This is a genomic window from Sphingomonas sp. Leaf4, from assembly GCF_920939515.1.
In the GTDB taxonomy this organism is placed as follows: Bacteria; Pseudomonadota; Alphaproteobacteria; order Sphingomonadales; family Sphingomonadaceae; genus Sphingomonas.
Genome location: NZ_CAKLBB010000011.1, coordinates 1 through 115343, shown reverse-complemented (window position 1 = coordinate 115343; position 115343 = coordinate 1). Strand labels below are relative to the sequence as shown.

Annotated in this window: 89 protein-coding genes, 8 pseudogenes and 1 riboswitch (1 of these 98 running past the window's edge); of the genes and pseudogenes, 53 read left to right on the top strand and 44 right to left on the bottom strand. The window is 67.4% G+C overall.

Annotation, left to right across the window (positions count from 1 at the left end):
• Both LRA89_RS16505 and LRA89_RS16500 read right to left on the bottom strand, forming a co-directional pair.
• Positions 1 to 670, bottom strand: partial view of a DUF6607 family protein gene (locus LRA89_RS16505; RefSeq protein ID WP_230771995.1) — the 5' portion only. 311 nt of this gene lie to the left of the window's left edge; only the first 670 of its 981 coding nucleotides appear in the window; the start codon lies at positions 668 to 670; its stop codon lies beyond the left edge, outside the window.
• An 11-nt stretch (positions 671 to 681) separates the two neighbouring features.
• Positions 682 to 2976 carry a TonB-dependent hemoglobin/transferrin/lactoferrin family receptor gene (locus tag LRA89_RS16500; protein ID WP_230771993.1) on the bottom strand — a complete coding sequence of 765 codons (2295 nt, stop codon included), beginning with the start codon at positions 2974 to 2976 and terminating at the stop codon, positions 682 to 684.
• Positions 2977 to 3052: 76 nt separating this feature from the next.
• On the opposite strand from LRA89_RS16500, the gene LRA89_RS16495 reads away from it, so the two are divergent.
• The 7 genes from LRA89_RS16495 to LRA89_RS16465 all read left to right on the top strand — a co-directional run bounded on the left by LRA89_RS16495 (position 3053) and on the right by LRA89_RS16465 (position 7865).
• Positions 3053 to 3286, top strand: coding sequence for a hypothetical protein (locus tag LRA89_RS16495; RefSeq protein ID WP_230771991.1), 234 nt, complete (start codon positions 3053 to 3055; stop codon positions 3284 to 3286).
• Positions 3287 to 3297: 11 nt separating this feature from the next.
• Positions 3298 to 3762, top strand: coding sequence for a hypothetical protein (locus tag LRA89_RS16490; protein ID WP_230771989.1), 465 nt, complete (start codon positions 3298 to 3300; stop codon positions 3760 to 3762).
• 5 nt (positions 3763 to 3767) lie between these two features.
• Positions 3768 to 4178, top strand: a complete 411-nt coding sequence (locus tag LRA89_RS16485) for a hypothetical protein (protein ID WP_230771987.1) — start codon at positions 3768 to 3770, stop codon at positions 4176 to 4178.
• A 324-nt stretch (positions 4179 to 4502) separates the two neighbouring features.
• Positions 4503 to 5411 carry an ABC transporter ATP-binding protein gene (locus tag LRA89_RS16480; protein WP_230771985.1) on the top strand — a complete coding sequence of 303 codons (909 nt, stop codon included), beginning with the start codon at positions 4503 to 4505 and terminating at the stop codon, positions 5409 to 5411.
• Entirely contained in the window at positions 5408 to 6160 is a 753-nt protein-coding gene (locus LRA89_RS16475; protein ID WP_055760713.1) for an ABC transporter permease, read from the top strand. Before LRA89_RS16480 ends, LRA89_RS16475 begins: the two co-directional genes overlap by 4 nt.
• Positions 6157 to 7263: a sensor histidine kinase gene (locus LRA89_RS16470; RefSeq protein WP_230771984.1), complete on the top strand. Its 1107-nt coding sequence runs from the start codon at positions 6157 to 6159 to the stop codon at positions 7261 to 7263. Before LRA89_RS16475 ends, LRA89_RS16470 begins: the two co-directional genes overlap by 4 nt.
• Positions 7260 to 7865, top strand: a complete 606-nt coding sequence (locus tag LRA89_RS16465) for a response regulator transcription factor (protein ID WP_055760716.1) — start codon at positions 7260 to 7262, stop codon at positions 7863 to 7865. Before LRA89_RS16470 ends, LRA89_RS16465 begins: the two co-directional genes overlap by 4 nt.
• A 62-nt stretch (positions 7866 to 7927) precedes the next feature.
• Here the strand turns inward: LRA89_RS16465 and LRA89_RS16460 are convergent, their stop codons facing one another.
• Positions 7928 to 10315, bottom strand: a complete 2388-nt coding sequence (locus LRA89_RS16460; protein ID WP_230771981.1) for a TonB-dependent receptor — start codon at positions 10313 to 10315, stop codon at positions 7928 to 7930.
• 175 nt (positions 10316 to 10490) lie between these two features.
• On the opposite strand from LRA89_RS16460, the gene LRA89_RS16455 reads away from it, so the two are divergent.
• A complete protein-coding gene (locus LRA89_RS16455) occupies positions 10491 to 12275 on the top strand; it encodes an arylsulfatase (RefSeq protein WP_230771979.1) in 1785 nt (594 codons plus the stop codon).
• Positions 12272 to 13114, top strand: coding sequence for an SUMF1/EgtB/PvdO family nonheme iron enzyme (locus LRA89_RS16450; protein WP_230771977.1), 843 nt, complete (start codon positions 12272 to 12274; stop codon positions 13112 to 13114). The genes LRA89_RS16455 and LRA89_RS16450 overlap by 4 nt, the downstream gene beginning before the upstream one ends.
• Positions 13115 to 13370: 256 nt before the next feature.
• Here LRA89_RS16450 and LRA89_RS16445 read toward each other — a convergent pair whose 3' ends face one another.
• From LRA89_RS16445 to LRA89_RS16430, 4 genes are all read right to left on the bottom strand, one after another.
• Positions 13371 to 15371, bottom strand: a complete 2001-nt coding sequence (locus LRA89_RS16445; protein WP_230771974.1) for a glycoside hydrolase family 97 protein — start codon at positions 15369 to 15371, stop codon at positions 13371 to 13373.
• Between the two features lie 18 nt (positions 15372 to 15389).
• On the bottom strand, positions 15390 to 17873 hold the full coding sequence (locus tag LRA89_RS16440; RefSeq protein WP_230771972.1) for a TonB-dependent siderophore receptor: 2484 nt from the start codon (positions 17871 to 17873) through the stop codon (positions 15390 to 15392).
• A 193-nt stretch (positions 17874 to 18066) separates the two neighbouring features.
• Complete coding sequence (locus LRA89_RS16435) at positions 18067 to 19116, bottom strand: LacI family DNA-binding transcriptional regulator (protein ID WP_057687652.1); 1050 nt, start codon at positions 19114 to 19116, stop codon at positions 18067 to 18069.
• Positions 19117 to 19154: 38 nt separating this feature from the next.
• Positions 19155 to 20423 carry an MFS transporter gene (locus tag LRA89_RS16430; protein ID WP_230771970.1) on the bottom strand — a complete coding sequence of 423 codons (1269 nt, stop codon included), beginning with the start codon at positions 20421 to 20423 and terminating at the stop codon, positions 19155 to 19157.
• 125 nt (positions 20424 to 20548) lie between these two features.
• Here LRA89_RS16430 and LRA89_RS16425 point away from each other — a divergent pair.
• Positions 20549 to 20905: pseudogene (locus LRA89_RS16425) on the top strand (IS3 family transposase); the annotation flags it as partial.
• Here LRA89_RS16425 and LRA89_RS16420 read toward each other — a convergent pair.
• Entirely contained in the window at positions 20844 to 21710 is an 867-nt protein-coding gene (locus tag LRA89_RS16420) for an ROK family protein (RefSeq protein WP_443024996.1), read from the bottom strand. The pseudogene LRA89_RS16425 and the gene LRA89_RS16420 overlap by 62 nt on opposite strands.
• A 485-nt stretch (positions 21711 to 22195) precedes the next feature.
• On the opposite strand from LRA89_RS16420, the gene LRA89_RS16415 reads away from it, so the two are divergent.
• The 12 genes and pseudogenes from LRA89_RS16415 to LRA89_RS16360 all read left to right on the top strand — a co-directional run bounded on the left by LRA89_RS16415 (position 22196) and on the right by LRA89_RS16360 (position 35980).
• On the top strand, positions 22196 to 24829 hold the full coding sequence (locus LRA89_RS16415) for a TonB-dependent receptor (RefSeq protein WP_230771965.1): 2634 nt from the start codon (positions 22196 to 22198) through the stop codon (positions 24827 to 24829).
• Positions 24826 to 25959, top strand: coding sequence for a hypothetical protein (locus tag LRA89_RS16410; RefSeq protein WP_230771963.1), 1134 nt, complete (start codon positions 24826 to 24828; stop codon positions 25957 to 25959). The genes LRA89_RS16415 and LRA89_RS16410 overlap by 4 nt, the downstream gene beginning before the upstream one ends.
• A 55-nt stretch (positions 25960 to 26014) precedes the next feature.
• A pseudogene (locus LRA89_RS16405) lies at positions 26015 to 26638 on the top strand (Tn3 family transposase); the annotation flags it as partial.
• A 332-nt stretch (positions 26639 to 26970) separates the two neighbouring features.
• Positions 26971 to 27717 (top strand): ABC transporter ATP-binding protein, encoded by a 747-nt coding sequence (locus tag LRA89_RS16400; protein WP_230771961.1) that lies wholly within the window; start codon positions 26971 to 26973, stop codon positions 27715 to 27717.
• A complete protein-coding gene (locus LRA89_RS16395; protein WP_230771959.1) occupies positions 27714 to 29150 on the top strand; it encodes an ABC transporter permease in 1437 nt (478 codons plus the stop codon). Before LRA89_RS16400 ends, LRA89_RS16395 begins: the two co-directional genes overlap by 4 nt.
• Positions 29150 to 30403 carry a DUF3526 domain-containing protein gene (locus LRA89_RS16390; RefSeq protein ID WP_230771957.1) on the top strand — a complete coding sequence of 418 codons (1254 nt, stop codon included), beginning with the start codon at positions 29150 to 29152 and terminating at the stop codon, positions 30401 to 30403. The genes LRA89_RS16395 and LRA89_RS16390 overlap by 1 nt, the downstream gene beginning before the upstream one ends.
• Positions 30404 to 30525: 122 nt before the next feature.
• Positions 30526 to 31191, top strand: coding sequence for a transposase (locus LRA89_RS16385; RefSeq protein WP_230771954.1), 666 nt, complete (start codon positions 30526 to 30528; stop codon positions 31189 to 31191).
• Positions 31192 to 31470: 279 nt separating this feature from the next.
• Positions 31471 to 32415: pseudogene (locus LRA89_RS16380) on the top strand (IS481 family transposase); the annotation flags it as partial.
• Between the two features lie 356 nt (positions 32416 to 32771).
• Positions 32772 to 33062 (top strand): HipA domain-containing protein, encoded by a 291-nt coding sequence (locus tag LRA89_RS16375; protein ID WP_230771952.1) that lies wholly within the window; start codon positions 32772 to 32774, stop codon positions 33060 to 33062.
• Between the two features lie 43 nt (positions 33063 to 33105).
• A complete protein-coding gene (locus tag LRA89_RS16370) occupies positions 33106 to 33360 on the top strand; it encodes a PepSY domain-containing protein (RefSeq protein WP_230771950.1) in 255 nt (84 codons plus the stop codon).
• A gap of 409 nt (positions 33361 to 33769) precedes the next feature.
• Entirely contained in the window at positions 33770 to 34333 is a 564-nt protein-coding gene (locus LRA89_RS16365) for a cell wall hydrolase (RefSeq protein WP_230771948.1), read from the top strand.
• 345 nt (positions 34334 to 34678) lie between these two features.
• On the top strand, positions 34679 to 35980 hold the full coding sequence (locus LRA89_RS16360; protein ID WP_230771946.1) for a hypothetical protein: 1302 nt from the start codon (positions 34679 to 34681) through the stop codon (positions 35978 to 35980).
• 185 nt (positions 35981 to 36165) lie between these two features.
• On the opposite strand, the gene LRA89_RS16355 is transcribed toward LRA89_RS16360, so the two are convergent.
• From LRA89_RS16355 to LRA89_RS16335, 5 genes are all read right to left on the bottom strand, one after another.
• The gene (locus LRA89_RS16355) at positions 36166 to 36513 is read right to left on the bottom strand and encodes a hypothetical protein (protein ID WP_230771943.1); all 348 of its coding nucleotides are present in this window, start codon (positions 36511 to 36513) and stop codon (positions 36166 to 36168) included.
• A 12-nt stretch (positions 36514 to 36525) separates the two neighbouring features.
• Positions 36526 to 37941, bottom strand: coding sequence for an MBOAT family O-acyltransferase (locus LRA89_RS16350; protein WP_230771941.1), 1416 nt, complete (start codon positions 37939 to 37941; stop codon positions 36526 to 36528).
• 1 nt (position 37942) lies between these two features.
• A complete protein-coding gene (locus tag LRA89_RS16345) occupies positions 37943 to 39175 on the bottom strand; it encodes a GDSL-type esterase/lipase family protein (RefSeq protein ID WP_230771939.1) in 1233 nt (410 codons plus the stop codon).
• On the bottom strand, positions 39175 to 40101 hold the full coding sequence (locus tag LRA89_RS16340) for an SGNH/GDSL hydrolase family protein (RefSeq protein WP_230771937.1): 927 nt from the start codon (positions 40099 to 40101) through the stop codon (positions 39175 to 39177). The genes LRA89_RS16345 and LRA89_RS16340 overlap by 1 nt, the downstream gene beginning before the upstream one ends.
• Before the next feature lie 401 nt (positions 40102 to 40502).
• Positions 40503 to 43523 carry a TonB-dependent receptor plug domain-containing protein gene (locus LRA89_RS16335; RefSeq protein WP_230771935.1) on the bottom strand — a complete coding sequence of 1007 codons (3021 nt, stop codon included), beginning with the start codon at positions 43521 to 43523 and terminating at the stop codon, positions 40503 to 40505.
• A 337-nt stretch (positions 43524 to 43860) separates the two neighbouring features.
• Between LRA89_RS16335 and LRA89_RS16330 the strand changes: the two genes are divergently transcribed.
• Positions 43861 to 44424, top strand: coding sequence for a recombinase family protein (locus tag LRA89_RS16330; protein ID WP_230771933.1), 564 nt, complete (start codon positions 43861 to 43863; stop codon positions 44422 to 44424).
• Between the two features lie 19 nt (positions 44425 to 44443).
• Here the strand turns inward: LRA89_RS16330 and LRA89_RS16325 are convergent, their stop codons facing one another.
• From LRA89_RS16325 to LRA89_RS16315, 3 genes are all read right to left on the bottom strand, one after another.
• Positions 44444 to 45397: a glycerophosphodiester phosphodiesterase family protein gene (locus LRA89_RS16325; protein ID WP_230771930.1), complete on the bottom strand. Its 954-nt coding sequence runs from the start codon at positions 45395 to 45397 to the stop codon at positions 44444 to 44446.
• Positions 45394 to 47904, bottom strand: a complete 2511-nt coding sequence (locus tag LRA89_RS16320; RefSeq protein ID WP_230771928.1) for a TonB-dependent receptor — start codon at positions 47902 to 47904, stop codon at positions 45394 to 45396. Before LRA89_RS16320 ends, LRA89_RS16325 begins: the two co-directional genes overlap by 4 nt.
• Positions 47905 to 47978: 74 nt before the next feature.
• Positions 47979 to 49121 (bottom strand): ROK family transcriptional regulator, encoded by a 1143-nt coding sequence (locus tag LRA89_RS16315; protein WP_082448022.1) that lies wholly within the window; start codon positions 49119 to 49121, stop codon positions 47979 to 47981.
• A 65-nt stretch (positions 49122 to 49186) separates the two neighbouring features.
• On the opposite strand from LRA89_RS16315, the gene LRA89_RS16310 reads away from it, so the two are divergent.
• The gene (locus LRA89_RS16310; RefSeq protein ID WP_230771926.1) at positions 49187 to 50470 is read left to right on the top strand and encodes an MFS transporter; all 1284 of its coding nucleotides are present in this window, start codon (positions 49187 to 49189) and stop codon (positions 50468 to 50470) included.
• Between the two features lie 15 nt (positions 50471 to 50485).
• Here LRA89_RS16310 and LRA89_RS16305 read toward each other — a convergent pair whose 3' ends face one another.
• Positions 50486 to 52195: a peptidase M61 gene (locus tag LRA89_RS16305; RefSeq protein WP_230771923.1), complete on the bottom strand. Its 1710-nt coding sequence runs from the start codon at positions 52193 to 52195 to the stop codon at positions 50486 to 50488.
• A 138-nt stretch (positions 52196 to 52333) separates the two neighbouring features.
• Positions 52334 to 52807, bottom strand: a complete 474-nt coding sequence (locus LRA89_RS16300) for an Lrp/AsnC family transcriptional regulator (protein ID WP_055787318.1) — start codon at positions 52805 to 52807, stop codon at positions 52334 to 52336.
• A 128-nt stretch (positions 52808 to 52935) separates the two neighbouring features.
• Between LRA89_RS16300 and LRA89_RS16295 the strand changes: the two genes are divergently transcribed.
• Together LRA89_RS16295 and LRA89_RS16290 are read left to right on the top strand one after the other, a co-directional pair.
• Entirely contained in the window at positions 52936 to 53889 is a 954-nt protein-coding gene (locus tag LRA89_RS16295) for an ornithine cyclodeaminase family protein (RefSeq protein WP_230771921.1), read from the top strand.
• Positions 53889 to 55952 carry an amidohydrolase family protein gene (locus LRA89_RS16290; RefSeq protein WP_230771919.1) on the top strand — a complete coding sequence of 688 codons (2064 nt, stop codon included), beginning with the start codon at positions 53889 to 53891 and terminating at the stop codon, positions 55950 to 55952. Before LRA89_RS16295 ends, LRA89_RS16290 begins: the two co-directional genes overlap by 1 nt.
• Before the next feature lie 218 nt (positions 55953 to 56170).
• Here LRA89_RS16290 and LRA89_RS16285 read toward each other — a convergent pair whose 3' ends face one another.
• Both LRA89_RS16285 and LRA89_RS16280 read right to left on the bottom strand, forming a co-directional pair.
• Complete coding sequence (locus tag LRA89_RS16285) at positions 56171 to 57676, bottom strand: S10 family serine carboxypeptidase-like protein (RefSeq protein ID WP_230771917.1); 1506 nt, start codon at positions 57674 to 57676, stop codon at positions 56171 to 56173.
• Positions 57677 to 57701: 25 nt separating this feature from the next.
• On the bottom strand, positions 57702 to 59057 hold the full coding sequence (locus LRA89_RS16280; RefSeq protein ID WP_230771915.1) for an aminotransferase class V-fold PLP-dependent enzyme: 1356 nt from the start codon (positions 59055 to 59057) through the stop codon (positions 57702 to 57704).
• 50 nt (positions 59058 to 59107) lie between these two features.
• Between LRA89_RS16280 and LRA89_RS16275 the strand changes: the two genes are divergently transcribed.
• The 7 genes from LRA89_RS16275 (at position 59108) to LRA89_RS16245 (ending at position 68730) form a co-directional block, all read left to right on the top strand.
• Positions 59108 to 60514, top strand: a complete 1407-nt coding sequence (locus LRA89_RS16275) for a S10 family serine carboxypeptidase-like protein (protein WP_230771913.1) — start codon at positions 59108 to 59110, stop codon at positions 60512 to 60514.
• Positions 60515 to 60683: 169 nt separating this feature from the next.
• Positions 60684 to 63740: a TonB-dependent receptor domain-containing protein gene (locus LRA89_RS16270; RefSeq protein ID WP_230771911.1), complete on the top strand. Its 3057-nt coding sequence runs from the start codon at positions 60684 to 60686 to the stop codon at positions 63738 to 63740.
• The gene (locus LRA89_RS16265; RefSeq protein ID WP_230771909.1) at positions 63737 to 65032 is read left to right on the top strand and encodes a pyridoxal phosphate-dependent aminotransferase; all 1296 of its coding nucleotides are present in this window, start codon (positions 63737 to 63739) and stop codon (positions 65030 to 65032) included. The genes LRA89_RS16270 and LRA89_RS16265 overlap by 4 nt, the downstream gene beginning before the upstream one ends.
• Positions 65029 to 66486, top strand: coding sequence for a S10 family serine carboxypeptidase-like protein (locus LRA89_RS16260; protein ID WP_230771906.1), 1458 nt, complete (start codon positions 65029 to 65031; stop codon positions 66484 to 66486). The genes LRA89_RS16265 and LRA89_RS16260 overlap by 4 nt, the downstream gene beginning before the upstream one ends.
• Positions 66483 to 67793 (top strand): APC family permease, encoded by a 1311-nt coding sequence (locus LRA89_RS16255; protein WP_230771904.1) that lies wholly within the window; start codon positions 66483 to 66485, stop codon positions 67791 to 67793. Before LRA89_RS16260 ends, LRA89_RS16255 begins: the two co-directional genes overlap by 4 nt.
• Before the next feature lie 75 nt (positions 67794 to 67868).
• The gene (locus tag LRA89_RS16250; RefSeq protein ID WP_162236463.1) at positions 67869 to 68054 is read left to right on the top strand and encodes a hypothetical protein; all 186 of its coding nucleotides are present in this window, start codon (positions 67869 to 67871) and stop codon (positions 68052 to 68054) included.
• A gap of 82 nt (positions 68055 to 68136) precedes the next feature.
• Positions 68137 to 68730 (top strand): TetR/AcrR family transcriptional regulator, encoded by a 594-nt coding sequence (locus LRA89_RS16245; protein ID WP_230771902.1) that lies wholly within the window; start codon positions 68137 to 68139, stop codon positions 68728 to 68730.
• On the opposite strand, the gene LRA89_RS16240 is transcribed toward LRA89_RS16245, so the two are convergent.
• The gene (locus LRA89_RS16240; RefSeq protein WP_230771900.1) at positions 68711 to 69943 is read right to left on the bottom strand and encodes a cytochrome P450; all 1233 of its coding nucleotides are present in this window, start codon (positions 69941 to 69943) and stop codon (positions 68711 to 68713) included. The genes LRA89_RS16245 and LRA89_RS16240 overlap by 20 nt on opposite strands.
• Entirely contained in the window at positions 69940 to 71109 is a 1170-nt protein-coding gene (locus LRA89_RS16235; protein WP_230771897.1) for an MFS transporter, read from the bottom strand. Before LRA89_RS16235 ends, LRA89_RS16240 begins: the two co-directional genes overlap by 4 nt.
• A 149-nt stretch (positions 71110 to 71258) precedes the next feature.
• Between LRA89_RS16235 and LRA89_RS16230 the strand changes: the two genes are divergently transcribed.
• From LRA89_RS16230 to LRA89_RS16180, 11 genes and pseudogenes are all read left to right on the top strand, one after another.
• Positions 71259 to 73469, top strand: a complete 2211-nt coding sequence (locus tag LRA89_RS16230) for a TonB-dependent receptor (RefSeq protein WP_230771895.1) — start codon at positions 71259 to 71261, stop codon at positions 73467 to 73469.
• 5 nt (positions 73470 to 73474) lie between these two features.
• Complete coding sequence (gene solA, locus LRA89_RS16225; protein ID WP_230771894.1) at positions 73475 to 74656, top strand: N-methyl-L-tryptophan oxidase; 1182 nt, start codon at positions 73475 to 73477, stop codon at positions 74654 to 74656.
• Positions 74657 to 74801: 145 nt separating this feature from the next.
• Complete coding sequence (locus LRA89_RS16220) at positions 74802 to 75953, top strand: RNA ligase RtcB family protein (protein ID WP_230771892.1); 1152 nt, start codon at positions 74802 to 74804, stop codon at positions 75951 to 75953.
• Entirely contained in the window at positions 75950 to 76579 is a 630-nt protein-coding gene (prfH, locus tag LRA89_RS16215; protein ID WP_230771889.1) for a peptide chain release factor H, read from the top strand. Before LRA89_RS16220 ends, prfH begins: the two co-directional genes overlap by 4 nt.
• Before the next feature lie 41 nt (positions 76580 to 76620).
• Positions 76621 to 76843: riboswitch (cobalamin riboswitch) on the top strand.
• 127 nt (positions 76844 to 76970) lie between these two features.
• Positions 76971 to 77948, top strand: coding sequence for a putative oxygenase MesX (locus LRA89_RS16210; RefSeq protein WP_230771887.1), 978 nt, complete (start codon positions 76971 to 76973; stop codon positions 77946 to 77948).
• Positions 77949 to 78144: 196 nt separating this feature from the next.
• The gene (locus LRA89_RS16205) at positions 78145 to 79179 is read left to right on the top strand and encodes a methionine synthase (protein WP_230771884.1); all 1035 of its coding nucleotides are present in this window, start codon (positions 78145 to 78147) and stop codon (positions 79177 to 79179) included.
• Positions 79176 to 80174 carry a bile acid:sodium symporter family protein gene (locus LRA89_RS16200; RefSeq protein WP_230771882.1) on the top strand — a complete coding sequence of 333 codons (999 nt, stop codon included), beginning with the start codon at positions 79176 to 79178 and terminating at the stop codon, positions 80172 to 80174. Before LRA89_RS16205 ends, LRA89_RS16200 begins: the two co-directional genes overlap by 4 nt.
• Positions 80171 to 80695, top strand: a complete 525-nt coding sequence (locus LRA89_RS16195) for a flavin reductase family protein (protein WP_055763205.1) — start codon at positions 80171 to 80173, stop codon at positions 80693 to 80695. The genes LRA89_RS16200 and LRA89_RS16195 overlap by 4 nt, the downstream gene beginning before the upstream one ends.
• A gap of 87 nt (positions 80696 to 80782) precedes the next feature.
• Positions 80783 to 81979 (top strand): AAA family ATPase, encoded by a 1197-nt coding sequence (locus tag LRA89_RS16190; protein ID WP_230771880.1) that lies wholly within the window; start codon positions 80783 to 80785, stop codon positions 81977 to 81979.
• 158 nt (positions 81980 to 82137) lie between these two features.
• Positions 82138 to 83160, top strand: coding sequence for a ParB/RepB/Spo0J family partition protein (locus LRA89_RS16185; RefSeq protein WP_230771878.1), 1023 nt, complete (start codon positions 82138 to 82140; stop codon positions 83158 to 83160).
• A 136-nt stretch (positions 83161 to 83296) separates the two neighbouring features.
• Positions 83297 to 83893, top strand: a pseudogene (locus LRA89_RS16180) (replication initiator protein A); the annotation flags it as partial.
• A gap of 35 nt (positions 83894 to 83928) precedes the next feature.
• Here LRA89_RS16180 and LRA89_RS16175 read toward each other — a convergent pair.
• The 8 genes from LRA89_RS16175 to LRA89_RS16140 all read right to left on the bottom strand — a co-directional run bounded on the left by LRA89_RS16175 (position 83929) and on the right by LRA89_RS16140 (position 95250).
• Positions 83929 to 85770 (bottom strand): DUF6055 domain-containing protein, encoded by a 1842-nt coding sequence (locus tag LRA89_RS16175; protein ID WP_230771876.1) that lies wholly within the window; start codon positions 85768 to 85770, stop codon positions 83929 to 83931.
• 101 nt (positions 85771 to 85871) lie between these two features.
• Complete coding sequence (locus LRA89_RS16170) at positions 85872 to 86714, bottom strand: hypothetical protein (protein WP_230771873.1); 843 nt, start codon at positions 86712 to 86714, stop codon at positions 85872 to 85874.
• The gene (gene trxA / locus LRA89_RS16165; RefSeq protein WP_230771871.1) at positions 86711 to 87037 is read right to left on the bottom strand and encodes a thioredoxin; all 327 of its coding nucleotides are present in this window, start codon (positions 87035 to 87037) and stop codon (positions 86711 to 86713) included. The genes LRA89_RS16170 and trxA overlap by 4 nt, the downstream gene beginning before the upstream one ends.
• 14 nt (positions 87038 to 87051) lie before the next feature.
• Positions 87052 to 88509 (bottom strand): metallopeptidase TldD-related protein, encoded by a 1458-nt coding sequence (locus tag LRA89_RS16160; RefSeq protein WP_230771869.1) that lies wholly within the window; start codon positions 88507 to 88509, stop codon positions 87052 to 87054.
• Complete coding sequence (locus LRA89_RS16155) at positions 88506 to 89864, bottom strand: TldD/PmbA family protein (RefSeq protein ID WP_230771867.1); 1359 nt, start codon at positions 89862 to 89864, stop codon at positions 88506 to 88508. The genes LRA89_RS16160 and LRA89_RS16155 overlap by 4 nt, the downstream gene beginning before the upstream one ends.
• Positions 89861 to 91654, bottom strand: coding sequence for an ABC transporter ATP-binding protein/permease (locus LRA89_RS16150; RefSeq protein ID WP_230771865.1), 1794 nt, complete (start codon positions 91652 to 91654; stop codon positions 89861 to 89863). Before LRA89_RS16150 ends, LRA89_RS16155 begins: the two co-directional genes overlap by 4 nt.
• Before the next feature lie 21 nt (positions 91655 to 91675).
• Positions 91676 to 94003: a TonB-dependent siderophore receptor gene (locus LRA89_RS16145; protein ID WP_230771863.1), complete on the bottom strand. Its 2328-nt coding sequence runs from the start codon at positions 94001 to 94003 to the stop codon at positions 91676 to 91678.
• A gap of 278 nt (positions 94004 to 94281) precedes the next feature.
• Positions 94282 to 95250 carry a LysR family transcriptional regulator gene (locus tag LRA89_RS16140; protein ID WP_230771861.1) on the bottom strand — a complete coding sequence of 323 codons (969 nt, stop codon included), beginning with the start codon at positions 95248 to 95250 and terminating at the stop codon, positions 94282 to 94284.
• An 88-nt stretch (positions 95251 to 95338) separates the two neighbouring features.
• On the opposite strand from LRA89_RS16140, the gene LRA89_RS16135 reads away from it, so the two are divergent.
• The 3 genes from LRA89_RS16135 to LRA89_RS16125 all read left to right on the top strand — a co-directional run bounded on the left by LRA89_RS16135 (position 95339) and on the right by LRA89_RS16125 (position 96629).
• Entirely contained in the window at positions 95339 to 95596 is a 258-nt protein-coding gene (locus tag LRA89_RS16135; RefSeq protein WP_230771859.1) for a hypothetical protein, read from the top strand.
• A 411-nt stretch (positions 95597 to 96007) separates the two neighbouring features.
• The gene (locus LRA89_RS16130; protein ID WP_230771857.1) at positions 96008 to 96424 is read left to right on the top strand and encodes a hypothetical protein; all 417 of its coding nucleotides are present in this window, start codon (positions 96008 to 96010) and stop codon (positions 96422 to 96424) included.
• Complete coding sequence (locus tag LRA89_RS16125) at positions 96417 to 96629, top strand: helix-turn-helix transcriptional regulator (RefSeq protein WP_056496585.1); 213 nt, start codon at positions 96417 to 96419, stop codon at positions 96627 to 96629. Before LRA89_RS16130 ends, LRA89_RS16125 begins: the two co-directional genes overlap by 8 nt.
• A gap of 76 nt (positions 96630 to 96705) precedes the next feature.
• Here the strand turns inward: LRA89_RS16125 and LRA89_RS16120 are convergent, their stop codons facing one another.
• The 4 genes and pseudogenes from LRA89_RS16120 to LRA89_RS16105 form a co-directional block, all read right to left on the bottom strand.
• Positions 96706 to 98184 carry a S41 family peptidase gene (locus LRA89_RS16120; RefSeq protein WP_230771854.1) on the bottom strand — a complete coding sequence of 493 codons (1479 nt, stop codon included), beginning with the start codon at positions 98182 to 98184 and terminating at the stop codon, positions 96706 to 96708.
• 45 nt (positions 98185 to 98229) lie between these two features.
• Entirely contained in the window at positions 98230 to 99312 is a 1083-nt protein-coding gene (locus LRA89_RS16115) for an AraC family transcriptional regulator (RefSeq protein WP_230771852.1), read from the bottom strand.
• A gap of 167 nt (positions 99313 to 99479) precedes the next feature.
• Positions 99480 to 99956 carry a nuclear transport factor 2 family protein gene (locus LRA89_RS16110; protein ID WP_230771850.1) on the bottom strand — a complete coding sequence of 159 codons (477 nt, stop codon included), beginning with the start codon at positions 99954 to 99956 and terminating at the stop codon, positions 99480 to 99482.
• Positions 99957 to 99969: 13 nt separating this feature from the next.
• Positions 99970 to 100947 (bottom strand): annotated as a pseudogene (locus tag LRA89_RS16105) (serine hydrolase domain-containing protein).
• Between the two features lie 321 nt (positions 100948 to 101268).
• Between LRA89_RS16105 and LRA89_RS16100 the strand changes: the two are divergent.
• Positions 101269 to 102333, top strand: a complete 1065-nt coding sequence (locus LRA89_RS16100; protein WP_230771848.1) for an alpha/beta fold hydrolase — start codon at positions 101269 to 101271, stop codon at positions 102331 to 102333.
• A gap of 84 nt (positions 102334 to 102417) precedes the next feature.
• Here LRA89_RS16100 and LRA89_RS16095 read toward each other — a convergent pair whose 3' ends face one another.
• The 7 genes from LRA89_RS16095 to LRA89_RS16065 all read right to left on the bottom strand — a co-directional run bounded on the left by LRA89_RS16095 (position 102418) and on the right by LRA89_RS16065 (position 108582).
• On the bottom strand, positions 102418 to 102831 hold the full coding sequence (locus LRA89_RS16095) for a hypothetical protein (protein ID WP_230771846.1): 414 nt from the start codon (positions 102829 to 102831) through the stop codon (positions 102418 to 102420).
• 289 nt (positions 102832 to 103120) lie between these two features.
• A complete protein-coding gene (locus LRA89_RS16090) occupies positions 103121 to 103621 on the bottom strand; it encodes an RES family NAD+ phosphorylase (RefSeq protein WP_230771844.1) in 501 nt (166 codons plus the stop codon).
• The gene (locus tag LRA89_RS16085) at positions 103618 to 104097 is read right to left on the bottom strand and encodes an antitoxin Xre/MbcA/ParS toxin-binding domain-containing protein (protein ID WP_230771842.1); all 480 of its coding nucleotides are present in this window, start codon (positions 104095 to 104097) and stop codon (positions 103618 to 103620) included. Before LRA89_RS16085 ends, LRA89_RS16090 begins: the two co-directional genes overlap by 4 nt.
• Positions 104098 to 104391: 294 nt before the next feature.
• Positions 104392 to 105408, bottom strand: coding sequence for a ParB/RepB/Spo0J family partition protein (locus LRA89_RS16080; protein ID WP_230771841.1), 1017 nt, complete (start codon positions 105406 to 105408; stop codon positions 104392 to 104394).
• Positions 105409 to 105453: 45 nt separating this feature from the next.
• Entirely contained in the window at positions 105454 to 106680 is a 1227-nt protein-coding gene (locus LRA89_RS16075; RefSeq protein WP_230771839.1) for an AAA family ATPase, read from the bottom strand.
• A gap of 156 nt (positions 106681 to 106836) precedes the next feature.
• Positions 106837 to 107949: a replication initiation protein gene (locus LRA89_RS16070; RefSeq protein WP_230772034.1), complete on the bottom strand. Its 1113-nt coding sequence runs from the start codon at positions 107947 to 107949 to the stop codon at positions 106837 to 106839.
• 447 nt (positions 107950 to 108396) lie between these two features.
• On the bottom strand, positions 108397 to 108582 hold the full coding sequence (locus tag LRA89_RS16065; RefSeq protein ID WP_230771836.1) for a helix-turn-helix domain-containing protein: 186 nt from the start codon (positions 108580 to 108582) through the stop codon (positions 108397 to 108399).
• A gap of 40 nt (positions 108583 to 108622) precedes the next feature.
• On the opposite strand from LRA89_RS16065, the gene LRA89_RS16060 reads away from it, so the two are divergent.
• The 5 genes and pseudogenes from LRA89_RS16060 to LRA89_RS16040 all read left to right on the top strand — a co-directional run.
• Positions 108623 to 109321, top strand: coding sequence for a hypothetical protein (locus tag LRA89_RS16060; protein ID WP_230771834.1), 699 nt, complete (start codon positions 108623 to 108625; stop codon positions 109319 to 109321).
• Positions 109322 to 109567: 246 nt separating this feature from the next.
• Entirely contained in the window at positions 109568 to 109903 is a 336-nt protein-coding gene (locus LRA89_RS16055; protein WP_230771832.1) for a hypothetical protein, read from the top strand.
• Between the two features lie 429 nt (positions 109904 to 110332).
• A pseudogene (locus LRA89_RS16050) lies at positions 110333 to 110659 on the top strand (NYN domain-containing protein); the annotation flags it as partial.
• Positions 110660 to 110741: 82 nt separating this feature from the next.
• Positions 110742 to 112331: pseudogene (gene istA, locus LRA89_RS16045) on the top strand (IS21 family transposase).
• A pseudogene (locus tag LRA89_RS16040) lies at positions 112318 to 112860 on the top strand (ATP-binding protein); the annotation flags it as partial. The pseudogenes istA and LRA89_RS16040, both read left to right, overlap by 14 nt.
• 26 nt (positions 112861 to 112886) lie before the next feature.
• Here the strand turns inward: LRA89_RS16040 and tnpC are convergent.
• Genes tnpC through tnpA form a run of 3 tightly spaced genes read right to left on the bottom strand, consistent with a single transcriptional unit; the run spans position 112887 to position 115220 of the window.
• Positions 112887 to 114443, bottom strand: coding sequence for an IS66 family transposase (tnpC, locus tag LRA89_RS16035; RefSeq protein ID WP_443024995.1), 1557 nt, complete (start codon positions 114441 to 114443; stop codon positions 112887 to 112889).
• 55 nt (positions 114444 to 114498) lie between these two features.
• Entirely contained in the window at positions 114499 to 114831 is a 333-nt protein-coding gene (gene tnpB, locus LRA89_RS16030; protein ID WP_156357793.1) for an IS66 family insertion sequence element accessory protein TnpB, read from the bottom strand.
• Positions 114832 to 114842: 11 nt separating this feature from the next.
• The gene (gene tnpA, locus LRA89_RS16025) at positions 114843 to 115220 is read right to left on the bottom strand and encodes an IS66-like element accessory protein TnpA (protein WP_230771824.1); all 378 of its coding nucleotides are present in this window, start codon (positions 115218 to 115220) and stop codon (positions 114843 to 114845) included.
• Positions 115221 to 115343: the final 123 nt, after the last annotated feature.

Sequence of the window (115343 nt, the reverse complement as noted above, 5' to 3'; positions counted from 1 at the left end):
TCGTGCCGATCTTGGCATTGTCCTGCTCATGGACCCAGCCTGCCGGGGTCAGGACGTGCCGGTTGGTTCCGACATAATGGTCGTAGGGCGGATGGCGCGTCGCGTCGCGACGCGCGAGGGGCCGGCGGGTTTCGTCGCTGGTCCAGCGGGTGGCGCCATCGTCGTACCGCCAGCGGCCGATCCCGCCATAGCGGGGTGAATCGTCGGTCTGCCACACGGTCTGCGACCACGCCCCGCGCCGTTCCTTGTCCGGCACCGGTCGCACGGCCCATCGCCCCGGACCGACATAGACCAGCACCGTCGCCGGTTGCCATGTCCAGTCCTGCCGCCAGTGCTTGACGACCATCGTCTTGCCGTTGCCGTCGCTCACCACCAGCAGATGCTGGAGAACGACATGGCCGGGCGTGTCGACGATCGCGCGCACCACTTCGTGTCCGCCGCTGACCTTGGCCGGATATGGCGTGTAGCCGGCGACCAGTGGCGTCGTCTCGCGCATGTCGAACGTCACCTTGAAGGTGCCGGCCATCTTCAGGATCGCGGCATGGTCGCGCGCCTGATTGCCATAGTGCGCCGTGGCGATCGGGGCCGGGGCGGCGGTCTGCGCCAGCGCGGGCGACACCATCAGCGAGGCAAAGCCCGCCGCAGCGAACAGGAAATACGAAGCGTTCATCGGAATCGACCTCACAGGACGAGGGACAGGGAGACGCCGGCATTGCGGCCCGGCTGCGAAAAGGCGTCGCGGATGGTCGAGGTGGACGTCAGCCCGCGCACGTCGCTCCACCAGAAATAGCGTTTGTCGGTGATGTTGAAGATGCCGACACGGATCGTCGCCGCTTCGCCGATGCGCAGCGACGCCGTGGCATCGAACACCCAGAAGCCGTCCGGCGTGAAACAGGACGTCCCGGGGACCGCCGGCCGCGTGCCCGCCGCCGGCTGCGCGGCGACGTTGCAACTGTTGTTGGTGTCGGACAGGTCCTTACCGGCGGAATGCGTCGCGACGAACTCGGCGCGGAACGGGCCGTCGTCGGGCTGGTAGAACAGGCCTGCGACGACTTTGACCGGCTCGACGCTGTCGAGCGGCATGGTGCCGGCGACGCCGTCGGTGCGCATCCTGCCCTTTGCATAGGACGCGGCGGCCCGCACGCCCACGCCGACCGGCAAGCGGGCCTCGCCCCGGGCCTCCAGCCCCTCGATCGTCACCCGCCCGCGATTGATGAACTGGTACACGGCGGGGTTGGCGGCGGTGAACGCGCCGGACACCTGCACCTGATCGATGAAGTCGCGGAAGCGGCTGCTGAACGCCGTTCCGCCCAGCGACCAGCGCGCACCGGTCAGGCGGATACCGCCCTCGACGCTCTCGCTCGTCTCGGGCTTCAGATCGGGGTTCGGGATCGAACGGTAATTGGCGACGATGTTGGCGAAGCCGTTGTTGATCTGGTTCGGCTCGGGCGGTTTGAAGCCCTGGCCATAGTTCGCAAAGAGCCGGACGCCATCGGTCACCCGCGCCACCGCGCCCAGACGGGGCGTAACCCGCGATCCGCTCTGCCCACGGGGTACGAAGGTCGTGAATAGCGGGTCGCTCTGCGGATCGAGCCGGTAATGGTCGAACCGGATCGCCGGGAACAGCGTCAACGACCCGTCGGCGATCGCGATCTCGTCCTGCGCGAACACCCCAATCAGTTCGTAATCGGTCGTGGGAAAGGCACGGGTCGGATAGGTTTCGCCGGCCGGTGGCACCGTGCCGCCGCGCACGCCGGTCTGGCGTGTCTTCGAATAGTCGGCACCATAGGCGAACAGGTGCGTGGCCGGGCCGGTCGTCGCCCGGCTTTCGAGTTGCAGCGTGCCGCCATATACCTCGTTGTCGAAGCGGTTGATGCGGACGCGGTCGGTGCCGACCCGGTTCTCCCATCCGGTCTGCACCGTACCGCTCTTCTGGTAATAGGCCGCAGCGCGCACCCCGCTGACCAGGCCATCACCGGCATAGCGATAGTCGATCGTACCGCGATTGCGCGCGGTGGTGTCGCGCGCCTGCAACCCCAGCACGGCCGTGGCCGATGGCGACGCGGAGGCTACCTTGGTGATCGCGCTCAGCACGTTCGTATCCACCACCGCGTCGAAGCGTTCATAGGTCAGCCGTAGCCGGCTCGCATCGTTCGGGCTCCAGACGAGGCGGCCCAGCAGCGCGTCCGAGGCGAGATCCTGCGGGTTCGGCGTGGTGCGGTCGGTATCGGCGCTGTCGTTGCTGCCCTTGGTATCCAATTCGTGGCCGTCGCGCCGCGTATAGGCCAGCATCGCCTGAAGATCGCCCTGCCGACCGGCCACGACCAGGCCCCTGGTCCAACTGTCGTCCGACGAATCATAACCGACCCGGCCGCCGCCGCCGACCAGGCGACCGCCATGCAGAAAATCCTGCGGGTCCTTGGTGATGAAGCTGACCGCACCGGCCACGCCGTCGCTGCCGTACAATGCCGACGCCGGGCCGCGGAGGATTTCGACCGACTTCAGCAGATCGAGATCGACATAATCGCCGCGACCGACCGATTGCGCCCCGAAGCTGAAGGCGTCCGGCACCCGCACGCCATCGACGGTAATCAGGACCCGGTTCCCTTCCAGCCCGCGGATGTTGAAACCGCTGTCGCGATCGCGACCGGTCGAGGCACCCGCCGCGGTGAAGCGGGCCGGCGCACGGCGTACCGCGACGCCGGGTTCGTAGCGGACGAGATCCTTGATGTCGGCGATCAGCCGGTCGTCGATCGTCGCGGCGTCGATCACCGAAACGGTCTGCGGCACGTCCTCCACCCGTTTCTCGCCGCGCGTCGCGGTCACGGTGATGTCGCCGTCGTCCGACGTGCCCTTTCCGCCACCGCTACCGGGCATGGCGGGTTGGATAACGGTCTGCGCCGGAGCCATCGTCGGCAGGACGCAGAGGTTCAGGGCCGCGACGGCAACGCCGCGCAGCAGATATGCGGATGTCATTAACGCTTCCCCTTCTCGTTCCTGTTCGTTAATGCGAGTCACTAGCGTTAGCAAGCGCTTGATTGAGAGGGCCGGAATGCAGCATTGGATCGGGATCATCAGGGCGGCATCGGCAGCGCTGGCGCTGGCCCTTGCATCGACGGCAACCGCTGCGTTGGCGCATATCCCCTATGTCCTGCCAGCGCGGTTCGACGTCGGCAGTCGCACGCAGATCACGCTGGAAGAATCCTTCACCGAGGATGCGTTCCGGCCGGACGTCGCGGGCGGCTATGCCAGTTTCACGACGACGCTCGCCTTCGAAGCGGGGTGAGAGGAACCAACATGGCTTTCATGGAGCGTATCGAGCGTCCCGATACCGACGGCGAACGGGTCGTTATCCGTTTGCTGCGACATTATCGTGGCCTCCACGATCGCGATGGAGATGGTGGCACGCTGGCAAGCCTCGTCGCGCTGGGTCAGAACCTCCGCCTGCCCCCGGCCGGCAGCGTGGCGTTGGCAAGCGTCTTCCAGCTTACCGAGGCGCTGCTGCGAAGACGCCTCATCACCGAATGCTGCTGTTCGTGCGACTACAGCGCGGACGAGCGTGCCGTCATCCGCCTCCTCGGCGCCCGGCTGCCGTGCATAGCCGGCACCGGTAGCGTCGAGATACCCCATGGGCTGCCCGGTGCATTGGCATGGGCCATCCTGAGCGTCCGGTCACTGTGCGGCGCGATCCTCGTGGTGCCGTCGCACCCGTTGCAGATCGACGATCCGGCCTGCCCGTTCGACCGTCCTTTCGGCGCCTGACGAAAATGGTGTCGTTATACGACTATCTCGATCAGCACGTCCGTGACATGGCCGATGATGACATTTTCGTCCTGTCCGCCGCCCGGACATGGGTCTTCGCCGTCCGCAACGCACGCTGTCCGCAGGCGATGCTGCGCAGCGGCTTCACCGTCCGCCGCGTCGGTGCCGCGCTGTTGCCCTTCCTGTGTTCGATGACCCTTATTGACCGATATGGTTACGGCACGATGCGGTTTGCTGCCGTCCGCTATTCGAACGTCAGCGACGACGAGGCGCGCATCCTGACGCTGTTCGGTGCGGCACAGGAGGGGGATCCGCGATTGATTCGGATCGCCACCAGCCTGGTGAGTGACGAAATGGCAATGCAACTCGCGGGTGCCGCCAGCAAAGTCGGCGCCGCGCTGTTGCCGACAAACTAGCTGGTGAAAGGCGGTCAGAACCGATACTTGGTGCTGACAGTGAAGTTGCGCGCGCCATGGCAAAATTGTCCGAACAGCGAACATATCTGTTGTAACTAGCCAATGATAGCAAATTGCGATCGCGACAAAGTGTCAAATCCCCGGGATCGAATGCCATTGACCCAGATCCAGTCGTTCGAAGCTCATTCCAGCTCGTCAGCTTCGGCCATTCGTTCATCCTTCGCGCTACCATGACAAATGTCACCCCATTCGCATGACAGCCGGCACTGCACCCGCGCCGCCGCAACGCGCATCGTGGCGCCATGACCACAGGGAGCCGCAACGGTGCATGACGATCTTTCCGCCATCGCGACACTGGCCGACGTGTCCAAGAATCTGGGGTCCACCGCCGTCCTCGACCGGTTCTCGTTGGCCATCCGCGCGGGCGAGGTCACGGCGCTGCTGGGGCCGAACGGCGCGGGCAAGACCACGACCGTCGGCCTGCTGACCGGCCGGCTGCAACCCGACGCCGGCACGGCGCGGCTGTTCGGGCTCGATCCGGCCCGCCCGGCGGCACGGATGCGGATGGGGGTGATGTTGCAGGCATCCGGCCTGCCCGACGTACTGAGCGTGGCCGAGGTGGTGACGCTGCAATCGGGCTATTACGCCGATGCCCGTCCGGTCGCCGAGACGCTGGCGATCGCCGGGCTGGCCGATCTGGCGCAGCGGCGGTGCGGTGCCCTGTCGGGCGGGCAGGCGCGGCGCGTGCAATATGCGCTGGCGATCTGTGGGCGTCCGGCGTTGCTGGTGCTCGACGAACCGACCGCGGCGATGGACCGGGCGTCGCGTCAGGCGCTATGGACGACGGTACGCAGCGCCGCCGACGACGGGGCCGCCGTCCTGCTGACCAGCCATGATCTGGAAGAGGCCGACGCGCTGGCCGATCGCGTGCTGGTGATGGACCATGGCCGGATCGTCGCCGACGACAGCCCGGCGAATCTGCGCGCCCGTGCCGGGGGATCGGTGATCCGTTGTCGCATCACATTGTCGCCCGCGCTGTTGCAGGCACTGCCCGGCGTCCGCGAGGCGCGCGACGACGGCGGCGACCGGTATGTCGTCACCGCCGATGCGGTGGCGACGGTGCGCGCGCTGTGCGCCGCCGATCCCGCCCTGTCGCAATTGCGCATCGCCGATGCAGCGCTCGAAGACGCCATCGCCACCCTGCTCGCTTCGAACCCGAGGAACGCCGCATGACCGCCGCCACCCTTCCCGCCGGCATCTGGCGCCGCGAAGCCGTCGCCGAACTCAAGCGATCGTGGCGGTTGCCGCAATTCCTGTTGCCGACCATCCTGACGCCAGCGGCCTTCTATGCCCTGTTCACGCTCGCGATCGGTGCCGCGCCTTCCCCCGCTGCCGCCGCCGCCAGCCTTGCGGGGTACGGCGTGTTCGCGGCGATCGGCCCGGCGCTGTTCGGGTTCGGCGCCGGCGTCGCGATGGAGCGCGAACAGGGGCTGATCGAGCTGAAACGGGTGTCGCCGCTGCCCGCCGGGGCGTTCGTCGTCGCCAAGCTGGTCGCGGCGGTCGCGGCGGTCGGCGCCGCCGTCGCGCTGATCTATTGCGCGGCGATCGTTGCGGGCGTGCGGCTGTCGCCGGGGCAGTGGCTGGCGCTGGCGCTGCTGCACTTCGCCTCCACCCTGCCGTTCGGGTTGATCGGCCTCGGCATCGGGATGCGGATGAGCGGCAAGGGTGCCGTCGCCATCGCCAACGCGCTGTTTCTCGGGTCGGCGGTGGTCGGCGGGCTGTGGATCCCATCGACGATGCTGCCGGGCTGGATGCGCGCGATCGGCGAGGCCGCGCCCTCCTACCACCTCGGCCAGTTGGCGCGCGGCATCGTCGGGGCCGACACGATCGGCAGCCCGGTGCTGCACGCCGCGATTGCCGTGGCGATGACGATCGCCGCCGCGCTCTGGGCATGGACCGGTTGGCGGCGGAACCCGGCTTGACGCCGCCCCCTTCGCCACGCGACGGTCGGTCGATGGTGGTTACGTCGCGCAGAAGCTGGATCGAGGGGCCGTTGCCGTGGCTCGCCTATCTGCCCTTCTACGCGATGCCGTGGTTCTGGAAGCCGCCGGGCGATACCGGGTTGATCCTGTCGATCGCCGGCATCGCGCTGTTCCTGCCGGTCTATCTGCTGGGCTACAGCGCCGGCCAGCGGGCGCGGACGATCGCCGCCGCGATCATCGTGGCGATCGGCCTCGTCCTCGCCCCGTTCGGCGGGAGCTGGACGGTGTTCCCGATCTATGCGGCGGCGATGGTCGGCTATCTGCAACCGCCGCGCCGCGCGATCGTCGCGATTCTGACCATCGCGATCCTGACCAGCGGCGTCGGTATCGCACTGGGGCAGATGACCCTGTGGTGGTTGCCGGGCGTGCTGTTGTCGATGATGACCGGGTTCGGCACCTTTTCGCGCGAGGCGTTCTACAAACGGACGCAGGCGCTGCTCGCCTCGCAGGAGGAGGTGCGCCGTCTGGCGGGCACGGCGGAGCGCGAACGCATGGCGCGCGACCTGCACGATGTGATCGGCCGCACGCTGACCCTGATCGCGCTGCGTGCCGACCTGGCGGCGAAGCTGGTGACGCCCGACGTCGCTGCGGCGCAGGCGGAGATGCGGGCGGTGGCCGATATTGCCCGCACCGGCCTGTCCGATGTTCGCGCCGCGCTGTCGGGGACCGCCGGGGGCAGCCTCGGCCATGAGCTCGACCTGTCGCGCGACGCGCTGAAGGCCGCCGGGATCGTTGCGACTGTGACCGGCGACCCCCACGCCATTCCACCCAACGCCGGCGCGGTGCTGGCCATGACGGTGCGCGAGGCGGTGACGAACGTCATCCGCCATGCCGGGGCGGGTGCGTGCCGCATTGACCTGACCACCGACGACACCATTGCCGGCATCCGGATCGTCGATGACGGCCGCGGCGGTGCGTTCCGCGAGGGACATGGCCTGACGGGGATGCGCCAGCGTCTTGCCGCCGCCGGGGGTACGCTGGAGGTCGCCTGGGTCGGACCGGGCACGTGCGTCGCCGCCCGGGTTCCGGTGGGGGCGGCATGATCCGGATCGTCATCGCCGAGGATCAGGCGCTGGTGCTGGGGGCTATCGCGTCGCTGCTGGCGTTCGAAGGCGACATGACGATCGTCGGCCGCGCGCTGGACGGCGATACCGCGCTGGCGCTGGTCCGCGACCTGGCACCCGACATCCTGCTGACCGATATCGAGATGCCGGGGCGCAGCGGCATCGACGTCGCCGCGCAGATGTCGGCCGAAAGCCTCGCCACCCGCGTCGTCATCGTCACGACCTTTGCCCGGCCCGGCTATCTTGCCCGCGCGCGGGCGGCGGGGGTGCGCGGCTATCTGCTGAAGGACACGCCGGTCGAACGCCTCGCCACCGCGATCCGCACCGTCCATGGCGGCGGCCGGGCGATCGCCGCCGACCTTGCCGCCGAAGCGTGGGAGGCAGGCCCCGACCCCCTCACCGACCGCGAACGCGACGCGCTCCGGCTTGCCGAGGAAGGCCTGCCCAACCGCGAGATCGGCCTGCGCCTGTCGCTGTCGCCGGGCACGGTGCGCAACTACCTCTCCGAAGCTGCCGCCAAACTCGGTGCTGCCAACCGCATCGAAGCGGGCCGCATCGCTCGCTCCAATGGATGGCTTTGACCCGATTGTGGACGTTCCGACTACCGGTCATTCGTTCAGGATCGCGTCGGCGTGCGTTTCGGTTACAGCCGCGTGCGCAATGTAAGTCCATAAGTTCGCGGATCACCCAGCGTGCCCGTGATCGCCCCGGTATTGGCGGCGGCGCGCGAGAGAAAATAGGTCTCGTCGGTTACGTTCCGACCCCAGAGCTGGATGTCGAACAACCCGTCCTCGGTCCGGAACCCGAAGCGCAAGTTCAGCAGGTCATAAGCCGGAATCACCGAATAGCGGCTGAGGCTGGCGGTTGTGTTGGTGCTTGATCGATAGCTGTAATCGCCTCCAAGATAGACCTCGCCACTCCGCCCGGCCATGTTCGCGATCGGCGCGCGGACCTCGCCGCCCGCCGATGCCGCCCATTCCGATACGCCCGGCAATCGTTGCCCCGACAGGTCGCACAGCGTCCGGCCGGTGATCTCGATCGGGCAGGGCGCATTGGCATAGGAGATATAGCGCGCGTCGTCATAGGTTCCCGACCCATAGAGTGTCAGCCACCGCGTCGGGGTCGCGCGTACATCGGCTTCGAACCCGCGTGTGCGAACCTTCGCCGCATTGGTGAAGAAGCTGACGCCGTTGCGTTCGATGTCGATGATCGTCGTCTGGTAATCGCGCACATCGGTCCAGAACGCGGCGGCATTGGCGGTCAGCCGCCCGCCGAACCACGTCGCCTTGATGCCTGCTTCGTAGCTGTCGATCGTCTCGGGCGCGATCACCGGATTGGCCGCGAACTGCCCGGTAGTGGTGATGTTGGCGAGGTTCAGCCCGCCGAACTTGTTGCCACGCGCATAGGTGACATAGCCCAATACCGGTTCGGCGATCTTCCACGACAGCGTCGCCTGTCCCGACAGCCGCCCGGCCTTGGTCTCGGCTTCGTAGCGATTGGCGATGCCGTAGCGCGAGCGGATCGTCTGCGCCGTCGTCTGCTGTGCCGCACTCAGCGCGGCCAGCGACCGCCCGGTCGCAACCTGATCGAAATAGCCGGTCTTGGTCTCATAGGTATAGCGCAGGCCGGTGGTCAGATCGACGCCGGGCACGATATGCCAGATCGTCTGCGCGAAGGCGGCATAGCTGTCGGTGACCGGGCGCGACTGGCTGACGACGTTGTACTCGTTCAGCGCCGCCGCGCCGACCGCGGCATTGGTCGTCGGCGGCAGGAACCAGTCGGCGGCGCGGGTGCCGTAGCGGTTCACCGCCTCGGCGCGGATCGACTGGTGAAGATAGTAGAGACCAGCGACATAATCGACCGTGCGGTCCCCGTTCGATGCGATGCGCAGTTCTTGGCTGAGCTGCCGCTGTTCGTTGCTCTGGTGGAAATCCGCACCGGCATCGATGCTGGTGCCGTCGCCGTCATTATGCGGATACCAGTTCCACGCGCGATAGGCGGTGACCGAGGTCAGCGTCGCCGCGCCGAGATCGAGGTCGGCGGTCAGGTTGATGCCGTGCTGGTTCATCGCATAGCGCGGGTTGGCATCGACATCGGTGGTGCGCAGCCCGGGATCGGCCGGGACCGGGATGTAGCCCAATCGCGCCGCGCGGTCGTAATAATTGTTCGCGAAGTTGGTGCCGTTGTCATAGCTGCGGATCGCACCCAGCAGGATGCTGCCGGCGGTGAACGAATGCTGCCGCCCCCAATCGCCGATCAGCCGCAGCGTCAGTGCATCGGTCGGCTTGTACAGCAACTGCCCGCGCAGGTTCAGGTCATGGAAATCCTGTCCCAACCGCCCGTCGAACCGGTTGCGGGTAAAGCCGTCGCGATCAGTCTTCGACACGAACAGGCGTGCGGCGAGGCTGTCGGTGATCGGCCCCGAAAGATAGGCGTGGAGTTGGCGGAAACCGACATTGCCGAGCGACACGTCGCCGCCGGCTTCCGGTTCGAACGTCGGAGCCTTGGTCGTGACCACCACCGCACCGGCCGAGGTATTCTTGCCGAACAGCGTTCCTTGCGGCCCGCGCAGCACCTCGATCCGTTCGAGATCGGCAAGGTCGAAGACGCTCTGTCCCGGCCGCGCCAGATAGACGCCGTCGACATACACGCCGACCGCCGGCTCCAGCCCGTCGTTATAGACCGCGACGTTGTTGCCGAGGCCACGGATGTTGATGCTGGTGTTGCGCGGGTTGGTGTTGGTGACGACCAGGCTGGGCGTCAGTTGTTGCAGGTCGCGCAGGTTGTAGGTCCGCGTGGCCTCGATCTGTGCCGCGCCGAACGCATTGATCGCGATCGGCACGTCCTGGCTGCGTTCGGCGCGGCGGCGCGCAGTGACGACGATGTCCTCGTCGGTTGCCGCTTCCGTGGGGGCCTCGGTGTCAACTTCGTCGGCCGTCGGCACCGGATCGGCGGCAAAGGCGGGCATGGCGAGCAGGGTGGCCCCGGCGAGCAGGAACAGGCGGCAGGCGCGGGCGGGCGAAATCGGCATCGATGGTCCTTCGGTCACGAATGGCGGCGGCACCCGCCGGACTTCGCCTCGCTAGGTTAGGGACGTCATCGAAACGAACGCACTAATTCCCATTGAATTGATAGATATTCTTTATTGTTGGGTTCTGCATGTTGGCTATGCCGTGCGAGTAACCTTCGCCACCTCTGGAGAACCCATGCCGGCCAAGCCCCTGATCGCCGCTGCTTTCCCGGCGCTGCTGTTCGCGCTCCCCGCCGCCGCCCCCGAAACCCCGCCGGTCCCGCCCACGCAGGCGGTTGCTCCCAAGAACGCCCCCAATTTTCTGGTCATTGTCGCCGACGATCTTGGCTGGTCCGATATTGGTGCGTTCGGCGGCGAGATCGCGACGCCGAACCTCGATGCGCTGGCGCTCTCGGGCGTGCGCTTCACCGGCTTCCACACCGCTCCCACCTGCTCCCCGACGCGCTCGATGCTGATGAGCGGCGTCGACAATCACCAGGCGGGCCTCGGCACCATGGCCGAATTGCTGAGCGACGCCACTCGCGGCCATCCGGGCTACGAGGGGTATCTCAACGACCGCGTTGCCTCGATTGCCGAACTGCTGCGCGCCGGTGGCTATGCCACGCTGATGACGGGGAAATGGCATCTCGGCCTCACACCCGACCGCGAACCGGCCGCGCGCGGCTTCGAACACAGTTTCGCGCTGCTACAGGGCCTGTCGAACCACTTCGGCGCGGATCAGAATGCCGCGTGGCAGAAGGCCGGGCTCGATCCCAGCTACCGTGACGACGGCAAGCCCGCCGCCCTCCCCGCCGGCCGCTATTCGACCGATTATTTTGCCGACCGGCTGATCGGCTATCTCGATCAGGCCAAGCGCGCGGGCGACGACCGTCCGTTCTTCGCCTATCTCCCCTTCAGCGCCCCGCACTGGCCACTCCAGGCACCTGCCGATACGATCGCCAAGTACAAGGGACGCTATGACACGGGCTACGAAGCACTGCGCGACGCCCGGCTTGCGCGGCAGAAACAACTGGGTCTCGTCCCCGCCGACGCCGTCGCCCACGCGACCGAACAGGTTCGCCCATGGACATCGCTATCGGCGGAAGAACGCGCGATCGAGGCGCGCAAGATGGAGGTCTATGCGGCGATGGTCGACCGGCTCGACGAGAATGTCGGGCGGGTCATCGCCGCGCTGAAGGCGCAGGGCCGCTATGACGACACGATCATCCTGTTCCTTTCCGACAACGGGCCGGAGGGCAATGTGATCGAACATCCCTCCCCCCGCTTCAGGATCGCCGATCCGAAGGCCCCGCCGGTCGATCCCGACGCGCCGGCGCCCGCCGACCCGTCGCTCGGCATCGACAACAGTCTGGCGAATATCGGGAAAGCGACCAGCTATGTCGGCTATGGCCCGGGCTGGGCGCAGGCCAATTCAACCCCGTCGTGGCTGGTGAAAGGCTATCCGACCGAGGGCGGCATCCGCGTCAGCGCTTTTGCGGCCGGCAAGGGCGTGGCCGGCGGCGGACGCATCGCCACCGCCAATCTCGATGTGCGCGACATTGCGCCGACCCTGCTCGATTATGCCGGGCTGACCCAGCCCAAGACCTATGCCGGTCGCCCGATCGTCGCGCATCAGGGGCATAGCCTGCGCCCCGTCCTCGCCGCTACCGCGCCTGCGATCCGCACCGCAGACGAAGCCGTGGGCTACGAACTTTTCTACCGTCGCGCCCTGCGCAAGGGCGACTGGAAGGCGGTCTACCTCCCCGCTGGGACCAACCGCTATACCCGCAAGGGCGTCAGCACCGGCCGCTGGCAATTGTTCGACATCGCCCGCGATCCGGGCGAAACCCGCGACCTCGCCGCGGCTGAACCCGCGCGGCTCGCCGAACTGGTCACTGCCTATGACGCCTATGCCAGCGACAAGGGTGTCGTGCCGGTTCCCGTCGCGGCAGCGCCGACCGCCGGCGGTGCCAGGCCATGAAGCGGACGACCGCGCTGCTCCTCGCTGTAGCCGGGCTTGTCTCGACCGGCGCGCACCGCCCTGCCCTCCGCTGCGACGCCGCCGACCGTTGCGTCACGATCCCCGCCGGCACGGTGCTGTTCGGCGAGGACGGCGCAGGCCGGCCCGGCAAGGAGATTCCCGTCACCGCCTTCCGCATCGACGCGCATGAGGTGACCAACCGCCAGTTCGCCACCTTCGTCGCCGCCACCGGCTACCGCACCCGCGCCGAACGCGATGGTGCATCGGCGATCTTCGTCGCGCCGACCGAACCGGTGCCGCTCGACGATGCCACGCGATGGTGGCGGTTCGTGAAGGGGGCGGACTGGCGCCATCCGCAGGGACCGGGTAGTTCCCTCCACGACAACTGGCAGGCACCCGTCGTCCATGTCGACCGTGCCGATGCCGCCGCCTATGCCGCATGGGCCGGAGGGTTTCTGCCGAGCGTCGAGCAATGGGAGCGCGCCGCCCGCGGTCGCCAGACGACCGCGCGCGACGCGATTGCGTGGGCGTTCGACCATGGCAAGGCCCAGGCGAATGTATGGGAAGGCGTCTTCCCAATGATCGACACCGCCGCCGATGGCTATGCCGGCATCGCCCCCGTCGCACGCTTTCCCGCCAATAGCTTCGGGCTGTACGACATGGTCGGCAATGTATGGGAATGGGTCGCGGGAGACAGTCCGGTCGGGCTGGTCAAAGGCGGCAGCTTCCTGTGCGCGACCAACTACTGCGCGAACTTCCGCCCCGCCGCGTTTCAAGCGCAGGAGCAGGATTTTCCGACCTCACACATCGGGTTCCGCGTCGCTTATCGCCTACGGTGATCTCCTGGGGACCCACTTGCGGGCGCTCAAGGCGCCACTGGATATTGGAGGCAGCCCACGTCGACTTTGACGCTCCGGAAGGTAATCTTGATCGACCGCTATTGGCCGTCCGTGGCTGCAGCAAGGTTGCAGGCGCCGGGCGACCAAAGGTTACGTGAAATGCCATGGAGTAGGTGCTGAACCGGGATCGGATCCCACCCTCCCCGATCATGGACGAGGAATTCGTCGACAAACCAGAGGATCCGACCGCCTTTTCCTATAACCGTCGGAACCGGACTGCCTGCCCGCCACCCGCCGCCAGCAGGATCGACAGTTGATCGGTCGATGTCACGATCCGCCGTGTGATTGCCACGCGCTCCGGCGCGCTGCGCCAGTCGGCACCCGGACCATCGGCGTAGATCGTCGCCTCGTATCGGCGACCCGCTTCGAGGAAGTCGAGCGGCACGGCCACCGTACGCGCATCGTCGTTGGTGATCGCGCCCAGATACCAATCGGGTCCGGCCCGGTCCTGCCGCGCGACGACGGCATATTCGCCGATCTTTCCTTGCAGCGTGCGGCTCGTTTCCCAGTCGGTCGGCACGTCGCGAATGAACTGGAACGCCGGCAGGTTGCGGTCGTAATGCTCGGGCAGGTCGACCGCCATCTGCACCGGGCTGTAGAGCACGACATAGAGCGCGAGCTGGTTGGCCAGCGTCGAGGCGACGCGGTTGTCGGGCCGCGTCGCGCGGTAATCGAAGGCGAAGACCCCCGGCGTATAGTCGAGCGGCCCCGACAACAGCCGGGTGAACGGCAGGATCGTGGTGTGATCGGGCGCATTGCCGCCATCGGGACTGCCGCCATTATATTCCTGTCCGCGCGCGCCCTCGCGGCTCATCAGATTGGGCCAGGTGCGGCGCAGCCCGGTATCCTTGACTGGTTCGTGCGGGAACACCGCGATGCGGTGCCGTGCCGCCGCCTCGACCACCGTTTGCAGATTTTCGACCGCATATTGCCCGTCGGGCCATTCGGTTTCGTCGTGCCGGGTCCCGACATATCCCAGCTTGATCGAGCGCACGCCATGGCGATCATAATAATCGAGCGCCGGTTCGAGCTGGCGCAGATAGTCGCGCACCTGCCCGCCGGTTTCGTGATGGCCGATCAGGTCGACGCCCTTCGCCTTCGCATAGGCCGATACCGCCGCCATGTCGAAAGCGGGCTGCGCCTGGTCGAACGTGAATTTCGACCGGCCGTTCTTCCACCATTCGGGCACGTCCCATCCGACGTTCCATCCCTCGACCAGCACGCCCTTGATGCCGTGCGCCGCCGCCCAGTCGATATAGGCCTTTGCCCGCCCGGTCGTGGCACCGAGCTTGGGCCCCGGCTCCCACGTCAGCAGCCCGGTGTGCATCGCCCAGAAGATGCCGATGTATTTTTCGGGCCGCACCCACGACACGTCGCCGATCCGGTTGGGCTCGTTGAGGTTCAGGACGATCGTCGAGTCCGCCAGTCGCGCCGCGTCGGGGGCCACCATCACCACCCGCCACGGCGTCACCGCCCCGCCATGCGTGCGCGCCAGATCGCCGTTCGACCATGGTGACAGGTCGGCCTTCAGCGTGCGGCTGTTCTCCTCGGGCATCCGCAGGTTCATCGAGGGGAAGTCGACCAGTGCCGCTTCATGCACCGCCATCGCGACGCCATCGCCCTCCAGCGTCAGCGGCGTTTGCGCTGTCTGGATCGCGGACAGCGCCGAGCGGCTGTACTCATATTCGCTGAACTTCTCGCGATAGGCGGGGATCGACCATGCCCGGTAATTCCGGGCGAAGTGGAATTCGGTACGCTCGTCGCTGACGACCAGCGCCTGATCGCGGGTGCCCGGCAAGGTATAACGAAAGCCGAAGCCATCGTCGAACACGCGGATCTCGACACCGAGTTGCCGCCCGTCCGCAGCCGCCACCGTCGCCGCCAGTCCCTGATACCGCTCGCGCATCGCACGCCGTTCGCCCCATGGCTGGGTCCATGCACGGTCCTGCGAGGTGCGGCGGCTGTCGACCAGCACCAGCCCGGCATCGCCCGGTCCGGCATCCCGGAACCGGAACCCCATGCGCGACCGATCTAGGATCGGCCTGCCGTCATAACGCGCGCGGTACACCGCCTCGCCACGATCGACCGCCAGATCGACGGCGATGCGCCCATCGGGGGAGCGCACCGTCTGCCATGCCTGCGCCAGTGCCGGGGTGGCGACCAGCAGGGCGGCGAGCGAAATCATCGTGCGGACCATGGTCGCCGCCCTTTCGTTTCAGAAGCTGTAGGTCAGGCTGGCACGGACGCGGCGGCCGAAGATCGGGCGGCCCTGAAACGCGGTTTCCTGTACCCCGATGATCGATCCGGCGCGCGGATTGCCCTCGGTCAGCCCGACTTCGTTGAACAGGTTGGTGGCGACCACCTGCGCCTGCAGCGCGTCGCTGATCTTCCAGTTCGCACCGGCGCGCACCTCGGTGTAGCTCGGCAACACGATGGTATTGGCGACGTCGACATAGCGTTTGCCGGTATAGGCCGCTTCGCCGAACACGCTCACCCGATCTTCCAGCAAGCGCAGCGTCGGCCGGATCGAGAATTGCACTTGCGGCTGTCGCACGATCTGGTTGCCGCTGAAGTCGAACGCGCCGGTCGCGCCCTGCCCGGCGAAGCTGGTATAGTTGATCTTCTGGTAGTTGCCGCTCGCCGAAATGTCGAAGAAGTCGACCGGTCGCAGCGACAGTTCCACCTCGACGCCCTTCGATTCCGCCGCCGCATTCTGGTTGACGGTCTGCGCCTGCCCGTTGGGACCGGCGACGATCGTCTGGAAGGCGACGTTGGGAAACTTGTTGTAGAACAGCGTGACGAACGCCGAGAAAGGCCGCGTCGAATATTTGAAGCCGCCTTCGACCAGGTCGATGCGGTTCTCGACCGGAATGCCACCGAACCACTGAACGAATTCGGGGGTCACGCGGAAGCTGCGGCTATAGCGCGCGAAGGCGGCGACGCGCGGGCTGAATTCATAATTGCCGCCGACCGAGAACGCCCATTGCCCGGTCTTGAAGCGATAGGGGGTGGTCCCGGCGGTGAATACCAGCACATTGTCGTCGGCCAGCGTCGATGCGTCGCCCAGGTTGCGGCGCGCCGTCTGCGCGATCGTTCCTTCCTTGGCGACATGGTGATAGCGCGCGCCGAGATCGATGCGCAGCTTCGGCGTCACCTGCCACGCATCGGTCAGGTAGAAGGCGTTGATCGTGACGTCGTCGTCGAAGCGTTGCAGATTGCTGTGCAGGTTAAGCAACCCGCCCTGCGTCAGCGCCACCGTCTGCTGCCCCGCGGCGTTCAGCCCGACGATGTCGAAATAGCGTGGCCGGTTGATCGCCTCCACGACGATGTCGTTCCAGTTCCAGTTCTGCGTCTGTTCGAAATGGCTGAAGTAATAGCCGCCGGTCAGCGTGTGGCGGCCAATGCCGGTGTCGAGCTTCTTGGTGACGCTCAGGTCGTTGACGACGTTCTCGACATCGACAACCGTGTTGAAGATGCTCTGCGTCAGCGTAAGCTGGTTACCGAGCGCCGAGGCGGCCACCGTCTGCCCGGTTCGCGCGTCGCGGTACACCGCTCGCACGGTGTCGGGCCGGGCGGCAAGGATGCGGTTGAAGCCGTCGCTCAGGAACTGCTGCGACGTCGCGATACCCGAACTGAACAGGCCGTTGAAGTCGACGAAGCCCTTGGTATAGCGCGCGCGGTTGTTGATCTCCCACCCGTCACCCAGCGGCTTGTTCAGGATCGCGGTGAAGGTGTCGGTATCGGTATGGATACCCTGCGTCAGATCGACGCGCTTGCCGAACACGCCGTTGCCGTCGGGCACGGTGATCCGCGCGAAATCGGTGTTGACCAGCGTGCCGGTGCCCGCGTCCAGCCCCGGCAGCCCCTTGTCGGCACTGGCGAGCGGGATGGCGGTGTAGAAGATGTTCTTGTCGTCGAGCTTGCGATAGCTGACGAACAGCGATCCGCTGTCGGCGAAATCGTAGTTCAACCCGACACGAAGCTGCCCGCCCTGGTTGCCGGTAAAGCCGGGATTCCGCAGGCCGTTGTCCTCGCGGTAGAAGCCGCCGACCGAAAACGACAGCCGGTCGGTCAGCGGGCCGGACACATTGGCATCGACGCGGTAATGATCCCAGTCGCCGACCTCGGCCTTGACCAGCCCTTGCAGCGTGCTGGTCGGACGCTTGGTCAGGACGTTGACGACACCGCCCGGCGCATTCGACGCGGTGATCGAGGCCGATCCGCCGCGCACGATCTGGAGCGAGTCCACCGTCGCGTCGACACGGAAGAATTCGTCGGCGTTGGTGAAGGCGCCCGCCCCCTCTTCCCACACTGGCAGGCCGTCCTCGAGCAGCGGGAGATAGCGGTAGTTGTCCGCCGGCAGCCCGCGCGAATAGACGTTGTTGCCGACCTCGCCGCCCGAGCTTTCGACATAGATGCCCGGCGTCGAGGCGATCAGGTCGGCGATGCCCAGCGGCGCCTTCTGCGCGATCGCCAGCGAATCCACCGTGGTGATCGCATAGGAGGTTTCGAACTTTCGCACGCCGGTGCGGGTGCCGGTGACGATGATCTCGTCGAGGCCGAGGTCGCTGCCCTCGGCGGCGGGCGCTTCCTGTTCGGCGGTGGCCGGTTCGGCGGGCACGGTCTGCGCCGCTGCCGGAGCCAATGGCAACGTCGCGGCGATCGAACCGAGCAGCACAAGGCGATAGGCACGCATCATATATCCCCTCCATGGACGCCGCGCCTGCGCGGTCGTTTGATGAGCAACAGATGCGAGCTTGCGCAAAGGAATGCAAATATAAACTGCAAACGATTGCAATTTACATGGAGCAACAAGGATTTCGGTAAATAATACGAGTTATATCAATTGGATGAAACGTATCTACCCACAGAATTTGCATTGAACCGTCGCGTCAACCGGCACAGGATTCGCGAATCACGAGATCGGTCGGCAGACGTTCGGACCGGACGCGATGCCCGTCGATGATCCGTAGCAATTTCGACACCAGCAGGCTGCCCGCCTTGATGACGTCCTGACGGATCGTCGTCAGTCCCGGTATCGCCAGCGCCGCCGCGTCGATATCGTCATAGCCGATCACCGCGACGTCGCCCGGGACGGACATGCCCCGCCGGTGAAGCGCCCGGATCGCCCCGAGCGCCACCACATCGGACGCGGCGACGATCGCGTCGAACGCGATGCCGCGCTCCAGCAGGTCATCGACCGCCTCGCCCCCGTCGAAGCGACCGGCGGCGGGCGTCTGGACCAACAGCGGATCGAACGGGACGTCATGCGCCGCCAGTGCGGCACGATACCCCTCCTGCCGGATCGCGATCTGCGAGAACGGCGTGCGCGCCGCCGCGATCGGCGGTGCCGCCCCCACGAAGGCGATCCGCCGCCGTCCGCTGCGCAACAGATGCTGCGTCGCCTGAAAACCACCGGCACGGTTGTCGCTGCCGATCGAACAATATTGCTGTCCGGCAACCTCCACGCCCCATGCGACCAGCGGCGCCCCGGCCGCGCCGACCCGGTTCAGCGTATCGTGAAACTGCGACTGGCCGAGGAAGATCGTGCCCGCATACCCGCTGTCGTCGAGGAACGCGGCGAGCGTCGCGTCGTCATGCGGCGTCTGCCACACGATCGATATGTCGCGCCGCCGCTCGCGCACCGCCGTGCCGATTCCACCGATCAACGCCAGTTCGAACGGGTTGGCCAACTGGCTGCCATGCGCCAGCGACACCGGCACGACGAGGCATAGCTGATCGGCCAGCATCGGCACGGACTGGCGGCGGCGCTGCGGAACATGGACATAGCCGAGACGATCGGTGGCGCGCAGGATGCGCTCGCGCGTATCGTCGCTGATCGCGCTGTGTCCGGTCAGCACCCGCGACACGGTGGCGATCGACACGTCGGCCGCCTCCGCGATGTCGCGCAGCGTGGGTCCGCTTCGCTTCATCCGGGTCATCGCGTCATGGTTCCTCGTTCGTTTTGCATTAAGTTGCGTTACGCGGTCCGTGTGGGTTCGTCCACCGCCGGCAGGCGCAGGCTGAGCCACGCGCCGGCCAGCATCGCCAGTCCGCCGAGCGGGAGGACGGGCACCACCGATCCCTGCAACGGATGCGCTATGATCCATCCCATCGTCAGCCCGGCGACCAGTTGCGGCACGACGATGAAGATGTTCATCGCCCCGATGAACATGCCCGCCGTGGCGCTGGTCACGACCCGCCCGGCCAGCACGAACGGCGCGCTGAGCATCGAGGCATAGGCAACCCCGATCAGCCCCGCACAGCCCATCAGCGCTATCGGGCCGGTACAGGATGCAAGCGCGGCGAGGCCGACCGCCCCCGCCCCCAGCGCCGCCGCATGGACGCGCCGCACCCCGAACCGGCGGAACAAGGTCGGCAACACGAACGCGAAGATGCCCGCGACCCCGTTATAGGTGCCGAACAATACCCCGACGAAGTCCGCGCCGCGGGCATAGGCCGCATCGAACGGTGACGTCGCACCATAGACGTTGGCGGCGATGACCGGCGTGGCATAAACCCAGAGCAGATAGAGGCCGAACCAGCAGGCGAACTGGATCGCGGCCACCGGTCGCAACACGCGCCACAGCCGCGCAACCGCCGCAAACCGCTTCGCCTTTGGCGCGGATACCGGGGGCGTGGCGTCCGCACGCCGGGGTTCGCGCACCGTCGCCAGCGTCCATCCGACCGACAGGGCCACCGCCGCCGCCGCCGCGACGAACGCGAAGCGGATCGACGGCGGCGTCTGTCCCGGCAGCGCGGCGTTCGACAGCCCCGCCTGTGCCAGCAGCATCGGCGCACAGGCACCCGCCAGCGCGCCCAGCCCGATGAACACCGTCTGCATCGCATAGCCACGCGCATGGTCCGCCACCGGCAACGTATCGGCGACCAGCGCGCGATACGGCGCGTGCAGCGCGTTCATCGCCGCTTCCAGCAGCCAGATCGACGCCACCGCCACCGCCAGCGACGCGGCGAGCGGCAATGTCACCAGCGCAGCCATCACGATCAGCGCGGACCCGAAGATATACGGCCGCCGCCGCCCGAACCGCGTGCCGTACCTGTCGCTGAGCGCGCCGACGACTGGCTGGATCAGCAACCCGGTCACTGGCCCGGCGAGCCACAGCAGCGCCAGTTGCTCGACCGGTGCCCCCAGCCCCTGAAAAATCCGACTGAGGCTTGCGCTCTGGATGCCGAACGCGATCTGCAACCCCAGATAGCCGATGCTGATATTGATCGTCCGTGGACGCATACCCTTTGGCCCCCCTCCCCGATATGATCCATTCGTTCTGGACCATCGGCAGCCGCGAGCGGTTACGCAATGGCGGTTTGAAGCGTCCCGGGTTTTCGCATGAGTTCCGCGACCGCGCGGTGCGGATGGTTGATGAGCATCGAGGGGATTATCGGTCCGGGTGGGCGGCGATAACCTCCATCGCCGGAAAGGTCGGCGGCACGACCGAGACACTGCGCCGCTGGTGCCTTTGAGGAGGCGAGCCGACGAGCAGGACCAGCGACGAAATACGGGCGCAGATTAAGCGCGTCCATGATGCCAGCTTTGGTATCTATGGCACGCGCAGGGTCTGGCATCAGTTGCGGCGCGAAGGCGTGGCGGTCGCCAAATGCACCGTGGAACGGCTGATGTCGGCCATGGGTCTGGCCTTCGCCTATGCTGTCAATCGAACAGCGTCCGATGGAAGACCAGCGACGCCGCGCCCAACGGTCCGGCGAGATCGGGTTCCAGGCTAGCGACATCGAGCAACGTCATCGGCGCGCGTGTCGCACGCCGGTCGGTCAGCGTCGTTTCCGGCCATTCCGCTGCGTCGACGATCCGGCGCGCCAGCACGCGCGGCAAACGGCCCCCCAGGATCAGCGCCTCGCAGTCCAGGGTGCGGCGAAGCACGCCGAACAGATAGGAGAAGCTTGGCTGGTGCTCGGCCAGCCAGGCTTCGACACCGGGCCATGCCGGATCGAACCGCGCGACCATATCGGCGATCCCGGTGGTCGATACGCCGTGATCGGCGAGGCAGGCGCGCAGCGTCGCGAGATTGGGGGTAGCCCGTCCCGCCATCGGAAAGAGACCCGCGATCTCCCCCGCATTGCCGTGTCGACCCCGCATCAGCACCCCATCGACGATGATCCCCGCGCCGAACCCTGAAGCGACGTTGACGTAGCACGAACTCGCATAGCGCGAGCCGACGCCAAGCAGGCGTTCACCCAATGCCGCGGCGCTAGCGATGTTCTCGACGACGACAGGCATCGTCAGCCGACGCGATGCGTCCGCGCGCAGATCGACCAGCGCCCAGTCTTCCAGCTCTTCGGCCGGGTTCACCATGTCGGGCGCGACAAAAAAGCCCGCGACGGCAATGCCGAGGCCATTCAGCCTGTCCGGTTCGATACCCAGGGACGACAACGCCCCGGTCCCGAACGACGCGGCCGCGTCCAACAGGTCGCCACGCGGCATGCCCGGCATCGTGATCTCGGCGCGCGCCCGTACGCATCCGGCCAGGTCGAGCAGGGCGACGTCGGCGCGATCGGTCATCACCGACAATCCAAGCGCAAAGGCCGCATCCGGTACGATATGGATGATATTGCTGGGTTGCCCCCGGCCTTCCGCAACGGTTGCCCCGGCGCGGACCAGGCCGGCCACCTCCAATTCCTCGGTCGCACGAAAGATCGCGGTCCCGGATAGGCCGGTTTCACGGATCAGCACCGATCGCGAAACGCTACCGTGCCGCCTGATCGCGGCGAGCACCGTGCGTGCGCGCACAGAAACGCCTGCGGCTTTGATCAAACGCCCCTTCATCATGCGCCATGGCTACCGACTGCGGTGAAAATCCACCAGTAGCGACCCACTGTCAAATTAATATCATACAACACGATATATAAAGGCGGGAGATAATGGGGGACTGATTCGAGATGCGTTGCCAAATCCGTTGGGTTCACGGCCTGCTGGCCGGCACGATGCTGACAAGCACAGCCGCGCTGGCGCAGTCGCAAGCATCTGCTGCGGTTGCAGAGCAGACTGTGGCAGAAGGCTCCGAAGAGGGTCAGGAGATCGTCGTCACCGGCTTTCGCGCCTCACAGCGTTCAGCGACTAGGGCGAAGCGCGACTCCGCCGTCATCCTCGATGCCGTTTCGCAGGATGATGTGGGGCGGTTGCCCGACCTCAACATCGTCGAGGCCAGCCGGCGGATCACGGGTGTATCCGTGGTCGGCGGTGCCGATCCGACCAAAAACCGCGACATTTATCAGCGTGCCACGATCCGCGGGCTCGATCCCAGATATAATCTGGTGACGATCGACGGAATCCCGCTGGCCTCGCCCGACTGGGTGTTTCGCGGCGCGCGGCTCGACATGCTGCCGTCGTCGCTCGTGTCGCGGATCGAGGCGATCAAGAGCGTCACCGCGCAATATGATCCGCACGCGCTGGGCGGCCAGATCAACATCGTATCCAAAAGCGCCTTCGACGGACGCGGCGACCGCTTCTTCGTCATGAACGCCAATGGCGGCTACAACGACACCGCCGGCAAGCTCATCCGCAAGGGCGGAGCATCGGTCCGCGCGGATGCGACCGGCGCGATGCGCTTCGGCGCCGATCATACGTTCGGAATCGTCGCATCGGTGGAATATCAGCGGTTGCCGTCCAGCGCGCGCGCCGAACTGCCGGGCGACAGCAATGGTGCGGGCTGGTCGTACTTTACCGCGGCGGGTGCGCGAACGCCGTTCTCCAATCGGTCGACCGGATTCCTCGTGCCGGTGCGCAACCAGGATTATTTCTTCGAGAACATGCGAACCCGGGTGAGCGGCAATCTGAAGCTGGAATGGCATCCCGACGATGCGACGGAGGTTTCGCTGTTCGGCGGCTATTATCACGACAAGGATACCGAGACGCGGTACGAGATCCTGACGCTGCCGACCGGCGTGCCGACGGCGGTCACCGCGACGAGCGGCGCGTTCGCGCAGGGCGATCTTCAGCAGGGGCTGACCTATCAGCCGGTCACGCGCGATACCTGGCTGATCGATGCCAAGGGGCGCCATGATTTCGGCGACGGCATCGTGCTCGACACCACGCTGGCGCGCTCGAAGGCGGAGTATCGCGAACTACGCGAGATGATCAAATATGACACCAATCCGCGCCCCGGTACGGCGTCGGCGGGGTTCCTGCCGGCGTTCGGCTATGGCTACACTATCGCAGACGGTCGTCCGAGGCTCACGCTCAACGACACCGCGGCTGCCAACAATCCCGACAGCTACCGCGCGCTCTATTATCGCAGCATCAACCGGAATCTCGATTCCACCGTCGATTTCGGCAAGGTCAACCTTGGCATCAACGCGACCGCCGACGATCGGGGTTTCGGGGCGAACGTGGGTGCGGCGGTCACGCGGACCGACCTGTCCTACGACCAGCGCTACACCGAATATGTCCCCGCCACTGTCGCGGGGCAAGTAACCGCCGGAACGCTGCGCGGCATCCTCTACGACAAGAACCCGACCGCCTATCTGACGCCGGCCGTTCGTTATCTCCTGATCGATCGGCAGGCGGCATGGCAGCGTTTCGAGACCAGTCGCAGCGCGTTCACCACCACCAACCAGATTGCCAACAACGCGGCCGACGATTTTCGCGATCTGGAGACGACGAAGGCGGTCTATGCGCAGGGGCTGTTCCGCGCCGATCGCTTCGATGTGCAGGCGGGTGTCCGCTACGATGCGACGACGCTGGTCATCGACACGAACCAGGCGCCCACGACACGGGGTTCGACCGCGTACGAGCCGGTCCGTCGGACGACCGACTATGCCTATTGGCTTCCCTCCGCGCTGGCGACGTACCAACTCGGCGACGGAATGCGGGTGCGGGCGGGCGTATCGAAGACGATCGGCCGACCCGACTATAGCCAATATGCCGCCCGCACCTCGTTCGGAATCGGCACGGACGGGACGCTGACGATCAACACCGGCAATCCCGATCTGAAACCGCGCGAGGCGTGGAATTACGACCTGTCCTACGAATGGTACATGGGCGCTGGGATGCTGTCGGTCGCCGGTTTCGTGAAGGACATCAGGAACGAGATCTTCACGAGCAGCCAGCAGGGTCCGGTCACCACCTTCCAGGGCGTGACGTATCAAAGCGTTTTCGTCAGCACGCCGCGCAATGCCGCCGGGGCGGCGGTGAAGGGACTTGAGGTCGGCTATACGATGGATCGTATCGCTGCGCTGCCGGGCTTGGGCTTCAATGCGAACTTTACGCTCCTCGACGGATCGTACCGGCAGCCGGTCAGCGCCGCGGGGATTGCATCGGGGCTGCCTGTGACCCGCAAGACGAGCGGGCTGATCCAGCAGCCGGACTACATTGCCAATATGACGCTGTTCTATGCGACCGGGCCGGTCGAACTCCGCGCCTCGTACAACCGCATCGGCCGCGCGCTGCAATCGGCCGACGGCGACACGCCGACGCGCGATCTCTACCAGGAACCGCGCCAGCAGGTCGACGTGCAGGCGCGCCTGGCCGTGCGCGAAAGCGTGGAACTGGTCGGGCAGGTACAGAATCTGACCAAGGAACCATTCGTCGTCCGCCAGGGTACGGGTCGCGACTATCTGAACTACTTCTTCCCCGTGGGCCGGACGTTCTGGCTGGGTCTGTCGTGGAAGCCGAACTGGTGAGGCAGTTTTCCCGCATCCTCGCGCTGGCGGGCATGTGCATGCCCGCCCCACCGGCGCTGGCCGATGGCGCGCGGCCGGCCGATACCGTGCGGATCGTTCTGAAATTCGTGAAGCTTGGCGCGGCGGACATGCCAGTCGCTCGGTTCGATCCGGCATCGTGCCCGTCCTGCACGGCTGCCACCGTGCCGTTGTTCAATGCGGAGAATGCGCGCGAGACGGTGATCGCGCTGAGCGTGCCGCGTCGGCGGTCGCTGGAACTCGCCTTCCAGGGGCCGGGCAAGGCTGTTCGTCGGGTCATTCTGGAGGGCGGCGACCTGCCGTTCCGGTACGATGCGGGACGCCTCGTCGTGCAGGTGCCGCCGGTCGCTGCAGATGCCGTCACCGCGGCCGAAGTGGCGACGCATATCGTCGAACCGGGCATGGTCCTGCGCTTCGAACATGCCGATCCGGTGCGACGTGCCGGTTTCTATGCAACGGGACCGTTCCCCGACGTGCAACGCCGGGCCGCCAATGTCCTGGAGTTCGCGCAACGCGAAGTTATTCGCGAACTGGGGTTGGGCGAACAGGTCGAACGTGAGCATCTGGGGCGTATCCAGATCATGGGGTTCGATACCAACGCCCCCCACGGCCATACCGACGCCCCGCCGCACATGCACATGCACCTGCGCTGGCCAGGCAATAGGGGGACGCAGATCGGGCATTATTATATCGGTGCCGACGGTCTGCTGACCCACAATCAGGTGGGAGTGAAGGATATTCCCGGCAGGGAGCGCCGTTTCGGGCGTGGCGAGCCTTTCACGACGGTCGGTCCCAATGACCGTGGAATCTATACCCACCGGATCACGACCGAAGGCTGGCTGGAACTTGGTCGGGCAGGAGAGAAACCATGTCTGATCCAGCCCGATGGCAGCACCGGCTTTCAGTCGGGTGCGACGATCCGGTGTCCCGGACACCCTGTTACACATATCGGGGTTGAGGACGATCGATCGCGTGGCGTCATCACCGTTGCAACCGGCGCTATAACCGAAACCTTCCGGTACGACACCGACACAGGGGAGTTGACCTCACCTGCTGCGGTCACGCCACCGGGGCCTTCCGTCTATCAGGACGAACCGATCAATCCAGCGTAGTCCGGTTGACGGGCCATGTTGGCAAACAGGTGATTTCTGCCCCTTTGCTTGCCGCGATGCGCTGGAGGACATGCAGTTCGCGAACGGTCGTTTGCGCACCTTGCCTCCGTGGCCGATCACGCCCGACGAAGCGGAAGGCGTGCTCGCCCCGCTCTACGCGCATCTGCCATCGATCCGGATCACCGATCTGCTCGCTGACGTGGGTCGCTGGACCGGTCTCACCGGCTGTTTCACCCATCTAACGACGGCGCGGTCGCAAGCGACCGGCGCGATCAGCCCGCACAAGGGCAGCGAACCGGCCGTTTCCTTCTACACGCACGTCTCCGACCGCGATGCGCCGTTCCATTCCAGGGTCATCTCTGCCGGGGCCAGCGAGGCGGCGCATGTGCTCGACGGCCTGCTCCTTCACGGTGCCGATCTCGCGATCGAACGCCACCATACCGATGGGGGCGGCGTCTCCGATCATGTCTTCGCGCTTTGTCACCTGCTCGCCTTCCGCGTCGCGCCGCGCATTCCCAATATCGCCGCCCGACGCCTGCACCTGTTCGCCGACATGCGGCCTGGACCGGACATCGTCCCGCTCGCAGCGCAGCCGATCGATGAGGCGCTGATCGCCGACTACTGGAACGACACAATCCGGCTCGCGACCTCGATCCGCACCGACGGCACCAGCGCATCGACCTGACCGGTGACTATCTCTGGGCCGGGCCCGGCGCGTCAGACGGTAAGCTGCGCCCTCTGCGTCAGACCACCCGACTGCCGGCATGATCGTCGCTACCGTATATCTGTGCCGCTTCTATGTGACGCCCCGTTGCCGTAGCGTTCACGGTCGCCAGCAACGGCACAAGCATCCGCGCTGGTGCCATTCGGCGCGAATAGGTCAACATGAAGATCCCCCGATCAACGATATGATGTTACATTCTATTGGAAGCCGACAGGACAACGCCTGTTAATGTTATGATACATCATCGCTATTGACGCTTCGGTCCGTTCGGGGGCACTGGACCGATCATGCAGCATACGCCCCCGTCCCCCGCCCGTTCAGCCGAAATTGCGATCGATGGCGCCACACTCGCCTATGGCACGCATTGCGTCCTCGACGGCATGTCGCTGTCGGTCGCCGCCGGTGAGATCTATGCCCTGCTTGGGGGCAATGGCGCGGGCAAGTCGACGACGCTGTCGGCGCTGCTCGGCTTCGTGCGCACCGATGGCGGCAGCGTCCGCGTCGGCGGAATCGATCCGGCGGCCGATCCCGATGCCGCGCGGCGGCACATCGCCTATCTGCCCGAGAACGTCGCGCTGTACGAACATCTGAGCGCGGTCGAGAATGCCGATTATCTCCTCGCACTGTCGGGCACGCCGCGGTCGCGAAGCGACATCACCGATGCGCTGAGCGCGGCAGGGTTGCAGGACCGGGCATTCGATCAGCGGCTCGGCGGCTTTTCCAAGGGGATGCGGCAAAAGGTTGCGATCGCCGTCGCGCTGCTGCGCGAAGTGCCGGTGCTGTTGCTCGACGAACCGACCTCCGGCCTCGATCCGCGCGCGACCGCCGATTTCAACGCGCTGCTCCACGCCGTCCGGGCGCGCGGCACCGCAGTGCTGATGGTGACGCACGACCTGCTCAGCGCCGCCGACGTCGCCGACCGCATCGGCTTCCTCGAACGCGGTCGCATCATCGAGGAGGTCGCGGCCGAAGGCGATGCCCGGTTCGACGTGCGCGCGCTGCACGACCGGTTCGCAGGCGCGGCACTGGCATGAGCGCGATTTCGCTCATCGCGCGCGACGAACTGCGGCTGATGCGGCGCAACCGGGTCGCCGTCACTGCCGTCGTGCTGCTACTGCTCCTGACGCTGGTCGCGGTCGTCACCTCCTGGACCCATCAACGGGGCATCGCCGACAGCCGTGCCCGGCACCAGGCGGAGGCGAACCACGCATTCGAGGCGCAGCCCGACCGCCACCCGCACCGCGTGGTCCATTATGGCCATTTCATCTTCCGCCCGCTGGGGCCGCTCGCCGCGTTCGATCCCGGCGTCGATGCCTTCACCGGCAATACGATGTTCCTCGAAGGGCATCGGCAGAACACCAGTAATTTCGGCGACGTCCGGCAAAGTTCGCTGCTGGTCCGCTTCGGCCAGTTGACCCCGGCCTTCGTATTGCAGGCGGTGGCACCGCTGCTGCTGATCTTCCTCGGCTATGGCGCGGTCGCGCGTGAGACCGAACGCGGTACGCTGCGGCCACTGATGCTGCAGGGGGCATCGGCCCGGGCGATCGTGCTGGGCAAGCTCGCCGCGCTGGGGCTGGTGGCGATACTGGTCGGTTTGCCGGCGATGATCGGGTTCGTCCTGATCTCCGGACAGCCCGGTGCCCTCGCCGGCCCGATGGCGGTGATTGCACTCGCCTATGCGGCCTATCTCGCGCTGTGGGTGGTCGCGATCACGCTGGTGTCGATGCTGGTCCGCCGCCGCCGCGACGCGCTGCTCGCGCTGCTGGCGATCTGGGCGGTGAGCGTCGTGCTGCTGCCGCGTGTCGCACCCGATGTGGCGAGCGAGGCCTATCCGCTGGCCAACCGGTTGCAGACCGATGTCGCCATTGCCCGCGACCTGCGCCATATGGGCGACAGCCATAATCCCGACGATCCGCATTTCGCCCGGTTCAAGGCCGATGTCCTCAAACGCTATGGCGTGACCCGCATCGAGGATTTGCCGGTGAACTACAAGGGTCTGCTCGCGCTCGAGGGCGAAGCGATGACCAGCAAATTGTTCGACCTTTATGCCGGGCAGAGCTTCGCGACGCAGGTGTCGCAGAACACGCTTGTCACCGGCGTGGGCCTGCTCAGCCCGACCATCGCGTTGCGACAGGCGTCGATGGCCGCCGCCGGCACCGACTTCGCCGGCCATCGCCGCTTCCTCGAACAGGCCGAGGCCTATCGCTACGCCCTCGTCCAGCGGCTGAACCAGCTACAGGCGAATGCGGTCAGCTATGCCGACGATACCGCCAAGGACGCCGGCGCCGACAGGCGTAAGCGGATCGGTGCGAACAACTGGCGACGCATGCCCGAATTCACGTTCGTCCAACCCGATGCCGCGACGTTGGTGCAGGCAAGCCTGCCCGGGCTGGCGATCATCCTTGGCTGGCTGGCGATTGGTATCGCTGCCCTCGCGCTCGCCACCCGCCGTCTGGGAGCGAAGTGATGTCGATCTGGATGCACGAAACCCGGCTCCTGCTACGCTCACGCATGGCTGCCATTGCACTGGTCCTGCTGGCCGTGCTCAGCACCGCCGCCGTCGCCGCAGGGATGGCCGAAATGGCGCGACAGCGTGCCGCGATCGACGCGATCGCCACCGCGCAGGCCGAGGATGGCGGTGCCGTCGTCGCCTATGTCGATCGCGAAAAGGACGCGGGCAGCGCGGCGTATTACAGCTTCCACCCGACCTGGGACTCGCCTGCCCCGCTCGCCTTTGCAGCGATCGGCATGCGGGACGTCGCCCCCTATATCCTGCGGATCCGGGCGCTGGGGCTGGAGGCGCAGATCTATGATGGCGATACCTTTAACCCCGAACTGGCGCTGCCGGGACGGTTCGATTTCGCATTCGTACTGGTGTTCCTGGCCCCCCTTTTCGTCATCGCACTGTTCCACGACCTGAAATCGGGCGAGCGCGAGGCCGGGCGCGCGCGAATGCTCGATGCGATGCCGGGCGCGCGGCGGCTGTGGCTGCGGCGCGGGCTGATCCGCTTCGCGCTGCTGTTGCTGACGCTCGTCGTACCGTTCGTCGTCGGCGCGCTCCTGTCGGGCGTCGCTAACGGCGCGCTGCTGCTGATCGTCGCGTTGGCGGCGGCGTATCTGCTTTTCTGGATCGGGCTCGCGGGGCTGATCGCGCGGCTCGGCCATGGTTCGACCGCCAACGCCGCGACCTTGGCCGGGCTTTGGCTGGTCCTTGTGCTGATCCTCCCGACGCTTGCCAATGTCGTCATCAACCGCGCCATCCCGGTTGACGAAGGGGCAAGCATCGCGCTGGCCCAGCGCGAGAATGTCCACCACGCCTGGGAAATCCCGCGTGAGGAAACCATGCGCCGCTTCTATGCCAGCAACCCGGCATGGGCCGGTTCGCCTCCGCTGCCGACCGGCTTCCACTATAAATGGTATTTCGCCTTTCATCAGAATGGCGACGAAAGCGTGGCACTGCGGGTGGAGGCCTACCGCAACGGGCTCGAACAGCGTGCGGCGACCGCGAACGCGCTCGGTTGGGTCCTGCCATCCGTCGGCGCGCAGGCACTGCTGACGCGGCTCGCCCGGACCGATCTCGCCGCCCAGTTCGCCTATCAAGACCGCATCCGCGCTTTTCACCGTCGGCTACGTCTTTTCTACTACGGCTACATGTTTCGTGATCGACCTTTTACAAAATCGGACTTCTCTCAGGCGCCTACTTACAATGGTGCAATTTGATTCAGAAGTGGACGTCCAGACGATCCTTTATGCTTCCTAACTTTGGGCGCTCGTTCATCGGGGCGATCGATGCGCTGTTCTTGACATTCGACCGGAGCTTGCGCGAGCGAGGGTATCCGCCGATGGGTGGACAGATCGTCGACGCCACGCTGGTGGCCGCACCCAAGCAGCGCAATACCGCGGTCGAGGTGCAAGCGGTCAAGGCCGGCAGGAGCGCGGCGGAAATCTGGCCGGACGAACCGGCGAAGGCGGCGCAGAAGGACACCGACGCGCGTTGGACGCTGAAGTTCGCGAAAGCGCGCGCGCTGCCCGACGGCCGGCCGGGGATCGACATCGCCATCCCGAGCTTTGGCTACAAGAGCAGCATCGCGATCTGCCGGCGCTACGGCTTCATCCGACGCGGGAAGATCACCGATGGCGCGCGCTTCGACGGGCGGATGCTGCACGACGTGGTCACCCGCGACAACACCGCCTCCGACGTCTGGGCGGACACGGCCTATCGCAGCCGCGCCAACGAGGCCTGGCTGCAGGCGATGGGCCGGGTCAGTCGCATCCACCGCAAGAAGCCCCGGGGCAAGCCGATGTCGCCGCGCACCGCAGGGGCCAACGCGAAGCGTTCCGCCGTGCGGGCTCGCATAGAGCACGTCTTCGCCCGGCAGAAGGACCAGATGGGGCTGTTCATCCGCACCATCGGCTTGCGCCGCGCCGAGGTGAAGGTCACCCTCGCCAACCTGGCCTACAACATCGACCGCCTGATCTTCCACGAACGACGTGCCGCCATGGGATAGCTGCGCCTGGCGCGGACGTTTCACGGCAGGCAACAGCCGAAAACGACTCGCTCAAACCGCCAGCGACGTAACCGGTGCTCCCGTAAGCCTGCCGTCATCGCCGTGCGACACGTTGATAGGGGTGCCCAGGTGACTTCGGGCGGTACGAATACATCATCAAGATCGGGCAGTCAGAGCTTGATGTTTGGTCCCGGCGATTGTTGGTGCAACAACCACGAGCGAGTGGAGGGAAGCGCTATGGGCCAGGTTCTACACGGGAGCGCCACGACGACTTAGGTCATCCGTCGAGCGATACAGCATAGTAAAGAGAGCCTGAGGGCGCTGGCGAAGCGCCATGGCGTCAACCAGAAGACGGTCGCCAAGTGGCGCAAGCGAAGCTCGACGGCCGATTTGCGGACTGGACCCAAGGAACCCCGATCCACGACGTTGACGATCGAGGAGGAGGCCGTGATCGTGGCGTTCCGGCGCCATACGCTGCTGCCGCTGGACGATTGCCTCTACGCGCTACAGGCGACGATCCCGCATCTGACGAGGTCCTCGCTGCACCGCTGCCTGCAACGTCATGGCATCAGTCGGTTGCCAGATGTTGATGGTGACAAGCCGGTCCGGGCGAAGTTCAAAGCGTACCCGATCGGCTATTTCCACGTCGATCTGGCCGAGGTCCGGACCGAGCAGGGCAAGCTTTATCTGCTGGTGGCCATCGACCGGACGTCCAAGTTCGCCTTCGTTGAGCTGCACGAGAAGGCCACCCGTCGGATTGCCGGCGACTTCCTGCGACACCTTGCTGCAGCGGTGCCGTATCGGATCCACACCGTGCTCACCGACAACGGCACGCACTTCAACGACCCGACCGGCGATGGCTGGACGCCCGAAGACATCAGGGAAATGCGGGCGCAGAAGCTGCCGTTCCGTTGCCACGCCTTCGAGGCCGCCTGCGCCGATCTCGACATCGAGCACCGCCTTACCAAGCCGCGTCACCCGTGGACCAATGGTCAGGTCGAGCGGATGAACCGGACGATCAAGGAGGCGACCGTCAAGCGCTACCACTATGAAAATCACGATCAGCTGCGCCAGCATCTGACCGACTTCGTCGCCGCCTACAACTTCGCTCGTCGGCTCAAGACCTTGCGGGGTCTCACACCCTACGAAGCCATCTGCAAGGCTTGGACGGATGAGCCGGAACGCTTTATATCAAACCCGCACCATCAATCGCCGGGACCAAACATTTATCGCGCGTGTGCCGGGGCGGTCCTGATCGCCCCCGAACTGCCGCTGCGCAAAGGGGAATTGATCCGGTGCCCGGGCGACAGGGCAGGAGGGCGATGTCGCTCAACTGGGCGAGCTGACCTGTGTGCTCGAATCCGGGTCCGACCGCGTCGGCGCGCTCGATTTTCAGCGATTGGCCACCGAATATGTTCCGCGCGTTGCGCCGGGTGCGACGCTGGAGGAACTGACCGCATCGGCCGCGCGAGTCGAGGCGCGGCTGCCGCTCACCGCGACGCTCGACCGGGCGCTGCACCATGGCAGCTCGATCGGTGGCGCGCGGCCTAAGGCGTTCGTCGACGACGGGCAGCGCCGCCATGTCGCTAATTCGCTACGGGCGGACGCTGGTGCTGACCCCCGCCTACGACCTGTGTCCGCAGCCGCGCAGCGGGGACGAGGCGAGCCAGGCGATGCTGATCGTTGGCCAGCGCAGCGACAGCCGCCCGGTCGCCGCCCTGGCGGCGGCACTGCCGTTCCTGCTCAGCGAGGCTGCGGCGCGAGCGGTGATCGATGCGCCGTGCGGCGAAGCGGCGCTGCCCCTGGTGGAGCGCGAAATATTGCGGACGCGCGCCTTTCTGAACCCCTATGCGTTCGAGGGCTATGCGTGAGCGCCGCGGTGCGCGCACCTGTCGTCTGTCGAGGAGCCCCGCCATGAAGACCCTTGCCTTGATCGCCGCCGGGCTGACGATCGCGCACGTCCCCGCGCGCGCCGATCAACCCGGACAGGACTGGATTTCGATCGGTCAGGCCGAGCGGGTGCTGCACCGCGAAGGCTATCGCCTGATCGAGATCGAACCCAAGGACGATCATTGGGAAGGCGAGGCGACCCGCCACGGCCGGACATGGGACTTCCGCATGAGCCCGAAGACCGGACGGATCATCGCGATGGAACCCGACACCGACTGAGCGGTCGCGCGGGGGTATCCGACATAATGATGCGATATGCGGGCCGGCACCGCCCGTCGATTCGTCGTGATCCCCGGCGGGAGGACGATCGCCCCTGCCGGCGCTGATCCGGCGCCGATCCGGTGTAGACGGGTCGTTTCGGCGATGGATTGATCCGATGGAACCAACGGTTCGTCGCCGGCGCAGCGTCCGCCGGTTGACAGCCGGCCGCCGCGAAGCGATGGGAGCGAACGATTTCAGCCGTTCCTGTATGCCGCGTGACCGAGACGCGGGAAACGGACGGCGAGACGTGGGGGATCCCGACGGCCGCTTTATTTTGTCCGCGTTTCCGCGGCCGATGGCGGGCACCCTTGCGCATAAATAGCGAGTGGGAATGAACAAGCGCTGGTCCGTACTGGTTTTATGGTGTTTGACGGCCCTTAGCGGCGTCGCAAGTGCCCATATCGCGATGACCGCCGATCCGGCACAGGTCGCGCCACAACCGACCCCGGCCCTTGTTCCCGCCACCGCCCCCGATGCGGTCGCCACCCCCGCTCCGGTGATGCAGGCGATTCCCGAAGCCCGCCCCGAAGCCGATCTCCCGCCCGAACCCGCCGTGGCCGATGCCACCGCCGACATCGACCAGGACGAGGTCGAATGCGTCGCCAAGGTCGTGGTCCACGAAGCCGGCAATCAGCCGCATCGCGGGCAACTGGCGGTAGCGCAGGTCATCCGCGCCCGCGTCAAGAGCGGCCGGTTCGCCGACAGCGCGTGCGGCGTGGTCCGCCAGCGCGGCCAGTTCTTCAACGTCGACGCCTACAACCCCCCGCGCAACAACGGCCGCTGGTCGACCGCCGTCGACATCGCCATCCGCACCCTGAGCGGCAAGGACGAGGACGTCGCGCCGGGCGCGCTGTTCTTCCATTCGGCGGGCAGCTCGATGCCCAAGCGCGTCCGCGTCGCCCAGATCGCGGATCACATCTTCTACCGCTAAAGTCCGATCCACCGGTATCGAGGCGTCGCTCCAGCGAAGGCCGAGACCTCCAGCGGTGCCTGTCGCGCATCGGCCCTGGGAAATCCCGGCCTTCACCGGGATGACGTCTGTTGCAGGGTCCTCTGACCGGGGTCCGGCGCTTCGAGCGCTTCCGCCCCGAGCCGGGACCGATCAGGGCGCATGGATCGCGTGACGGGTCAGGGGATACCGTTGATGCGGATCGAGCCGCACAGGCGCTCCCCCCTTCAACCTTGGTTTTCGGGAATGCCTGCCACCAAAGTGCTCATTGTGTTTTTCGTGCGCCCGTGATTGACCCCATCAAAACCGGGTTGGGGGAACGGCGGAATGCGACGATTGATGTGGTTCTTGGCAATTGTATGGGCCGGGTTCGCCGTCGTTCCGGCATCAGCTCGCGGTTCTGGCGCAGCGATCGATGCGATCGCCAAGGACTATGTGGCGCTAAGCCTGGCCGCGAGCGAGCGGGACCCTGGCTATGTCGATGCCTATTTCGGCCCGCCAACTCTCGCCGCCGCAGCAAAGCTCGACCAGCGCACGCCATCTGAACTGAGCGCCGATGCAGCGAGGCTGCACACGCGACTGGCGGCGATCGGCCCGAAGACGCTGTCGCCCATCGAGCGCAAGCGCCGCGCGGCGCTGCTGCTCCAGCTCACGGCCGCGCAAACGCGCATGGCGATGGTTGTGGGTCAGAAGCTCAGCTTCGATCAGGAGTCCAAGGCCCTGTTCGGCGTGACGTTCGCTGCTCCGACGCTCGCCAGTTTTGATCCCGTTCTCGCCGAGCTCGACCGGCTCGTGCCCGCCGGACCGGGAACGCTCGCCGATCGCATGAAAAGGCTGAGCGACCGCGTCATCGTACCGCCGGAAAAGGCGGAAACGGTGGTCAAGGCAGCCATCGCCGAATGTCGCCGCCGGACGCTCGACCATATCGCGATGCCGCCGGGCGAAGCGATCACGCTGGAGATGGTTCGCGACAAGCCATGGGCCGGTTATAATTATTTCCAGGGCCATGCGCACAGTCTGATTCAGGTCAACCTTGATGTGCCGCTCACGATGGACATGGTCATCAAGCTGGGTTGCCACGAGGCATATCCCGGGCATCACGTGCTCTATTCCCTGTACGAACGAAATCTGGCGGAGCGGCGGCGCTGGATCGAGTACACGGTGTTCCCCCTCTTTGCGCCGATGGCACTGATCGCCGAAGGGTCGGCCGACTATGGCCCGGACCTGGCGTTCCCCGGCGATGAACGCATTGCGTTCGAACGTGACACGCTGTCCCCCCTCGCCGGGCTCGACCCGGCGGACGTGGCGCTGTTCGAAAAGGTCCGAGCTGTGCAAGCGAAGCTCGCGCCGGCGTCGGCGGTGATCGCGCGCGACTATATCGACGGGCGGATCGATCGCGCTCGCGCCGTTGCCTTGAAGGAGCAGTATTTTCTGGTGACTCCGCAGGAAGCGCAACGGAGCATCCGTTTCGTGGATACCTATCGCAGCTATGTGCTCAACTATTTCCTGGGTCGCGCCATGGTTGCCAAGACGATAGCGGCGGTAGGCACGAACCCCGCCGCGCGCTGGGCGGCGTTCGAGCGGCTCATCGGCGGCCCGACGACCCCTGACGATCTCGTCGCGCCGTGACAAGGGAGGGCCGATATGACGCCATATCGCCGCTCGCGTTCTAAAAACCCATAGTCACGGAGGAGAACTGGGAAGCCGTTCGCGATCCCAACCGGGACGGTTGCGGGGGCCTGGCGTACGATTTGACCATCCTCTCACCGGACCCCTGACCGCGCGCGGTTCGCGGCATCGCACCGTCGCCTGCACTATTCCGCCCCCTCGTCCCCGCCCGGCCGTTCCTCGCCGAACCGCGCGGCCCGTGCCGCTTCCCAGCGCGCACGCACCGCCGTGCGCGGGGTGTCCAGCCCCAGGCGGGCGGTCGTCGCCACCCATGCCGCGATCGGCGCGCGCAGCGGTTCGGTGGCGGGCGACGGCGGCAGTTCGTCGAACCATTCGCCGATCGCAGGGGCGTTGAACAGCGCGAGGAACAGCGTCGCGCCCGCGACGATGCCGGTCATCCAGCGCAGCGGCCGCACGCTGTCGACCGGGTCGGCGGGCACCTGTACCGGCGATCCTGCTTCGGCGATCTCGCCATGGTCGGCACCCGTGGTCATGACTGCCCCGCTTCAGAACTGGTAATAGATGAACGGCGCGACCCCGGCGGGGCGCATCGCGTCGACGATCAGGATCGCCACGCCCAGCGCCACGGCGATCGCCGGCGCGGCGTGGTGGCGCAGCCGCATCGCCGCCCCGGTAAGCAGATGGGCCGGCAGCGCATGGATGGCGAGGCCGAAGGCGACCAGCCCCAGCGACAGCGGCGTGACCAGCGTGTTGCGCCAGTCGCCCGCCCCCAGCGCGGCGAGATAGGCGACCGCCTCCCCCTCGCCCTGTGCGCGGAAGAAGATCCAGCCCAGCACGACGATGTGGAAGGTGACGAGGATCCCCGCCCAGCGCGGCGCGCGCGGCAGGCCGGCGGGGCGATGCCGTGCCCAGAACCGCTCGATCGCCAGCCAACCGCCGTGCAGCGCGCCCCAGATCAGGAAGCTCCAGCTCGCGCCATGCCACAGCCCGCCGAGCACCATCGTCGCGAACAGGTTGAGATAGGTGCGCACCGGCCCCTTCCGGCTGCCGCCGAGCGGAATGTAGAGATAGTCGCGCAGCCAGCTCGACAGGCTGATATGCCAGCGCCGCCAGAAATCCTGGAGCGAGGCGGCGCGGTAGGGCTGGTCGAAATTGCGCGGGAAAGTGTAGCCGAGCAGCGCCGCCAGCCCGATCGCCATGTCCGAATAGGCGGAGAAATCGCAGTAGATCTGCACCGCATAGCCGTAAGCGCCGATCAGCAGGTCGAAGCTCGACCGCGCGGCGGGATCGAGGAACGCCGGATCGACCAGCGCGCCGGCCAGTTGCGAGGCGATCACCGCCTTCTTGAACAGCCCCCATACGATTAGCAGCAGCGCGGCGGCGACGGTGCCGCGATCGATCACCGGCACGCGGCGGAACTGCGGCAACAGGTCCGCGCCGCGCACGATCGGCCCGGCGACCAGATGCGGGAAGAACGACATCAGCAGCGTCAGGTCGAGCAGTCCCGCCGCCGGAATCCGCCGGCGATGGACGTCGACCAGATAGGAGATCGCCTGAAAGGTGAAGAACGATACCCCGACCGGCAACACCACCTGCAACAACGGCAGGTCGCGCCCGAAGCCCAACGGCTGCAACAGGCTGGCGAGTTGTTCGAGGAAGAAGCCGGCATATTTGAAATAGCCCAGCACGCCCAGATTGGCGACGACGCCGAGCGTGACCAGCGCCCGCCCGCGTCGTCCGTCCGCCCCTTCCCGGTCGCGCACGATTCCCTGCGCCAGCGCCCAGTTGACCACCGCCGAGACGAACAGCAGCGCGACGAACCGCGCGTCCCATGCGCCGTAGAAGAACCAGCTCGCCAGCAGCAGCGCGATCTTGCGCCATTCGTTCGACCGGCCGAGCGACCAAGTGATCGCATAGACCACGAGGAAGAATAGGCCGAAGCCCAGCGTCGGAAACAGCATTCTAGAACCGGTCCCGCACGGGCAGCGCGGCGAGCGCGCGGTCGAGATCGGCCTGGAGCCGGCGTGCGATCTCCGCGCCGCCGCGACTGGTGAAATGGACATGGTCGCCGCGCATCAGCGGCGTCGTCCCCTGCGTCCAGCCATCGGCGGTGCAGCGCCCGCCCATCGCCTGCGCCCAGTCCCAATAGGCGATGCCGGCGGCATGCGCCTGTCGCCGCTGGATCGCCTGTACCGCCGCCAGCGCGGCGGTCGGCCGCCAGAGCGCCGAGGTAGGGCAGGGCGGGCTGATCCCGCCCTCGCCGCTTTGCAGGCCGGGGGTGCGCGTGGCGGAATCGGGCGCGCCGAACAACAGCATCGGCACACCGGGGGCCAGTCGCCGCAGCCGGGCGAGATCGGCGCGCAAGGTGGCTTCATAGGCGGCGGCCGAAAAGCCGGGGCGGAACGCTTCGTTGGTGCCGAACGCGACGACGATCAGGTCGGGGCGATAGGTGGCCAGTTCGGTCGCGACGACGCGCTCGTCGGTCCGGCCGAAATGGACGAGCTGCGCGCCGACCGTGCCGAGGTTCGACAGGACGACCCCGCCGCCCCGGCTGCGTGCCGTATCCCATGACGTCAGCGTCACCGGGCCGGCGATCACCGTCACCGATGCGCCCGACGCCTCGCCACCGGCATCGAGCGTGCGGCACTGGCTGCCGCTGGCGGGCGCGGCCAGCGACCAGTCGAGCGACGCCGCGCCGATGCCGAGCCGCACCGTGCCCGCCCCCGGCCCGGTCAGCGCGCACAGCGTCAGCCGGTCGAACGTCCGCCCGCCGTCGGCACTCAGCGTCACCGTCGCGCCGGGGGTCTGGCTGGTCAGGCTATAGGCGGAAAGCCCCATCCGCACGGGGCCGGCAGGGCGATAGGCCGGCCCGAAGATGCCGTCGACGCTCCATCCGGGCGACTGGGTCGCGGTGATGTCGCGCGTCAGATAGCCGGCATAGGGCCGCCCGACCGCCATCACCCCGCGCCCGCCGCGCCCGAAGCGGGCCTGCAACAGCGTCCGCCAGCTTCCGGTGATCTGGTCGCCGGCGGTGTGGCTGTCGCCGATCTGGAGGATGCGGACCGGCGCGGGATCGGCGGGCGCATCCGCCAGCTTTTCGAGGAACGGGCGCAGGCGATCGGCATCGCACAGCGCCCCGTTGCAGGTCGCGGCGGCGGCGGCCTGCGCCAGCGCGACGGCCAGAAGTGCGGGCATCAGCGTGGCTCCCCGGTCGGTGTGGGTGCGGGCCGCCCCGCCGCCTGCCGGACGCGCGCGGCATAGCGGCGCAGGTCGGCGGCGACGCCGCTGGTCAGGCGCTGATAGCCGATCCCGATCATGTGCAGCCCGTCGCCGGTGCGCATCAACACCGGTCGCCCGGTCTTCGAGTCAGGCAGATAGGCGGTATATTTCCCGTCCGCGCCCAGCGTCAGCGGACGCGAATCGACGAACGGCACGCCGAGGCGACGCATATGCGCTTCGTAGAAACCGTCCATCGCCTGCATGTCGGCATCGAGCTGCGGATCGCGGATCACCGGCAGCCCGACCCAATAGACCACCGCCCCGGTCGATCGCGCCGCCGCGACGAACCGGTCGACCCGCTGGCCGATCACCCGTTTCCACCCGTCGCCCATCAACGGGTATAGATGCCCGTCGTCATAGACCGCCTGCGCGTCATTGGCGCCGAAGCTGATGACCACCGCGTCGACCGGATCGCGTGCCAGTTGCTCATAGGCGCGTTTTTCGAGGTCGAGCGTGCGATAGCGGGTGAAGCCGGTGGCTTCCTTGGCGAATTTCAGCACCTCATAGCCGTCGCTTGTGGGCAATTGCCGGTAGAGCGCGTCCCAGATGCCGTTGCCGAAACTGTCGCCGAACACGCCGACGCGCAGCACGCCGCCGCGCCGCATCCGTGCCGTTACCTGCGGGGGGATCGGCCCGTCGACGCCCTGCGCCGCGACGGGGGGTGCCGGCGGCACCGGGGACGGGGCGGGGCCGTCCGTGCTCGCCACCGTCGTCGCGGCCGGCAGGATGCGCCCGTCGCCGGCGAACGACAGCCCGACGAGGAAGCCGGCGATCAGCCCGAGGACGAGGACCGCCATCCGGTCCGCCAGCCAAGCTACGGGGGTCCATTTTGGTCGGATCATCGGGTCGATCTACCCGACGCCGGAATATCCGCAAGGGAGGCAGATCGGAGTTTTTCGGTATGATCCGCAAACTTGCGGAAGGGCGGGTTTCGAGGCGGTGCCGGCCCGCTCCCCCCGCGTCATCCCCGCGCAGGCGGGGATCCATACACGCCGACGCCGGCGATCGAATCGCGCATGTTGCGTCTATGGGTTCCCGCCTGCGCGGGAACGACGAACAGCCGTGGCATTGGCTGAAGGTCAATCCCGCCCGGATCGTTTGAAAATGCGTCGAAACGCATTTTGCGGTGCCGGCCCGCTCCCCCTCCCGACCACCCACAGCGTATCCTGATTGGGTGGTCGGGAGGGGGAGCGGGCCGGCACCGCATGGAAACCCGCGTTTCCGCGAGTTTCCAGACAGGCTATCAGAACTTGATGTTGGCGTTGGCGAAGAACTGCCGTCCGACATAGTCGTAGCCGGAATACAGCGGCGCGTTGGCGACGGTGGTGAACCCGACCGCGCTGATGCGCGGCGGCTTGGTGTCGAGCATGTTGCGGACGCCGACCGTGAACTGGAACTGCTTCTGCACGTTGAACTGCAGCGACAGCGAATGCAGGAAGTAGTTGTCGACCTCCAGATAGTAATTGTCGCGATATTCCTGCACCAGCTCGGGGTCGCTGATCCCGGTCAGATTGTCGAACGCGAAATAATCATAGGTCCGGTTGCGGTCGCCATCGGTCCAGTCGAGCCCGTAGCGGATGGTCACGGCGTCGACGTTGAACGTCGCGTCGAAATTGCCGACCCAGTCGGGCGACGTCACGATGCCGTTGGAGTCCGTCAGGAACTCCTCGGGGAACAGGCGGGTCGACTGTTCGGTATATTTGGTGACGTTGGCGTTCAGGATGAACTTTCCGCCCAGCAATTCGCGGGCATAGCGGCCGTTGAATTCGAAGCCCTTGACGATGTTTTCGGACAGGTTGACGAAGCTGCTCGTCACGGTCAGCGCTTGGTTGGCATCGCGCTGGACGAAGCGGCAGAAACCGCCGGTGGCATCGAAATTGGCGTTGCCGTAGCAGCGCTGGAGGATGGTCGTTCCGCTCAGGTCCGACACGCCATTGTCGACCTTCACGTCGAAATAGTCGAGCGAGAGCGACAACTGGCCCACCGACTCGGGCAGTTGCGGGCGCACCACCGCGCCGATCGTCCAGTTGGTCGACGTTTCCGCGCTGAGGCCCGCTTCGGCGCCGCCGACCCGGAACGAGGTGATGCCGCTGCGTTGTTCGAAGTCCGCCGGCAGGCCGATCGAGGCGCAGTTGCGCGCGATGATCCGCTGGTTGGGCGATTGTTCGTCGGCGACCGGCAGCGCGCTGCACGGATCGCTGTTGGCGGCGAGGAAGCCGCTGGTGGCCCCCAGGAACTGTTCGGCCAGCGCGGGAGCACGGTACGACGTGCCATAGCTGCCGCGCACGCCGAAGCCGCGGAACGGCTCCCATTCGCCCGCGACCTTGTAGGTCACGTCCGACCCGTAGGACGCATAGTCGGTATAGCGCGCCGATCCGGTGAGGTTCAGGCGATAGAAGAACGGCTTGTCCTCGAAGATCGGCACGAAGATTTCGCCGAACCCTTCCTTAACATTGTCCTTGCCGACCGTGGGCGTCGCCGCCGTCAGGCCGAACAGGTTGCCGTTGACCGAATTCAGGTCGGGCTGATCGTCGATGCTCTGGCGACGATGCTCGACGCCCAGCGCGACCTGCACGTCGCCGGCGGGCAGGTGGAACAGCGGACCGTCGATGTTGAAGGCATAGGTCGTCTCGCGGAAGCGCGTCTTGCCGATCGTGTTCTGGACGATGTAGTTGCGGAACGCGGCGGGCAGGTCGCCGCCGATCACGCCGGCGGTCAGTGCCGGTGCCGCGACGCAGGTCGGGTTGGCGGCGGCGCTGGCGCAACTGAAGGTGCCGTTGGCGTTGGCCACGACGTTCAGCGAATTGGCCAGACGATCGGTCAGGAACGATTCGGCTTCATAGGTGCCGTCGTTGAACGACTTGCCGACATAGGCATCATAGCGCCAGCGCGGGAAGAAGAAGTCGCCGCGCACCCCGCCCGACGCACGGACATAGTCGACCGTCTGTTCGGACGACGTCATGCCATAGCCGATGAAGGCGCGCGCCGCGATCAGCCGGCCGCTCGACGTGTTGGTCGGATTGGCGAACGCCCCGTTGCGGATCGCGGTGGGCAGCAGCGGGCTGCCCTGGAGATAGTCGAGCGACAACTGGCGGTAGAGCGGCGTCGACGACTTGCGGCGCGTCGCCAGCAGTTCGCCATACACTTCGGCATCGCCGAGGAAGTCCAGCTTGTAGGTGGCGGCGAGATAGCCGGTGTAGATTTCGGCCGAGTTGATGAGCGGCTCTTCTTCCTGCCGCGGATCGAAGGTGTCGCGGTCATAGGTGCCGACGCCGAGATAGCCGGGGAACGGCCCGGTGGTGACGCCCGGCGCGGGCACGAACCGGTTGAACCGGCCGATGGTGCCGCTGGTCCGGCCGATCGCGTCGCGCGTCGGCAGGCCGAGGGTGTTGATCGTCACGCCGCCGTTGTCGATCGTGAAGCAGGCGCGGGGATCGTCCGGCGAGAAATTGTCGCCCGATCCGAATGCCGATCCTTCGCCGTTCAGGAAGCCGCCGATCGGGCAGCCGAAGAACGGCACGTCGTTGCGCGAAAGCGTGTCGCGCTTGCGATATTCCGCCGATCCGATGATGCTCAGCCGGTCGTTGTTGAAGCCGAAGCTGGCGCTGGCGCGACGATCGATGCCCGCGCCGACTTCGGGCACGTTCACCTGGAAATTGAGCTGAAGGCCGCTCAGCTTCTGGTCGGTGATGATGTTGACCACGCCGGCGACGGCGTCGGAACCATAGACCGACGACGCGCCGGCCTTCAGCACTTCGATCCGCTCGACGATGGCGTTGGGCAGCACGTTGAGGTCGGCGGCGAGCAGCGAGCCGCGCGTTCCGCCCGGCGCCAACCGGCGGCCGTTGAGCAGGATCAGCGTGCGGTTGGGGCCAAGGCCTCGCAGGCCGAGGGTGTTCGCACCGCCGCCGCCGTCGGTGACGAAGCCGCCATAGGCGCTGTTGATCTGCGATGCGCCCTGCGCGATCGCGTTGCTTTGCAGCGCGTCGGCGATGCTGGCGAAGCCCGCCTGGGTGATTTCGTCACGGCCGACCACGGTGATCGGCTCGGCGACCGAATATTCGTCGCGGCGGATGCGCGATCCGGTGACGACGATGTCGGCCCCGGCCGATTGCGCGTCGGCGTTCGGCGACTGCGGGCTTTGCGCGTCGGCCGGCACCTGCGTGGGGTCGGGCACCGGGCTGGTCTGCGTATCGGTGGCGATGGTCTGTGCCGCCGCAGGCAAAGCGATAGCGATGGCCAGCGGCGTCAGAGCCGTGGCCACATAAAGATGTGACAGCTTCACGTAGTTTCCCCGTTTATTCAGCCGCTTGGGCTTGATCGATATAAGAGTATTTATATTGGAACCCGGCAAGCGGCAAAATGTAGGCCCTGCCTACTAGCGTCGCCGGTGTTGCCGAAGGGACACACCGGCCGTGGGTTATGGCCAGGATCGTCGGCGGCATGCTGCGCCGGTTTCTTCGGGCGAGTTTGCGGGCTTTTCCCGCCGTGTCGCGCAACTCCTAAGTTTCGCGACAGCGATCCGCCGACCGCGTTTCCGCACGTTGCGGTGTCGCAAAAGTCGGTTGCCGAATGCGGCGGTTCCGATACATATTCGCGACATGCTGATCGGCTATGCCCGTGTCTCGACCGACGACCAGGATTTGCGGCTGCAACGCGCCGCGCTGGCCGAAGCCGGTTGCCGCCGGACCTTCGAGGAGAAGGTGTCGGGCGCGAAGCGCGACCGGCCCGAGCTGGCGCGGATGATCGACCAGTTGCGCGACGACGATACGGTGGTGGTGACGCGGCTCGACCGGCTGGCGCGTTCCACCCGCGACCTGCTCGACATTGCCGAGACGCTGAAGGCGGCGGGGGCGGGGCTGCGCTCGCTGGCCGAGCCCTGGGCGGACACGACCTCGCCCGCCGGTCGCATGGTGCTGACCGTGTTCGCCGGCATCGCCGAGTTCGAGCGCGAGCTGATCCACCAGCGCACCAGCAGCGGCCGGGCGGCGGCTAAGGCGAGGGGAGTGCGCTTCGGCCGCCCGCCCAGGCTGACGCCCGATCAGATCGCGCTGGGCGAACGACTGGTGAACGAGGGCACGTCGGTGCGGGACGCCGCCAAGCTGCTCCAATGCCACCATGCCACGCTCTACCGGGCGCTGGCCGCCGCTGCCGCTGCCCGGTGACGCCAGCCTTGCCCGTGTTTTACCGCCGGGCGCGGCCGTAGGTCTGTCGCCAGTCGAGCAGCGCTTCCACCGCGTCGGTCTGGATCAGGCGGACGCCGTCGTTCGCCAGTCGTCCCCAGACCGCGTCGGGATCGCGCGTCGCCGCCGTATCGCCGCCCAGCCCCACCACAAAGCCTTCGAACAGCGTGTTCACCCAGACGGCGATGCCCGCCTGCCGGGCCGCCGCGACGCTGGCCGGCAGGCTCGCCAGCGGCAGCCGGGGCAGTTCGACCGCGATCGGCCGCCGCCGCCCCGCCGCCTGCCGCCGGATGATCGCCGGCACGTCGCCCGCCGCCGGATCGCCGGTGATCGGGATCGGCGCGAAGGGCACGCGGTCATAGGGCGACATCGCCGCCAGCGGGGGCGAGCCGATTCCGGCGAAGGTCTTGACGATCACCCGGTCGGTAGCACCGGCACGGACGACGCCATCGACGACCTCGCCATAGATCGCATCCTTCACGTCGAGGTTGAGGACGATCCGCCCCCTCGCCAGCGCCAGCAGTTCGTCGAGCGTCGGCACGCGCTCGCCGGTCGGTGCCGCGCCCGCGCCGCCTTCGTCGTCGCGCAGCCGCAGCGCGCGGATCTGCGCCAGCGTCAGGTCGGCGACGCGGCCGGTGCCATCGGTCGTGCGGTCGACGCTGTCGTCATGGACCATGACGAGATAGCCGTCGCGGGTGCGGCGCACGTCGGTTTCCATCACTTCCACGCCCAGCTCGGCACAGCGCAGCAGCGCGGCACGCGAGTTTTCGGGCACGGTGCCCAGCCCCCGGCGCGGCGCGGCGGCATGGCAGCCGCGATGGGCGATGGCGATGATCCCGCCGTCGGGATCGGCGATGCGGCGCATCGTGTCGGTCGGCCCCGCCTGCGCCGCCGGAGCGGCGACACAGGCAAGGACGATACCGGCGAGGAGCGGGGCGAAGAACGGGCGGATCACCACTTGTGGCTCACGATCAGGCGCAGGTTGCGACCGAACAGCGGCCGCCCGAAGATGGCGGTCGGCACGCCCTGTCCGAAGCGGTCGCCTGCGGTGTTCCCCTCGGTAAAGCCGTGCGCGTTGGTGATGTTGTCGCCGACGAGCTGCACCTGCCAGTCGCCGCTGCTCGCCGTCGCGCCCAGCCCGAACGCGCCATAGGCGGGCAGCGCGGTGCTGTTGAAGAAATCGGTATAGCGCCGGCTGACATAATCATAGCGGCCATAGACGCTGACCGCCGCGCCGCTTACGTCGAAGTCGACGGTCGGGCGCACGTTCAGGAACAGCTTGGGTTCGCGGATGATCTGCTTGCCGCTCGCCCGGCTGCCATCGGCGCCGGTGTTGCTGCTGAAGTTCAGGTAGCGCGGGTTCTGGAACGTCACCGATCCGGCGAGCGAGAAGGGGCCGGCGAGGCGGAGCTGGCCGTCGGCTTCCAGCCCCTTGGTCTCGGCGGTGCCGATGAAGTTCGTCACCTGATCGGCGCGACCGGTCGCCGGGTTGAACGCGGCGAAGCTGGCGTTGAGCGGATCGAACCGCGTGTAGAAGCCGGTGACGTAGAGATAGGAGCGGCCGGCGGCGAATTTCACGCCCGCCTCGTACAGCTTCGCCTTGGTCGCGACGATCGCGGCGGTGGGATAGTTGAGGGTGATGGTGGTGTTGGGCGGCACCTCGAGCTGCGACGCGCGCAGATAGGCGCCGATGTTGCCGGTCGCGTCGTAATTGGCGCCGACCGTCCAGTTCGTCGCCTGCTGCTTCAGTTTCAGCGTGCCGATCGCCCCGGTGAAGCCGCGCGTGGCATTGTCGGCCAGCGTCGTCGGATCGCCGAGATTATAGGCGGCGCTCAGCCGGCCGAACCCGTCGTAGCTGTACCATTCGTGGCGGACGCCGGCATCGATGCGCAGCCGGTCGGTCACGTCCCAGGTGTCGGTGCCGTACAGCGCGATAAGCTGCCCATCGGCACCGCCGCCGCCCAGCGTCGCCGCATTGGCCAGCGCGCCGTGATCGGTGACATAGCCCAGCACGCTGCCGCCGGCGTCATAGGCGGCGAGGTCGAGCGTGCGCGGGCGCGACTTCACCTCGACCAGCAGGTTCTGGTACGCATTGAACGTCGTCTGGCTCCACAGCGAGCCATAGATGCCGGCGCGCAGATCGTGCGTGCCGAACCCGGTGTCGAACCGGCGCGTCACCGACACGTCGCCCTGCGTCGAATGGAAGTCGTTCTCGACCGAGCGATATTGCGCCTGCATCACCAGTCCGGAGTCGGTGGCGGGGTTGTAGGCGCTCTGCCCGGCGGTGCCGGCGACGCTGTAGCCGAGCCGCGCGACGCCCGTTCCGAACGCGGTGGTCGCGGCGGCGCGGTAGTTGCTGGCGAAGGTCGTCGCGTCGACCGGGTTGGAGGTGGAATAAAAGGCGTCGAAGTGCAGCTTGCCCCGCGTCACCCCGCCCTTGGCCGAGACGTGCCAGTCGCCGAAATCGCCTTCATAGGTCAGCGTGACATTGCCGAAGCGCAGGTGCCGCCCGTTCGACAGGTCGCCGCGCTGGTTCTGGAGTACGCCCGCGCCGTCGCGGTACTTGATGTTCACGTCGCGCAGCGCCGGGCTGTTCAGCGTGCCGGTGAAATAATCGATATAGGGGTCGAGGCTGACCGACGGATTGCGCGGATCGGCGGTCGGGATCGACAGATAGAACAGGTTGTGGTCGTCGGTATATTGTGCCGACAGCTTGACGAAGCCGTTGGCGAGATCGTGGCGCAGGTTCGCGCGAATCTGCCCGCCGCGATCGGACGGAAAGCCCGAATCGCGATAGCCGTCATGATGGCGCAGGAAGCCGCCGACCGCGTAATAGGTGTCGTCCGACACCGGACCCGCCTGATAGGCGTCGAGCCGGTACAGCCCGGTATCGCCCAGCGTCAGTTGCGCCTTGCCGCGCGTGGTCGCGGTGCCGGTGACGGTGATGACGTTGGCGATCGCCGCCGCCGTGCTGGCATAGATCGGCGCCGGGCCGCCGCGCACCACCTCGACCCGGTCGGTCATCAGGTCGAGCCGGTTCATGCCGTCGCCCTGGTTGAAGAAATAGCCGTCCAGTTCCTGGAACAGCGGCAGGCCGTCCTGCTGATAGTATAGGAACCCGCGATCGGTCGGGATGCCGCGCACGCGGGTGATGTTCTGCACCTCGCCGCCGGTCGCCTCGGCATGGATGCCGGGCAGCGTGCCGATCAGGTCGGTCATGCTCTTGGGCGCGATCTTCTGAATTTCGGTCTGGCTCAGCGAATTGACCGCATAGGATACGTCGAAGCGGCGCTGCTGGCGTGCCGATCCGGTGACGATGATGTCCGATGCCGGCGCGTCGTCGGTCGCGCTATCGTCCGTGGTGGTGGTGGCCGGCGTGCCCGGTGTTGTCTGCGCCACGGCCGGCGTGGTGCCGGCGAGCAGCGCGAACAGCGCGGCCCCGCCGAGGAAATTGGTGTGCATGATGAAGCCCCCGATGGTTCGATTGGCGGCCGCCTTGGGCGTGGGGGATGACAGTTTTATTTACTTACGCGCAATTAAATCGCCGGTTGTTGCGTGGTCACGGCATGGATCGGAATCATCGCCGCCCCGATCACCACCGCCTTGCTGCCGATGGGGGATGCCAGGACGGGCGGGAGCATCGCGCGATACCGGTCGCTCCGGTTGCGGCCGATTTCGTCCAGCCCCTGCGCGATGGTGCGCAACAGCGGCAGCGGCAGCGCGCCCGACACGACGATCGCGCCGGGATCGAGCCAGACAATGCCGCTCAGCACCGCCTGTTCCAGTTGATCGATCACCCGCCTTGTCCAGCGATCGATGATCGGTCGGTGCGTTTCCATCAGCGCATCGATCTCCGCCAGCGAATCGACCGCGACCCCTTCGTCCTGGAACGTCCGCAGCAGGTCAATGCCCGAAGGCCGGTCGCGATCGGCGGGGAACAGGCGTCCGACCTCGCCGGCATTGCCGTGTTCGCCCAGAAACAGGTCGCGCTCGGCGACCAGGCCGCCGCCGATGCCGTGCCCCAGGAACAGCGTCAGCACCGAGCGGTAGCGGCCGATGATCCCGTCCTGATAGAATTCGGCGAGCGCGGCGACGCTCGCGTCGTTCTCGATCCACACCGGCATGCCCAGCGCGTCGCCCATGATGTCGGCCAGTGGCACATCGTCCCACCCCGCGACCCGGTCGACCACCGCCCGGCGGTTGCGGTCGCCGCGCAGCGCATAGCCCGGCACCGCGACGCCCAGCCCAAGGAACTTGCCGCGCATGAAGCCGTGCGATGCCGCCAGCACCTGCAACCGCGCCTCGACCGCGCGGGCGAAGACATGCGGATCGGGGCTGTCGAACGGCGTCGCGTCGTGGACGATCGGCCGGCCGCGAAAATCCACCAGCACCAGTTCCAGCCACCCCGGATGCGGCGTCGCGCCGATCGCCCATGCCCCGTGGCCCGACACGGTCAGCGGCACCATCGGCCGGCCACGCGCGACCGCTTCGGGCGATTCCAGCTCCTCGATCAGTCCCAGCGCCAGCAGCGACTGCGTCAGCCGGGTCATCGTCGCGCCGTTCATGTCGAGCGCCCGGGCCAGATGCGTGCGCGGCGCGGTGCCGTCGATCCGAAGCTGCATCAACACGCGGCGTTGCGGTTCGCTGAGCGGGATCGGCGGGCGGTGCGGTCGCGACATGCAACGGTCAATATAGTTACAAAATGTCAAATAAATGAAATCGCGCCGGGGTATGGACCGTCGCCATGCCGTCCCCGCCCGCCTCCGCTTCGTTGCCGACCAAATTGGGCTACAGCATCGGCAATCTCGGCAAGAGCGTGGTGTGGACCAGCTTCGAGAATTTCATGCTGTTCTATCTGGTGTCGATCGCCGGGTTGCCGCCGCTGGTGGCGGGCAGCCTGCTGGCGGCGACGCTGTTGTGGGATGCGTTGTTCGATCTGGCCGTGGCGCTGTGGGCGGATGCGCGCGGCGGCGGCGACCGGTTGGGCCGGTTGATCGTGATGGGCGCGCCGATGTGCGCGATCGGCTTCTGGCTGGTGTTCGCGCTCGACCGGCTGGCGGCCATCGCGGCGGCGATCCTGTTGTGCCGCATCGGCTATTCGCTGTGCGACGTCGGCCATAACACGCTGCTGGTGCGGGTCGCGCGGACGCCGCGCGATGCGACGTCGGTGTCGGGCTACCGGCTGATCTTCAGCGCGTGCGGCGCGGCGCTGGTCGCGCTCGCCTCGACCTGGAGCCTCGCGCCGGCCGCCGCCGCCGCGCGGCAGGCGGCCTTTGCCACCGGGGCGCTGGCCGGCGGGGCGATCTATGTCGTGACGCTGGCTACCGCGTGGTTCGCGACGCGGCATCTGGGCGGGCCGGCGGCGTGTACGAACCCGCTGCCGGTATCGCGGGGCGGCCGCCTGCGCGCGCTGTGGCGGCATGGCCCGTTTCGCCGCACGCTGCTGGTGGCCGCCGTTCAGGCGGGGATCGTGCCGCTGTTCCTGCGCACGCTGCCGTTCTTCGGACAGGCGGTGCATCAGGATGCGGGCTGGGCGGGGCCGGCGCTGGCGACGATCACGCTCGGCCAGTCGCTCTCGCTGCCGGGGTGGATGGCGCTGTCGCGCCGGTTGCCGCCGATCGTGATCGCCCGTATCGGCCATGCGATGACGATCGTCGCGATGCTGGGGCTGGTGATCGCCTCGCGCGGGATTGGCGGCACCGTGTTGCTGATGCTGCTGGGCATGGCGCTGGCCGCGACGAACCTCGCGCTCTGGGCGATGCTCGCGCTTGCCGCCCAGCGACCGGAAACCAGCGGGGATACCAACGAAGCGACCCCCGTCGGCCTGTTCCTGACGACGCTCAAATCCGCTGCGGCGATCGGCAATCTGGTGTCGGGCACGATGGTCGCGCTGACGACATCGCCGATGACGTCCGCGCCGGACGGGCCGGACCTGACGGCCGGCGTCCTGCTGTTGCCGGTCGTCGGATGCCTGCTGGCGCTGTACGTCCTGCGGCCACGCGGCGCGCCGGCGGCTTCCGTCCCCTGACGGGGCGTGTCGCGCCTATCGTGGGTGTCGCGGCGGACCGGCCATCACCCATTGATACGCATCGACCGTTTCGCCCCTCGGCCGGTAGCGGAGCTGGAACGTCCGCCCCGCCCGTGCGACGTCCAGCGTGACATAGGCCTGCTGATCGCCCTGCAGCGCATCCTGCGGAAAGCCGTTCTGTATTTCGTCGCCCTCGCGCAGTCCCGCGACGGCGGCGTTCGACCCCGGTTTCAGGCCGCGCACGATCCGGGGCCTGCTCTGGAGCGAGGCCATGTCGAACCCCAGATCATAGCGCCGGAGCGGCCGGATCACCCGGCGGAAGCGCGGTCCATAGGCGTCGGACGGCGGCAGGATCGTCGCCCCGCCGAGCATCGCGTCGAGATCGGCGATCCCGCCCGGCCCCAGTTCCTTTGCCAGCAGCGACCGGTACAGCGCCTCGTCCATCTTGCCGCCGCCCCGCCGGGTGCGCAGCATCGTCCGCACGATGTCGTCGAGCGAGCGCCGCCCGCCCGAGCGCGCCCGGATCCGCGCATCGACCGTATCGAAATACAGCGATCCGCGATCATAGGGCAGGACGCGCACCCGCGTGTCGCGCCAGAAGCCGTCCGCGATCGCCGCATTGGGCGTCGCGATCTTGATGTTGGTATAATAGCGCGCCGCCGTCTCGTTGAGGTCGGTCAGGAAATCCGCCGCCGAGATCATGCCCGCGCGGTACGGCAGCGCCCGCTGGTAATGTACCGCCAGCCCCTCGCCGAACCACGACCGGTCGAGCCCGCCCGCCGCGTCCATCGACCCGTCGAGCGAATTGACCCAGCTATGCAGCATCTCGTGCGCCAGCAGCGTGCGCAGGTCGTCGGGCTTCGAGGTGGCGTTGAACGTATAGGCGAAGCTGTCGGTCAGCCCGATGCCGCTGCCCGGGTTGCGCGTGTTGGTCCGCCCGAACACGCCGAACCGCGGCGGGGCATAGCCGAAGAAGCCGCCGTAATAGCGGTGCAGCGCGGCGGCCCAGCCCATCAGCGGGGCCATGGCGAACGGTGGCTCCCCCTGCCACGCGGCGAAGAAGCCGTCGCGTTCCGGCCCGGTCACGCCGGGGCGGCCGCCCATGTAATAGGCCGACGCCAGTCGCTGCGCCGGGATCGCGGCGGGGGTGAGGGCATGGCCCATGCCGAAGCTCGACGCCCCCATGCCGGACGCGCCATAGCCCGCGAAGTCCCACCGCACCTCCGCCCGACGCGGCTTGCCGTCGGTCGGCAGCAGCAGGAAGGCGCTGCCCGCCGCCGAGAAGGTGCCGCCCTCGGTCCTCATCTCATATTGCGGCAGCGCGAGCGGCGGCGCCGCCGCATCGATCGGCACGCGGTAGCGCACCGTCACCACCCCGTCGACCGCGCGCGCCGCGCGCCAGCGGCGGATGGTGTTCGACCCGTCCTGCGCCACGTCCTGCGTCGTCACCGGGATCGGCCCTTGCGCATCGGCCAGCGTCAGCGCGCGCAGGTCCCGCCCGCTCGTCACCACGGTACTGGCGACCAGCGGCAGTTCGAACAGCGCGTCGCCCGGCGCGGCGTGCATCGCCTGCGCCTCCAGCGTCACGTCGACGAACGGCACGTGCCGTGCCGCGTCGGGCGCACCGGGGGCGAGCAGGACGACGAGACGCGGATCGCCCGCGCCATCGGGGGCGGTCGCGCCGGTCAGCAGCAGCACCGATCCCAGTGCCATACCCCTGCGCATTCTTCGAGCCATCATGCCGCCTCCCTCGTTCCGGCGATCAGCCTAGCGCGCCGCACCCGCGAAATCCGGTCGCACGCGGCGCGTTTCGCGCGGGGACGTGCATAGCCTATTCGCGGCAACCGCCCCGGCGGCCGCCTGTCATGCGGCGGGCAGCGGCAGCCGGTGGGTGCATTTCACTTCGGACAGGGTGGCGATCGAGCGAATATCCTCGACGCCGGGCAGCCGCAGCAGCGTGCGAAAGGTGAAATTCTGATACCAGCCCATGCTGGGCGCCAGCACCTTCAGCATCACGTCCATCTCGCCGAACAGCGTATAGGCTTCGGTGATTTCGGGAATATCCTCGATCGCGCGCATGAAGCGGTCGCGCGCATCGTCGCTCAGCCGGCCCATCTTGAGCTGGGCGAAGATATACATGCTCTCGCCGAACTTCTCGCGATCGAGCACCGCGACCTGCGCCTTGATATAGCCCTCGTCCTTCAACCGCTGGATACGGCGCCAGCACGGCGATTGCGACAGGCCGACCCGGTCGGCGATCTCGCTCGACGATTCGGAGGCGTCGATCTGCAACCGGTCGAGAATCTTGAGGTCGAGGCGGTCGAGGGCGTCAGCCATGATTATGCACAGTTCCGGTGAAAGGCGAATTGAACCGGCCGCCGTTTGACCATGGATGCGATCGATCGGCAAGCATTTGCCCGTTTCTCGGGGTAGGCTGATGCCCGACAGGCCGTTGGGGAATAGGGATGCTACGCGACGAACTGGCGATCTTCGATAGCGCGGCGGTGCGCGCCGGGCTCGGGTACGGCGACTGCATCGCCGTGGTGCGCGCGGCGATGATGGCGCTGTCGGCGGGCACCACCCGCCAGTTGCTGCGCACGATGCTGTCGCTGGGGCCAGGGCGGACGTTCGCGCAGATGCCCGGCGCGCTGGGCGACCATGAGATGTTCGGCACCAAGACGATCAGCGTCTTCGCCGACCCCCAGGCACCCGGCAAGCGCCGTCACCGGGGCCTCGTCGTGCTGTTCGAACCGGTCGAGGGCCGGCCGGTTGCCGTCGCCGATGCCGAGGAGATCACCCATATCCGCACTGCCGCCGCCACCGCGGTCGCGACCGACGCGCTGGCCCGCGCCGATGCCGCCACGCTGCTGATCGTCGGCACCGGTGGGCAGGCGCACACCCATTTGCGCGCGCTGCCGCTGGTCCGCCGGTTCGACCGGGTGCTGGTCTGGGGCCGCGACCCTGCGCGGGCCGACGCGGTGGTCGCCGCCTTTCCCGATCTGCCGTGCGAACGCGCCGACGATCTGGCCGCCGCGTGCGGCGCGGCCGACGTCATCTGCACGCTGACCGCCGCCGCCGAGCCGGTCGTCCGGGGGGAATGGGTCCGGCCCGGCACCCATGTGAACCTCGTCGGATCGAGCGGCCCCGGCCCGGTCGAGGTCGACAGCGCGCTGGTGATGCGCAGCCGCTATATCGCCGACAGCATCGCGTCGGCGCGCGATGCCGCCGCCGAATTCCTCGTCGCGCGCGATGCCGGCCTTGTCACCGACGACCATATCGTCGCGGAGATCGGCGAGGTGCTGCTGGGCCGCACGCCGGGGCGGACCGGCCCGACCGACATCACGCTCTATAAATCGCTCGGCCATGCGGTGCAGGACCTGGCCGCCGCCGCCCATCTGTACCGGACGTGCGGCCGATGATGGCCCGCCTGCTCCTCGCCGCGCTGCTGGCTGGCACCGCCCCGGCCGCCGCGCAGACGCACGAGCGGCTGTCGGTGATCGCCAATGGCGAAAAGGTCGGCAGCGTCACCGTCACGCGCAACGGCGATCACGTCGCAATCCATCACGACGTCAAGAACAACGGGCGCGGCCCGACGATGGACGAGGCGATCGAGCTCGACCGCGACGGGTTGCCGCGCCGCTGGACGCTGGACGGCACGGGGACGTTCGGCGGCGCGGTTCACGAACGCTTCGCCCGCGATGCCGCGGTCGCCTGCTGGACCGACGCGGGCGGACCGCGCGATAGCAAGCTTGATGGCAAGGCGCTGTATCTGGGGCAGGCCGCCAGTCCGTGGGCGCTCGGCCTTTATGCCCGCGCGCTGCTGAAGGCACCGGGCGGCACGCTCCCGGCACTTCCCGGCGGGCAGGTGCGGATCGAGCGGCTCGGGGTGCAGACGATCGGCGGCACCGCCTATCACGCCTATGCGATCGGCGGCATCGACCTGACGCCCGAACTGATCCTGCTCGATGGTGACGAGGCGTTGTTCGCGGTGCTGGGGTCCGGCGGCGCGACGGTGCGCGAGGGGCATGAGCGCGACGTGCCGGCACTCGCCGCGCTGGCGACGCGGCTGACGGCGGAGCGCTACGCCGCGCTCCAGCGCCGCTTCGCCCATCGCATCGACGCACCGGTGCGCATCCGCAACGTGCGCGTGTTCGATCCCGTCAGCGCGACGCTCGGGCCTCCGGTGTCGGTGGTGTTCGCCGACGGGCGTATCACCGGCATCCAGCCCCTCGACGTGCCCGCGTCGCTCGGCGAGGCGATGATCGACGGCGCGGGCGGCACGCTGCTGCCCGGGTTGCACGACATGCACGCGCATGTCGGCCTCGATTCCGCGCTGCTGTATCTTGCAGCCGGCGTCACCTCGGTCCGCGACATGGGCAACGACAACGGCTTCCTGCCCGACCTGATCCGCCGCATCGGCGCGGGCGAGGTGGCGGGGCCGCGCATCACCGCCAACGGCTTCCTCGAAGGGCGCAGTCCCTATTCCGCGCGGCTCGGCATCGTCGCCGACAGCGCCGCCGGGGCGATCGATGCCGTCCGCTGGTATGCCGCGCGGGGCTATTGGCAGATCAAGATCTACAACAGCATGAACCCGGCGTGGGTGCCCGCGATCGCGCGCGAGGCGCACCGGTTGGGGATGCGCGTGACCGGCCATGTCCCCGCCTTCACCGATGCCGACGCGATGATCGATGCGGGCTATGACGAGGTGACGCACATCAACCAGCTCATGCTGGGCTGGGTGCTGGCCCCGGGCGAGGATACCCGCACCCTGCTGCGCCTGACCGCGATGCGCCGCACCGCGACGCTCGATCTGGCGTCGCCGCGCGTGCGGCGGACGATCGACCGGATGGTCGCGGGCAATATCGCGCATGATCCGACGGCGGTGACGCTGGAGCTGCTGATGGGCGGGCGCGACGGAATCGCCAATCCTTCGGTCGCGGGCTATATCGACCATCTGCCGATCGGCCTGCAACGCCGCCGCCGTCAGGCGATCGCCCCGATCGCGGGGCCGGCCGATGCCGCCGCCTATGACGGGGCGATGGCGAAGGTGCGCCAGACGCTGAAGCTGTTGCACGATCGCGGCATCCGCCTGCTGCCCGGCACCGACGACCAGACCGGCCTGTCGCTCCACCGCGAACTGCAAATCTATGCCGAGGCGGGGATACCCATCCCCGAAGTGCTGCGCCTCGCGACGCTGGCCCCCGAACGCTATCTGGGCCGCGACCAGCAACTGGGATCGATCGCGCGCGGCAAGCTGGCCGACTTCCTCCTGCTGCCGGGCGATCCCACCCGCGACCTGAAGGAACTGCACCGTATCGCGATGGTGGTGAAGGACGGCACGCTGTATTTCCCGTCCGAAATCCATCCGGCGTTCGGAATCAGGCCGTTCGCGCCCGCCCCGCGCCTGACGCTGCCCGCCACCGTTCCGGCGACGACGGGTGCCGCGCCGGGCCATGACGTGGCGGATGAATTTCTGTTCTAGGGCCGATCGACGTTCAGCATTTCCGGCCAGTCTTCGTCATTTTCGGCCGAAACGGCCGCCACTTTCGTCACCCCGGACTTGTTCCGGGGTCCACGGCTCGGCAATCGGCATAGCTTGAGCCTCGATCGACCGCATGTGCGGCCAGGTGGACCCCGGAACAAGTCCGGGGTGACGACGCGCGAAGGAATGTCGATCGGTCCCAATGGGGGTCGCCCGCGTCACCGCGCCGCGACCACCTCCTGTACGAAGCGGTGCAGGTCGCCGCTCAGCGCGGCCAGCGCCTCCACATCCTCGAACGCCGAATGGCCGGCGGCATAGCGGCGGAACGTCGCGCGGCCGGCGGGAACGCCCTGCTGCTCGATCGCGAACTGCCCGGCATAGACCGGGGTGGTGATGTCGTAATACCCGCCCGCAGCGAACAGGCGCAGCGTCGGCTTCGCCGCCATCGCGGCGGTCAGATACGGCGCGAACGCCGCCGCGCGGTAGCTGCCGCCATACTCCTTGTCCCAGCTCCATTTGAAATTGATGCCGAGGTTCAGGCTGCGATAGGCGCTGGGCACCGCATAGCCCAGATCGTCCTTCAGATAACGTTCGATCAGGCTGGCGGTGCCCACCCCCAGCGACATCGACGGATCGTCAAACGGCGGGCGCAACCGGCTGTCGGCCAGGGCGCGGGTCGCGCGCCCGTCGAGTTGGCCGGTGCGCAACCCCTTGTCCGCCAACAGCCCGAGCATGAAGTCGCGCCGTTCGAGCCGCAGGTTCTTCGCCAGGATCGTTGCTATGGGCAGGCCGGTGAACGCCGCCATGCGCGCCGCGATCCGCGCCTTGTCCGCCGCCGGCAGCGAGGCACCCTGCATCAGCGCGGCGGCATAGTCGGTCTGAGCGAAGTGCAGCGCCGCGTTATACCACGCCGCGACCCCCTGCCCTGCGCGATCGACCGCGCCGTGATACCATCCGACCGCCGCCAGCGTGGGGAACAGCACCGCGTCCGACACCACCGGACCGTCGCTGTCGCCGATCGCCGACGACAGCAGCACGACGCCGTCGGGCAGCGGCTTCTTCGCAGCCATCGTCTCGTTCAGGATCGCCAGCGCGCGGGCGGTGCCATAGCTTTCGCCGACCAGCAGCACCGGCGAGGCGGTCCGCCCGTTCGCCGCCAGCCACCGCTCGATCATCAACGCCACCCCGCGCGCATCGCCGCCGACCCCGAAATAGGGCGACGCATCCCTACCCGCGACCGGCATCGACGCCCCGGTGCCGACCGGATCGATGAACACCAGATCGGCGATGTCGAGCAGGGTGAAGCGATTGTCCTCCAGATGCGCGGCATCGCCGGTGCCGACTATCCGGCGCGGCCCGAACGCCTGCATATGCAGCGGCGAGGACGACGCGCCGGGCCCGCCGTTGAACAGGAACAGCACCGGCCGTTTCGCCGCATCACCCACGCGGTCGGCGACATAGGCATAGCTCACCGCAACGGCGACCGGCGCACCGTCGGCCCCCGGCATCGGCTGTTCGGTGACGATCGCGCGATAGGCGAAGGGGCGACCGTTCAGCGTGATGCGAGCCTGCGTCGTCACCACCCGCGCGCTGGCGGCATCGCGCGGCACCATCGGCTCCATCGCCCGCAGGAACGCGGGCGACATCGGCGCGCTCCCCTCGTCCTGCGCAGGCAGCGTGGCGGGCGTGAGCAACAGCGCGACGAGGGGTATCAGACGGCGCATCGGCATCGGTTCTTTCGTTGAAGGTTCAGGCGCGCGGCAGCGCGGCGAGCAGCCGTTCGACATCGTCGAGGGTGTTGAACACCGACGGACTCACCCGGAAACGATTGCGCGACAGCGTGATCTGCACCTTCGCTGCCTTGAGCGGCGCGGACAGCCGTTCGCGCGCGCCCTCCAGCACGCAGGTGACGAGCGGCGTCCGGCTCTCGGGCGGGGTGACGACGGTATAGCCACGACTGGCAAGTCCGGCATGCAGCCGCTGTAACAGCGGCTGCCGCCACGCCGCGATCCGCTCGACGCCGAGCGCGAGGATATGCTCCAGCGACCAATCGAGCATCGCCGGCACGACATGCGCATGGGTGCCGCCCGCGAACAGCCCTTCCATGTCGCGCCTCGGCATCACGTCGGCGACCGGATAGTCGGGGTTCGTCGCGGGGGGATCGAACGGATAGACATGCGGGTCGAACCGGTCGAGCTGGTAATAGCCGTACCGCGTCCGCCGCAGCCGGTCGTGCAGGTCGGCGCGGACATAGAGGAAGCCCAGCCCGAAATCGCCCATCAGCCATTTATAGCTGGCGCAGGCGGCGAAATCGACGTTGCTGGCACGTACGTCGATCGGCACCGTGCCGGCGGCATGGATGATGTCGGCATAGACCAGCGCGCCCTTCGCATGCGCGATCTCGCACACCCGTTTCAGGTCGTGTTCGAACCCGTTGTAGGTCGATACCAGCGACAGCGCGACGAGGCGCGTGCCGGGGACGATCGCGCGTTCGATGTCGTCGATCGCGATGCGGTTCGCGCGCGGCCGCAGCCACACGACCTCCACCCCCTGTCGCGCCAGTTCCTGATAGAGATAGAAGGACCCGAAGAAATGCAGCGTGTCGGTGACGATCCGCCCCTTCTCCGTGGGAAAGCCGAGCGCGTCGAGTACCGCCTGTTCGCCCGCCGTCGTGCTCTGGACGAACGCGATCTCGGCCGGGGTCGCGTTGATGAGCCGCGCGAAATTCGCCTTTACCCGCCCCTCGACCGCATCGGTCGGGAAATAGCCGTCCATCGTCGCGCGCTGGTCGAGATACGCCCGCGCCGCATCGCGCGCACCGATCGGCACCGGGTGCATCGTCCCGCTGTCGAGATAGGTTCCGGGCATGGCCGCGAAGCTCGCGCGGTCGGGCAGGGTCGGCGCTGGTGCGGCCATGCCGCGCGCCGCCAGCGGCAGCATCGCCCCGCCTGCCAGCACTCCGCGCCGCGTCACCCCGTCGACCACCGCCGTCTCCACCCGTTCGTGCCACAGCCTAGCGCGGGCGGCCCGCATAAATCTTGCGTCCTGCGGCCGGTCGATCGACCGCCCCGGCCGCCGGTCGATCGGCGCGCGCGATCTGTGCATAATCCTGCCGCCGGATTGCCGCTACCCCGGCGGACAAAGGGAGTGTCGCGATGATCCGATGGGCTTTGACGGGCATGATTCTGGCCATGGCCGCCGCGCCCGCCGCCGCGCGGACCTGCGCGCCCGACGCGGTCGAAACGCGGCACAGCGCGCGCATCGCGGGACGCACCCTCTCCTATGTCGCCTGCGTCGGCGCACTGCCGGTCCGCATCGGCACGGCGCAGGCGCGGATCGTCTATACCGCCTATCTGGTCCCCGGTACGCCGCGCCGCCCGCTCAGCTTCGTGTGGAACGGCGGCCCCGGCGCGGATTCGCGCACGCTCCAGTTCCACGCGATCGGGCCGCGCGTCCTGCGGGACGGCGCGCTCATCGACAACCCGGACAGTCCGCTCGCCGCCACCGATCTGGTGTTCGTCGATCCGGTCGGCACCGGTTTCAGCCACGCCATCGATCCGGCACGGGCCGCCGCCTTCTATGGCACGGTCGCCGACATCGCCGTCACCGCCGATGTCGTCCGCGATTTCCGCCAGCGCTATCGCCGGGAGGCCAGCCCGATCAACCTCGTCGGCGAAAGCTTCGGCACGTGGCGCGCCTCGGGCGTCGCCGAAGCGCTGGTCGAGCGGAGCATCCCGGTCGCCGGCGTCGCACTGATTTCCGGCGGCATCCCGCTGGGCGAGGAGGGACAGGCCAACCGCCGGCGCGCGCTGTCGCTGGTCAACCGGACCGCGACCGCCCTCGCGCTCGGCAAGCTCGCCCCCGAGCTGCAACGCGACCGGGCAGCGACGCTGGCCGAGGTCGAGCGCTGGGCGGAGGCCGTCTATGCCCCGGCGCTGGCCGATCCCGCCGCACCGCCACCCGCGCGCCGCGCCGCGATCGTCGCCGCGCTCGCCCGCTATCAGGGGCTCGATCCCGCGACGATCGATGCGGCGACGCTGTGGGTTTCGCCGCGCGACTTCCGCACCCGGCTGCTCGCCGCCGAGGGGAAGACGCTCGACATCTTCGACATGCGCCGGACCGCGCGGGCGCAGCAGGCGCAGGACGATGCGGTCGTCCTCGACTACTACCGCCGGGCGCTGGGCTATACCGCCGGGCGCTATGCCGGGATCGACGGCCCGGCGGGCGATGTCGGCGGCCAGTGGCGCTATGACCAGTCGCCGATCACGAAAGAGTCGCTGGCGCGGGCGATGGCCGGCGAAGGTCCGCCCAGCGCATCGCAGCCGTGGATCCAGCGAGCGATGGCCAAGGCCCCCCGGCTGCGGGCGTGGGTCGCGACCGGCCTGTATGATTCGCTCAACAGTTGCGCGGGCAACGCCGCCACGGTCGCCGCGCTGCCCGGCGACCTGCCGCGTCGCTTCACCCTGCGCTGCTATGCCGGTGGCCACATGATGTATGAGGACCCACGCGAAACGGCGCGGTTCGGCAAGGAGCTTGCGGGGTTTCTGCGAAACGGCGCATAATTTTTGCGCCGAACCGGCATAATCGCATCATTGCGAACCCGAAGCCGCCGCGAAGCCCGCCGCAACGCCGAAAAATGCCCCGCCGCTCACGCTATGCTGCCGCTCAGGGACGGACCGCAGACGGCATCCATGCCGCGCGGTCCGGGGCAAACGACAGCAAGGGGGCTTCATGCAGCACGTACAGTTCGGAATGGTCCGCAGCCTGATGGCATCGACCGCGATCCTCGCCGCGCTGGCCGCGCTGCCGGCACGGGCGCAGCAGCCGGTCGAAGCGTCGATCGCCACCGATGCCGCCCCCGCCGCCGACGACATGATCGTCGTCACCGGATCGCGCATCCGCCGCGCCGGGCTGGACAAGGCCTCGCCGGTCGCGGAGATCACCGCGCAGGCGATCACCGATCGCGGCTTCGTCACCGCCGCCGACGCGCTCAACAACCTGCCGTCGAACGCACCGGTGCTGAACCAGGCCAACGGCAGCGGCGACAGCAGCGGGCCGGGGTTTCAGGCACCCAATCTCTTCAACCTCGGCACCGGCCGCACGCTCACGCTGTTCAACGGACGGCGCATGGTCACGACCGGATCGGGGATCGGCGCGAGCGACGGAGTGGGCAACGCCTTCGTCGATGCGAACATCATCCCGCTCGGCCTGCTCGACCGGGTCGAGGTGTATCAGGGCGGTGGTGCTGCCGTCTATGGATCGGATGCGATCGCCGGCGTCGTCAACTATATCGTGAAGAAGGATTTTTCCGGCCTCGTGCTGGATGCGCAGAACGGCATTTCCGAACGCGGCGACTATGCGACGCCCAGCCTGCGCGCGACGGCGGGGATGAACTTCGCCGGCGGACGCGGCAACATCTCGATCGATCTGGGCTATTCGAAATCGCCGACGCTGATGTTCGATGCCCGCCCGCTGTCCAATCGCGGGCGGCTGACCGTCGGCAACGCGGCCGACACCGGCCCGACGGACGGGATTCCGGCGGTGAAGGAAATCTTCAACGCCGCCTTCTGGCCGTTCAACCGCAATGGCGTGGTCTTCACCCGCCCCGCCCCGGTTCCCCAGTTCCTCGCGCGCAGCAGCGGCAACGCGCTGCAATTCGCGCCGGACGGCAGCGTCGTGCGCTACGACACCGGCGCGATTCAGGGGATTCCGTTCGCATCGGGCGGTGACGGTTTCCAGTATCAGGCGCTGGCGGGCTTACGCACCGGCGTCGAGCGCTATACCGCCAATCTGATCGGCCATTACGACCTGACCGATCGTATCACCCTGTCGAGCGAACTGCTCTATGCCCGCACGACGGGCACCGAAATTCCGCAGGGCAACAGCTACACCACGCTGAACGCCGGCAATTATGCCGGCCCGATCTCCTTCACGATCACTAACCCGTTCCTGTCGACGCAGGCACGCACGCTGCTGGCGGGGGCCAATGCCGGCTTCGCCGCCGGGGCACCGCTCTATCTCTCGAAATATTTCTACGACCTGACCCCCACCACCGACCAGACGACCCGCACCGAAACCTATCGTGCCGCGCTGGCGCTCGACGGCGGGTTCGATGTCGGCGACCGCGAATTCTACTGGTCGCTCGCCGGCAGCTATGCGCGGGTCGACGGGGCACAGCGTAGCTGGCAGGTGGTCAACACCCGCTTCCGCAACGCGGTCAGCGCGGCGCTGAGCGGCGGGCGGATCGTCTGCGCGATCAACGCCGATGCGATCACCACGAACGACGATGCCGCCTGCGCGCCGATCAACCCGTTCGGCGACGGCAATGTCGGCGCGGCCGCGCGCGACTATGTCAGCACCCGCGCCGGCATCGACTGGACCAACGAACAGGTCGATCTGCTCGCGACGCTGGGCGGCACGCTGGCGAAGCTGCCGATGGGCGATGCCGACTTCAGCGTCGCCTATGAACATCGCAACGAACGCGCCGCCTTCGACCCGCTGGCCGCCAATCGCGTCGGCAGCTTCGGCAACGGCGCGCGGGAGGTGGCACAATCGGGCGACTATAACACCGATGAACTGTCGGCCGAACTCGTCGTCCCCCTGATCGGCCGGGATTTCCAGTTGCCGCTGGTCCGGCTGCTGGAGGCCAAGGGCGCGTTCCGCTATGTCGACAACAGCTATGCCGGGCATCAGAACGTCTGGGATCTGGGGTTGCGCTGGGAAGTGACCGGGGGCGTGACGCTGCGCGGATCGCGCAGCCGCAATTTCCGCGCGCCGACGCTTACCCAGTTGCTCGCCCCGACCGCCAGCGGGCTGAACTCCGTCGGCTTCGACCCATGCGATGCCGACCGGATCGCCAGCGGCCCCAACCCGGCGGTGCGCCGCGCCAACTGCCTTGCGCTGTTCACCGCCAATCCGGGCTATGGCGTCGATCCCGACGGCACCGGCGCGGGGCTGGGCGCCGCCGCCCGGCTCGCCCGGTTCCAGGACCCGTCGGAGAATTTCCCGCGCGCGATCGTCACCACCGGCGGCAACACCGCGCTGCGCAACGAAATCTCCAACACCTGGACCTATGGTATCCTGTTGCAGCCACGGGTCGTCCCTGGTCTCACGATCAGCGCCGACCGAATCGAGATCGACCTGACCGACGGGCTGTCATCGTTCATGACCGCCGATTTCGCCGCCGCCTGCTATGACGATCCCAACCCGTCGTCGGCGGTGTGCGGGGCCTTCACCCGGCTCGCCAACAGCGACGGGGTCAGCCCCGGCGGCACCATCGCCACCGGCACCACCACCACCTTCAACGCCGGGGTCGTGCGCTATCGCGGCGAGACCTATCTGGTCGACTATCAGTTCGCCTTGGGCGACCTGCTGGGCGGGGGCGATCTCGGGCGGCTGCAACTGGGTGCCGCGGCGACGCGCAACGCGTTGCTGACGACCTCGGTCACGGGCACCACCTTCGTCCGCACCGACGGCACCTATCTGTCGCCGCGCTGGGTCGGCCGGTTCAACGCCGCCTATGCCAAGGGGCCGCTGCGCCTGACCTACCAGCTCGAATATCTCGACCGGACGGCGGCCGCGCCGAATGCGTCGATCGAAACGGTGCCCAATCCGATGCTGCGCAGCAACGTGGTCCACGACGTGTCGGCGCAGGTCGATCTGGGGCAGATCGCGCTGCGCTTCGGGATCGACAATCTCACCGACCGCGAACCATCCTATCCGCAGATTGCCTATGGCGACATCCTCGGCCGCCGTTTCTACGCGGGCGCGCGGATCAAGCTGAAGTGACGGCCCGCCCGGCCGCCATGGCCGGGCGACGCGCCGGCGACCCCCCTGACGAGCGGATGCAGACCCTGACGATGACCCGGCCGGACCCGACCGATCCCGTATCCGCGCCGCCACCGCCCACCGGGCCGGTCGCGGCGACGGGGGTGTCCGAATCCTATTCGCACTGGGTCCGCCGCGTGATCCGCGCGGTGCGCGCCGAACGCAACCTGCTGGTCGGGTTGTTCGACAGTTCGGTGCCCGAACCGGTCGACCATCTGCGCGACATCATCGCGCAAGGCTTCGGCGAGACGATCACCGCGCGCTACACCAGCGCGTTCACCGGCGGCAATCCCTATGTCGTGGGCCAACTCGCCCGGCACTATGGCGTCGAGCCCGGGCAGGTCCTGTGTACGACCGGCGCGACCGGCGCGCTGTCGCTGATCTACCGCGCGCTGCTCGAACCCGGCGACCGGATACTGGTCGAAAATCCGGGGTTCGACCTGTTCCACAAGATCGCCGAAACCTATGGCTATGGCGTCGACCGGTTCGAGCGGCGGGGCGACGACTTCGCGGTCGATCCCGCCGCGATCGCCGCCGCGATGACGCCGCGCACCCGGCTGATCGTGCTGTCCAGCCTGCACAATCCGTCGGGGATGGCGGTGCCCCCCGCCACGCTCGCCGCCATCGGCGCGCTGGCGCAGGCGCACGGCGCGCGGGTGATCGTCGACGAGGTCTATGCCGATTATATCGATCCGGCGCTGCGCCCGCCGCCGGCGATGCGGCTGTCGGACGCGATCGTCAGCATCAACAGCCTGACGAAGTCGCACGGGCTCAGCACGCTGCGCTGCGGGTGGATCGTCGGTGCGCCCGGCACGATCGATCGCATCCGCGCGCTGGCCGACGAGATCGACTTCGGCGTTTCCACCCTGTCGCACGCGGTCGCGGCGCTGGTGCTCGAACGGCCCGACCGGTTCGAGGCGTATCGCGCCGACATCCTGCGCCGGGCGCGGCCGATCATGGAATCCTATCACGCGCACTGGCGCGAAGCGGGACTGGTGACGGGCACGCTGCCGCCGTTCGGCTGCATCGCCTTTCCCCGGCTCGTCGGGATCGACGATACGGTGGCGTTTTCGGAATGGCTGGCCGAGCGCTGCGGCGTGATCGTGGCGCCGGGCGAATATTTCGGCGCCCCCGGCCATATCCGCATCGGTTTCGCCCGCCCGCCCGCCGATGTCGATTACGGGTTGCAGGCGCTGACCGATGGCCTGATCCGCTATCGCGATCGATACAGCGGCGGGAAGGAACGGGAATGATGCGATGGGTGGCGTTGGCGCTGGCAGCGTTGTTGACGGCGGCCACGGCGGTCGCACAGACGCTGCCGCCGCCGGCCGTCAAGGCGCGCAGCACCGCCACGATTCCCCTGCGCGGCGCGACGATCGCCTATGACGCCGAGGCCGGACTGGTGCCGGTCGCGAGCCGGCCGGGCCACCCCGACGCGACCGCCGGCTATATCTCCTATACGGTGCGCGGGGCCGACCGGCCGGTGCTGTTCGTGTTCAACGGCGGCCCCGGCGCGGCGTCGGCCTATCTCCACATGGGCGCGCTGGGGCCGAAACGGGCGCGCGTGCCGCAGGACCCCGCCACCCCCCTGCCCGCCGCCGCCGCCATCGGCGACAATCCCGACACGCTGCTCGACATCGCCGATCTGGTGTTCCTCGATCCACCGGGCACCGGCTTTTCAAGCGTCGCCGCCGATGCCGACACCGGCTTCTATCGTTCGGTCAAGGGCGATGCCGATGCGGTGGCGCAGGCGGCGCGCGCATGGCTGGCGGCGCACGGGCGCAGCGGCGCGCCGCTCTACATCCTCGGCGAGAGTTACGGCACGATCCGCGCCGCCGCGATGGTCGATGCGCTGCGCGAACAGGATCCGGCGCTGAAGCTGCGCGGCGTCCTGCTGCTGGGGCAGGCGCTGAACATGATCGAGACGTCGCAGCGGCCGGGCAATGTCGTCACCTATCCGGTGGCGTTGCCGACGCTGGCGGCGATCGCCTGCTACCACGGGGTCCGCCCGCTGCCCTGTACGCCGGACGGCAGCGCCCGCGAGGCGTCGGCCTATGCCGAAGCCTATCTCGCCGCGCTGTTTCGCGGCCGCGCGCTGGACCCGGCAACCCGCGCGGCGGTCGCCACCCGGCTCGCGGCGCTCACCGGCATTCCGCGCGAGTGGTATCTCGCGCACGACCTGCGCATTTCCAAGGAACGGTTCCGCGTCGAACTGCTGCGCGCGAAGGGCCGGGTGCTCGGCCGCTACGACGCGCGCTACACCGCGCCGCGTGCCGCCGATGCCGGGGACACCGTCGGCCCCGATGCCTTTTCGGGCGTGTCCGACCTGTATGCCACGGCGGTGATCGGGCAACTGGCGGCGATCGGCGTGGCGGACCCGGCGGCGTACCGCGTTCTCGCGCCGGGCGGCGGCGACTGGCGTTACGGATCGGGCGACTCGCCGTTCAACGACTGGCCGTTCATGGCGCGACTGGAGCGGGCGATGGCCGCCGAACCCGCGCTGCGCCTGTTCGTCGGCACCGGGCTGTACGACCTGACCACCACGGTCGGCGCGGCGGATTATCTGTTCGCGCAGAGCAGCCTGCCCCCCGCCCGCTACCGCAACCGACGCTATCCGGCGGGGCATGTCGCCTATTCGGACGATGCGAGCTGGGCCATGCTGATGCGCGACCTGCGCGCTTTCATCACGGCGGGGGCAGCGCGTTGAGCGACGCGACGCTCGCCCGGCGCATCGACCTGTGGGGCGTGGTGGCGCTCGGCCTCGGCACCGCGGTCGGCGTGTCGATCTTCTCGGCGATCGCCCCCGCCGCGAAAATCGCCGGGCCGGCGATGCTGTTCTCCGCGCTCATCGCCGCGCTGCCGATGTATCTCATCGCGGTCAGCTATGCCTTTCTCGGTTCGGCCTGTCCGGCCTCGGGCGCGTCGTTCGTGTGGCCCGCGCGGTTCCTCCATCCCACCTGGGGCTTCTGCATCGGATGGGCGCGGATCGTCGCCAACGTCGGCGCGATCGTCGTGCTGGCGCTGGTGCTGGTGCGCTATGCGTCGATGCTGGTGCCGCTCCCGACCAAACCGACGATGCTCGCGCTGCTGGCGCTCGCGCTGGTCGCCAACCTTTTCGGGATGCACATCGCGACACGGGTGCAGAAGGTCCTGCTGGTCGGCATGCTGCTGCTGTTCGCGGTGTTCGTGGCGTGGGGGGCATCGCGCGGGGTGGCTGTCGCGCGGCTGCAGCCGTTGTTCCCGCACGGCATCACCGGCATGATCGCCGCGACCCCGTTGCTGATGGGCCTGTTCTTCGGGATCGAGGCCGCGACCGAAGCGGGGGCCGAGGTCGCCGACAGCCGCCGGACGATCCCGCTGGGCATCGCGCTGTCGATCGGGTCGGCGACGTTGCTGTATCTCGCAGTCGGCTTCGTCGCGCTGGGTGTGCTCGGCGGCGATGCGCTGGGGGCGAGCGACGCGCCGATCCTCGATGCGGCGAAGCGGTTCATGGGGCCATGGGCGACGCCGCTGGTCGTGCTGGCGGCGGTGCTGTCGATCGGCAAGTCGCTCAACGCGCTGTTCGCGATGTTCAGCCGCAGCCTGTACGCCATGGGCGTTTCGGGCATGCTGCCATCGGCGCTGGGGCGGGTCCATCCGCGCTGGCAGACGCCGCATGTCGCGCTGGTCACGGTGTTCGCTCTGGGCTGCGTCGGCCTGCTGCTGCCGATGGAGCTGACGTTTCTCTTCCTCGCGGTGAACATCCCGAACCTGCTGAAATACGGCAGCATCTGTGTCGCTGCCGCCCGGGTGGCGGAGCGCCATCCCGACATCTACGACGCGGCCGCCTTCAAACCGGGGCGGCGGCGCCTGCGGATCGCGGGCTATGGCGGCGCGGCCAGCGCGTTCCTGCTGATCTTCGCCGGTCTGGAAACCGACTGGCGGCCCTATGCCCTACTGATCGTCTGGATGATGTGCGGGCTTGTCTTCCTGAAAATCCGGTCGCGCCGATCGCCCGCCGCCCCGCCGGCCTGAACCGCCGATTTTCGCTTCGGTCGCTGCGCCCGTTTGAGTGCTGGCGCGTTGAAGCCGCTCCATCAGGAGCAGGCCATGACCGACACCACCCGATCCGACCATGACATTGCGTCCCCCGCCGACCTGCCGATCCAACCCACGGGCAGCGGCGTCGCCGATCTGGAGATCGCCAAACTGCAGGCGGCGCTCGAAGAGGGTGCCGAGGACGAATCGATCGCGATGCCGATCCCGGACGACGATCCCACCCCGACCCAGGCCTGAGCGACCGTCCAAAAAGGCGCGAAAGAGCGGGTTTTGCGGCGATGCCCTTGAGATGCCGGTCGAAAGCGGGTTGGAGAGGCCGATGACCGACGCCCTAGCCCCTGCCGCAAAACTGTCCACGCGCGCCTGGCTGGAGGCGGCGCGGGCGACGTTGATCCGCGACGGCATCCATGCCGTGAAGATCGATCGCCTCGCGCGCGAATGCGGGGTAACACGCGGCGGCTTCTACTGGCGCTTCAGCAGCCATGCCGAACTGCTTCAAGCATTGCTCGACGACTGGCGCGAGACGAACACCGCGCCGATGCTGGCGGCGCTGGACGGGCCGGGCGATCCCGACGCGCGGTTCACGCGACTGGCGGGGCTGTGGGTCGACGAACACGGGTTCAGTTCGGCCTATGACGCGGCGGTGCGCGAATGGGCGCGCGGCGATGCGGCGGTGCGGGCGGTCGTCCATGCGGTGGACGACGAACGGATCGGCGCGCTGTGCCGCCTGTTCCTCGACTATGGCTATGGCGCGGACGAGGCGCTGGTGCGCGCGCGCATCACCTATTATCATCAGGTCGGCTATTATGCGCTGGATGCGCAGCGCGACGACGCCCGCCGGGCCGAGTTGACCCCGCTCTACATCCGGGCGCTGACCGGCCCGCTGGGCGGGGTCACGCAGACCGCCGGGTGACCGACAGGTCGAGGCGGGTCAGGCCGCTGGTCGCGAACGCCCCGCCCTCCACCGGCACCCGCCGGCCGTTCGCGGCGATGGTGGCGGTGGTCGCCGCGATATGCGCCAGCATCAGCCGCAGTTCGAGGCGGGCGAGCCACGATCCCATGCAGATGTGCATGCCGAAGCCGAACCCGGCATGCGGCGCCCCACGACGGTCGGGGTCGAAGCGATCGGGATCGGGAAAGCGCGCAGCGTCGCGGTTGGCCGACGCGATCAGGAAGCGGACCGGCGCGCCCGACGGCACGGCGCATCCCGCGATCGTCGTCGCCCGCGCGGCATAGCGGGTGACGCGATGGACCGAGGGGCGATGGCGCAGCATCTCGTCGACGAAGGCCGCCGGACTGCCCCCCGCCCGCAACCACCACAGCGCGGCCGGATCGCGCGCCAACTGGTCGAGGCAATTGACCGACAACAGCGTCGTCGTCTCATGCCCCGCCATGAACAACAGGCAGGCGAACCCATCGGCCTCCTCGGCGGTCAGCGCGCCTTCGTCGCGCAGCGCGGCCAGCGCGTCGATCACCGTATCGCGGCCGCGCCCGGCGGCGCGATCGGCGGCGGCGCGGTCCATCGCATCGGCCATGAACGCGCGCATGGCGGCATAGCTGTCGACGCTGGCATCGGGATTGACGACGCCCCGGATGCGGGTGGCGATGAAGTCGACCGCCGAATTGGTCCAGTCGCGCATCCGCGCGGCATCGTCGATGGTGATGCCCAGTACGGTCGCGATGACGCCCATCGTCAGCGGCGTCGCGAAGCCGGCCGCCGCATCGCCGCCGCCGGCGGCAAGGAACCGGTCCCAATGGGTCGCGACCAGCGTCCGCACCGCATCCTCGATCGCGTTCACCGCGCGCGGGCTGAACGCCCGGCTGATCGTCTGTCGCATCGGTCCGTGCAGCGGCGGATCGAGCATCAGCAGCAGCCCCGGAATGATCGCGCCGCCGGGCGGGGTGGAGACGAACGCCGTCGCATCCTTCAACCCGGCAAGGACGTCGTCATAGCGGCTGACGAGGTAGAGCGGCGCATCGGCCCGCCCGGCGCGCACCACCGGGGCATGGGCGCGCAACCACGCATAATGGCGATACGGATCGGCCTGGATCGCGGGGTCGAACGGATCGAACGGCGGCAGGTCGTCGGGCCAGGGCAGGTCGTGCGACCATGGGGCATCGGTCATGCGGCGGGCTTTCGGGCGTGCGGCGCGATCCACAACGCCAGCAGCAGCCCCGCCAGCACCAGCGCCGCCGACCCGCCGAGCAACGCGCCCAGCCCGACCCGTTCGAGCAGCGTGCCGCCCAGCACCGGCGCGACGGTCGATGCCGCCGCCGTCGCCAGCGGGGTGACGGTGGCGGCACGGCCGCTCGGCTCGCGTTCGGCCATCAGCCGGAACAGGAACGGATAGACGAACGCCCAGGTGAAGCGCAGCAGGCAGGCGGCGGCGATCATCACCACCGCGCCGCCGCCGATGCCCAGCCCGATCGCGGCCAGCACCACCGCCCCCGCCACCGCCAGCAACACCGGGCGAAAGCGCAGGGCGTCGGCGACCAGCGCCGCCAGCAGCGGGCCGACCATCCCGGCCGAGGCCGCCAGCGACAGCAGCGTCGCGATGCCCGCCGCCGCCAGCCCGTGCGCGCTGCCGATCCGTTCGAGGAAGGTCCAGCTCAACCCCATGCCGGTAAAGACGAGGAAGATGGCGACCAGCGGCGCGATGCCGGCCGCCGGCACCGGCCGGCGCAGGCTGGCGACCGCGCGGGGCGGGGCGTCGCGCGTCGCGATCGGCACCAGCAGCAACGCGGGCAGCGCGACGACCGATACCGCGATATAGAAGATCGCCGGGCCGTGCGCCGCCATCATCAGCGTCAATATCGCCATGCCGCCCGCCGCGATCACATTCTGCCCGGCGGCATACAGGCTGACCGACACTCCCGGCCGCGCCGACCGCGCCATCAGGCCATAGGCGACGGCACAGGCCAGACCCTCGCCCAGCCCCGACAGCGCGCGCACGCCGATCAGCACCCCGTAATCGGCGACGAAGATCGTCGCGATATTGCCCGCGACCATCACCGCCAGCCCGGCGTGCAGCAACGTGCGTTCCCGCGCGCGCGCCAGCAGCAACGGCGCGAAGGCGGTGGCCAGCAGGATGCCGCCCATGTTCGCCGAGACGACCGCCCCCGCCGCCTCCGGCCCGATGCCGAACTGCCGCTGCAACGCGGCGACCATCACCGGCATGACGTCGGGCAGGGTCACGGCGATCAGCGCGACCGCGACCGCCGCCCAGTCGCGCGGTGCCAGCCCCGTCCAGAACCGGAACGGGTGGGCGCGTGTCGAACCGGGGACCGCCATGGCTTTCATCGGCGCGACGATACACAGATGTATCGCAGATGCCAAAACCGGCGAATAGCTAAGCTTTAATCCCCATCACATTCGTATGCGTTGACGATACACCTGTGTATTGTTCTGCTGGCGGTGCAATGGTAACGACGGGGTGGGCTATGCGAAACATCGGGAAAAATGGCGTCGCGCTGGGTGCGATCATCGCGGTGGCGGGGTGGAGCGACGTGGCGCAAGCGCAGGCCGCCGATCCCGCGCCCGTAACCGATGTCGCCGATGCGCCCGGCGACATCGTCGTCACCGCGCAGAAGCGGGTCGAACGGCTGATCGACGTGCCGGTATCGGTGACGGCGATCGACGCCACCGACCTGACGCGACAGAATCTGACCCAGCTTCGCGACTATTTCGACCGGGTGCCCGGGCTCAGCTACACCGGCGGCGGCGGCTTCACCACGGTCGCGCTGCGCGGCATCACCACCGGGCGCGGGGCCAATCCGACGGTGTCGACCACCGTCGACGATACCCCGTTCGGATCGTCGTCCTTCGCCGGCTATGGCGACCGGCTGACCCCCGATCTCGATCCGTCGAATCTTGAGCGGGTCGAGGTGCTGCGCGGGCCGCAGGGCACGCTGTACGGCGCGAACAATCTGGGCGGGCTCATCAAATACGTCACCGCCACCCCCGATCCGTCGCGCACCCGCGCCGCGTTCGAATTCGGCGGCCAATCGATCGCGCATGGCGACGATGGCGCCTTCGCGCGCGGATCGGTGAACCTGCCGATCGTCGCGGACCGGGTGGCGGTGCGCGTCAACGGCTTCTACCGGCAGGACCCGGGGTTCATCGACAACACGCTGTCACGGGTCGACGACGCCAACAGCGGGCGGGTATGGGGCGGCCGTGTCGCGCTGTTCGCCCGGCCGGTCGATGCGCTGACCATCACCGTGCAGGCATTGACGCAGGACCTGTCGGGCACCGACGCCCCGACCGTCTTCCTTGCCGGCAACGGATCGTCGCCGTTCGGCCGCTGGGCCGCGCCGCTGTCGGCGCGGCCGGTGCCCTATGCGGTGCGCAACCGGCTGTACCAGGGGCGGGTCGCATGGGATCTGGGCGGGGCCGAGCTGAGCTCGATCACCGGCTATGGCGAAAGCCGCTACAACACGCCGACCGATTCGACCGACCGGTTCGCCGCCGTGCTGACCCGCTTCGGCTATCCCGGTCGCCGCGCGATCCTGAGCAACACGATCAACACCGACAAATGGACGCAGGAAGTGCGCCTCGCCTCGCAGCCCGGCGGCACGATCGACTGGCTGGTCGGCGGCTTCTACACCGATGAGGATACGGTCGCGCTGCAAAGCCTCGACGCGCTCGCCGGCGGCGACAGCGCGAACCTGTACGCCGGCAACATCCCGTCCACCTTCCGCGATCTTGCCGCGTTCGGCACGCTCACCTGGCACTTCACCCCGGCGTTCGACGTCCAGTTCGGCGGGCGCGTGGCGGAGAACCGGCAGGTGTACCGCCAGGCGCTGTCGGGGCCGCTCAACGGCGGCACCACCGCCAATGTCCAGCGCTTCCGCGAAACCGCCGCGACGTGGCTGGTGTCGCCGCGCTGGCGGATCGGCCGCGACCTGACCGCCTATGCCCGGATCGCGTCGGGCTATCGCCCCGGCGGCCCCAACACCAACCTGCCCAGCCTGCCGCCGTCGTTCGACAGCGACCGGACGACCAACTACGAACTGGGGCTGAAGGGGCTGACCCCCGATCGCCGGATCGGGTTCGACGTCAGCCTGTTCTGGATCGACTGGACCAACGTGCAATTGTCGGGGAACGACCCGACCAGCGGCTATCTGTTCTACACCAACGGCAGCCGCGCGCGCAGCCGTGGCGCGGAGGCGAGCGTCGACCTGCGCCCGTGGGACGGCGGCACCGTCGCGGTCACGGGCGCCTATACCGATGCCGCGCTGACCCGCGACCTGCCGGCGGGCCGCACCGCCGCGCTGTTCGGGACCGAAGGCGACCGCTTGCCCTACAGCGCGCGCTGGGCGGGATCGGTCGCCGCCGATCAGGACGTGGCGCTGGGCGACGACGTCACCGGCTTCATCGGCGGCACGGCGGTCTACAACGGCCGGCGCATCGCCGAATTCCAGGCGCGCGCCGGCGTGCCGCGGGTGGTGCTGCCATCCTATGCCACGCTCGACCTGCGCGGCGGCGTGCGCAGCGGCCCGCTGGCCTTCACGGTGTTCGCGCGCAACGTGACCGACCAGCGCGGGCGTCTGGGCGCGGCCTATCGCACCGCCGCGACCCCGGCGAGCGGCACCGCGATCAGCGTCATCACCCCGCGCACCATCGGCCTGTCGGTCGGCTACAGCTACTGATCGTCATGGCGAACCGGTTCGACGTCGCGATCATCGGGCTGGGCGCAGTCGGCAGCGCGACGCTGTTGCAGGCGGCCGAACGCGGGCTCGACTGCGTCGGCATCGACCGGTTCGTGCCGCCGCACATCTGGGGATCGTCGCACGGCGAGACGCGGATCACCCGCCGCGCGATCGGCGAGGGGCTGGCCTATGTCCCGCTCGCCCTGCGCAGCCATGCGATCTGGCTCGATCTGGAGGCGCGCACCGGCCGCACGTTGCTGACCGCATCGGGTTGCCTCGTGCTGGCCGAAGGCGGCGGTCCGGCGGCGGACAGCTTCCTCGGCCGCACGATCGCCGCCGCCGAACGGTTCGACATCGACCATGAACAGCTCGACGCCGACGCCATCCGCCACCGCTTTCCCCATTTCGCGCCGGGCGACGCCGACCATGGCTGTTTCGAACCGGGCGGCGGCTATCTCCATGTCGAACGCTGCATCGCGACCAACCTGATGCTGGCGCGGGCGGCGGGTGGCCTCTGCCGCTTCGGCGAGACGGCGGTGGCGCTGGACCCGGTCACCGGCGGCGTCGCCATCGAACTGGCCGGGGGCGAACGCATCACCGCCGCGCAGGTGGTGGTCGCTGCGGGAAGCTGGGCCGGCGCGCTGCTGGGGGAGCCGTTCGCCTCGCTGCTCACCCCGACGCGGCAGGTGATGCACTGGTTTCCGCTCGATCCGGTGCCGGCGCTGGCGGCGGCATGGGCGAACGGGCCGACCTTCATCTGGTCGCATGCCGACCGGACGCGCGATTTCTATGGCTTTCCCTCGATCGACGGCGGCTGCACGATCAAGACCGCCAACGAACAACCCCCGGTCCGCGTGACCCCCGACACGATGCACCGCACCGCCGGTCCCGACGAAGCGGCGGCGATGTACGCCGGGCATGTCGCCGGGCGGCTGCGCGGGGTGCGCGCCGATGCCGCGCGATCCGCGACCTGCCTGTATACCCAGTCGCCCGACGCGCATTTCGCGATCGGCGGCCATCCGGCGATGGACCGGGTGCTGGTCGCCTCTCCCTGTTCGGGGCATGGCTTCAAACATTCGGCGGCGATCGGCGAGGCGATCGCCCAGCGCCTGGCGGGCGAGGCGGACGCGATCGACCTTGCCGGTTTCGCGCTGTCGCGCTTCGACGCGGTCGCCCTGCCGGCGTGACGATCCCGACCCGCACGGTTGCAACGCCGCCACGACCGCGCTATCGGACAACCTCGTTTTCCAACCCGAACATAAGGAGTGAAGCCATGCGCGCAGCGACCGCACCCATCGCCATTCTCACTCCCCGGGTTCCGGAACATACGACATGGGCACTTCCCCCACGGGCGATCACGATCGCCTGATTTCCAGCGGTGGCGACGACGCCACGGCTTCTTCGACGACCATCCGCGTCATCGCCTCGTCCGATAGCTGGATCGAACAGGCGGCGATCGACCAGCTTCACCACACCGCCACCCTGCCCGGCATCGATGCCATCGTCGGCCTGCCCGACCTGCATGCCGGGCGCGGCATCGCGGTCGGCGCCGCCTTCTGGTCGCGGGCGTACGTCTATCCGCATCTGGTCGGCAGCGACATCGGCTGCGGCATGGGATTGTGGGCGACCTCGCTCACCCTGCGCAAATTCCGTCCCGACACCGTCGAGCGCAAGCTGCACGGGCTGGAGACCCCCCTGCCCGATGCCGCCGAGCGGTTGGCGGCGGCGGGGCTGCCGGTGATCGCGGGCGAGGCGCTGGGCACGATCGGCGGCGGCAATCACTTCGCCGAGCTGCTGCGCGTCGAACAGACGTTCGTCGCCGACGCGCCGCTCGATACCGCTGCGGTCCATCTGATGGTCCACAGCGGATCGCGCGGGCTGGGCCAGGCGATCCTCGACAATCACCGCGCCCGCCACAATGTCGCCGGGCTGATCGCGGGCGAGGCGGCGGGCGATGCCTATCTGGCGGCGCATGACGATGCGATACGCTGGGCGATCCTGAACCGCGCGGCCATCGCCGAACGGTTCCTCGACCGGATCGGCGGCGACGGCGTGCGCCTGCTCGACATCTGCCACAACAGCGTCACGCCGTATCGGGGCGGGTGGCTCCACCGCAAGGGCGCGGCACCCGCCGATCGGGGGATGATCGTCATCCCCGGATCGCGCGGCGACCTGACCTATCTCGTCCGGCCGATCGATGCCCGTGCGGGCGAGGCGCTCCATTCGCTGGCGCATGGTGCCGGCCGCAAATGGAGCCGGAGCGAGGCGCGCGGCAGATTGTCGGGCCGCTTCCGCATCGCCGACCTCGAACGGACCAAACTCGGCAGCCGCGTCATCTGCGAGGATCGCGACCTGATCTATGAGGAGGCCCCGCAGGCGTACAAGGACATCCATCAGGTGGTGCGCGACCTGACCGATGCCGAACTGGTCGAACCGGTCGCCACGCTCCGCCCGCTGCTCACCTACAAGACGAGGCGGCCATGAGCGAGATCATCCTGCACCTCTCCGCCGGTCAGGGGCCGGCGGAGTGCGAATGGGTCGTCGGCCGACTGGTCCGGGTCTGGGCGCGCGAGGCGGCGGCGGCGGGCCTCGTGTGCGAACCGGTCGAGCCGGTCGGCGATGCCGCCGCGTCGGTGCTGTTGCGGGTGGCGGGCGACGGCGCGGAAGCGTTCGTCGCCGCGCGGTGCGGCACGATCCGCTGGATCGGGGCCAGTACGCTTCGCCCGCTCCACCGGCGGCGCAACTGGTTCGTCGCCGCGACCCGCGCGCCCGCCGACGGCGACGTGCCCGCGCTGCGCGACGCCGACATCCGCTACCAGACGCTGCGCGCGTCGGGGCCGGGCGGCCAGCATGTCAACAAGACCGACAGCGCGGTGCGCGCCACCCATAGCCCGACCGGCCTCACCGCCTTTTCGCAGGAGCAGCGATCCCAGTTCGCCAACCGCAGGATCGCCCGGCTGAAACTCGCTTTGCTGTTTGACGCGCTGCGCGACGACCGCGACGCCAGCGACCAGCGTACCCTGTGGACACGCAACCGCGAGCTGGAGCGCGGCAACGCGGTCCGCACCTATCGCGGGGACCGGTTCGTATTCGACCATTCAACGATATAAACATATCTTTATATCGTCATTGACAGTCGTCGGGCGATGGTGTTGAAGGCGGTTGTCGAGGTTCCCCGTTCCAGCGATGGCGACGGGGCTAAGACGGGAAGCCGGTGATGTCTTGTCAGGGCAAAATCCGGCGCTGCCCCCGCAACTGTAAGCGGTGAGCGGCGGTTCCTTTTCGTGTCACTGGGCTTTTGACGAAGCCCGGGAAGGCCGGAACCGCCGTGTCGACCCGTGAGCCAGGAGACCTGCCTCCGACGCCATATGTTCCTCGGACGGGGGTTCCTCCGGTGGATCGCGCTTCGACGCCACGGCCCTGCGGCAATCGCCGTCCGGGTCGCGTCACGCCCTGCGCGTTCTGCCGTCGGCGCCCCCGTCCGGCAAAAGCAGGTGAGTCATGGCCGACGGCGGGTGTAGTTTCACGATCAGCAGCATGCCTTTCGACGAGGACTATCGGCCCGTCGACAACACGCGCATCACCACCAATTTCGCCAATCTGGCGCGCGGCGAACGGTGCCGCGAAAACCTGCGCAATACGCTGGCGATGATCGACAATCGCTTCAACACGCTGATGCACTGGGACAATCCGGCCGGCGACCGCTACGGCCTCGACCTCGACATCGTGTCGGCTGCGCTGACGATCGACGACGACGGGCGCGACCGGGCGTTTCCGCTGATCGAGGTGCTGCAGACGACGATCGTCGACAAGGTCGGCGGCGAGCGCGTGCCCGGCATGGTCGGCAACAATTTCTCCTCCTATGTCCGCGATTATGATTTCAGCGTGGTGCTGCCCGACCATCTGAAGCAGCATGGCGCCGGCGCGCCGGTGCGCTTCGGCGAACTGCACGGCAAGCTGTTCAAGCTGTTCCTGCACTCGGCGGCCTATCGCGAGCGGTTCGCCAAGCCGCCGGTCATCTGCCTCAGCGTATCGAGCCGCGAGGTGTATCACCGCAGCGCCAACGTCCATCCGATCCTGGGGGTCGAATATCGCAACGACCGGTCGTCGCCGACCGATGCCTATTTCGCGAAGATGGGGCTGAAGGCGCGCTATTTCATGCCGCCACACGCGGTCGCGCCGCTCGCCTTCTATCACAGCGGCGATCTGGTCGGCGATTACACCAACCTCGAACTCGCCAGCACGGTCGCGACGATGGAGACGTTCCAGAAAATCTATCGCCCCGAAATCTACAACGCCAATTCGGTCGCGGCGGAATGCTATCGCCCCAGCCTGACGTGGCAGGATTATTCGCTGACCCGCATCGTCTACGACCGCGAGGAACGCGCCCGACTGGCGGTCGAACAGGGCCGCTTCGCCGAGGAACAGCTCATCGCCCCGCACGGCGCGCTGCTCGAACGGCTGTTCTCGGACGCATAGGCCGGGTTCGGCGTCTCCCCTCCCTGACAAGGGAGGGGGCGGGGGTGGGTCGGCCGGTTGGGCGCGCTCCCGTTTCCTCGCAGGCCGACCCACCCCCAGCCCCTCCCTTGTCAGGGAGGGGAGCAGCGGTTCCGGCGTTCCGGGTCGAAGGTCGACCGGACGCAAGAGCGGCACCACGAATACAGGACACCCGATCATGACGATGTTGTTGCCGACCACCACTGCGGGCAGTCTGCCCAAACCGCTCTGGCTGGCCGAACCGGAAACCTTGTGGTCGCCGTGGAAGCTCGAAGGCGACGAACTGGTCGCGGGCAAGCGCGACGCGCTGCGCCTCGCGGTCGAGGATCAGCGGCAGGCGGGCATCGCCATCGTCGGCGACGGCGAACAGACGCGCCAGCATTTCGTGACGACCTTCGTCGAGCATCTGGACGGCGTCGATTTCGAGAAGCGCGAGGTGATGCGCATCCGCAACCGCTACGACGCCAGCGTGCCGAGCGTGGTCGGCGCGGTGTCGCGGCCGAAACCGGTGTTCGTCGACGACGCGCGCTTCCTGCGCGCGCAGACCACGCAGCCGATCAAATGGACGCTGCCGGGTCCGATGACGATGATCGACACGCTGTACGACGGCCATTACCGCAGCCGCGAGAAGCTGGCATGGGAATTCGCCTGCATCCTGAACGACGAGGCGCGCGAGCTGGAGGCGGTGGGCGTCGACATCATCCAGTTCGACGAACCGGCGTTCAACGTGTTCTTCGACGAGGCGAACGACTGGGGCATCGCCACGCTCGAACGCGCGGCGCAGGGGCTGAAGGCGCGGACCGCCGTTCACATCTGCTATGGCTATGGCATCAAGGCCAATACCGAATGGAAGAAGACGCTGGGGTCGCAGTGGCGGCAATATGAGGAAACCTTCCCCAACCTGCAGCGCTCGTCGATCGACATCATCTCGCTCGAATGTCACAATTCGCGCGTGCCGATGGAGCTGATCGAGCTGGTGCGCGGCAAGACGGTGATGGTCGGCGCGATCGACGTGGCGAGCGACGCGATCGAGACGCCCGAGGAAGTCGCCGACACGCTGCGCCGGGCGCTGGCGTTCGTCGATGCCGACAAATTATATCCCGCGACGAATTGCGGCATGGCCCCGCTGTCGCAGGGCGTGGCGCGCGGCAAGCTGAACGCGCTGTGCGCGGGCGCGGCGATCGTCCGCGCCGAACTGGGGGACCACGGTTGACGACACTCCTGCGCCGGCTGCGCCCCGACGGCTATATCGTCGCGATCATGGGCATGGTCGCGCTCGCCGCGCTGTTCCCCGCGCGCGGGCCGGCGAAGGACCTGCTCGATCTGGTGGTGCATGGCGCCATCGCGCTGCTGTTCTTCCTGTATGGCGCGCGGCTGTCGCGGCAGGCGATCTGGGTAGGCATGCTGCACTGGCGGTTGCAGGCGCTGGTGTTCGCCACGACCTTCGCCGTCTTTCCGCTGATCGGCCTGGGCATGATGGCCGCGCTCAAGGGCCATGTCGACGACGGGCTCGTCACCGGGCTGGTGTTCGTCGCGCTGCTGCCCTCGACGGTGCAGTCGTCGATCGCCTTCACCTCGATCGCGCGCGGCAATGTCGCGGCGGCGCTGTGCTGCGCGTCGTTGTCCAACCTGGTCGGGGTGGTGCTGACCCCGGTGCTGGCGACGCTGCTGCTCGGCACGGCGGCGGGCGGAATGTCGCTCGACGCGATCGGCGACATCGCGTTGCAGATTTTGCTGCCGTTCGTGGTCGGCCAGTGCGCGCGGCCGCTGATCGGCGACTGGCTGGCGGGGAAGAAGACGCTGACGATGCTGGTCGATCGCGGATCGATCCTGCTGGTCGTCTATGCGGCGTTCAGCGCGGGCATGGTCGCCGGCATCTGGAGCCGGGTGACGCCGCGGGACCTGGGGCTGGTCCTCCTGCTCGACGGTGCGCTGCTGGCGATGGTGCTGGGCTTCACCACCATAGCGAGCCGGCTGCTGCGCTTTTCGAGGGAGGACGAGATCGCGATCGTGTTCTGCGGTTCCAAGAAGAGCATGGCGAGCGGACTGCCGATCGCCAACATCCTGTTCCCGGCGGCCACGGTCGGGCTGATCGTCCTGCCGCTGATGCTGTTCCACCAGATGCAGTTGATGGTCTGTGCCGCGCTCGCCCGGCGCTATGCGCTGCGCACCGCTCCGGCCGCCATGCCGGCGGAGGTGGCGGCATGACCCCCGCCCCCGCCCCTTGCGCGATCGATGCGTTACGCGCGCCCGGCGACGACACCGACCTGCGCCGGCTGTTCGGCCACTTCCCGACCGGCGTCACCGCGCTGTGCGCGATGGACGGCGACCGGCCGGTCGGCATGACGGCCAGCGCGTTCGTCGCCATCTCGATCGCGCCGCCGTTGGTATCGGTGTGCATCCGCCACGGATCGGCGACATGGGCACAGCTTCGCACGCTGGGGCGGATCGGCATCTCGTTCCTCGGCCACGCCCAGGCCGCCACCGCGCGCCAGCTCGCCCGCCCCGGCGACGACCGGTTCGCGGGCATCGCCTATGACGTCACCCCCGACGGCGCGCTGTTCCTTGGGGATGCCACCGCATGGCTCGACTGTTCGGTCGAGCGCGAGATCGTCGCTGGCGATCACGACATCATCCTGCTGCGCCTCCACCGCGCCGCCACCGCCGGGGGGATCGCGCCATTGGTGTTCCACGCCAGCGGCTTCCACACGCTGACGCCAATCGACTGACACTGCCCGCCCACGGGCTTGCACGATTGAAGCATTCGGTCCAGTGTCGCGGGCGAACAAGCTTCAAAGCGGTCATCGGGTGGGATTATGAATGCAATCGTGACCCAGATCGGCGATCTGGCCGATGCCGGCGAACGGATGATCGAGCGGTTGCGGCGGAAAGCGTTCCTGCCCGAAAGCCGCAAGGGACTGAACGTCCGCTTCGGCATCGCCGAGGCGGCCGGGCTGCTCGGCTGTTCGACCAATCGCATCCGCATGGCCGAGGACGACGGCCGGCTGCCCGCCCCCCCGGCAGGCGAGAACGGGCGGCGGATCGGCTATACCGTGCAGGAGCTGCTGCACATGCGCCAGGTGCTGGGCGCCTCCCCCGCCCGCTCGGCCGGCGACGTGCCGGCGATCATCGCGGTGCAGAATTTCAAGGGCGGCGTCGGCAAGTCGACCGTCACCTGCCACCTCGCCCATTATTTCGCGGTGCAGGGCTACCGCGTGCTGGTGGTCGATTGCGACAGCCAGGCGACGACGACGACGCTGTTCGGCTTCAACCCGCATTTCAACATCACCCGCGAGGAAACGCTCTACCCCTATCTGTCGATCGATCCGACGCAGGACGATCTGGCCTATGCGGTCAAGACGACGCCGTGGCCCAACGTCGACCTGATCCCGTCGAACCTCGAACTGTTCGACGTGGAATATGAACTGGCGGCGGCAGGGTCCGACGGGCAGTCGGTGCTGGCGGCGCGGTTCCGCAAGCTCAAACGCGGGCTGATCGCGCTGGCGCACGACTATGACGTCGTGCTGCTCGATCCGCCGCCCGCGCTCGGCACGATCAGCCTTGCGGTGATGCAGGCGGCCAATGCGCTGCTGGTGCCGCTGGCGGCGACGACGCCCGATTTCTGTTCGACCGTCCAGTTCCTGTCGATGATGGACCAGGTGCTGCAACAGTTGAGCGGCGCGGGGATCGAGGTCGATTACAGCTTCGTGCGGCTGATCTGTTCCAAATTCGACGGCAACGATCCCAGCCATGCGATGGTGCGCGCGATCATGGAACAGAGCTTCGGCCCCGCGCTCCTCCCCGTCCCCATCCTCGAATCCGCCGAGATCAGCCATGCGGCGATGCGGATGATGACGATCTACGAACTCGAAAAGCCGATCGGCACGCCCAAGACGCACAAGCGCTGCCGTGCCAATCTCGACGAGGCGATGGGGCAGATCGCGCAACTGGTGCGGCAGGGATGGGGCCGGGTAACGCCGGCGAGCGAGGAGGCGGTGGTTGCGGCGGCCTGATCGCGCAAGGCGCGGCGCGGCATCCGCCGCGCAGGCCGCCCGGCCGGCGGGCACCCCGCCCGTCCGACGCATCCGCGCCGGCGGATGCGGCCGCCACCAACTCCCCCCTTTCCTACACGCGAAAGTTCCGCATATGTTCCGCCGAAAGGGGGTATCCGATGGCACGTAAACAGTCCGACTATCTGGCGGCATTGCTCGATGACGAGGCCGCAGCCCCCTCCCCCGCCCCGCCGGAGCGCGTGCGCGGTACGACGCTGCTCGGGCGTGAATCGGCGCTGGCGCGGGTCGCGTCGGGCGAGGTGCGGCAGGTGACGCAGTTGCTGCTCGATCCGGCGCGGGTGCGAATCTGGCCGGGCAATGCGCGCTCCTACGCGCATCTGACCGAGGCGGGGTGTCGCGAGCTGATCGATTCGATCATCGCTGAGGGTGGGCAGAAGGTCCCCGCCGTCGTCCGCCGGATCGAGGGCGATGCGGCCCACGACTATGAGGTCATCGCGGGCACGCGGCGACACTGGTCGATCTCGTGGCTGCGCGCGAACAATTATCCCGAGATGCGCTTCGTGGCACAGGTCGCGACGCTCGACGACGAGGCGGCGTTCCGCCTCGCCGATCTGGAGAACCGCGCGCGGGCCGACGTGTCGGACCTCGAGCGCGCGCGCAACTATGCGGCGGCACTCAAGACGCATTACGGCAACCACGCCACGCGGATGGCCGAACGGCTGAAGCTGTCGAAGGGCTGGCTGTCGAAGATGCTCAAGGTCGCGGCGCTGCCCGACGCGATCGTCGCTGCTTTCGCCTCCCCCGCCGAGGTGCAGTTGAAGCCGGGCTATGCGCTGGCGCAGGCGCTCGACGATCCCGCCGCCTCGGCCGCGATCACGGCCGAGGCGAAGCATCTGGTGGAGGAACAGGCGGCGCTGCGCGAGGACGGCTTGCCGCCGCTGCCCGCGTCCGAGGTGCTGCGCTGCCTGCTCGCCGCACCACATCGCCACATCGCCGCGCCGGTGCCGATCGTCTGCACAACGCCGCACGGCCGGACCGCGCTCAGCGTGCAGTCGGTCGGTCGGCAGGGGGTGACGGTGCGGCTGCACGCCGGATCGGGCGTCGGACCGGACGAACTCGCGGGCATGCTGCGCCATGCGCTCGGCGAGCTGGAGCGTCAGGGGCGGGGGTTGCAGCGGTGATGCGGCAAGAAGTTTCCCCGGGGAAACTTCGCGCCCCGCCGGGGTGTGCGGCGAGGAAGTTTCCCCGGGGAAACTTTTCCGCACATCGCTCCCGCGCCGATGTTTCCCCGGGGAAACTTTCCGGGATGGCCGGCCGATGACCGGCACCACCGCCCCGAAGGGAAGCACGAAGGGCGCCGGGCAGTTCGACCTGTTCCTCCCCTATCTCGCCGACATGCCGCTGCGCGACCAGCGCGAGATGATGGAACGCCCATTCTTCAGCCTCGCCAAGACCAAGCGCATCAAGCCGATCGATTACAAGAGTCCCGACGGGAAGCTGTGGGTGCATGTGTCGGCCAACGCCGAGTTCGGCATGGCGACGATCTGGGACGCCGATATTCTGATCTATTGCGCCAGCGTGCTGGCCGACATGGCAAGGCGCGGGGTCAATGACGTGCCGCGCACGCTGCACCTGATGCCCTATGACCTGCTGCGCGCGATCGGCCGGCCGACGACCGGGCGGTCGTACGAACTGCTCGGCCAGTCGCTCGACCGGTTGGTAGCGACGACGATCAAGACCAACATCCGCGCCGACACCGGTGCGTCCGCCACCACGCGCGGCCGGCGCGAGGCGACCTTCTCATGGCTCGATGGCTGGACCCAGTTGGTCGACGAAACCACCGAACGGTCGCGCGGCATGACGATCGAGCTGTCGAACTGGTTCTGGGAAGGGGTGATGATGGCGGGCGGGGTGCAGTATAATCCTTAGTCGCGCGACATTTCCCGTGCTCACCGCCAGCGATAGGCCGGCACTGCGGTCACCTCCGGCACGGGCGCGGTCCGCAGTGCGCCGCGGGCGGGATCGTTTCCGTCGGTCTGGAGGATCATCCCGTAATAGACGCCGGTCGCGAAGCCGGTGAAGAGCGGCGCCCCGATCTGTCGGTTGTCCCCATAGATCTGGACATCGCCCAGCAACTGCGCGGACCCGGACAGCACGAAGCCGTTGCCCGTGATCGTGTCGAACACGCCGCCGATCCGGGCGGCGCCCGTCACCGTCGCCGTACCGCCCAGCGTCGTCAGCGCGGCCAGTTGTGCCCGGTCGCCGACCGTACCGGACATCAGCATGGCATGATCCTCGATCCGCGCATTGCCGGTCACCGTGCCGCCATAGACGCGCGCATAGGGGCCGACATAGACCGACGGATCGACCCGTGCCGCCGGTCCGACCCAGCCATTGCCGTTGGGATGCCGTACGCCGCCGGCGATCCGGTCCGGCACGTCGCGCTGGTAGCCCCAAGGCATGGCACCATCGACCTGCACCATCCACGGATACCGGTAGACGGAATAATAGACCTGGTCGTCGTCCAGATGCTGGAGCGCGACCGGGGTCGCCATGACCATCAGATAGGCGGCGCGATCGTCGGCCCGGATCGCCACCGACTGGCTTTCGTCACCCCCCTGAAGGACGGGAGCGTAGCGAGGTGCGCCCTGTGCGTCGACGATCACCACCGACCAGCGCCAGCCCGATGCCGGGGACGGCACCTGCAGCGGCTCGTTGGCGCCGCCGGGCAATGCCGGTGTCGCGGATGCCGCCTGGGTCACGCCGCGGAACGCCACGGTGATCGTGGAGGCTCCGGAATCCGGCACCAGCCGCACCAGATTATAGCCCCAGCGCTGCGGCGCCCATGCCGCCGGCACCGCAAAGCGCCGGGCGGCGCGATCGATCGGCTCCAGCGTGGTCAGCCGTCGCGCACGGAAGGCGACCGGCGTGTCAGGGTCATAGCCACCGTAGGCGCTCCGGAACACGGCGCCGCGATCGTATCCGGCGCGGTCGACATAATCCCATGTCACGTTGCGGATCGCCCAGTCGCCAAATTCGTCGTTCAACTGCGTGGCGGACCAGCCGCGCGTGGCGGCCAGGGTGGCATATTGGTCGCCCGCCATGCCCGTCGCGGTCCATACGGCGTTGACCGCGTCATAGCCGTATTTCTGCGCGACGCGATCCCAGAACTGCCAGCCGCAGTAGCGCGTCCGTGCGTTGCCATGCGCCAGGTAGGCGGCGTTGACCGCATCTTCCGAACAATCGACGTCGCCGCGGAAATCGGGCAATTGCGCGACCATATAATTGGCGTGCGTTTCCCAGAACGACTGCGGCAGGTGCGTCCAGCCCGGGGTCGCGCTCTGGAAGACATGGACCAGCTCGTGGGCGACGGTTCGCGGTGTCGCGAACCCCAGCGCGTTGGCATCGATATAGCCGGTCCCGTTCCGGCTGCCGGCCACGTTGATGCCGTTGTCCCCGGCGATGTTGATGTTGATTTTCGTCTTGTCCGGCGATTCGCACTGCGGCGGCTTGAAGCCGATCGTCGTGGCGTAGACGCGATAGACGTTTTCCAGCGCCTGGCCGACCTTGACCACATCCGCCTGGGCGACGACGTCACCGGTCCAGTGGAACGCGAAATGGTCGGTCTGGTATCGGGTTTCCGCCGGCACGCCACCCGCCACCCGCCATTCCCCGGTGATGCAGCCAAACGCATCCCGCGTGACGACCGGCGGCGGTGACGGCGGCGGCGTGACCGAACCGCCGCCGGCGCTGCCGCCGCCGCATGCCGCGAGCATGGTCAGGATCGTCATCGGGAGCAACCCTGCAAAGGGCCTGACCGCATCGCGTATCGTTCCGTTGGTCATCATTCGCTCCCCCTCAATCCGTCGATCGTCCGCCCGCATGGACGGCATCATGCGTCCCGGAACAGCGCCGTGCAGCGATCCGCCAGCAGCGGTGCCGCCCCATGCAGGGCGTCTCTCACCCGGCGGAGATTGCGGTTCGACCGGCGTGCGAGTGCGGGATCGGATGCCTCGAACAATGCCGCGAGATCGACCTCGCCGCCGTCGGCGGCCGGCGCATGGGCGTACCACAGCGCCTTCATCTTTGCCTCTTTCCGGCATTCGTCCTCGCGGCTCCATTCCGGGTCGTCGACGATCGCCTGCAATTGCCGCCAGGCGTTGAAGGTGGCGACCAGTGTCGAGCGGCCCCGCGCCGCGGGCCACGCCGCCACTTCCCACAGCCCGACCACAAAGGCGGTAGCGCGGGGATCCGCATCCTGCTTCGCGGCGAGGATGGATCGCCGGACCGACGACCACTCGCCCCGGTCGCCCGGACTGCCGTCCAGATCGCGACAGTGCAGACCCACCAGCCGATCCGCCAATGCGTCGTCGATCCCGCGCAGCCGGGGATCGTCGAGCATGTATAGAATCAGCCGGGTCGGCACCACCGACAGGTCCGCGCCGGGCGTGACCGTCGACACCCATGACCGCACGAACGCCGGGGCGTCTCTGGCCTCCGACAGATCGCGCGCGAGCGGATCGAGCAAGGCCGCCAGCGGCAGCGGATAGCCGAAGGCGGCGGTATAGGCGGCAGGATCGATGCCCGCGATCGACACGCCCAGGGCGCTGCCGCCGTCGCCGGTCCACGCACTGTCGCCGAACGTCATGGTCCCGCCCGCAACGTGCCGGTCGATGCGGGCGAGCAGGGCCGCCTTGACGTTCGGGTCGCCGCCGAACGCTCCGGTGTCCGTCACAGATGCTCGTCCAGCAGCGCCGCCAGTTGCGTGCGCGACTTGTTGCCGATCACGCGCGCGATCTCGGCACCGTCACGAAAAAGGACCAGCGTCGGCAGGCTGGCGATGTTGAACTGCTTCCCGAGGTCGGGATGCGCCTCAATATCCACCTTGATGATCGCACAATCCCCGGCGTAATCGGCGGCGAGATCCTCGAGCGCAGGCGCCATCGCGCGGCATGGTCCGCACCAGGGCGCCCAGAAATCGACGAGTCCCAATCCTTGCGCGGACAGGACGAGGCGATCGAAATCGTCGGCGCTCGCCGACTGTGTCGTGGTGGTCATGCCATTCCTTCCTGTTATCCGTTGCGGCCGCCGACCATCATCGCATCGATGCGGATCGTCGGCTGACCGACCCCGACGTCGAGCGATTGCCCCTGCTTGCCGCAGCTCGCCTCGCCGTCGTCGAGCGCGAGATCGTGGCCGATCATGGAAATGCCGTTGAGTGCGTCGGTCCCGACACCGATCAGCGTCGCGCCGTCGACCGGCGCGGTGAGCCGGCCATCCTCGATCAGCCACGCTTCGGTGGTGGTGAAGTTGAAGCGGCCGCTGGTGATGTCGACCTGCCCGCCGCCGAACTCCACCGCGTAGATGCCGTGTTTCACCGAGGCGAGGATGTCTGCGGGATCCTCGCGTCCGGGGGCCAGGAACGTGTTGGTCATCCGCGGCATCGGCAGGTGGGCATAGGATTGGCGCCGCCCGTTGCCGGTGGAGCGCGTGTTCATCAACCCGGCATTCAGCCGGTCCTGCATCAATCCCGTCAGGACGCCATCCTCGATCAGCACGGTACGCGCGTGCGGCGTGCCCTCGTCGTCGATGCCCAGCGACCCGACCCGCCCGGGAAGCCCGCCATCGTCGATCACGGTCACCCCGGGCGGAGCGATCCGTTGGCCGATCCGGTCGGTGAATACCGACAGGCGCTTGCGATGATGATCGCCTTCCAGACCGTGCCCGACCGCTTCGTGGAACAGCACGCCGGGATAGCCGGGCGCGAGGACCACCGGCATCTCCCCGGCCGGGGCCGCGCGGGCATCGAGGTTGGTCGTCGCGATCCGCACCGCACGCGCCACGCTGCGCGCGATCGCGGCGTCGTCCAGCCCGGCGACGTCGTGCCGTCCGCCCAGCCCGGCCCGCCCGCTGGCGCGACGGCCGTTCGCCTCCGCGACGACGGCGATGGTGATCCGCACCACGGGGCGGACGTCCGCGGCGATGCGTCCGTCCAGATCGGCGACCAGCATGACGTGATCCGTCGCCATCACGCTGGCATCGACCCGCACGATGCGGGGATCGGCCGCCCGGGCGAGCGCGTCGACCCGGTCGAGCAGCGCGATCCAGCGCGCGGCATCGACATCGCCGACGGGATCGATCATCGGATAGCGATCATGCCCGGCCGCGGCGTGCCCGAACGGGACGGCCGTCGCCGGCCGCTCGATCCCGTCGAACTGCAACGACCGAACGGTCTGCGCGAGAGCGGCGAGCGCGGGCGGACGCAGATCGGCGGAATGGGCGAAGGCGACATGCCCGCCCCGCGCGGCGCGGGCGCCGACCCCCTGTTCGATCCCGAACCCGCCCGCGACCGCGCGCCCGTCCTGCAGGCGCCAGTGCCGTACCGTCGCGGTTTCCAGATACAGATCGGCAAGATCCGCTCCGCGCGACGCCAGCACGCCGAGCGCGCGCGACAGATGCGCGGGATCGAGATCGGCGGGTTCGAGAATCCGCGCCGTCGCGATGTCCATCGCCGAAGGCAGGACGGTCATGAGGAACCTCCGATATGCATGGTCTCGACGAGGATCGATCCGCACCGGATCGCGCCGTTGCGATAGACGTCGTCGCCCACGGCGACGATCCCGGCCATCATGTCGCGCATGGTGCCGCCCAGCGTGACGTCCGCGACGGGGTGTATCACGGTGCCGTTCTCGACCCACAGGCCCTCGACCGCGCGGGTCCAGGTGCCGGACACCGGATCGGTCGCGCCCCCCAGCAACTGCGTGACGATCAGCCCCGTGTGCAGCAGCCCGCGCATCGCCGCGGCGTCGCCGCCGGGCGCGCTGCTGGTAAGGCGCAGGTTCCATGGCCCGTCGGCATTGCCGGTCGACCGCATCCCCAGCCGCCGGGCAGAGGCGGTGGCCAGCAGATAGCCTTGCACGACCCCGCCAGCGATGATCGACCGCGCCCGGCCCGCCACGCCCTCGCCGTCGAAGCCGCCGCTGGCCATGCCCCAAGGCTCGAACGGGTCTTCGGTCAGGTCGAGATGCACCGGCGCGACCGGCCGGTCGAGCGTATCGAGCAGGAAGCTCGCGCGGCGATGCTGCGGCCCGCCCGACAGCGCGCCGACGATATCCTCCACCAGCGTCGCGGCGATCCGCGCATCGAACAGCACCGGCGCGGCGCGGCCGGGAATGCGCCGTCCGCCCAGCCGGGCGACGGCCCGCGCGACCGCGCCGGCCGCGACCGTGGCCGCATCGTCGAGCGCATCGAAACGGCGGTCGCTCGTCTGTCCGACCTCCTGGACGGCACCGTCCGGCCCCTGCGCCAGCACCATCGCCCAGCGCCGGTGGATCGACGTCGCGGCGCTCCGGCAGAAGCCGGCGGAGGTCGCCAGCGCCGTCACCGTGTCGCTCGATGCCGCCCCTGCTTCGGTCACCCGCAGATCGACGCCCACCGGGGCGGAGCAGGATCGCGCCAGCGCCTCGCCCTCCACCGCAATGTCGCGCAACGCCGGGGCATCGAGGCCGGACGGTGCCAGCATCGGCGGCATCAAGCCGTCCAGCGCCAGCGTATCCGGATCGGCAAGGCCCGCCATCGGGTCCGATCCGACATGGCCGGCGATCGCGAACGCCTCGTCGGCGGCGCGCCGGATCGAACCCGCGTCGAGCGCGGAGGACGAGGCCGATCCGCTCCGCCCGCCGCGGAACACGGTCAGCCACAGCGTCTGGTGACTGTCGCGCAAGGCGGTGTCGGCGATCCCGTCGCGCACGACGATGCGGAGGCCGCCGCCCGCCCGCGCGCCAGCGGAGACGCCGTCCGCCCCCAGCGCGACGGCATGGTCGACCGCGACCGACACCGCGTCGCGCATCGCCGCCTCGGTCTGGCCGGCATAGGGCCTGGTCATGCCTCGTCCCCCGCAAGGACAGCCGGCACCGCATGGCCGTCGGTGATCGCCAGCCGGTGCGTATGGAAATGCCGCAGCCGTTCGTCGTGGATGACGCCGATGATCGTCGCGTCGGGCAGGTCGTCGCGCAGAAGCCGGTAGAAATGCCGGGCGTTGTCCGCATCGAGCGCACTGGTCGTCTCGTCGAGCACGATCAGCGTCGGGCGGTGGAGCAGGATGCGCGCCAGTGCGATGCGCTGCTGCTCGCCGGGCGAAAGCGCTTCCTGCCAGATCCCGACCGTGTCGAGCTGCGCGGCATGGACGCCCAGCCGGACGCGATCGAGCAACGCCGCGATCGCGGCATCCGTGTGTCGCTCCGGCGGGTCGGGGAAGCAGATCGCGGCCTTCAGACTGCCCAGCGGCAGATACAGCCGCTGCGGCACGATCATGACCAGTTGATCGCGGGCGAGCGCGATCCGCCCCTGCCCGTCGGGCCACAGCCCGGCGATGGCGCGGAGCAGCGTGCTCTTGCCCGAACCGGATGCGCCCTGCACCATCCAGCGCTCGCCCGGCCGGACCGTCCAGTCCGCGACGGTCAGCATCGCGCCGCCTTCCAGTCGCTGGATGGACAATCCGGTGGTCGCCAGCACCGCAGCCGGAAGCGCGACGACATCGACCGCGATCCCCGACGGGCGCGTCGCGTCGAGCGCATCGTCGAGCGCCTTCAGCCGGTTGATGTTGGCGATCTGCGTCGCGATCGCGTTATAGGCATGGACGAAGTAGGACAGGCTCCCGGCCAGCGTCTGAAAGGCATCGCGGGCGCCCATCAACTGTCCGAAGCCGATCCCGCCGGCCAGGTAGCGCGGCGCCATCAGGAACAGCGGCAGCACGCTGCCGATCCGTTCGTAGATGCCCTGCCCGAGATTGATCCCGAGGACGCTGTAGATGACGGTGCGATAGTTGCGGCGCACCTCGCCGAAGCTGCGGCGAAGGCCGTCGCGCTCGGTCGACACCGCCCCGGCCGATCCGATCTGTGCGGCATTGCGGCGCACATGGATCAGGTTGGCCCGGAAATCGGCCTCGAAATGCTGCTGTCGCATCGTCGCCCGGATATACGGGCTGCCGATCTTCGCGATGACGACGCTGCCGACGAATGCGTAGAGCAGCGCATACCAGATCGTGCTGCCCGGTATCGACAGCGTCGCGCCGAACAGCGACAGCCGCAGCGGCTCCGCGGTTTCGAGCAGGATCGCCATGAAGCTTATCGACGTCGCGATACTGCCGATGACGCCGACGCACAGCGGCACGATGCCGTCGACGCCCCCCATGCCCGTGATCGCCGCGATATCGACCGCGATCCGCTGGTCGGGGTTGTCGATCACCCGCAACCGTTCGATCTCTGCGAACCGGTTGCGCCCCATCCAGCGATCGACATAGCGCTCGGTCAGGAACGCGCGCCACCGGATCGCCAGCACCATCCGCACCGCGCTGGTGAACATCTGGACACCGACCTGCAACGTCATCACCCCGATGAAGGCGAGGACCAGCCCGGCGAATTCGGCGACGCGCCGTTGCTCGACGCTGTCGAAGAAATCCTGTTGCCAGCGATTGGTGGCGATAAAGACATAGACGGTGCCGAACTGAAGACCGATCAACGCGGCCAGCGCGCCCCAGGCGAATTTCCAGTCAGCCGAACCCCAATATTGGCCGATCAGGACGAAGGCGTGCCGCCACCGCTCCCGGGCGGGCTGGGGCGGGGCGGCCCCCGCCTCGCGCCGGACCTCCCCGCCCGTCGGCACCGGCAACGTCATGTCCGCTCCGCGCCCGTCCACCTAGCGGAACCGGTAGCCGACCGTCAGCCGCCAATTGCGCGGTTCGGCCACCGGCAGATAGGTCGAGCTGTAGGTGATGTTGTAGTTGCGGCGGTCGAAGAGGTTGCGCAGCCCCAGATTGACGTCGATCGCGCCCGATTTCAGAAAGACGTTGAGATCCACCTGTCGCGCGGGGGGCACGTAATAACTGCCCGTCATATCGACCGACGCGCTCGACCGCCCGAACAGCCCCGCCCCGACGCCCCCGCTCAACGCGGTGTCGAAGCTGTGCCGGTAGGACGTGTAGAGACTGTAATTATCCTTCGGCTGGGCGACCACGACGTTGCCGAAATCGGACGGAGTCAGATATTTATAGTCCGTGCGGGTATAGGACCCCTGCATCGTCCAGCCGCGCAGGATCTCGCCGCTCAGGTTGAGGTCGATACCGGTGCTTTGCAGTCCGGGCACGGCGATCGGGAACAGGAAATCGGTCGGATCGGTGATGATGAGGTTGCTCTGCCGCAACCGGAAGTACGAGGCGTTGATGAGCATCCGGTCACCGAACAGCGTGATCTTGACGCCGGCCTCGGCATTGCGCGACTTGATGTCGGGCAATTTACGACGGTCCCGCCCGATCGACGATGTGGGCGCATATCCGTAGGCGAGCGATCCGAACAACGCGATGTCGTCGGTCACGTCGAACACCAGGCCGAAATTCGGGGTGGTGGCGACGCTGTGATTGCTCGCCGTCTCCCTCCAGACCAGGAATTGCGAGGCGGTGTCGACGACGTTGTGGCGCACCCCGGCGAGGAGCGAGAGCTTCCACGCCTTCATCAGATACTGCGCATAATATCCGTTCTGCGTGCTCGAACTGATCGAATCGGTGCGATTGATCGGCGCGAAGTCGCGGGGCGGCTGCGTGGCGGTCAGGAAATTGTAGGTAAGTACGGTGCTTGTCGACGAGCTGAAGGCCGTCGTGTCGTTGTCGACATAGGTATATCCGGCGACGAGCAGATGGTCGAGCGGACCGGTGGCGACCTTGAACCGGGCGTAGACATCGACGGCGTCCGAGTTCAGGCCCTGCGCCGAGCGCGAATTGCTGATCGCCATCCGGCCATCGCCCGACGGAAAGACGCCGAAGGGCGAATATTGCTGGACGTTGACATAGGTCTTCTGGTGCTGCCCCCTCGCCACGACGGTCAGCCAGTCGGTGACCTTCTGGGTCATGTCCGCCGCGAACTGCGTCGTATTGATTTCGATACCCTGATCCTTACGCCGGAACAGCGGCTGTGTCGTCGTGACATCGAAGGGGCGATTGGTCCTCGGGTTCAGCGGTACGAACGGGGTCGGACCGAATTTCTGTTCGCCGACGCTCGCGCTGACGATCAGGTCGGTCGTCGCGTTCTTGAACCGCAGGCCGGGCGCGAAGAGAAAGTCCTTGTTGCCTCGATAGCCACCATAATTCCGGTCCGCGGTAGATGCCGCGCCGATCACGCGCGCGCTGACGGTCCCGTCCGCGTCGATCGCGCGGTTGGCATCGATCGTGAGCCGCCCCTGGCCGTAGGATCCGGTTTCCGCCGCCATCGCGAGCCGCGTTTCGGCACTGGGCTTCTTGGTGACGATATTGATCGTTCCGCCCAGGCTTTCGATACCGGCCAGCAACGCATCCGGGCCTTTCAGCACCTCGATCCGCTCGATGTTCGCGATCGGCTGCGTCGTGCCCGCTATCCCGCTGCCATCGCTGCCCGCGGCCGGAAGCCCGTTGACCAGTCCACCGGCCCCGAAACCGCGCACCGAGTAACCGACCCCGCCCTGCACGGTCGCGGTGTTGACGGTCACGCCCGCGTTGCGCAGCGCGTCCGTCATCGTCTGCGCCTGCTGCTCCTCGAGCAGACGGCTCGAAATCACCTGGGTGTTGCGCGGTTGGTCGCGCAAGGCCTGTCCGGTGCGGCTCGACGTCGTCGTGGCGCGAACCAGCAACCCCGTTTCGGCTTCGTCCCGCCGCGCGGTCACCACGATGTCGCCGGCGCCGGTGACGACGATCCGCCCCGTCTCATCCGCCCGGACGCTGACCGCCAGCCTGCCCGTCGCCTGCCGCACGGCGTCGAGGGCGGTAGTGGCATCGATCACGGGCATCGACATGCTGTCGCCGATCGCGGTGCCGTCATAGACCACTGTGGCGCCGGTCGCGGTTTCGATCCGCTGGAGTGCCTCGGCAAGCGGCAGGGCTGGAACGGTGATGCGCGTCGCCTGCGCCTGCGCCGGGGCGTAGGGCAGCGACGCCATAACCGGCGCCGTCGCGACCAGCGCAGCCAGATGCGGGACGCCCCGCGCGAACAGTGTCTTCATGATACTAATCCCCCTGAAGCGGCCATGCGGCCGATTTCCCGTGGCCGGACATCATCACGCGCGACAGCAGCGGCCGCTTGCCGGCCGTTCCGTACCGAACGCTGCGCGTATCTCCGGCGTCTCGCTGCCCGCCATTGTCATGGCTGGGCGATCTTCCTGCGCGTAGCGGGGGGAGTCGTCTACCGCCGGAGTTCCGGCCGGTGCGATGGGTTGCCGCTACCCGGATGTAGTGGCGCAGCCCGTCGGCGATGACAAATCACAAGTCGTGATGGTAGCTATCAACGCCGTTGATAGCGCGGCAACGGGGCATTGAGCCAGTCGATCCGGTCGACGATCCGGTCGAGCAGCCAGTGGATGAGCGGGTCGTTGGACCGGTGCTCGGGCCATGCGGCGACCATCCGCATCAATCCGCCCGGTACGGGCAGGTCCACCAGCCGGACCGGCAGGATCGACGCGAAATACTGGGTCAGCCAGTTGCTCGCGGTCACGATCAGGTCGGTGCCGATCACCAGATGCGGCAGCATCGCGCAATGGCCGGTCCGCACGACGATTCTGCGGTCGCTGAAGGGCGGCGCATCCGATTGCGCGAAGGACGCGATCCGTTCGGCATCCTCGACCAGCGCGGCGTGGCGTCCGTCGCGGTACTCGCGAAGCGACAGGCTGTCGCCGAACGTCGGATGGCGATCGCAGATCATGCCGACCAGCCCATGGTCGAACAGCGGCAGGATGTTCGTCGTCGGACCCGCCATCATTTCCGGGATGATCGCGATGTCGACGCCCTCGTCGAACATGCGATCGACCGACCCGTAATGGAAGGGCGCCAGCCTCACGTCGAGCCCCGGACCAGCGCGCAGGATGTCGGGGACGACGGAGCGGAGGAACATCAGCTCGATCGCCTCGTCCGCCGCGATCGAGATCGAACGGCGGGCGGCCAGCGGGTCGAAGTCGAGGCTGAGGCCGAAAGCCTGCGTCACGTCGCGCATCACCCGTGCGATGTGCGGACGCAATGCCTCGCCGAGCGCGGTCAACTGGCGGTCCGCACCCCGGTACAGGACCAGTTCGTCGCGGAAATGGTCACGCAGGCGACGCAGCGACATGCTCATCGCAGGCTGGCTGAGCGAGACGGACCGCCCGGCCTCGGTCAGCGTTCGCGAACGAAGGATCGCGTCGAGCGCATACAGGAGATTCAGGTTCAATCGTCGGATCGGTCGCGTGTCGACGCCATCATCATAGTGATCGACCTTCATCGGACCGTCTTATAGCTGATTTCCGTCGCGCCGCCCATCGATGTTGGAGGCCGGCCCGCGCTGCTGCCGGTCTCATGCATACCGGATCGTGCCGACATTCACTGAAGCCAGGGATTTCGGCCTGTCGGTGATCGTGGTCGTCGCCAAGGCCACCGCCTTCAGGAGCAACCCGTTCGAGGCGAAGATCCGCGAGGAGGCGGGTGGTCTGGCAGATGGCATCGTGCTCACCCGCGGTATCGCTGGTCACACCCCTCCCGATCTGAACCGGCTGTCGAAGCACGATAGCGAAGCCGCTCACCGCGTGAACGGCGGCCCCGACCGTTGCCGGCAGGGGCCAGCGACGTGATCGGCGTGTTGCCGATGACGAAGCCCGCCAGACACAGCGCCAGCGGTGCGAACAGGGCGGCGGGCAAGCCAACCTGCTTCCGCGCGCCGAATAGACGCCATGCCATCATAACGATCGTACCGACAGCACCCGCCCGGATCGCGGCGTCAAGTTGGCCTATATTAATCCCGGCACGATACGGAAAGGTCCGGGATCAGACCACCTTCGGTGCCAGTCGCTCGAGCCAAGGCAGCGTCAGCGGGCGGGGCGGAGCGACGAACGCTGCTGTCGCGTCCGCGACACCCACCCAGTCTCGGGAAAGGCAATCTGCCAGGCGCCATTCAACGATCATCCTGGCGGTGGAAGCTACATTTGACTCCATGTCAAAAATACATGACACAGAGTCATACTTAATCAACTTTGGAGATGGGTATGGCATGGCGTGAGAAGCAGGCGTGGTTGGCGCTGTCGGTGATGGTGGTGGCATACGGTGCCTATTTCGCCTTGGTGGCGGCATCGCAGCGATCGATGCTCGACATGTTGCTGCTGTTCGGTGGGGTTGCGACCGCGCAGGCGGTTATCATGATCGTCGGAAGTATCCTGCTGGCGGTTCGGGCAGGCAAGGAAGCCCGAGCCAAAGCCGACGAGCGGGATCGGGCAATCGATCGACGCGGCACCCGCATTGCCTATTTCGTCCTGCTGACCGGCATGATCGTCGTCGGCGTCGTCATGCCGTTCAGCAAGCAGGGATGGCAGATCAGCAACGCGGCCCTACTGGCTTTGGTCGCTGCCGAGATCGTCCGGTACGGCGTCGTGGTGGCGAGCTATCGGCGGGGCTGGCATGGTTGAGGGCAGGATTACCAACCAGCTTCGCACCTTGCGCTTCCTCGCCGGCGAAATGACCCAAGCGGAATTAGGCGAGCGCATCGGAGTAACCCGTCAGACCATCGCTGCGATCGAGCAGGGTAAGTACTCGCCGTCTCTCGAAGCTGCCTTTCGCATAGCCAAGGTCCTCGAAAAACCTCTCGACGAAGTATTCCAGTGGAAAGATTAGCGATGGTTCGGGGCGGTCACGGTTTCTGAGCGGCTATTTTCCCGATTGGGAACGAGACTGTCCGAAGGCGGATCGTTCAACTTACCACGACAACCGCCCGCATCAGCGCGGTATCCCGGCCGGCTTGAATATCGGCGGTCCGGGCCGGCACGATTATATCGGGCATGATTCCAGCATCCGGCTGCGGCGTCTCGGGCCAATAGGCGATCAGCGGCAGATCGACCTCGATGCCCGAACCCGGCAACCCGACGAAGAAGAACGCACCGCCGTTGATGCCACGGCGGTTGCCGCCGGTCTGCTCACCGACCAGCGTTCCGAGCCGGTGACTCTGCATGAGGCCTGCGAAGCCGAAGGTGGCCGAAGCGTTCTTCGGGCCGACGAGAACGGCGACCCTGCCGGCGAACCGGCGGCCCTTGGGCTGGATAGTGTCGGTGTCGGACGCGTCGGCGGGACGGGTCAGGGTGTAGAAGCCGGCTGCGTCCGGACCGACCGCCGACGCTCCCCAATCCTTGAAGCTGGGGTCCCAGGTTTTGAGGTACGGAGCCAGCCGGTCGGGTATCTTGCGATACCGCACATGGCGGGAATAGCTGTCTGCGGTGAGGGGCGCTTCGATCAGTCGGGCGACGATCGCCGCCCCGCAATCGAGCCCTCCGCCGTTGTTGCGCACGTCGATGACGATGCCCGAAAGCTGGCGATCGACCGCGGTGTCAAGGCTGGCGTCGATGAAGCCCTGCCAATCCCATTTTTCCTGGAAGACCGCCCAGGTTGGCATGGTCAGGATGCCGACCGCGCCGCGCACCTCGAACGTCCAGCCATAGGGGGAATCCCTGGAGGAATGGCGCAACGCCGCGTCGCGCGCCGTGGCGGCCAGCAAGGGGCAAGCGATCGTCTCGGCCCTGCCGGCGATCCGCACCACGACACGCGCCGAAGGACCGGACGACGGGAACAGCAGCGCCCGCAGCACGTCGAATGTCGGCTGATCGGCATCACCGGCTATGCCGAGGTCGGCCACCTTTCGCGCATCATTGCTGCCGTCCGTGCGGGCATAGGGAAGCATCTTCGCCAGCATGTCGCGTGCGCTGATACCATCGATCGCGACGACCTCGCTTCCGATCGGCAGATGATACCCGCTGCCGAGATCGGCGGTGACGATCATGCGTCGGTCCAGCCATCTGAAGGCGAACGGTAAGCGATCGGGCTTGCCGAACAGCGCCGACGCGACGGCCTGTGTCTGGTTGGTGGGATTGGGAAAGCTGTGACCGCACCGGACGCTGGCGGTGAAGGCCGATAGCGCGAGGTAGAAGTCCCCCAGGGTGCGAGGCGTGCCGGCGAAGCGATCGAGCCGGCGGCGTTCCTGCTGGAACCCCGCCGGGGTCAGATAGCGGTAGAGGCCGGGATGCAGACTGACATAGGCATCGGACAGGATGCCAACGTCCACCCGCATCGCCGCGGGTGACAGCAGCTCGCCGGTCGCCCTGGCTGGGGTGGGCAGGAAAGCGGTGGCGATCAGGCCCGACGCTCCCGTCAGAAGGTGCCGGCGATCGAGATATGTCATGGTATTGCTCCGAGCGGATGTGCCCCGAGCCGATGCCGATGCACGTCAGGCGGTGCGCTGCAAATCCGGGCGTTCCGCGTTGTTTTTGTCGGTTGAGACGCGGCGATAGGCCGAGGGTGTGACGCCGAACCGGTCCTTGAACACGCGGTTGAAGGTCGCCTTCGATCCGAAACCGGCATCGATCGCGAGCGTCAGAATATCGCCCTCGGCGCCGTCGCGCAGCCGGGCGGCAACATGCTCGACGCGCAGCCCGTTGATCGCTTCGGCGAATCCCAACCCCAGCCCCTCGTTGAGACCACGCGACAGATAGGCGGTGTTGGTCCCCAGCCTGCGCGCGAGTCCAGCAAGATCGAGGTCCGGGTCGCGCCACCATCCATGCGCTTCGATCCGGTCCATCCACCCGGACGCGACCGGCCGCCAGTCGCGCCCAGTCGGCTCCACGATCGGCTGCGGTCGGGCGTCCGCCTGCCGCCAGCCCTCGATCGCCAGATAATTGCCGACGACCGCCAGCACGACGTAGAAGCCGAACATATCGAAGTAGGAGAGCGGCGCGATCAGCGCATCCGCGATCAGGTATCCCGTCCGCACCGTCACGATCGCGGCATAGGCGATCAGCACCGCTCGCACGCGCCTTGCCGCGGCGAGGTTTGATCGGCGCGCCAGCAACCAGCCTCGATGGTGGCGCAGGACGCGCAAGCCCGCAACGGCATATCCGATCATCGATGTCAGCAGCAGCGCCGCTAGGATCGGATCGAGCCACGGGCGTTGCACCTCCCGGTCGAACGCTCCCCGCAGATCGAGCGGCAGGCAGAAGGCGACAGCCTGATAAGCAAACTGGGCCACCGGCAACGCGGCATGCCAACGCGGTATCGGTCGGTCGAAGATCAGGGCGGTCAGGTGCGCGTAGAGCAACGGCCCCATCGCCAGAGGAACGGCGAACGGCGCGAACGAAAGCCACGGCCAGCGATCGTAGAAGCCTGCATAACCGATCGCGAACGGCGTCAGCATACCGCACAGGACGATCAGCAGCCCACCGAGAGAGCGTCGCGCCATCCCGTTTCGCCCGATGATGATGGCAGCCGCCAGCACCAGCATCTGCGCCTCGAACAGACCGAGGATGAGGGACATGGGACCGATGTTCACAAGGCTATCAGCCTCGCTGCACCAGCAACGTCAATGGGCGATTGAGCTGGTCATGCGCAGGCGCCTGGGAGGTTCCGAAATATGATGTTGGACGGGTTTCGAAGATGCTCGTATTTTCCCAGAACCCGATCCCAACGCGAAGCCTTGGTACGCTATTTGCCGGCAGCGCTCCGCTGCTCCGCAGGCATCGCGGCGCGATGGCCGTAGCTCAGGACGCTGGTGATCCGCCAGATGCCATCCTGTTTCGCCCAGACCATCACGAATTTGGCGATCCCCTCGCATCGCCCCGTCGCCAGTTCACAGAAGCGGTGTTCGCCTTCCTCGATCGCGCCATAGTCCTTGATCGGATAGACGCGGAACGTCGCCGGGATCAGCTCGCGCTTCACCTTCCCGCAAATATATTTGCGAACGCCGTCTACCATCGCATCACGCTCGAACGTCGCGCCGCCAGTGTCGTGATAGAAGGCGACCTTCGGATCGAAATAACCGGAGAAGGTCGGCAGGTCGCAGCGATTGTAGGCGTCGAACACCTTGGCATCGAGGGCACCGATTTCCGTCGTCAGCGGATCGGCCGGAGCCTGCACGGGTGTCGCGAGCAGCGTTGCGGTAACGGCGATGGCGGTCATCATGGCTTTGGTCCCGTCAGTTCATCTGGCCGCGTAAGAAAGCGATCAGCTTCGGATCGCTGCCGGTGCGTGCGAGGATGGGCAGGATGACCCGCCACCCGTTGTCGCTGTTGGTCAGGATGACGATCCCGTCGCCGCTCGCACGATCGATCGCGGCAAAGGTGAACGCCCCGGCATCCTTGCCGGTGTGGAGCATCGTCGTGCCCCCGGGAAAGCCGAGGAGCTGCCAGCCGAGGCCAAAGCCGGTCCAGGGTGGACAGGTGGTTGCCTTCGCTCCGGCGCAGATGTCGGGCATCAGGTCGGCCTGCGATTTGCTGCGCTCGGCCGCCAAAGACGCGACCAGGCCCCGGTCGTTGCGGGCATCGATGAGGAAGCGCGCATAATCACGCGCGGTCGCATGCGCCAGATCGGCAGCATTGTACCGCGTCACCCGCTCGACCGGCAGCGGCTTGCCTGCGTCGTCATAGGGCACGGCGATCGGCACCGTCTCGCCTTGCGCCGACACATAGCCCGAGGCGCGCATATGGGCGGGGGCGAACAGCCAGCGCCCGGCAAGGGTCTCGAACGATTGCCCGGTGCGGTGCTCGGCGTAGCGCGCCGCATATTGATACCCCTCGCCCGAATAGCCGGTGGTCGTGCCGGGCTCATGATCGAACGCCAGCCCCTTCGCATCGCGCCAGTTCGGCAACCCGGTGCGATGGCTCAGCGCCATGCGGACGGTCAGCGTCAGCCGCCGCGTATCGCGCGACAGATCGGGGTCGCTTCAGTAGCGATCCATCGGCGCATCGAGCGACAGCTTGCCGGCCGACACCAGTCGCAGGATGACCTCTGCCGTGAGCGGCTTCGTCAGCGAGGCGAGATTATAGGGCGTGGAGATAGTCGCCGCGCGGTTCGGCCCCGCCATGCCCCAAGCCCCGGTCGAGACGATCCGTCCGTTGCGGATCACGGCGATCGACGCGCTCTCCACGCGCTGTTCGCGCAGGATCGGGGTCATATCCGGCAGCGCGGAGTTCGTTCCGGCGTCCGCCACAGAGGTGCAAGTCACCAGCGCGACCAAACCGCCGTACACCGCCTGCCTCAGCACACCGACTGTATTATTCATATGCAACAGCTAGCGGCGTCTAGGTTTGGCCGCAACCTGGATCATATTTTCCATCGACGTCACGGACGTGAGAACCGCCATGAGATTGTCGAAATACCATCCCGACGGGAACGGTGGACAGACTCCCCCGCTTGGAGGCGACCGTACGATGGCGCATGGTGCCGGAACGGTCGGTACGGGGGGCGGAGCATGGCAGAGGGGAAACGTTCAGGGATGATCGCGCGGGTCCTGCTGGTCCCGGCGGCCTGGGTGGCAACCATCTTGCATGGGCAGGTGCCCGGCACGCCCGGTGTCGTCCACGCCGGCAGCAGCAGCGTGCCGCCAAAGAGTCCACACGAAGGGTGGTGGCGCGAGTATATGGCCGCACCGCGGGTCCGCCTGCCGGATGGTCGACGGCTGACCTTGTTCTGCCAAGGCAAGGGGACGCCGGTGGTGATCCTGGATATTGGGCTGGGCGGAGGCGCCTGGGGCTGGGCCACGGTGCAAGGCGAGATGGCGAGGCAGACACGCGTCTGTTCGTATGACCGGGCGGGCTATTCGAACAGCGATCCGGCGAGGACGCCGCGCACCTTCGATGCGCTCGAAGCGGATCTGGCCGCGCTTCTGTCGGCGGCGCGGCTTCGTGGTCCCTATGTGATGGTGGGACAATCGTTGGGCGGAGCGATCGTCGGCCTGTATGCGCAGCGGCATCCCGGGAAGGTGGCCGGGCTGGTGCTGGTCGATCCCGCGGTGGGTCGGCAGGTGGAACGGATGGCGGCCATCGCGCCGGACGCCGACCCGACGGCCTCTAGACTCGCCGCCGCGAGGGACTGCGCGCGGGCGGCGAACGACGGCACCCTCCTTCCGGGCAGCAAGGCGGAGACGTCCTGCGTGGCGCCCGACCGGCCCGGCTTCGAGCCGCCCGCCTTTGCCAGCGATACGTATCGCCGGTGGCAGCGCAGCTCCAACCTGCACGCGAAGCTGGCGGAGACCGAAGGGCTCGACTTCGCGACGCTGTCATGGCCGCGCGGTACGCAGACGAAGGCGCGCATCCTCGTCCTGACGCGGTCGTTCAGCTCGACCGGGCATCCCAGAGCCCACGAGATGTGGGCGCTGTGGAATATGATGCACGACGAGGTGGCGGCCAGCTCGGTCGATGGCGTGAATTGCGTCGTGCCGCGCTCGACCCACAGCATGATGTCCTCCAGACCGGACGTCGTGATCGACACGGTATCGACGATGGTCGACGCCGTACGCGGCCACCGCCGGATCGGGAACCGCTGCCGCTATTCGGACTGAGGTGGGCCAGTGGGGCGCAGATGGCGTGATCCCGCCAGCGACCCATGCTGGTCTGTCCCGTTTTCTGATCGCAATGGGAATGCATCAGGACGAAAGGAACGCTGCCATTGACGTCACGTCTGTCGCGCAGTGTCCGCCATAGAGCGGATGCCACTCGGTCCTGACGCCGCGTTTGCGCGCCACGCCGGCAAGCCGCTGGGTGCCTTCGAAATTGCCGTAAACATCATACAGGCCGTTAGACAGGTAGAGCGCCGGATACTCCGGCCCCGCTTGCCCGATCAGGGCGAGCGGCGAGACGCGCTGCCATTCGGCATCGTTCGCCGCATATTTGCGCGCCATCATCCATACGCCGAAGATAATCTCGGGGTTCGCACTCGTGCGCTGCATCGTCGTGCGGATCGTGGCCAGCGATGCGAACGGCGAGGTCGAATATACGCCGGGGCATAGCGCCGCGACCCGGGCGAACCGCGACGGATAAGACAGGCCGGCGATCAGCACGTTGACCGCCCATCAGATCATCCAGCAGGCCACTGTCGGGCTTCTCCCCTTTCGGGGTCAGCAGCCAAGTCGAACTGAACCGCCCCGGTTTTGTCCGAGGCTCCAACGCCTGTAGAGGTGGAGCCTGCAGTAGCAAAACGACGAACCGGTTTGATCGACCTTCCCCGCACCGGTCGCCAGCGTGACGATGGCGACCGGCGCGAGCATGATTCTGCATGTATCACCGTTGCCGGACGCCAGCTCACTGCGCCTTTTGCCATCAAAGGCTGCTGCGGTGGCACCGCCAAGGCTACGCTTCCGAAGGGTAGCGGCGCCGGTCGAAACGGGGATCGTACAACCATTTGCGAACCTTGTGCGCCGTAACCCGGGCAATATCGGGATGCTCCGGGTTGATAAGGATATTGCGCTCTTCGGGCACGATGACCGAGGGAACCAGCAGGATCAGGGAACGACGGCTTTCCGCCCATCTGGTCCCGAACACCGAACTGACCATTGCCGCGGGCTGTGCATCCCAACCCGGATCGATCGCTTGCGGATCGACCAGTTCGGCCGCAGCCCACAGGTCGTCGGGTATCGCGATCTCGACCAGATAGCGGTTGAACGGCAGTCCGGCGGCGTTGAGATGCACCACGGTTTCGAGACAGGCCAGCGCCCGGCTCTCCGCCGCGTACAGCATTGCCACGCCGACATCGTTCCACCGCCCGCCGGACGCCCTGGCCCCGGCACCAGACAAGTCATCGGCGGTATAGCTCCGGGTATCCGTCGCGATACGCCACGCCGAGCGGGTCACGCATAAGCTCCGCCCTGGATCTGCATCAAGGTGCGCGACACCAGCGCCTGCCCCTCCATCGTGTCGAGAAGATCGATGGGACGATCGTTGTCCAGCGCCGGCAGCGGTTCGCGCAGCCACGCCGACAGCCATGCCGCGATGTCGAAATCGGGGGCGCTATCCGTTTCCTCTATCATCGCCTCGATCTGACCGACCAGGCGGGCGAGGCCGATCACCCGTTCGCCGTCCTCCATCGACAGCGGCTGATCGCGCACCGCCTTCTTGTTGACGGTCGCGGTCTTCAGGTTGAGCGCGTCCATCATCACCTGCTGATCGAAATGCAGCTCGCTGATGAAGTGCTTCACCTTGCGTGCCGACACCCCTTGCCGGATGAGCCGGATGCGCTCGACCGGTGAGGCGTGATAGATGCCCGCATACGGAAACGCGGGTGCATCCTTTCCGACGGGCGAATCCTGATGTACGGCAACGCTGGCCATGAACCGCTCCTTTGAGCGACAAGATAGCGATTTATAGCGCCATGGGAAGCGTCGTCGACACTACGCCCGTAGTTCGTCGACCAGCCCGGTATCCGGATTTCTCCGAATACGCGGTTCGGTCGCTTCGAGCGACAGCAACGCAGGGTCGAGACGCAGTCCCATGGACTTCGGTGTCACACGACCCATCCTCAACAACCGACGTTGGTTATGGACCTCGACCAGCAGTTCACCGCCGTTGAAAATGCGGTTGAAACCGTACAACCAAGTCCAACCGCGTGGCCGACGAACCCCGTATCAACTCCAGCACCTGTCGAGCACCGCCGCGATCGCCGCATCGATGTCCGCACGGGTCGCACCCGATCTCGTCGGGAGCAATAGCGACAACCCTCCCCTGCCCGTGCGATCGACGCTGAGCATCGTCTTGCCGTCCGGCGTCCGGATCCGTTCAGACGTCGATCCTGACTTCTTGGGGGTTCCTGACTTCTTGGGGGGATCGGCCGCAAGTGCGAGCAGCCTTACGACCTCCGGCACCGATAGAGCGAACTCCCCGCCGTCATCGCGGCGAGCCGCGATACGCCCTGCCTCGGCGAGAACGCGCGCGCGTCGATCATCAGGCTTGAGCAACGGCTTCAGCATCGTCACATGTTTGATGCCAAGATCGTGAACGCTGGCAAACGCGACCATCAGGTCCGCTGGCAGACGCGCCAGGTCGAGATAGCGGCTGAGCCAGCTTGGCGTCACGTTGATCCGCTCGGCCATGGTGGCCTGGCGGCCCTCGTAATAAGCATCGAGCGCTCGCAGATAGTCGCGAGCCCGTTCAAAGTCGCTGATGTCCGCACGGGCGCGGTTCTCGAGATCCGCGAGCCGGAAGGCTTCCTCGTCCGTAATCTCGCGGACTTCAACGAGAAAGCGGAAGTCGGGATAATGGTGCGACCGGAGCCAACTGACCGACCAGTGGCGCCGCGCGCCACAAATCACTTCGAAGTCATACGCCGGGTCGTCGCGGACCCGCCGGACCAGCGCGGGAACCTCCTGCCGCCCCTGTGCCTTCATGCTCTCGATAAGGTCGTCGCAACGCGCTTCGGTGAGAGCCGCGTAGTCCCGGTTGTGGCCCGCCCACATGCGGCAACGGGCGGGATCGACGAGTTCGTGCGTCCGACTGACGACCGAACCCGTCGCCAGTTCGGCAAGCCGGTTGTTGCGACCGGCGAGTACCCCCATGCCAAGTCGCGTCTGCCGTGCCGCGGGCTCAGGAGGTGCGTCCACCGCATCGGCGAGATCCTCGGCAAAAAGGCGATTCTTAGACCCCATGACGATGGCCTCCCACCAAAATTGCACCGGTGCAATTTTCCCCGGTCATACCAGTCCCTCCTGACGCAGACGCTTGAGATGGCTCGGCCAGGTCGCCCGGACGTCGAGCTCGATCTCGCCGTTCACGCCATCCAGATACGCGAGACAGCGGTCGCGCACGGCCTTGCTCGTCATCGGTCCGTCAAGTTCATAGACCGTCATCAGACGGGCGGTGGCGTTGTCGATTTCCGCAGAATCCTTGAGCGGCGACCGCACGAGCGCCGTTCCGAACACCTGTCGCATCAGGTTCATCAGCTCCTTTTGCATCGATTTGTTCTCGTCGACCTTGGAAGCGACGAACCGGAGGAAGCTAAGGTCCGGCGCCATGCCGCGCTCGGTCAGAACCTGCATCGTCTCGTCGAGCATGGCAAGGAACGCGGCGGTCGACGAAAAGTCCATGACGGTCGGCGGCACCGGAACGACGAGCGCCGTCGCGGCCCGCAGCACCGATAGCGAGATCGCACCAAGCGCGGGCGGCGGATCGATCACGACAATGTCATAGCGATCGGAGATCGACGCGATCCCCTGCGACAGACGATCAAGCAGCGCCCCCTGCCCGCGCGCCATCCGCGCGGCAAGTTCATACTCGGACTGGAAGAGCCGAAGATTCGCCGGGATAAGATCGAGCCCGTCGAAATGGGTCTTCCGCAGGGCATAATCGAGCGAGGTCATCTCGTCCTGGCGAAGAAACGGATACAACGTCTCCTCCTCGGCTAGATCCAGATCCGGAACATAACCAAACAAGGTGGTCGCCGAGGCCTGACTGTCGCAGTCGATCAGCGCGACGCGGTAACCACGGATTGCGAGATACTGGGCAAGATGGACCGAGATCGTCGACTTGCCGACGCCGCCCTTGAAGTTCTGGACCGCGACGATCGCGCATGGATCGTCTGCGTCGCGCCAAGGCCTCGTCCCGAAGACGCCGCGCATGTCGTTAAGCTGGGCGAGCGTGTATCCAACGCGGCGATTGGTCTCGGTACGGGGAGGGGGAGGCAGGCGCCCGTCTTTTTCGGCATCGCGGATTGCAGCCGGCGTGCGCCCGACGAGCTCGGCGGCCTTGCCGATCGGGAAGGTCGGTTCGCGGCGATCATTCGCCCGAGCGTTCCGCACATTGTCGCGCAGCTTCTCGAGAATCGACGAACAGCGCTCTGCGAGTTGCGCCACGTGCGCCCGGTCGGTGTAGAGCTCTTCGGCACGGCTTGCCACGGCATCCCCTTTCGCAATTGCGCGCATGGATGCGCGACTTGCGCTTTTTCGTCAAGCAATGCCCAGACTTCAAAAGTCGAGCTGCCGCCGGTTCCAAACGGAAAGTATGTGGGATAACCTGACCGCTTGGGGGCGCTTCATCTGGTCGAACGTCCAAAATTGCACCGGTGCAATTTCACGATGTCAGGGCGATCCGCGTCGCGCCGCATAGCTCTCGCAAAATCCCGTCCAGCTTGCGCGCAGCTTTGCGCCGGTGAGTTTGGCAAGCCGGTCGCCCATCTGTGTCCGGTACGCGATCGCGATCATATCGACGTCCCAGCCGCCTCCCGACGATCGTCCGATCGCGAGGAAGTCGCTATCGCACCCGTACCGCAACGAGCCCATCGGGAACCCCTCCGGCACGGACTTTGCCGTCGCAGGCTTCTTGCTGACCGTGATCGCCGGACCGGCTGCGCGGGGCGGGGCGGGGGTTTCGGGAACCGCGATCGATACTGTCTCGACTGTTCCTGCCCGCCGCGCCGTCCGGCCGGACGTATGCCGCGCCAGCTCGTCAACGGTCGAAATCTGGGCAGGCGCATCCTTTGGCTCGAACCTGAACTCCAGCTCGGTCACGGTACGCCCTTGCCGGATTTCGCGCCATTCGACGCGGAAATGGGCCAACTGATCGATCTCGGATTTGGCAACGTCGAGCACTTTACGCCGCAACTGCGCAAAGTCCTTGTAGACCTCGGGTGGGATGCCGAGCGCGGCGCGCAAGGCCGCCATGTCACCACGCCAATTCGACTGTCGCCTGTGAATACGCAGGGCACCCATTTCGTAGAGCCGGAGCGCATAGCTCGACCGGAAACCGAGTACCGCCTGCCGATTGAGAACCGCGTAGGATTCGGATTCCTGGATCAAGCGGCGGGCATCGGGCGTAAACTCCCATTCGATCCAGCCGGTCTCGCGCCCGTCGTCCTCGGTTTCCTCGCGCGACATCTGGATCAGCGCGAACCGGCGCGTTGCCTTGCGACCACGCCACGACGTATCGTCTTCCGCAAAGAGCGTGCGGTGCAGTTCCTCGAGCATGTCGACGATACGCTCGTTGCCCTTGTGGCCACGGCGAATATCCGCCTTGCGCATCCGGTGCGGGATCGGCCGCCACGCATCACCGCCAGCCGTGAGGATCATCAGCGCCAGCAAGCGCGAAGCGGTGAGACTGAGCGACTGACCCTTGACGAACCGCACCTCGACGAGCTTGCCCGGCTTGGCGAATTCGTCGCCATCCTTACGGGCAAGAAGCCCCGCCACGCGCATTGCGCGACCATGCGAGATTGGTTCGTCGATTACGTCCGGTTGTACGTCGTCAGTAACGTCGGCATCGTCCATGACGCGATTCGATCCTTTCCTGTCAACCGGTGCCTGTCCTGTCCTCGTTCGTCAAGGCAGGACAGGCTGCCGAACGGAAAGGCGGCACGATTTGATGTCGGACCAGTTTGATCCGACATGCACCCCACCAATCCCCCAATACGACAGGATAACCCCGGCAGGTCAGGTTGATGCCCCCGCAAGGACAGGAAGCAGCCCCCGCGAGGACAGGCAACATCCCCCAACCGGTCAGGATAGATGCCTGCGACTCACGCAAACTCGCCGTTTTTGATGGCCTGAATCAGAATCCTTTGAATCTAGAAAACTTCCGCTGCGTGCGCAGCGGCGATTCTGATAATTTGAGGACAAAGAAGAACAAGACGCAGCAGTTGGGAATCAATCCGGCCTGTCGTTCCCACTCTTGAGCACCTGAGCGAGCAACGCGACCGGATCGATGCCGATCCCCCGCGCCACCGCAATATATTCATCGACCGCCAGCATCCGCTCGCCGGTTGCGTAGCGCGACACATAAGCCTGCTGCCAGCCAAGCTGCTGCGCCAGATCGACCTGCCGTAGCTTCACGTCATGCCGTGCCTTGGGTCAGCGCAACGACGATGCGCGCATGAAGCTCGGGCAGGGCGGGGGAAACCGGCATGAAAGCGTAGTAGCGCTGCTTGATAGAAATGCGGAAAGCGTATTTCTTCGAGCCAATGTCACGGGGAGGCTGAACCTCATGGGCCTATTTGATCACATCGCGTCGTTCCTCGATGACTGGCACATGTCCATTGCCACCTGCCCGGTGGCTGATACCCCGACGATCAGCCCCGTCATGGGGCTGCCGATGACCGGCGGGGTCGATGTCGCCGGCAACCCCTGCGGCACTGGCCTTTCCAGTTACGGTCACGATAACTGGCACCACGATCCGCATTGTTCGGTATCATCGTTGAACGATCATCACAGCGGGTGGATCACCCATTCCCGACCGGCATGGGCGGTGGGCATGACCCTTGGCGCGACTGATGCGGTACCGTGGTTCGACCGGCTGCTCGCACGCTGGGAGGTCAGCCGGTTTGCGGTGGTGCCGTTTGGCGTCACCCTCTTCGCCACGCCGTTCACAGTGGCGAGCTTTTTGCTGACCCTGTCGGGCGACAGGCGCGCCATGATCGTCGCGCTGATGATAGTGATCCTTGGGCCTTGCCGATCGCCTTCGATCAGGCACGAGGCTGGCGGCTTTTCCGCCATCCCCATCCCCATCCCCATGCCTCGCCCCGCTGGCTGCACGGCGTCCGTTGCGTGGTCGGCGAAGCGGTGTCCGTCTTGACGCCGCAACAAGGTAACCATGAGCACTCCCTCTGCCGGTCCTGCCACCGGACAAACCACCCCAACCGACGCCGTCAATCCGGGGTAAGTCGAGACACCGCCGATCGTGTCTGACGCCACGGTCGACAACCATGCAAGCGAACCGGATGATGGGCATGAAAACCGGCAGGTCGGGGACGGAATCATCTGCAGTCTTTCGGGATGGTTTACGCCCCACGGTGTGCGACACCACGAGGATATCCGGCCGGTGTCGCAGATCGATCCGACGAGCTGGTCGGCGTTGCTCGAACATGCCCGGTCAATCGACTTCTTCGAGCGGCCCGAACCGGTACTGGCAAGGCCCGGCGATCGTATCATTCACCTCCGGCTGACCGTCGATGGCCGAAGCCGCGAACTGGCGATCAACGACCCCTATGAGACGCCCGATCTCGCCCGCCTAGTCAGTCTGGTCCGGCGCGCGCTGAACGATCGTCAGGTCGTGACCCCGGAGACGATGAGCGACGAAATGATAGCCCGCCTCGTCGCCAGCATGCCGAACACGGAGGAGCTTCGCACCGGTCGCTGGTCGTGGGAACAGGACTGAGCAAGTTCCCGATGATGATCCGGCGAAGCTGACCGAACATGATCCATGCTGGCCGGCTGTCACGCCGGCCCGGGCACCCCGCCGGACAGCCGGAAGCCAGCACCGTAATCCATCAATCATTGATACGGCAGATCAGGATTTGCAGGCTCAGGAAGCACACACCACGCTATGGATAGCGGCTGTGCGATAGATAAAATCCTATTATAAACAGCGGTGTAGCGGCGTAGCAGCGCTGCTACCCGCCTGATAAAAGCTGGCGGTGGACGTGCTACAGGCTTGCTACGCTGGTACAGACGAGTCGCGGAACCGGTTAAAGTCCCTGCGTGCCAAGGACCTGGGACAGGGCCCTGCCTATCCTGTAGATCACATTTGGGACCGCCGGTTGCTGTCACGATGACAGGCACGTCCGCCGCCGCCATAGTGCACGGGATGACCGCCGATCCGACCTGTTCGCGCAAGCTTGCCGTTCTCATCGATGCCGATAACGCATCGCCCGCAATCGCGGCCGGACTGTTCGAGGAAATCGCCAAGATCGGCGAGGCCAGCGTCCGGCGCATCTACGGTGATTTCGCCGGCACCAGGCTCAAGGGCTGAGCCGATATAGCGCCGCTTCATGCCTGTCTGCCCTATCAGAATTTCGCGAATACGGCGGGCAAGAACGCCTCTGATATCGCCCTTGTCATCGATGCCATGGACCTTCTCCATTCGGGGCGGTTCGATGGTTTCTGCCTCGTGTCGTCGGACGGCGATTTTACCTGTGGATCGGCATGGAAAAAGGACCCCTGATCCCGGTGGTCTAGGCTGTTCGCTTGGCGGTGTGTCAGGCGGCGAGATCGGGATGCTGGTATTGGAGACGGTGTTGAGGATCCGGCGCGAGCACGCGTCGGGGAAGGCCATCAAGGCGATAGCGCGGGACATGCACCTGTCGCGCAAGGTGGTGCGCAAGGCGATCCGGGCGCCAGAGGCGGACATGGGTTACCGGCGAGAGGTGCAGCCGTTGCCGAAGCTGGGGCCGTTTCAGGCGCGACTGGACGCATTGCTGGAGGAGGGTGAGGCACGGCCCCGGCGGGAGAAGCTGCGGCTCACGCGTATCCATGACCTGCTGCTGCGCGAGGGGTTCGACGGGTCTTACGATGCGGTGCACCGCTATGCGGCCCGTTGGCGGCAAGCGCGGCGTCGCGACGTGATGAATGCGCCGGCGTTCATCCCGCTGCTGTTCCGACCGGGCGAGGCGTATCAGTTCGACTGGAGCCACGAGGACGTGGAGATTTCGGGAAAGCCGATGCGCGTGAAGGTCGCGCATGTGCGGCTGTGCGCATCGCGGGCGATGTATGTGCGAGCCTATCCCCGCGAACACAGGAGATGCTGTTCGACGCGCATGCGCGGGCGTTTGCCTTCTTCGGAGGCGTGCCGACGCGTGGCATCTACGACAGTGAGGCGAACAGGCGATGATCCGGGGGATCATCGACCGCCAAACAAGACAGCGGTGACGAGCGTGTTCACCGGCCCCACCCCATCGTGCAGGCACGATGGGGACCCCGAGGGTCAGGAGCGGGTCTTCAACCGGCGCTTCCTGGTCATGGCCAACCATTACATGGTCGAGCCGACCGCCTGCTCGCCCGCGTCGGGCTGGGAGAAAGGTCAGGTCGAGAACCAGGTGCAGACCGCGCGGGGCCGCTTCTTCCAGCCACGCCTGCGCTTTACCAGCCTTGAGGAGCTGAACGGTTGGCTGGAAGCCGAGTGTCGGCGCTGGGCCGAGTTGCACCAGCATCCCGAGCAGAAGGAACTGACGGTCGCCCAGGCATGGGCCGCCGAACGGGCTGTGCTCCAGCCTGTTGTCGCGCCCTTCGACGGCTTCCACGAAAGCGAGCATGCGGTAAGCGGCACTTGCCTCATCAGCTTCGACCGCAACCGCTACTCCGTCTCCGCCAGGGTGGTGCGGCGCGCTGTGCAGGTCCGCGCCTATGCCGACCGCATCGTCGTGCGCTGCGACGGGGAAGTCGTCGCCGACCATCCCCGGTTCTTCGGCCGCGACCGGACCATCTACGACCCGTGGCATTATCTGCCGGTGTTGGCGACCAAGCCGGGCGCCCTGCGCAACGGCGCACCGTTCCAGGGCTGGGAGCTGCCGCCGGCGCTGGCACGACTGCGGCGCAAGCTTGGCGTCGGTGACGATGCCGACCGGCGGTTCATGCGGGTGCTGGCAGCGGTGCTCGACGACGGACTGGAGGCGGTGGAAGCAGCCGTGCGCGAAGCATTGCTGGCCGGCGTCGCTAGCGACGACGTCATCGTCAACATCCTGGCCCGCCGGCGCGAACCGCCACGACCGCTGACCATTGTCACGCCAGAAGACTTGGCGCTGCGCCATCCGCCCCGCGCCGACTGCACCCGCTATGACAGCCTGCGAGGCCTCCATGCAGCGGCATGAGATGATGACGGCCATGGCCGAGTTGGGGCTGAAGGGCATGGCTGGCGCCTTCGACGAGGCGGTCACCACCGGTCTCCAGCGCAAGCGCACGACCATGGAGGTCCTGACCGACCTGCTGCGTGCCGAGGCGACGCACCGCCATGCAGCCTCGGTTCGTTACCGGATGTCGGCCGCCAGGTTGCCCGCGGTGAAGGACCTCGACGCCTTCGCCTTCGACGACACCCCCATCAACGAGGGGCTGGTGCGCTCCCTGCACAGTGGTTCGTTCCTCCCTGGCCGTCGCAACGTCGTGCTGGTCGGTGGAACGGGCACCGGCAAGACGCACCTCGCCACGGCCATCACCGCCAATGTGGTGCGGGCCGGCGCCTGGGGGCGCTACTTCAACACGGTGGACCTGGTGAACCGGCTCGAGGAGGAAACGCGCCTCGGCAAGGCCGGCACGCTGGCGGCCCAGCTCTCCCGGCTCGACCTCGTGGTGCTCAACGAGCTCGGCTACCTGCCGTTTGCACGCTCGGGCGGTCAGCTGCTCTGTAAGCGCGGCGTGGAGGCCGCAGATTATGCGGCTTGCGCGGTCGGCTGATCTGCCGGGGGCATCCAGTTCCACGGCATCAACTCACCCCAGCGACTGGCGGGCCAGTCGTCGGCGACCTTGCCGATGACGTCGGTGATGTAGGCCTGCGGGTCGATGCCGTTTGCCTTGCAGGTCTGGATGACGGTGTAGATGGCCGCGGCGCGCTCGCCACCGGCGCGTGAGCCGGCGAACAGCCAGTTGCGGCGCCCGATGGCGATGCCGCGCAGTGCGCGCTCTGCGATGTTGTTGTCGATCTCCAGACGCCCGTCACCCAGGAAGCGCGACAGCGCGGGCCAGCGCTTCGTGCCGTAGGCGATGGCTTTGGCCATATCCGACCTGGGCGACAGGTGGCGCAGCGCAGTGTCGAGCACTCCGCGCAAGGCCTCGACCATTGACCGGCTTCGTTCCTGTCGGGCGCGATGGCGTTCATCGGGTGGCCGACCCCGCACCTCGGCCTCGACCGCATAAAGCGCGCCGATGCGCTCGAGTATGTCGGTGGTCAGCGGCGTCGGGACACGCTCGTGCAGGTCGAAGACCTTGCGCCGGAAGTGCGCCCAGCATGCGACCTCAGTAACACCGCCCCGGTAGAGCCCGTCATAGCCGGCATAGGCGTCGGCCTGAAGGAAACCGCGAAAGCCGGCGAGATGGGCCAGCGGGTGCGCGGCGGTGCGATCCGGCGTGAAGCGATACCAGGTCGCGCGCGGCGCCGTGCCGCCGGATGCCCGGTCGTCGACGGCGTAAACCCACAGCCGCCCGGTAGCGGTTTTGCCGCGACCGGGGTCGAGCACCGGCACCGGTGTGTCGTCGGCATGGATCTTGTCGGCCTTGAGGACTTCGTCGCGGATGCGGCTGACGATGGGGTCGAGAAGTGCTGCAGCCTGTCCGGTCCAGCTCGCCAGCGTCGAGCGGTCTATGTCGAGCCCTTGCGCGGCCATCATCCCGGCCTGGCGGTACAGCGGCAGATGGTGGTCGAACTTGGACACCACGACGTGCGCCAGCGTGGCGAAGGTGGCTTTGCCGCGCGCAATGGCGCTGACCGGTGCGGGCGCCTGAACGATCTTCTCGCACACCCGGCAACTGTATTTGGGCCGAACGTTGCGCACGACCCGCCAGCGCACTGGCACGATGTCGAGCATCTCGTGTGCGTCCAAGCCCAACTGGCGCAGGGCACCTCCGCAGTCGGGGCAGGTGCAGGCACCCGAGGCCGGCTCGTGGACGACCTCCTTGCGCGGCAGATGGTCCGGCAGGCTGCGGACGGGAGATGGTCGCGCCGCTACACCGGTGGCAGCCTCGGCTACAGGCGCATCGCGCTCCGTCTCCAGCTCTTCCAGCGCCAGTTCGAGCTGCTCGATCTCACGACCCAGCTTCTCGGACGACGCGCCGAACTGCATCCGCCGCAACCGCGCGATCTGCCCGCGCAGCGTATCGATGAGCAGATCGCGGGCGGCAAGGGCGGCATTGGCCCGGGCGAGCGACGCCTCCAGCGCGGCGATCCGCGCGGTGGCATCAGCAGGGGCAACGGACGCTTCCGACACCCGGATTCCATAGCAGATCGTCTGCCGACAGACGAGCAAAAGCGACGTGAAACCGCCGTTCCTACCCCGCCAGTGTCGGCGTGAACGTCCGCTCTGGCCGCCGCCAGTCGATACCCTCCAGCAGCATCGACAATTGGGCCGGCGTCAGCGTCACCGTGCCGGTCGCGGTCACCGGCCAGATGAAACGACCCCGGTCCAGACGCTTGGAAAACAGGCACAGGCCTTGCCCGTCGAACCACAGCAGCTTGACGAGGTGGCCGCGCTTGCCACGGAACGCGAACAGTGCCCCCGAATGCGGGTCCTCGCGCAGTACCTGCTGCACCAGCACCGCCAGCCCATCGAACCCCTTGCGCATGTCGGTCATGCCGCACGCCAGGAACACCCGCGTCGGCAACGCCACCGGGGTCACCGCAGCACCGACAACACCCGTGCCAGCGCACCCGCATCCACATGGGCATCGACGCTCACCCGCACCCCGTCCGGCAGGTCGATCTGGATAAGCCCCGATGATGGGCATGGCGCCGGCTGCGGCGCCGGCGCAACCGGTTCAGCGACCCGCACCTCGGCAAACACCGGCAGCGACGGCATCACCCCGGCGAGCTGGCCTTCGCGCAACTGCTTGCGCCACGTGTAGATCAGGCTGCTCGATACCTCGCGACGCGCGATGACATCGCAAACCCGCACCCCCGGCCGGAACGCCTCGGCCAGAATCTCCAGCTTCTCCGCATCCGACCATCGGCGCCGGCCCGACACCCGGCCAACGACATCCATGCGACCAGTCATACGAGTGCTCGTATGACCAGTCGTCAAACCGAAAACTTCCCGCACCGTCCGCGCCCTCGTCAAAGGCGACAAGCATCCCGGATGCCAATGCTACCGCAAGGCGGCCTGCCGGCCACGCTTACA

What these genes read in the sequence shown, in the direction of transcription:
- LRA89_RS16100 (WP_230771848.1), top strand. Translation starts at nt 101,269, where the DNA reads ATGATCGCGCGGGTCCTGCTGGTCCCGGCGGCCTGGGTGGCAACCATC.
- LRA89_RS16440 (WP_230771972.1), bottom strand. Translation starts at nt 17,873, where the DNA reads ATGATGCGTGCCTATCGCCTTGTGCTGCTCGGTTCGATCGCCGCGACG.
- LRA89_RS16435 (WP_057687652.1), bottom strand. Translation starts at nt 19,116, where the DNA reads ATGACCCGGATGAAGCGAAGCGGACCCACGCTGCGCGACATCGCGGAG.
- trxA (WP_230771871.1), bottom strand. Translation starts at nt 87,037, where the DNA reads ATGACCACCACGACACAGTCGGCGAGCGCCGACGATTTCGATCGCCTC.
- LRA89_RS16400 (WP_230771961.1), top strand. Translation starts at nt 26,971, where the DNA reads ATGCAGCATACGCCCCCGTCCCCCGCCCGTTCAGCCGAAATTGCGATC.
- LRA89_RS16450 (WP_230771977.1), top strand. Translation starts at nt 12,272, where the DNA reads ATGAAGCGGACGACCGCGCTGCTCCTCGCTGTAGCCGGGCTTGTCTCG.
- LRA89_RS16120 (WP_230771854.1), bottom strand. Translation starts at nt 98,184, where the DNA reads ATGACATATCTCGATCGCCGGCACCTTCTGACGGGAGCGTCGGGCCTG.
- LRA89_RS16205 (WP_230771884.1), top strand. Translation starts at nt 78,145, where the DNA reads ATGACGATGTTGTTGCCGACCACCACTGCGGGCAGTCTGCCCAAACCG.
- LRA89_RS16275 (WP_230771913.1), top strand. Translation starts at nt 59,108, where the DNA reads ATGATCCGATGGGCTTTGACGGGCATGATTCTGGCCATGGCCGCCGCG.
- LRA89_RS16145 (WP_230771863.1), bottom strand. Translation starts at nt 94,003, where the DNA reads ATGAAGACACTGTTCGCGCGGGGCGTCCCGCATCTGGCTGCGCTGGTC.
- LRA89_RS16295 (WP_230771921.1), top strand. Translation starts at nt 52,936, where the DNA reads ATGCTACGCGACGAACTGGCGATCTTCGATAGCGCGGCGGTGCGCGCC.
- LRA89_RS16345 (WP_230771939.1), bottom strand. Translation starts at nt 39,175, where the DNA reads ATGCCCGCACTTCTGGCCGTCGCGCTGGCGCAGGCCGCCGCCGCCGCG.
- LRA89_RS16150 (WP_230771865.1), bottom strand. Translation starts at nt 91,654, where the DNA reads ATGACGTTGCCGGTGCCGACGGGCGGGGAGGTCCGGCGCGAGGCGGGG.
- LRA89_RS16075 (WP_230771839.1), bottom strand. Translation starts at nt 106,680, where the DNA reads ATGCGCGCAATTGCGAAAGGGGATGCCGTGGCAAGCCGTGCCGAAGAG.
- solA (WP_230771894.1), top strand. Translation starts at nt 73,475, where the DNA reads ATGGCGAACCGGTTCGACGTCGCGATCATCGGGCTGGGCGCAGTCGGC.
- LRA89_RS16110 (WP_230771850.1), bottom strand. Translation starts at nt 99,956, where the DNA reads ATGATGACCGCCATCGCCGTTACCGCAACGCTGCTCGCGACACCCGTG.
- LRA89_RS16495 (WP_230771991.1), top strand. Translation starts at nt 3,053, where the DNA reads ATGCAGCATTGGATCGGGATCATCAGGGCGGCATCGGCAGCGCTGGCG.
- LRA89_RS16455 (WP_230771979.1), top strand. Translation starts at nt 10,491, where the DNA reads ATGCCGGCCAAGCCCCTGATCGCCGCTGCTTTCCCGGCGCTGCTGTTC.
- LRA89_RS16375 (WP_230771952.1), top strand. Translation starts at nt 32,772, where the DNA reads ATGTCGCTAATTCGCTACGGGCGGACGCTGGTGCTGACCCCCGCCTAC.
- LRA89_RS16385 (WP_230771954.1), top strand. Translation starts at nt 30,526, where the DNA reads ATGGGTGGACAGATCGTCGACGCCACGCTGGTGGCCGCACCCAAGCAG.
- LRA89_RS16130 (WP_230771857.1), top strand. Translation starts at nt 96,008, where the DNA reads ATGGCATGGCGTGAGAAGCAGGCGTGGTTGGCGCTGTCGGTGATGGTG.
- LRA89_RS16185 (WP_230771878.1), top strand. Translation starts at nt 82,138, where the DNA reads ATGGCACGTAAACAGTCCGACTATCTGGCGGCATTGCTCGATGACGAG.
- LRA89_RS16115 (WP_230771852.1), bottom strand. Translation starts at nt 99,312, where the DNA reads ATGTCCCTCATCCTCGGTCTGTTCGAGGCGCAGATGCTGGTGCTGGCG.
- tnpA (WP_230771824.1), bottom strand. Translation starts at nt 115,220, where the DNA reads ATGACTGGTCGCATGGATGTCGTTGGCCGGGTGTCGGGCCGGCGCCGA.
- prfH (WP_230771889.1), top strand. Translation starts at nt 75,950, where the DNA reads ATGAGCGAGATCATCCTGCACCTCTCCGCCGGTCAGGGGCCGGCGGAG.
- LRA89_RS16305 (WP_230771923.1), bottom strand. Translation starts at nt 52,195, where the DNA reads ATGCGCAGGGGTATGGCACTGGGATCGGTGCTGCTGCTGACCGGCGCG.
- LRA89_RS16500 (WP_230771993.1), bottom strand. Translation starts at nt 2,976, where the DNA reads ATGACATCCGCATATCTGCTGCGCGGCGTTGCCGTCGCGGCCCTGAAC.
- LRA89_RS16240 (WP_230771900.1), bottom strand. Translation starts at nt 69,943, where the DNA reads ATGACCGATGCCCCATGGTCGCACGACCTGCCCTGGCCCGACGACCTG.
- LRA89_RS16360 (WP_230771946.1), top strand. Translation starts at nt 34,679, where the DNA reads ATGCGACGATTGATGTGGTTCTTGGCAATTGTATGGGCCGGGTTCGCC.
- LRA89_RS16235 (WP_230771897.1), bottom strand. Translation starts at nt 71,109, where the DNA reads ATGGCGGTCCCCGGTTCGACACGCGCCCACCCGTTCCGGTTCTGGACG.
- LRA89_RS16460 (WP_230771981.1), bottom strand. Translation starts at nt 10,315, where the DNA reads ATGCCGATTTCGCCCGCCCGCGCCTGCCGCCTGTTCCTGCTCGCCGGG.
- LRA89_RS16125 (WP_056496585.1), top strand. Translation starts at nt 96,417, where the DNA reads ATGGTTGAGGGCAGGATTACCAACCAGCTTCGCACCTTGCGCTTCCTC.
- LRA89_RS16270 (WP_230771911.1), top strand. Translation starts at nt 60,684, where the DNA reads ATGCAGCACGTACAGTTCGGAATGGTCCGCAGCCTGATGGCATCGACC.
- LRA89_RS16085 (WP_230771842.1), bottom strand. Translation starts at nt 104,097, where the DNA reads ATGGCCAGCGTTGCCGTACATCAGGATTCGCCCGTCGGAAAGGATGCA.
- LRA89_RS16315 (WP_082448022.1), bottom strand. Translation starts at nt 49,121, where the DNA reads ATGTCGCGACCGCACCGCCCGCCGATCCCGCTCAGCGAACCGCAACGC.
- LRA89_RS16175 (WP_230771876.1), bottom strand. Translation starts at nt 85,770, where the DNA reads ATGACGATCCTGACCATGCTCGCGGCATGCGGCGGCGGCAGCGCCGGC.
- LRA89_RS16490 (WP_230771989.1), top strand. Translation starts at nt 3,298, where the DNA reads ATGGCTTTCATGGAGCGTATCGAGCGTCCCGATACCGACGGCGAACGG.
- LRA89_RS16445 (WP_230771974.1), bottom strand. Translation starts at nt 15,371, where the DNA reads ATGGTCCGCACGATGATTTCGCTCGCCGCCCTGCTGGTCGCCACCCCG.
- LRA89_RS16390 (WP_230771957.1), top strand. Translation starts at nt 29,150, where the DNA reads ATGTCGATCTGGATGCACGAAACCCGGCTCCTGCTACGCTCACGCATG.
- LRA89_RS16310 (WP_230771926.1), top strand. Translation starts at nt 49,187, where the DNA reads ATGCCGTCCCCGCCCGCCTCCGCTTCGTTGCCGACCAAATTGGGCTAC.
- LRA89_RS16160 (WP_230771869.1), bottom strand. Translation starts at nt 88,509, where the DNA reads ATGACCGTCCTGCCTTCGGCGATGGACATCGCGACGGCGCGGATTCTC.
- LRA89_RS16350 (WP_230771941.1), bottom strand. Translation starts at nt 37,941, where the DNA reads ATGCTGTTTCCGACGCTGGGCTTCGGCCTATTCTTCCTCGTGGTCTAT.
- LRA89_RS16245 (WP_230771902.1), top strand. Translation starts at nt 68,137, where the DNA reads ATGACCGACGCCCTAGCCCCTGCCGCAAAACTGTCCACGCGCGCCTGG.
- LRA89_RS16080 (WP_230771841.1), bottom strand. Translation starts at nt 105,408, where the DNA reads ATGGGGTCTAAGAATCGCCTTTTTGCCGAGGATCTCGCCGATGCGGTG.
- LRA89_RS16220 (WP_230771892.1), top strand. Translation starts at nt 74,802, where the DNA reads ATGGGCACTTCCCCCACGGGCGATCACGATCGCCTGATTTCCAGCGGT.
- LRA89_RS16210 (WP_230771887.1), top strand. Translation starts at nt 76,971, where the DNA reads ATGGCCGACGGCGGGTGTAGTTTCACGATCAGCAGCATGCCTTTCGAC.
- LRA89_RS16355 (WP_230771943.1), bottom strand. Translation starts at nt 36,513, where the DNA reads ATGACCACGGGTGCCGACCATGGCGAGATCGCCGAAGCAGGATCGCCG.
- LRA89_RS16465 (WP_055760716.1), top strand. Translation starts at nt 7,260, where the DNA reads ATGATCCGGATCGTCATCGCCGAGGATCAGGCGCTGGTGCTGGGGGCT.
- LRA89_RS16195 (WP_055763205.1), top strand. Translation starts at nt 80,171, where the DNA reads ATGACCCCCGCCCCCGCCCCTTGCGCGATCGATGCGTTACGCGCGCCC.
- LRA89_RS16280 (WP_230771915.1), bottom strand. Translation starts at nt 59,057, where the DNA reads ATGCACAGATCGCGCGCGCCGATCGACCGGCGGCCGGGGCGGTCGATC.
- LRA89_RS16475 (WP_055760713.1), top strand. Translation starts at nt 5,408, where the DNA reads ATGACCGCCGCCACCCTTCCCGCCGGCATCTGGCGCCGCGAAGCCGTC.
- LRA89_RS16485 (WP_230771987.1), top strand. Translation starts at nt 3,768, where the DNA reads ATGGTGTCGTTATACGACTATCTCGATCAGCACGTCCGTGACATGGCC.
- LRA89_RS16300 (WP_055787318.1), bottom strand. Translation starts at nt 52,807, where the DNA reads ATGGCTGACGCCCTCGACCGCCTCGACCTCAAGATTCTCGACCGGTTG.
- LRA89_RS16250 (WP_162236463.1), top strand. Translation starts at nt 67,869, where the DNA reads ATGACCGACACCACCCGATCCGACCATGACATTGCGTCCCCCGCCGAC.
- LRA89_RS16340 (WP_230771937.1), bottom strand. Translation starts at nt 40,101, where the DNA reads ATGATCCGACCAAAATGGACCCCCGTAGCTTGGCTGGCGGACCGGATG.
- LRA89_RS16260 (WP_230771906.1), top strand. Translation starts at nt 65,029, where the DNA reads ATGATGCGATGGGTGGCGTTGGCGCTGGCAGCGTTGTTGACGGCGGCC.
- LRA89_RS16290 (WP_230771919.1), top strand. Translation starts at nt 53,889, where the DNA reads ATGGCCCGCCTGCTCCTCGCCGCGCTGCTGGCTGGCACCGCCCCGGCC.
- LRA89_RS16330 (WP_230771933.1), top strand. Translation starts at nt 43,861, where the DNA reads ATGCTGATCGGCTATGCCCGTGTCTCGACCGACGACCAGGATTTGCGG.
- LRA89_RS16230 (WP_230771895.1), top strand. Translation starts at nt 71,259, where the DNA reads ATGCGAAACATCGGGAAAAATGGCGTCGCGCTGGGTGCGATCATCGCG.
- LRA89_RS16430 (WP_230771970.1), bottom strand. Translation starts at nt 20,423, where the DNA reads ATGCGTCCACGGACGATCAATATCAGCATCGGCTATCTGGGGTTGCAG.
- LRA89_RS16285 (WP_230771917.1), bottom strand. Translation starts at nt 57,676, where the DNA reads ATGCGCCGTCTGATACCCCTCGTCGCGCTGTTGCTCACGCCCGCCACG.
- LRA89_RS16155 (WP_230771867.1), bottom strand. Translation starts at nt 89,864, where the DNA reads ATGACCAGGCCCTATGCCGGCCAGACCGAGGCGGCGATGCGCGACGCG.
- LRA89_RS16320 (WP_230771928.1), bottom strand. Translation starts at nt 47,904, where the DNA reads ATGCACACCAATTTCCTCGGCGGGGCCGCGCTGTTCGCGCTGCTCGCC.
- LRA89_RS16420 (WP_443024996.1), bottom strand. Translation starts at nt 21,710, where the DNA reads ATGACCGATCGCGCCGACGTCGCCCTGCTCGACCTGGCCGGATGCGTA.
- LRA89_RS16190 (WP_230771880.1), top strand. Translation starts at nt 80,783, where the DNA reads ATGAATGCAATCGTGACCCAGATCGGCGATCTGGCCGATGCCGGCGAA.
- LRA89_RS16395 (WP_230771959.1), top strand. Translation starts at nt 27,714, where the DNA reads ATGAGCGCGATTTCGCTCATCGCGCGCGACGAACTGCGGCTGATGCGG.
- LRA89_RS16060 (WP_230771834.1), top strand. Translation starts at nt 108,623, where the DNA reads ATGAAGCTCGGGCAGGGCGGGGGAAACCGGCATGAAAGCGTAGTAGCG.
- LRA89_RS16140 (WP_230771861.1), bottom strand. Translation starts at nt 95,250, where the DNA reads ATGAAGGTCGATCACTATGATGATGGCGTCGACACGCGACCGATCCGA.
- LRA89_RS16370 (WP_230771950.1), top strand. Translation starts at nt 33,106, where the DNA reads ATGAAGACCCTTGCCTTGATCGCCGCCGGGCTGACGATCGCGCACGTC.
- LRA89_RS16070 (WP_230772034.1), bottom strand. Translation starts at nt 107,949, where the DNA reads ATGCGCGTGGCGGGGCTTCTTGCCCGTAAGGATGGCGACGAATTCGCC.